This is a genomic window from Streptomyces sp. SudanB182_2057 (assembly GCF_964272715.1).
Taxonomy (GTDB): domain Bacteria; phylum Actinomycetota; class Actinomycetes; order Streptomycetales; family Streptomycetaceae; genus Streptomyces; species Streptomyces rubradiris.
This window is the reverse complement of the sequence record NZ_OZ186798.1, coordinates 1,667,440-1,781,433: the sequence shown is the minus strand read 5'-3', so window position 1 is coordinate 1,781,433 and position 113,994 is coordinate 1,667,440. Positions and strand designations below refer to the sequence as shown.

The window sequence follows — 113,994 nt, the reverse complement described above, 5'->3', positions numbered from 1 at the left end:
CCGCCCATGGACAGCCGTACGCCGGGTACACGCCGACGCGAGGGCGCCGGCAGCGCCTGACCGGCACCATCCGCCCCGCGACCACCGGAGCCGCGACGCACAGCACCACAGCACGTACAGATACGGCACGACGGACACGGACGGCACGGACAAGGAACGCGGACCGGCGACCCCGCCCGGACCAGGCGGCACGACGGCACCACGCACTCGCGGAGGCGGACATGCGGCGCACGGACCCGGACCGGGACCGCCGGGACGGCCACGGCCCCGCCCACGGCACGCAGGACCAGGGTGCCGTGCGCGGCGGCGAGGATCACGGCGCCGACCACGGCCGGGACCCCCGGAGACCTGTGCCGCGCGGTGAGGACCACGGCCCCGCCCACCGCCGGGACGGCCACGCCCCCGCCCGCCCCCGGGAGGACCACGGTCCCGTCCGCTACGGGCCGCCGCTTCCCGCCGACGGGCTGCCCGTGCTCCCCGAGTTGTCCGCCGTGGTCGCCGCCGCGGCGGACCGGGCCGACGCCCAGCCCGTCGGCGGTGCGCCCGCCCTGCTGGAGGCGGCCTGCGGGTACTGGACCAGGCGCGGACTGTCCTGCGTCCCCGACCGGATCGCCGCGGGCCCCGGTGCCCCCGCGCTACTGCTCGCCATCACCGCCGCGCTGGCCGGGGACGGCGCCGACATCCTCGTACCCCGCCCCTGCGCCGCCTGGTGGGCGCCGTACGCCCGGCTGCTCGGCCGGCCCGTGTTCCATGTGCCGACCCCCGCCGAGAGCGGTGGCGTCCCCGATCCGTACGCCCTGCTGGAGACCGTGCGCCGGGTCCGCGCCGAGGGCGGCGACCCACGGCTGCTGGTGCTGTCCGTCGCCGACGACCCCACCGCCACCGTCGCCCCGCCCGAACTGCTGCACGAGACCGTCGAGGCCGCCACCGCCGAGGGCCTCCACCTGGTCAGCGACGAGACCTGGCGCGACACCCTGCACGCCCCGCACGAGACCGTCCTGCTCAGCCCGGCCGAGATGTGGCCCGACGAGGTCACCGTCGTCACCGACCTGGCCGGCGCCCTGCTGCCCGCCGGCTGGCCCGCCGCCGTCGCGCGCTTCCCGGCCACCGGGGCCGGACGGCGGCTGCACGCGCGCGTGCTCGACGTCCTCACCGCCCTCGGCGCGCGGCTCGCCGTACCGGTCGCCGCGGCGGCCTGCTACGCCCTGGACGAACCGCCGCCCGTCGTCGAACGCCGGGAGGCCACCGTCCGGCTGCACGCGCGCGTGGCCGCCGCCGCGCACGCCGCCGTGGTCGCCGCCGGCGCGCTCGCCCGGCCCCCGCAGGCCGGCCGCCACCTGTACGCCGACCTCGCGCCGCTGCGCGAGCCGCTGGCCGCCCAAGGGGCCGGCGACGCCCAGGAGCTGGAAGACCTCCTCACCGCCCGGCTCGGCATGCCCGCGCCCGGCGGCCACCGCTTCGGCGACGACCTCGGCGCGCTGCGCGTGCGGCTCGCCACCGGACCCCTGCTCGGCGGCACGGACGAGGAGCGCACGGAAAGCCTCGTGTCACCCGCACCGCTGGAACTGCCACACGTGCAACGCGCGTTGGTCTCCTTGAGGTCGGCCTTCGACGATCTCCGCGACGACGCTCAGCGATGGGAGCATCCTCGATGACGCAGCAGACGCATGAGCCCGGCCCGGCCACGACGACCACGGCACCCGGCGCGCCGGTCCCCCTCGCCGCCCCCTTCCCGCCGCTGGCCGAGCCCCGCCCGCTGGGCGAGCACCGGGTCTGGCCGCGCACCTTCCACGACCGGCTGACCGCGCCCCTGCCCGGCCTGAAGGCCCTCGCCCGCTTCGCCCGCGAGGGCGCCGTGCGCCCCGGCCCCGACGGCCTCGCCGACATCCCCCGGCTGCCGTACGAACCGGGCCCGCTGCCCCGTGTCGACAGCCGCACCCTGGCCGTCACCTGGGCGGGACACGCCAGCTGGGTCGTCCGGATCGGCGGGCTGACCGTCCTCACCGACCCGGTCTGGTCCCGCCGCATCCTCGGCACCCCGGCCCGCGTCACCCCCGTGGGCGTGCCCTGGGACGCCCTGCCCCCCGTCGACGCCGTCGTCATCAGCCACAACCACTACGACCACCTGGACGCCCCCACCCTGCGCCGGCTCCCGCGCGACACCCCCGTCTTCGTGCCCGCGGGCCTCGGCAACTGGTTCCGCCGCCGCCGGTTCACCCGCGTCACCGAGCTGGACTGGTGGGAGGGCGCCGAACTGTCCGGCACCCGCTTCGACTTCGTCCCCGCCCACCACTGGTCCAAGCGCACCCTCACCGACACCTGCCGCAGCCTGTGGGGCGGCTGGGTCCTCACCGCCGCGGACGGACAGCGCCTCTACTTCGCCGGCGACACCGGCTACGGCCACTGGTTCTCCCGCATCGGCCGCCGCTACCCCGGCATCGACCTGGCCCTGATGCCCATCGGCGCCTACGACCCCCGCTGGTGGCTCAGCGACGTCCACTGCGACCCCGAGGAGGCGGTCCAGGCCACCCTGGATCTCGGCGCCCGTCGCATGGCCCCCATGCACTGGGGCACGTTCATCCTCTCGGCGGAACCGGTCCTGGAACCGCTCACCCGGGTACGGGCCGCCTGGGAGAAGGCGGGGCGGGAGCGCGAAGACCTGTGGGACCTCCCGGTCGGCGCTTCGAGAGTGCTGAGCTGAGGACCTCAGCCGGTGGCCCGGACCCGCCGCCACACCCCGGGCATCGCGCTGATCAGGACCGTCAGCGCCACCGCCAGCACAACCCCCTCCCACGGCTCCTCGAACAACGACCCGCCCACAATGCCGATCACCTGGTACGTGGCCGCCCAGGCCAGACACGCCGGAAGGTTCCCCCGCGCGAACCTCCTCGGCGGCCACTCCGCCATCAGGCACGCCAGCATCACCGGTATCCGCCCCGCCGGGACGAGCCGGGACAGCACCAGCACGGCGGTCCCGTGTTCGGCCAGCTTCCCCCGCGCCCGCGCCAGCCGCTCCTCCGGCGCCCGGGCCCGGATCGCCGCCAGCCACCGCGACCCGCTCCGGGACCGCATCCCGCGCCGGCCCAGCCAGTACAGCGCCACGTCCCCCAGGAACGCGGCCAGCGACGCCGTCACGAACACCAGCGCCGGAGAGTACGGCGACCTCTGGTGGAACGCGACCACCGCCGCCGAACTCACCAGCGCGCCCGTCGGCACCACCGGCACCAGCGCCCCGATCAGCACCAGCAGGAACAGCGACGGATAGCCCACCGCCTGCTGCGTGGACTCGGGTGTCACGGTGGCCGAGGCGGCGGCGAGCCAGGTCACCGGGCGACCTCCAGCCGCAGGCTCTCGCCGTGCGCCAGCTTGTGCACCGCCACCCGGGGCGCGGCCACGGCCGCCAGTCGTACGAACTCGTCACCCGGCGCGTGGAACTCGTGCGGGCGCACCGCGTCCATGCCGATCGGCCAGTACGTCCCGTAGTGCACCGGCACCGCGACCCGCGGCGCCAGCCGGGCCAGCGCCCGCGCCGCCCGCCCCGCGTCCAGGTGCCCCTCCCCGAGGTACGGCCCCCAGCCGCCCACCGGCAGCAGCGCCGCGTCCACCGGCCCGACCCGCTCGGCCATCTCGTCGAACAGCCCGGTGTCGCCGGCGAAGTAGGTCCGGGCCTCGCCCTCCACGACGTACCCCAGCGCGGGGGAGCGGCGCGGGCCCACCGGCAGCCGCCGCCCGTCGTGCAGCGCCGGCACCACGCGGACCAGCACCTCGCCCACCCGCACCTCGTCGCCGGGCACCACCTCGGTGATCCGCAGCCGGCGTAGCCGGCGCAGTCCGGGTACCGCCCGTGGTGCGCCCCGGGGCACGAGCAGGCGCGTGCCCGGGGCGAGGCAGGCCAGCGAGGGCAGGTGCAGATGGTCGGCGTGCAGATGCGAGACCAGCGCCAGGTCGGCGCGGCGGGCCCCGGCGGGCGGCACGGCACCCCGGCGGCGGCGCAGATGCGCCAGCCGGCGGGCGAACAGGGGATCGGTGAGCACCCGGATGTTCGCGTCCTCCACCACGCAGGTGGCGTGACCCCACCAGGTGATCTCCACCGGCACCTTCTTTCGCCTCCTTCGCGCGACTCCCCGAAGCCTACGGGCAGGAGTAGGGTCGGCGGCGAAATCGGGAGGTGAGGGGACGCCATGAGACAGCCGCGAGGGGTTTTCGGCACGCTGACGCCGGTGCGGGTCACCGCCATCGCGAGTCTGACGCCCCTGGAGGAGCTGGAGGCCGACCCCTTCCTGGTGGACTCCCGCAGCCAGCACGCCATGTGCGCCCGCTGGGCCGCCGAGCGCGGCTACGTCATCGCCCGGGAACTTCTCGTCGGCGGTCTGCGTTTCGATCACTGCGCGCTGTGGGAGGGGGTGCGCCCCGGGGTGGACGTGTTCGTCGCGCCCAGCCTCCGGGTGCTGCGCCGGGCCCTGTCGTCGGTGGAGGAGTTCACCGCCGAGTGCGCGCGCCGGGGCGTGCGCGTGGAGACGGTGGGTCGCGCCGAGCCGTCGTACGACGCGCAGATGAAGGCCCGGGTGCACCGCCGCCTGTCCATGCCGACGGCCGGCTACGACGGCCGGTGACCCCGGCCCGTCCCGGTCGCCCGCGCCTCGTGTGACAAGGTGGAACCGGGCCCGACCGGCCCGCTGGAGCGAGAGGAGGGTCCTCCTGGCCCGAGTGGCGGGAAGGGCCGGGTTGTGAGGTGTACGGCGTGCGGGGCATGCGGTGGCGGCGGATCGCCAGTCAGGTCGGGCGCAGTGTCGCCGTGTGGGCGGTCTCCACGGTCACCATGCTGCTCCTCGCCGGGCTGCTGCCCGACTTCCGGCTCCAGTCCGCCGACGGCGACAGCGTCACCCGGATCGCCCTGGCCGCCGCCTGCGGCGCCGGTGCCTTCGGCATCCTGTCGGCCGTGGTCTGGCCGCTGCTGGTCCGGCTGCTGCTGCTCGTGCCGGCGCTGGTCCTCGGCCTGCTGGTGTTCTTCCTCAACGGCTCCCTGCTGCTGCTCGCCCTGCGCGTCAACCCCTCCGGCCGGGGCGAGGCCGCGCCCGAGACCGCGGTCATCGTGGCGGCGGTGATGTCCGCCGTCGCCTCCGCGACCGGCGCGGCCCTCGCGGTGCGCGACGACGAGGCGTACCGCCGCCGGCTGCACCGCCTCGCCACCCGCGGCCGCCGGGCCCACCCGCCCTGCCCCACCACGCCCGGCCTGGTCTGCGTCCAGCTCGACGGCGTGGGCCACGACGTCCTCACGGACGCGGTCCGCAAGGGCCTGATGCCGACGGTCGCCCGCTGGCTGTCCCGGCCCGAGGACCCGGAACCGGCCGGGCACGGCATACGACCGTCAGCCGACGGGTCGGCGGCCGACGGGACACGACCGGGCACGGAGGGCGCACGGCCGACAGGCGACGGCGCCCGGGGCCCGGTGGACGGCGTCCGGCGTCCGGCGGCCGACGGGATACGACCGAGCACGGACGACGGACGGCCGGCCGGCAACGGCCCGGCCGCCGAGGGCACACGGTCGGCTGGGGACGGTCGGGGCCCGGTCGCCGAGGGCATACGGCCGGCCGGGGACGGTCCTGGTCCGGCGGCCGACGGCATGCGACCGGCCGGCGAGGGCTCGCATCCGGCAGCCGACGCGACAAGACCGGCCGTGGACGGCCCACGCCCGACCGCCACCCCCGGCCGCTCCGCCCCCGGACCGGCCGCCGCCCTCCCGGCCCACGAGGTCACCGCCGTCCTCCCGGCCCAGGAGCCCGGAACCCCCCTGCCCGCCCGCGCGCCCACCCACCGCCTCACCCCCTGGCGCACCGACTGGTCCAGCCAGACGGGGGCCAGTCAGCTCGGCATCCTGCACGGCAGCACCTTCGACGTGCCGGCCTTCCGCTGGTACGAGAAGGAGCGCGGCGAGGTGATGGTCTCCAACCGGCCGACCAGCGCCGCCGAACTCCAGCGCCGCGCCGCCCTGCGCACCGGTGACGCCGGACTGCTCGCCGTCGACGGCGCCAGCCGCGGCAACCTCTTCAGCGGCGGCGCCGGCGAACAGGCCCTGGTGCTGTCCATCGCCACCCGCCGCCGCGGCCGCGACAACCGCTCCCGGGCCGGCTACTTCGCCTACTTCTCCGACCCCGCGAACGCGGTCCGCACGGCCCTGTCCTTCGTCGCCGAGGTGGCCCGCGAGATCGGCCAGTCCACCCGGGCCCGGCTGGGCCGGCAGCGCCCGCGGGTCGGCCGGGGCGGCCTGTATCCGCTGGTCCGCGCCTTCGCCACGGTCGTCGAGCGGGACGTCGTCGTCGCCGCGGTCATGGGCGACATGCTCGCCGGCCGGACCGCCGTCTACGCCGACCTCGTCGCCTACGACGAGGTCGCCCACCACTCCGGCCCGCACGGCCGCGACGCCGAGCAGGTCCTGCGGCGCCTCGACCGCTGTCTGGCCCTGCTGGAGCGCGTCGCCGAGCACGCCCCGCGCCCGTACCGGATCGTCGTGCTGTCGGACCACGGGCAGAGCCCGGGGGAAACGTTCCGCGCCCGCTACGGCCTCACCCTCGGCGACCTGGTCCGGGCCGGCTGCGGGCTGCCCGTGCCGCGCCGGGCCCGGCAGACGCACAGCGGCGCCGAGGCCCGCGCCGCCGTGCGCGCCGCCCTGCGCCGCCCGGTGGAGGAGAAGGGCGAGGACCGCCGCCCGGCCCGCCGCCGCGAGCCCGTCGTGCTGGCCTCCGGCAACCTCGGTCTGGTCTCCTTCCCGGACGTCCCGCACCGGATGACCAAGGAGGAGATCGACGCCCGCCACCCGGCCCTGCTCACCACCCTCGCCAACCACCCCGGTATCGGCTTCCTGCTGGTGCGCAGCGAGCGGCACGGCGGTGTGGTGCTCGGCGCGCACGGCGCGGAGATCCCGCTGGACCGGCTGGACGACGAGCCGGGCCCGCTGGCCCGCTTCGGGCCCGGCGCCGCGGACGCCGTCCGCCGCACCCACTCCTTCCCGCACACCGCCGACATCATGGTCAACTCCGCCTACGACCCCGCCGACGGCGAGGTCCTCGCCTTCGAGGAGCAGATCGGCTCGCACGGCGGTCTCGGCGGCGCCCAGTCCCGCCCGTTCCTGCTCTCCCCGGTGGACCTCTCCCCGCCGGCCGCCGACGGGGCGGAACCGGTCGGCGCCGAGCGGATCCACCGCATCCTGCGCCGCTGGCTGGACGAGCTGAACGGCCCCCAGGTCCCGCTGACCCCCGCCGCCGCCGAGGAGGAAGAGGCGGCGGAGAAGGCAGCCTGACAACGGCCCGCCGGTCAAGACGGCGCCGGGCCCCCGCTCCCGGCGCACCCCGGCCCGACCGGCGCCTCGGCCCGGCGGACCGTCGCGTTCCGGCCACCGTCGACCGGCCCCGGCGCGTCCACCGGCTAGGCCATATGTGCGAGAGCGGGATCGCATGACAGACTGCTGCCCGCGTTCATCGGCACGTAGGGGAGGGCGTGGTCGTGAGTGAGCGGCGGGCTGCGCCCACCGTGGGGCAGGTGGTGCTCGGCAAGCGGTTGCAGGAGCTGCGGGAGGCCGCGGGGCTCAGCCGCGAGGAGGCCGCCCAGGTCCTCAGGGTGGCGGCGGCGACCGTGCGGCGGATGGAGACGGCCGAGGTCGCGCTCAAGATCCCCTACGTGCAGGTGCTGCTGACCACCTACGGGGTGCCGGACGAGGAGGCCGACGCCTTCGTCCGGCTGGCCGAGGAGGCGAACCAGCCGGGCTGGTGGCAGCGGTTCCACGACGTGCTGCCGGACTGGTTCAGCCTGTACGTCAGCCTGGAGGGCGCCGCCCGGATCATCCGCTCCTACGAACCGCACTTCGTCCCCGGCCTGCTCCAGACCGAGGACTACGCCCGGGCCGTGATGGAGGCGGGCACCGTCGGGCAGACCTCCCCGGAGACGGTGGACCGGCACGTGTCGCTGCGCATGGAACGGCAGCGGCTGCTGGACCGCGAGGACCCGCCCCACCTGTGGGTGATCATGGACGAGACGGTGCTCAGGCGCCCGGTGAGCACCGACCCGAAGGTGCTGCGGGACCAGCTGGACCGGCTGCTGGAGTACGCCGAACGGGACCGGGTCACGCTCCAGATCGCCGAGTTCGCCGCGGGCCCGCACCCGGGGACGTACGCGCCGTTCACGCTGTTCCGGTTCGCCGAGCCGGAGTTGCCGGACATGGTGTTCACCGAGTACCTGACCGGCGCGCTCTACCTGGACGCGCGCCGCGAGGTGGCCGCGCACCTGGAGGTGCTGGACCACATGACGGCCCGCGCCGCGTCCGCCCGGCGCACCCTGAAGCTGCTGCGGGAGTACCGCGAGCGCCTGTGACCCCCCCCGCGCCCGCCGTGACCCGTACGGGTCCCCGGACAGGTGCCCCGCCGGGCCTGCCCCTAGGTTCTGAGTAACGGGGCCGAACCGAGGGAGCGCACGTGACCGACACGCGGAGACCGCCCAGGGAGCCCGGCGCGGCCCTGCTGTCCGCGGGCAGCTTCTTCCGGCCCGGCACGCCCGCGCCCGACCTGCACAGCGTCACCCTGACCGGCGGCCGGCAGGCGGACGCCTTCTACCGGGACCGGTGGAGCCACGACAAGGTGGTGCACTCCACCCACGGCGTGAACTGCACCGGCTCCTGCCGGTGGAAGGTGTACGTCAAGGACGGGATCATCACCTGGGAGACCCAGGAGACGGACTATCCGTCGGTGGGCCCGGACCGGCCCGAGTACGAGCCGCGCGGCTGCCCGCGCGGCGCCGCGTTCTCCTGGTACACCTACTCGCCCACCCGGGTCCGCTACCCCTACGTCCGGGGCGTGCTGCTCCAGATGTACCGGGAGGCGAAGCAGCGGCTCGGGGACCCGGTGCTGGCCTGGGCGGACATCCAGAACGACCCCGAGCGGCGCCGCCGTTACCAGCGGGCGCGCGGCAAGGGCGGCCTGGTGCGGGCGCGCTGGGAGGAGGCGGTGGAACTGGTCGCCGCCGCGCAGGTGCACACCATCAAGACCTACGGCCCCGACCGGATCGCCGGGTTCTCCCCGATCCCGGCGATGTCGATGGTGTCGCACGCGGCCGGCGCCCGCTACCACTCGCTGATCGGCGCGTCCATGCTGTCGTTCTACGACTGGTACGCCGACCTCCCGGTGGCCTCCCCGCAGGTCTTCGGCGACCAGACGGACGTACCCGAGTCCGGCGACTGGTGGGACGCCGCCTACCTGATCATGTGGGGCTCCAACGTTCCGGTGACCCGCACCCCGGACGCGCACTGGATGGCGGAGGCCCGCTACCGGGGACAGAAGGTGGTGGTGGTCTCACCGGACTACGCCGACGCCACCAAGTTCGCCGACACCTGGCTGCACCCGCACCCGGGCACGGACGGCGCGCTGGCCCTGGCGATGGGCCATGTGATCCTCAAGGAGTTCTTCGTCGACCGGCAGACGCCGTTCTTCACCGACTACGTACGGAAGTTCACCGACCTGCCGTTCCTGGTGACGCTCGCCGAGCGGGACGGGGCGTGGGTGCCGGGGAAGTTCCTGCGCGCCACCGACATCGGCCAGGACGGGGAGGGCGCGGAGTGGAAGACGGCCGTCCTGGACGAGACGACCGGCCGCGCGGTGGTGCCGAACGGCTCCCTGGGCTTTCGCTGGACCGAGTCCGGCGAGGGCCGGTGGAACCTGGAACTGGGCGACATCCGGCCCCGGCTGAGCCTGTACGGCAGCGAGATCGCGGTGCCGGTGGAGGTGCTGCTGCCCCGGTTCGACACCGAGGGCGGGGCACACGGACAGGGGCGGGGCGAGGTGCTGCGGCGCAGCGTCCCGGCCACCCGGCTGGGCGGCGCGGACGGCCCGCTGGTGACGACGGTCTACGACCTGCTGCTGGCCCAGTACGGGGTGGCCCGCCCCGGGATGCCCGGCGACTGGCCCGCCTCCTACGACGACGACCGCACCCCGGCCACCCCCGCCTGGCAGGAGACGCACACCTCCGTCCCGGCCGCCCAGTGCGTGCGCATCGCCCGGGAGTTCGCGCGGACCGCCGAACGCTCCCGGGGCCGCTGCATGATCATCATGGGGGCGGGCACCAACCACTGGTTCCACTCGGAGACGATCTACCGCGCCTTCCTGGCCCTGCTGAAGCTCACCGGCTGCCAGGGCCGCAACGGCGGCGGCTGGGCGCACTACGTGGGCCAGGAGAAGTGCCGCCCGGTGACCGGCTGGGCGACGCTGGCCGCCGCCTCCGACTGGTCCCGACCGCCCCGGCAGGCGATCGGCACCGGGTACTGGTACCTGCACACCGACCAATGGCGCTACGACCGCTTCGGCGCTGATGTGCTCGCCTCGCCGCTCGGCGAGGGCCGGTTCGCCGGGATGACCGCCGCGGACTGCCTGGCGCTGTCCGCCCGCGCGGGCTGGATGCCGTCGTACCCCACCTTCGACCGCAACCCGCTCGACCTGGGCGAGGAGAGCGGCGACCCGGTGGCGAAGGCGGTGGCCGCGCTGCGCGCCGGCACCCTGAGGTTCGCCTGCGAGGACCCGGACGCCCCGGAGAACTGGCCGCGCGTGCTGACCCTGTGGCGGGCCAATCTGCTGGGCTCCTCGGCCAAGGGCGCCGAGTACTTCACCCGGCACCTGCTGGGCACCCACTCCTCGCTGCGCGCCGACGAGGCCGCGCCAGGCGAGCGGCCGAGGGACGTGACCTGGCGGGAGCGGGCACCGGAGGGCAAGCTCGACCTGCTGCTGTCGCTGGACTTCCGGCACACCTCCTCCACGCTGCTGTCGGACGTGGTGCTGCCGGCCGCGACCTGGTACGAGAAGCACGACCTGTCCTCCACCGACATGCACCCCTTCGTGCACGCGTTCACCCCGGCCGTGGACCCGCCCTGGCAGGCCCGCACCGACTTCGACACTTTCAAGGCGCTCGCGGAGAAGCTCAGCGAGCTGGCCGTGGACCATCTGGGCGTCCGCCGGGACCTGGTGGCGAGCCCGCTCCAGCACGACACCCCGGCCGAGACCGCCCAGCCGGGCGGGGTGGTGCGGGACTGGAAGCGCGGCGAGTGCGAGCCCGTACCCGGCCGGACCCTGCCGAACCTGACCGTGGTGGAGCGCGACTACACCGCGATCGCCGCCAAGTTCGCCGCCCTCGGCCCGCTCGTGGAGCGACTCGGCCTCGCCGCCAAGGGGATCGCCCTGCGCCCGGACGTGGAGGTCGCCCAGCTGCGGAAGTCCAACGGCACCGGCTACCAGGGGCGGCCGTCGCTCGACACGGCCGTGAAGGCGGCGAACACCGTCCTCGCCCTGTCCGGCACCACCAACGGGCGCCTGGCCACCGAGGGCTTCCGCACGCTGGAGCGGCGCACCGGGCGGCCGATGGCCCATCTCGCCGCCGAGCACGAGGGCAAACGGGTCACGTACGCCGACACCCAGGCGGCGCCCGTGCCGGTGATCACCTCGCCGGAGTGGTCGGGCAGCGAGTCCGGCGGCCGGCGCTACACGGCGTTCACGCTCAACACCGAGCACGGCAAACCCTGGCACACCCTCACCGGCCGCCAGCACTTCTTCCTCGACCACGACTGGATGCACGAACTCGGCGAGGCCCTGCCGGTGTACCGGCCGCCGCTGGACATGCACCGGCTGTTCGGCGAACCGCGCCTCGGACCCGACGGCCACCGCGAGGTGACGGTGCGTTACCTCACTCCGCACAGCAAGTGGTCGATACACTCCGAGTACCAGGACAACCTGTTCATGCTGGCCCTCTCCCGGGGCGGGCAGACCATCTGGATGTCCCCGCAGGACGCCGACGCGATCGGCGCCGGGGACAACGACTGGGTGGAGGCGGTCAACCGCAACGGCGTGGTCGTGGCCCGCGCGATCGTCTCGCACCGCATGCCGCCCGGCACCGTCTACCTGCACCACGCGCAGGAGCGCACGGTGAGCGTGCCGAAGACGGAGACCACCGGGATGCGCGGCGGCATCCACAACTCCCTGACCCGGCTGCTGCTCAAGCCGTCCCATCTGATCGGCGGATACGCCCAGTTGTCCTGGGCGTTCAACTACCTGGGCCCGACGGGGAACCAGCGCGACGAGGTGACGGTGATCCGCCGCCGCGGCCAGGAGGTCGAGTACTGATGCGTCCGATGGCCCAGATCGCGATGGTGATGAACCTCGACAAGTGCATCGGCTGCCACACCTGTTCGGTCACCTGCAAACAGGCGTGGACCAACCGGCGGGGCATGGAGTACGTCTGGTTCAACAACGTGGAGACCCGCCCCGGGCAGGGCTATCCGCGCCGCTACGAGGACCAGGAGAAATGGCGCGGCGGCTGGGAGCTGAACCGGCGCGGCGCGCTCACCCTCAAGGCCGGCGGCCGGTTCAAGAAGCTCGCCGGGATCTTCTCCAACCCCCGGCTGCCCGAGATCAAGGACTACTACGAACCCTGGACGTACGAGTACCGCAACCTGACCGACGCCCCGCTCGGCGACGACTACCCGGTGGCCCGGCCGGTGTCGTCCGTCACCGGCGAGCCGATGAAGATCGAGTGGTCCTCGAACTGGGACGACAACCTCGGCGGCGCCCCCGCCTACGGCGACCTGGACCCGATGGTCGAACGCCTGCGCCAAGAGGCGTCCGACAAGGTGCGGTTCGCCTACGAGCAGACGTTCATGTTCTACCTGCCGCGGATCTGCGAGCACTGCCTGAACCCCTCGTGCGTGGCCTCCTGCCCGTCCGGGGCGATGTACAAGCGGGCCGAGGACGGCATCGTCCTGGTCGACCAGGACCACTGCCGGGGCTGGCGGATGTGCGTGACCGGATGCCCGTACAAGAAGGTGTACTTCAACCACGCCACCGGCAAGGCCGAGAAGTGCACCCTGTGCTACCCGCGGATCGAGGTCGGCCTGCCGACGGTGTGCTCGGAGACCTGCGTGGGCCGGCTGCGCTACCTCGGGGTGCTGCTGTACGACGCCGACAAGGTGACCGCCGCCGCCTCCGTACCGGACGAGAAGGACCTGTACGAGGCCCAGTTGGGGGTGTTCCTCGACCCGGACGACCCCGGGGTGCTGCGCGCCTGCGAGGACGCGGGCATCCCGCGCGAGTGGACCGAGGCCGCCCGCCGCTCGCCCGTGCACGCGCTGGTCAGCCGGTACCGGGTGGCGCTGCCGCTGCACCCCGAGTACCGGACGATGCCGATGGTCTGGTACATCCCGCCGCTGTCGCCGGTGGTGGATGCGCTGTCCGCCACCGGGCACGACGGGGAGGACGCGGGCAACCTGTTCGGCGCCATCGACACCCTGCGCATCCCGCTGGAGTACCTGGCGGAGATGTTCACGGCCGGCGACACCCGGCCGGTGCGGGCCTCGCTGGAGAAGCTCGCCGCGATGCGCTCGCACATGCGGGCGCTCAACCTCGGGGAGACGCCGGACCCGGCGATCGCCTCGGCGGCCGGCCTGCGCCCGGCCGACATCGAGGCCCTGTACCGGCTGCTGGCCATCGCCAAGTACGAGGAGCGGTACGTGATCCCGACCGCCGCCGTCGGGGACGCCCGCCGGCTGGAGGAGTCGGCGGTGCCCACCGAGTGCAGCCTCGACCACGCGGGTGGACCCGGCATGGGCGGCGACGGGCCGTTCGGCCGGGACTCCGGCCGCAGACGGCTCCCGCTGGTGTCGGTGGAGAACTTCCACCTGCTGCGCAGACGGCAGACCTCGGACGAGGCGGAGGAGACCTGATGCCCTCGGACGCGGTGCTCTACCAGGCGGCGGCCCTGTGCCTGACCTACCCGGACGACGACCTGATCGCCCGGCTGCCGCTGCTGCGCGAAGCCGCCCCGCAACTGCGGGAGTTCACCGACCACGCGGCCGTCACCCCGCTGCTGGACCTGGCCGCGCACTACGTGGAGGTCTTCGACCTCAAGAACCGGCACAGCCTGTACCTGAGCTGGTGGCACGACGGCGACACCCGGCGGCGCGGTATGTCCCTGGTGCGCTTCAAGGACGTCTACCGCCGCCACGGCCTGGAGTTCAGCGGCGAGGAACTGCCCGACTTCCTGCCGGCCGTGCTGGAGTTCACCGCGCGGACCGGCGACACCGGCCTGCTGACGGAACACCGCGGCGGCCTGGAGCGGTTGCGCACCCGGCTGGCCGCCTGCGGCACCCCGTACGCGGGCGTCCTGGACGCGGTCTGCGCCGCCCTGCCCGCCCCCCACCCCGGAGCACGCCGATGACCGTCCTGCTGTGGGGCGCCCTGCCCTACGTCGCCTTCGCCCTGCTGGTGGCCGGCCTCGTCTGGCGCTACCGCTACGACAAGTACGGCTGGACCACCCGCTCCTCGCAGGTGTACGAGTCACGGCTGCTGAACGTCGCCTCCCCGGTGTTCCACTACGGCATCCTGTTCGTGCTGGCGGGACACCTGGTGGGGCTGTTCGTGCCGGTGTCCTGGACGGAGACGTTCGGCGTGGACGAGCACGCCTACCACCTGCTGTCGCTGTACGGCGGGACGGCGGCCGGGGTGCTGACGGTCGCCGGGGTCGCGCTGCTCGTCTACCGCCGCCGCACCCGCGCCCCCGTCTTCCGGGCCACCACGGCCAACGACAAGGCCATGTACCTGCTGCTGCTCGGCGCGATCGTGCTCGGCATGGTCGCCAAGCTGACGCACACCGGCGGCAGCGGGTACGACTACCGGAGCACCATCGCCCCCTGGGCGCGCAGCCTGTTCACCCTCCAGCCGGAGACGGGGCTGATGACCGGCGTGCCGGTGCTGTACCAGGCGCACGCGGTGGTGGGCATGGTGCTGATCGCGTTCGTGCCGTACAGCCGGCTGGTGCACATGTTCAGCGCGCCGGTGCAGTACCTGTTCCGGCCGTACGTGGTCTACCGGACCCGGGACCCCCGGCAGCTCGGCCCGCGACCGGAGCGGCGGGGCTGGGAGCGCCTGGGCGGCTGAGCGCCCCGGGGACGCCGCGGGCCGCGCCCCGGTGCGGGGGCGCGGCCCACGGGCACGGACGAGGCTCAGGCCAGCTCGGCCGTCAGCGTGATCGTCGTACCGGCCAGGGCCTGGCTGACCGGGCAGTTCTTCTTGGCGTCCTCGGCGGCGGCGGCGAAGCCGTCCGCGTCCAGGCCGGGCACCTCGCCGCGCACGGTGAGGTGGATGCCGGTGATGCCCTCACCCGGCTGGAAGGTGACGTCGGCCTTGGTCTCCAGCCGGGTGGGCGGGGTGCCGGCGCCGGCCAGACCGTGCGAGAGGGCCATGGAGAAGCAGCTGGAGTGGGCGGCGGCGATCAGCTCCTCGGGGCTGGTCTTGCCGTTCGCCTGCTCGGCGCGCGAGGGCCACGACACCGGCTGCTCGCCGATGCCGGAGGAGTCGAAGGAGACGGTCCCGCTGCCCTTGAGCAGTTCGCCTTCCCAGACGGTGTGCGCGGTGCGCGTGGTTGCCACGTTGCTTCCTTTCGCGAGGATCGCGGTTGCCGGTGTTCCCGGTGCCCCTATCCGATCACATCCGGGCCCGTCGTATGTCCGAAGACCGGTCTCCGCGGGGTGAACGGCGGATGATGCCCCGAGGCCGGTCAGCCGGCGAGCGCGCGCAGGTGGTCGGCGGTGGCCCGGTCCGCCGGCAGGAAGGTCTCGATGGCGAGTTCGGCGACCGTGATGTCCATCGGGGTGTTGAACGTGGAGATCGAGGACACGAACGACAGAACCCGCCCGGCGTGCTCCACGCGCAGCGGCAGCGCGAAGTACGGGACCGGCCCGGCAGGTTCGGCGTCCGGCTCCGCCTCGGGCACCGGGTAGGCCGCCACCTCCTCGTACAGCGCGCGCAGCCGGTCCGAGCGGTGCAGGGCGATCTCCCGCTCCATCTGGGCCAGCAGATGCCCGCGCCACTGACGCAGGTTCCGGATGCGCGGCGCCAGCCCCTCCGGGTGCAGCGTCAGCCGCATGGCGTTCGGCGCCGGGGACAGCAGCTTCTCCGGCACCCCCGCCAGCAGCAGCTCGATGCCCCGGTTGGCGGCCACGACCGTGTACCCGGCGTCGACCACCAGCGCGGGATAGGGCTCATAGCCCCGGATGAGCCGCTCCAGCCCGTCCCGCAAGCCCTCCAGCGCCGGATCGTCCAGCGGGGTCTCCGCGTAGCGCGGGGCGTAACCGGCCGCCAGCAGCAGGGCGTTGCGCTCCCGCACCGGCACCTGGAGCCGCTCCGCCAGCCGCAGCACCATCTCCTCGCTCGGCCGGGACCGTCCGGTCTCGATGAAGCTGATGTGCCGTGCCGAGGAGCCGGCCCGCAGCGCCAGCTCCAGCTGGGAGATCCGGCGCCGCTCGCGCCAGGCGCGCAGCAACGGACCGGCACCGGGGCCGGCGGCGGGGGAGACGGGGCGGGCGGAGGCGGCAACGGTCATACGCGCGACCCTAGTCGAGGCCCGGCGCGGCCACCCCGGCCGTGGCAGGCTGGGTCCGTACCCCCGGCATGGAAGGGAGCGCACGGCCATGGCCGTAGCACCGCTGTCGCAGCAGGAGATCGAGGACCGCCTGGCGGAGTTGCCCGGCTGGTCGGTGCGGGACGGGCGGCTCACCCGGACCTACCGGCTCGGCTCGCACTTCGCGGCCACCGCGCTGGTGGTGCACATCGCCGGCATCCAGGACGAGCTGGACCACCACTCCGACCTGACCCTCGGCTACGACTCCGTGACCCTCGCCGTCACCACCCACAGCGCGGGCGGCGCCCTCACCGGCAAGGACTTCGGACTGGCCCGCAGAGTGGAGGACATCGCCCCAGGCCACGGGGCACACTGAGCGATGTGCTCGATTACGACGAAGAAGCCGAGTGCTACGACGCCTCGCGCGGCGGCGAGGCCCGGGCCGAGGCCGCCGCACGCACCGTCCTCGACCTGATACCCCCCGGCCCCGGACGCCTCCTCGACGTCGCCTGCGGCACCGGCATCCTCACCCGGCGGCTCGCCGCCGCGCGCCCCGGACTGCGGGTGACCGGCGCCGACCTCACCCCCGCGATGCTGCGCCGGGCGGCGGCCCGGCTGCCCGGCGCGGTCGTCCGGGCCGACAGCCGCCGACTGCCCTTCCCCGACGGCACGTTCGACGCCGTCACCACCATCTGGCTGCTGCACCTGCTGGACGACCCCGCGGACCTGCACGCGGTCGTCGCCGAGTGCGCCCGGGTGCTGCGGCCCGGCGGGGTGTACGTCACCACCGTCGACAAGGCCGCCGCGCACAACGTCGGCAGCGACATCGACGCGGTCCTCGCCGACCGCCCGCGCCGGCCCGCGGCGGACGCCCCCGGCACCGTCACCGCCGAGGCCGCCCGGCACGGGCTGCGGCCCGCCGGGCACGGCTCCTTCCGCAGCCCCGGACAGGGCCGCAGCCCCCGCCGCACCATCGCCGACCTGCGCCGGGGCTGGTTCACCCTGCTGCCGCCCGGCGAGCCGCGCACCGAGGAGTTCGCCGCCCGGCTGGCCGCGCTCCCCGACCAGGACCGCCCACGCGCCGACCCGCTGTTCGGCGTGCGCGCGTTCCGGAAAGCGGCGCCCGCCCCGTCCTGAGCCGGTGCGACACCGCGCCCGGGCCCCCGGACACGATTCCATCACGAGGTCTTCACATTCCGCTTCGAGAGGGGATCATGCGAAGATCACACAGCACGTCCCAGGGGGGCCCATGAGCACCGACTTCACACCACCGCCCATGCCGGGCTACGGACCGCCGGTCCCTCCGCCCCCGCCGCCCGTACCGCCGAGGAAGCCCCGTACGGTGCTCATCGCGGTGGCGGCGGCCGTCGTCGCCGCCGCGGTCTCGGCCCTGGTCACCGTGGGGGTCAGCGGTGACGCCGAAGCCGAGCCGGCGCCCACCGTGACCGTCACCGAGACCGCCGCCGCGGACGGGGCCCCGGACGGCGACACGGCGGCCACCGACGACGGGGACGCCACGGACGGCGCGGACGGCGGGGAGGCCGAGGACGGCGTCTACGCCCTGGACGACACCGCCGTCTACGAGCCGGCCACCGAGGTCGCCCTCTCCGGGTTCGAGCGCGCCGTGACCGGCGAGTACGCCGAGCCGGAGAACACGCCGTACCTCCGGTTCACCGTCAAGGTGAAGAACGGCGGCCAGAAGGCCCTCGACGTCACGCAGCTCACCGTCAACTGCTCCTACGGCAAGGACGGCAAGAGCAGCGACTCGGTCTTCGACTCCGACGCCGGCCTGGAGGGCGGCCCGGAGACCAAGCTGCTCCCGGGCCGCTCCCTGAACGTGCCGTGGGGCTGCGAACTGCCCAAGGGGGAGAAGCTCATCCAGATCGAGGTCAGCCCCGACTACGAATCGGACGCGGCGATCTTCACCGGCACCGTCGAGTAGCGGACCCGGCGGGGAAGCCGGCCACGAGCGCGTGCGGGCCGGGCGGCCCCCCTGTGCGGTCGGGGGCCGCCCGGCCCGGGTGGCCCCGCCGTCCTGTGGCGGGGCCGGGTACGCGGAGCGCGGCGGGGGCTATTCGAGCAGCTCCGCGTACGAGCCCATGGCCAGGGCGATGTCCGCCTCGGCCCAGAACCGGTGGTACGTGAACACGGGCGCCGCGCCGCCCTTGAGGTAGGCCTCGATCTTCGACCAGTTCGGGTCGCTCTTGTAGAAGGACCGGAGCGAGGTGAACGTGGACGAGGAGTTGATCGCGTCGCCGTTGGGCATGGTGCCGCTCCAGCCGCTCGGCACGTACACCTTCTCGTCGAACCGGCTGTAGTCGGTCCGGGTCTCGGGCACGGCGATGCCGAGGCTGTCCTGGTAGTTGTCCCACATGCCGTCCAGCAGCGCCTTCGCCGTGGACTTGGCCGCCGTATCACCGGACTTGGCGGCGTAGTACGTCAGCGTCTTGGCGTAGGCGGCGGCCACGCCCACGTCGTCGGTGTAGTCGGCGACGGTGACGTGCAGCCCGTTGTTGGCGCCGGGGCTGGTGGCGTTCCAGGTGTCGGGCTGGCCCGACCACTGGAGGGTGGAGGGGATGCGGTAGGTGCCGTCCGGGTTGATCGTGGTCTTGGACAGCGCCCACTTCACCCACTTGTCGAGGATCGCCTTGGCCTGGGCGTTCCCGGTCTGCTGGTAGTACTCGGCGACCCGCTCCATCGACCACGCCTGGAACCCGAACCACTGGTTGGACGGCGGGTCGTGGTAGACGGGCGCCGGGTCGTAGGCCATGCCGTAGAAGGTGGAGGTGCCCGCGGGCGGGGAGGCGTAGCGGCCGGCCCAGCTGTTGGTGGCGCCGCCCGCGATGCCGCCCTCGGAGGACTGGAGCCACTGGTAGAACTCCAGCTGCCGCTGGAGCGACTTGCCCCAGTCGCTCGCGCCGGTGGCCGACTTGGGCTTCAGGGCGGTGACGGAGCTGAGCGCGTAGGCGGCCAGGGGGTTCTGGTAGCCGCCGTGGACATGGCTGGAGCCGATCCGCCAGGCCCAGCCGGCGGAGGTGTCGGTGGCGCCGCCCCAGGCGTAGTACCAGGACAGCAGGTAGTGCGAGGCGTCCTTGCCGGTGCCGGCCGGGCAGGACGTGCTCGTGCAGTTGCCGATCTTCTTGAAGTACTTGTCGTACATCGCGTAGCGCAGGTAGTCGCCCATCTTGGCGGCCTTGGTGACCGTCGCGGAGACGTCACCGCCCTTGCCCTGCTGCTTGGCCCACACGTCCGCCCAGTAGGCGGCCTGCACCGCGCGGGAGTCGGCGTCCGGGGCGTTGGTGAACTTCCACTGCTTGGCGTAGGAGCTGTCGCCGGTGAACAGGTCCAGATAGCCGTTGCGGCCGCCGTACTTGAAGGCGTCACAGGTCGGCTGCGGGACCGTCTCCCAGACCGACTCCTGGACGCCGCGCTGGAAGGTGTTGATGTACGACGGCCCGGTGGCCGTCGGTCCGGCCTCGCACTTGCCGGGCTCGTTGCCGTAGCCGTAGACGTTGTCCACGTCCTGGATCCAGTGCATGCCGTAGACGTCGTCCGTGTTGTACGCGCTCTTCAGCTCACCGGCGATCGGGTCCGGGCCCACCGACACCGAGGTGTCGAGCCTGGCCGGGTACTCGTTCGGGGTGTCCAGCTCGGGCGCGTAGGTGGCCGGCTTGGAGGCGCTGTAGAAGGAGTTCGTCGGCTGGTCGGCGTGCGTGGGGATCATGTACTTCTCCATGATCTCCCAGGCGCCGTTGAACTTCGACCAGTCGCCGGTGACCTTGCCGTACATCGCCTGGAGCCACAGCAGGTAGCTGTACGCCTCGGAGGTGGTCTCGTGACCGTGGTCCGGGGCCTCGACGATCAGCGTCTCCACCGAGTGGTACGGGATGCCCTCGGGGGAGAAGTAGCCGTTCGCCGGGTTGGTGATCTTCCCGTACAGGTCCAGGAAGCGGGCGTCGTACGCCTTGGCCGCGGGCAGCTCGGTGACCGTGACCGTCGCCTTGGTGTGGCCGGTGGCAGACGCGGTGAAGGTCGCGCTGCCGGTGCCGGAGGAGTCGGCCGTGATGGTCACGGTCTGCGCGGTGTTCCAGTTCGACGGGGTGAAGGTCAGCGAGGAACCACCGGTCACGGACAGGCCGGTGTTGCCGTCCGTGCGGGCCGTGCTCACCGTCACGTTCGCGCTCGGCTGCGTGGACAGCTTCACCGAGAACGTGCCCGACTTGCCCTGCTGGACGCCCAGTTGGGTCGGCGAGGCGACCACGGCGGGCCCGGAGGCCACCGTGATGCCCACCGGCGTGGAGGTGCCGGACGCGCCCAGGCTGTCGTACGCCTTCGCCACCAGCGAATGACTGCCCACGGCCAGACTTGAGGCCGAGAGCGCGTACGGCGCGCTGGTGTCCGTGCCCAGCAGCGTGGTGTCGTCGTAGAACTCCACCTTGCTGATGGTCGCGTTGTCGGCCGCCGCCGCGGTCGCCGCGAGCGGGACGGCGTCCCCCTGGGAGTAGACCGCGCCCGGGCTCGGGCTGGTGAGCACGGTCACCGGGGGCTGGTGGGCGCCGGCACAGGTGGTGCCGTTGACGGCGAAGGACGTGGGAGCGGTGTTGGCGCCGCTGTAGGTGAACTGGGCGCCGGTGGAGACGGCGGCGCCCGCGGCGATGGTGCCGTTGTACGAGGCGTTCCGCACGGTGACCGACTGGCCCGACTGGGACCAGGTCCCGTTCCAGCCGCCGCTCAGCTTCTGGTTGCCCGCGTAGGCGTACGTCAGCGTCCATCCGTTGATGGCGTCCGTACCGCGGTTGGTGAGGGTGAGGTCGGCGGTGAAGCCCGAGCCCCAGTCGTTGGTCTTGTAGTCGACGCTGCACTGCACGGCGGCCGCGTGGGCGGTCTCCGCACCGGTGGCGAGCATCGACAGCGGCAGGGCGAACGCGGCGGCCACCGCGGTCCACAACCGGCGCGCGGTCGTGCGTCTGCGTCCAGGATCCATGTGCTGGTTCCTCCTTGCGGCTGCGGCTCGGGGAGAAGTCAAGGCTTGAACCAGTGGGAGCGCTCCCATAGTGAAGACGGGGTAACGGACGGTCAAGACCTGGACACTGCGAAAAACATTCGGGGAACCCGATCGTAAAAAAGTAAAGCGAACCCCCTGGGCTTTCCGGCCGGTTGGCGCTACGTTCCTTCGCACCAGTGGGAGCGCTTCCATCAGTCGACGTGTCCGTCAGGGCGCGCCACACCGCGAGGACTCGCTCATGCGCCACCCCCCGTCCTGCGCACCCTCGGCCGCCACCGGCCAGTGGGCCGAGGGCTTCCAGGACGGCCTCGGGCTGTGGAACACCCGCGAACCCGCCGACCCGGCGGGCGGACTCCCCGCCGCCCGCCACCGCCACGCCCACGACGGCACACCCGCCGCGTACGGCGCCGGGCCGCGCGACCGCCCGCGCGCCGTCACCCCCTAGTTCCCGACACGGCACCACACGGCACGACATCACACGGCACGACATCTCACCGAAGGACACCCGCACTCATGAGTCGTACCAGAACATCACTGCTCGCCGCCCTGGCGCTGGTCGCCGGGGCCTCCGGGACGGCACTGGGCATGCAGTCGGCCACCGCCGCTGCCGCCGCCGTCCCCTGCACCGTGGACTACAAGGTGCAGAACCAGTGGAGCACCGGCTTCACCGCCGCCGTGACCCTCACCAACAACTCGCCCGCCAAGTCCAGTTGGTCGCTGAAGTGGTCGTACGCCGGCGACCAGAAGGTCACCAGCGGCTGGAACGCCAAGCTCAGCCAGAGCGGCAACGCGGTCACCGCCGCCAACGAGAGCTACAACGGCTCGCTGGCCACCGGCGGTTCGGTGAGCTTCGGGTTCCAGGGCAGCTACACCGGCACCAACGCGGTGCCCGCCACGTTCACCCTCGACGGGGTCGCCTGCAACGTCGACAACGGCGGCGGCGGTGACAACGGCGGCGGTGGCGACACCGGCGGGGGCGGTGACACCGGCGGCGGTGGCGGCGCCGGCCGCGTCGACAACCCGTACACCGGCGCCAAGGTGTACGTGGACCCGGAGTGGTCGAAGCTGGCCGCCGCCGAGCCGGGCGGCAGCCGCGTCTCCAGCCAGCCCACGTTCGTCTGGCTGGACCGCATCGCGGCCATCAACGGCGTCAACGGCGGCATGGGCCTGCGCGCCCACCTGGACGAGGCCCTCAAGCAGAAGGGCTCCGGCGAACTGGTCGTCCAGCTGGTCATCTACGACCTGCCCGGCCGGGACTGCGCCGCCCTCGCCTCCAACGGCGAACTCGGCCCGACGGACATCGACAAGTACAAGACGCAGTACATCGACCCCATCGCCTCGATCCTGGCCGACTCCAAGTACGCGGGCCTGCGCATCTCCGCGCTCATCGAGCCCGACTCGCTGCCCAACCTGGTCACCAACGCCGGCGGCACCAACACCACCACCGACGCCTGCGTGACCATGAAGGCCAACGGCAACTACGAGAAGGGCGTGAGCTACGCCCTGGACAAGCTGGGCAACCTCTCGAACGTCTACAACTACATCGACGCCGGCCACCACGGCTGGCTCGGCTGGGACACCAACCTCGGCCCGACCGCCCAGGAGTTCTACAAGGTCGCCACGACCAACGGGGCCAGCCTGAGCGACGTGGCCGGCTTCATCGTCAACACGGCCAACTACAGCCCGACCAAGGAACCCAACTTCAAGGTCTCCGACACGGTGAACGGCCAGACCGTCCGCCAGTCGAAGTGGGTCGACTGGAACCAGTACGTGGACGAGCAGTCGTACGCGCAGGGCCTGCGGGACAAGCTGATCTCGTCCGGGTTCAGCTCCAACATCGGCATGCTGATCGACACCTCCCGCAACGGCTGGGGCGGCAGCGCCCGGCCCACCGGCCCCGGCCCGCTGACCTCGGTCGACAACTACGTCAACGGCGGTCGCATCGACCGGCGCATCCACGTCGGCAACTGGTGCAACCAGAGCGGTGCCGGACTCGGCGAACGGCCGACCGTCGCTCCCGCCGCCGGGATAGACGCCTACGTGTGGGCCAAGCCGCCGGGGCAGTCCGACGGTGCCAGCGCCCCCATCGACAACGACGAGGGCAAGGGCTTCGACCAGATGTGCGACCCCACCTACGGTGGCAACGCGCGCAACGGCAACAACCCCTCGGGCGCGCTGCCGAACTCGCCGCTGGCCGGGCACTGGTTCTCCGCCCAGTTCCAGCAGCTGATGCAGAACGCCTACCCGCCGCTGCCGTAACGCGGTGACTCCGCCGGGGCCCGCCCGACCCCCGGGCCCCGGCGGTCCGTTCCGGCATACGTGTTTGCCGGAACGGCAACGGAAGTGGCCCCCGGCCGGTGTGCCGTCGCACCCTGACGGCACACCGGACGAGAGGCTGATCACCATGGCACACGGACACCAGGAACAGCACCACCGGCACCACGCCGGGCACGGCCACGGACATGGTCACGGGCACGGTACGGACATCGACTGGAACGAACTGGCCGGTCTGCTGGAATCGCAGGCGGAGCTGTTCGCCCCCGTCTACCAGGAGGCCATGGCCTGGCTCGGGCAGGACGTCACCGAGCCCGGGCTCGTGGTGGACGCGGGCAGCGGCCCCGGCGTCGTCGCCTGCCTGTTCGCCGAGGCGTTCCCCACCGCCCGGGTCGTCGCTGTCGACGGCACCGCGCCGCTGCTGGAACGCGCCCGGGACCGGGCCGCCCGGCTCGGCGTCGGGGACCGCTTCGACACCGTCGCCGGCGAACTGCCCGAGGCGCTCGGCCGCCTGGACCGCCCGGCCGACCTGCTGTGGGCCAGCCGCAGCCTGCACCACCTCGGCGACCAGCGGGCCGCGCTCGCCGCGTTCGCCGGACATCTGGCCCCCGGCGGCACCCTGGCCCTGCTGGAGGGCGAACTGCCCTCCCGCTTCCTGCCCCGGGACTTCGGCATCGGCCGCCCCGGACTCCAGGCCCGGCTCGACGCCCTGCAGGAGGAGTGGTTCGCCCGGATGCGGGCCGAACTGCCGGGCTCCGTCGCCGAGACCGAGGACTGGCCCGCCCTGCTGACCGCGGCCGGTCTGAAGCACACCGGCACCCGCACCTTCCTGCTCGACCTGCCCGCCCCGGTCGACGAGCGGGCCCGCGCCTATGTCGCCGCGCACCTGTCCCGGGTGCGCGAGGGTGTCGGCGAGGAGCTGGACGCCGACGACCGCGCCACCCTCGACCGGCTCCTGGACCCGGCCGACCCGGCGAGCGTGCACCTGCGCCCGGACGTGTTCGTGCTCGGCGCGTACACCGTGCACACCGCCGTCCGCCAGGGCTGATCCCCCACTTGACTTGAAGTGTTCTCCAAGTGATGGACTCCGGGCACTTCACCGATGTGCAGGGGGCCAGACACATGACCACGAACGACTCTCCGGTCGCGCTCATCACCGGCGGCGGCAGCGGGATCGGCGCCGCCGTGGCGCGGCAACTCCTCGACGCCGGGCACCGGGTGTCCGTCACCGGGCGCGGGGAGCGACGGCTGCGGGACTTCGCCGACGGACTCGGCAGCCCCGAGGGGCTGCTGACGGTGGCCGGCGACGCCGCGGACCACGCCGACGTCCGGCACGCGGTCGACCTCACGCTGAAGGCGTACGGCCGGCTGGACACCGTCGTCGCCAACGCCGGGCTCGCCACCCATGACACCGTGGCGGACGGTGACCCGTCCGGCTGGGCCGAGATGGTCCTCACCAACGTGCTCGGCCCGGCCCTGCTCATCCGGGCCTCCATCGACGCGCTGAAGGAGACCCGGGGCCGGATCGTCCTCATCGGCAGCGTCGCCGGGTTCGTGCACGGCCCCGGGAACCTCTACGGCGCCACCAAGTGGGCGGTGACGGGGCTCGCCGAGAACACCCGGCGGCAGGTCACGGAGTTCGGTGTCGGGGTCACGCTGGTGGCCCCCGGCCGGGTGGAGACGCCCTTCTGGGACAGCTACGGCAGCCTGCCCCCGGGGCATCTGCTGACCGCGGACCAGATCGCCGACTCGGTGGTCTGGGCGATCCGGCAGCCGACCGGCGTGGATGTCAACACCGTGGTCGTCCGCCCGGTGGGCCAGCCCGTCTGACGGACGACCGGCGTCAGTTGTCCGCGAGGAACTGCTTGGCCAACTGGTCCCCGAGGGTGACCGCGGCGCTGTGGCTCTCTATCGGGGAGACCTTGGAGTTCTTGAACAGGATGTAGGTCACGCCCGAGTCCGCGCCGCCGGTCTCCGGGTCCGGGTCGATGCCGAGCGCCTTGGCGGTGGCGTACGACGCCTCGCCGATGATCTTCGAGGGGCCGGTGTCGCCGACGACGGCGTACTCGACCTTGCCGCCGTAGATGACGGCGACCACGCCGCCGCCCTTGATCCCGGCGTTCGAGTAGTTCCAGATGGTGCTGGTGCTGGGCACCACGACGTACGGCAGGGTCTCCGCGTTCAGCGGCTTGCCGTCGGACTGGTGGAAGGCGGTGTCGGCCTGGAACCAGGGGTCGCGGTCCTCGTTGCAGTTGGTGGTGCGCTGGCCGTCGCAGTCGATGTCCATGTCCGCCTTCCAGAACACCGCGCCGTTCTTGCCGCACACGGGGACCGTGGCCGAGGTCTCCTCGTCGGTCCTGTACTTGCCGCTGGAGATCTGGGAACAGGAGGTCACCTTGGCGAGCAGGTCGGCGGCGCCGACCGTGCCCTCCTGGGCGGACTTCGGGGCGGCGGCGGAGGCGTGGGCGGGCAGGAGACCGGCGGCGAGCAGGGCGGCGCCGGAGGCCGCGGCGAGGGTGAGGGTTCGGAGACGCACGGCGGGACCCTTCTGTTAGGAAAGTTTCCTTACCGGATGCGCTCCACCGTGCCCGCACGGCATGCCCCCGTCAACCCTCGGGTTGCGAACGGCTGAAACCCGTGCGCGTTGCGGTGAACGCTGCCGCTGGAGAGACTGGTGGGGTCGAAACGTGACTCGGAAGTCCGGCCGTTCCACGGTCGCCGTTCGCGGAGGCGAGTCCCATGTTCGTACGCGCGGTGTACGCGACCGGTGATCCCGCGCTGCTGGACGCGGCCGTGCGGTCGCTGAACAGCGAGGGGCGGGACCTGCTGGAGGAACGCCCGGGGTACCGGGGCGCGGGCATCTTCGTGGACCGCGAACTCGGCAAACTCCTCGCGGCGAGCTGGTGGGAGACCGAGGCGGCGCGGCACAACAGCGACGAGGTCATGCGCGAGCGGCGCGGGGCGCTGCTGGAGCCCTTCGCCGGCACGGTGTCGGTCGCCGACTACGAGGCCGCGGTGTTCCACCGGATCGAGCACCCCCGGCAGGGCGGCGGACTGCGCGCCGCCCGGCTGGAGTTCGACCCGCGCGACGCGGACCTGGTCGTCGACGCCTTCCGGGCCACGGTGGTGCCGCGGGCCGAGACGCTGCCGGGGCTGTGCCGGATCTCCCTGCTGCTCGACCGGGAGCGGGGACAGGCCGTGGCCGGCGCCCTGTTCGCCGACCGCGGCGCGCTGGCCGCGTCGCGGGCGGCCATGGCCGGCGCGCGCCACGAGGCGTCGGCCAAGGCGCACGTCGACGTGGTCGGCCTCGAGGAGTTCGAGGTCGTGTACGCCGACGTGCGCCCCGACTGAGCCGCGGGGCGCGCGCCGGGCCGGTGATCAGACCATGTCGAAGGTGGCCGGGTCGGGGCCGAGCCGCCGGTCCTCGTTGAGCGCGCTGATCGCCGCGAGGTCCTCGTCGTCCAGGCTGAAGTCGAACACCGCGATGTTCTCCTTGATCCGGGACGGCGTCACGGACTTCGGGATCACGATGTTGCCCAGCTGGAGGTGCCAGCGCAGCACGACCTGCGCCGGGGTGCGGTCGTGCTTGCGCGCGATCGCCACGATGGCGGGCACCTCCAGCAGACCCTTGCCCTGGCCGAGCGGCGACCACGCCTCGGTGGCGATGCCCAGCTCCCCGTGGAGGGCGCGCGACTCGCGCTGCTGCAGGTGCGGGTGCAGCTCGATCTGGTTGACCGCCGGGACGACCGAGGTCTCCTCGGTCAGCCGCCGCAGGTGCTCGGGCAGGAAGTTGGAGACGCCGATGGCACGCACCCGCTTGTCCGCGTACAGCTTCTCGAACGCCTTGTAGGTGTCGACGTACGCGTCCCGGGACGGCAGCGGCCAGTGGATCAGGTACAGGTCGACGTAGTCGAGCCCCAGGTTCGCCAGCGACGTGTCGAAGGCGCGCAGTGTGGCGTCGTAGCCGTGGTCGCTGTTCCAGACCTTGGTGGTGACGAAGATCTCCTCGCGGGGCACGCCGGAGGCGGCGATGGCCCGGCCGGTGCCCTCCTCGTTGCCGTAGATCGCGGCGGTGTCGATGCTGCGGTAACCCGCCTGGAGCGCCGCGGCGACGGCTCGTTCGGCCTCGTCGTCCGGCACCTGCCAGACGCCGTATCCCAGCTGGGGCATCTCGACGCCGTTGTTGAGGATGATCGGGGGGACGTTGCTGCTCACGAGCCTCTTGGTCCTTCGGTTGTGGACAGGTGTTACTCCCATGGTCAACGATCACGGGCCGTTCCGCATTCCTGGCCGCGCGCGTCGTCCCGGCCCGCCGGCCCGCCGGTCCGCCGAGGGGGGGAGGGGTCAGGCGCGGTAGAGCGCCTCCACCTCGTTCTCGTACGCCTTCTCGATCGCCTTCCGCTTCAGCTTCAGCGACGGCGTCAGCAGGCCGTGTTCCTCGGTGAACGGCTGGGCCAGGATGCGGAAGGTGCGGATCGACTCCGCCTGCGAGACCAGCGTGTTGGCGGCCACCACCGCGCGCCGCACCTCCGCCTCCAGATCCGCGTCGCGCACCAGCTCGGCCGCGGTCATCCCCGGCTTGCCGCGCATCTGGAGCCAGTGCTCGACCGCCTCCCGGTCCAGGGTGACCAGGGCGGCGATGTAGGGGCGGTCGTTGCCGACCACGATGCACTGGCCGACCAGCGGATGCTCGCGGACCCGCTCCTCCAGCACGCCCGGCGAGACGCTCTTGCCGCCGGAGGTCACCAGGATCTCCTTCTTGCGGCCGGTGATGGTCAGATAGCCGTCCTCGTCCAGCGCGCCCAGGTCGCCGGTGGCCAGCCAGCCGTCGTGCAGGGTCTCGTCGGTGGCCTTCTGGTTGTTGAGATAGCCCTGGAAGACGGTGTCGCCGCGCAGCCAGATCTCCCCGTCGTCGGCGATGTGCACGGTCACGCCCGGGACGGGCGGGCCCACGGTGCCGTAGCGGGTGCGCCCGGGCGGGTTGGCGGTCGCGGCGGCCGTCGACTCGGTCAGCCCGTAGCCCTCGTAGATCTGCACGCCCGCGCCCGCGAAGAACAACCCCAGCCGGCGGTCCATCGCCGATCCGCCGGACATCGCGTTGCGGATCCGACCGCCCATCGCGGCGCGGACCTTGGCGTACACCAGCTTGTCGAACAGCTGGTGCCGCATCCGCAGCGCCGCCGACGGCCCCGGCCCGGTGCCCCACGCCTTGGCCTCCACCGCCTCCGCGTACTTCACGGCGATGTCGACGGCCTTCTCGAACGGCCCCGACCTGCCCTCCCGCTCGGCCTTGCGGCGGGCGGCGTGGAACACCTTCTCGAAGATGTACGGCACCGCGAGGACGAACGTCGGCCGGAACGCGGCCAGATCGGGCAGCAGGGCGGCGGCGTGCAGCTGCGGCTGGTGCCCGAAGCGGACCCGGCCGCGGATCGCGGCGACCTCCACCATCCGCCCGAAGACGTGCGCCAGCGGCAGGAACAGCAGCGTGGACGCCTCGTCGCCCTCGCGGGAGTGGAACACCGGCTCCCACCCGCGCAGCACGGTGTCCGCCTCGCACATGAAGTTGCCGTGGGACAGCAGACAGCCCTTGGGACGGCCCGTGGTGCCGGAGGTGTAGATGACGGTGGCGACCGAGTCCGGGGTCACCGCCTGCCGGTGCCGGTGCACCACCTCGTCGTCCAGGTGCGCCCCGGCGTCGTACAGCTCCTGCACACAGCCGGCGTCCAGCTGCCACAGCCGGCGCAGCCGCGGCAGCCGGTCGATGACGGTGGCGACGGTCATCGCGTGGTCCTCGTGCTCCACGACCGCCGCGGTCACCTCGGCGTCGTACAGCATCCAGCGGCACTGCTCGGCCGAGGAGGTGGGGTAGACCGGCACCACCTGGGCGCCGATGGTCCACAGCGCGAAGTCGAACAGCGTCCACTCGTAGCGGGTGCGGGACATGATCGCGACGCGGTCGCCGAAGCGGACGCCGTCGGCCAGCAGGCCCTTGGCGAGGGCCATGACCTCGTCGCGGAACTCGGCGGCGGTCACGTCCCGCCACCGCCCGGCGGCGTCCTTGCGGCCGAGCGCGATGTGCCGGGGGTCGGTCAGGGCGTGCTCGAAGACGATGTCGGCCAGACCGCCCGCCGGCGGTGGCGACACCAGCGGAGGGTTGGTGAACTCGCGCAACCTCGCTCCCCGTTTTCTCGCGTCTCGGTGTCGCCGGTCCACGCACCGCTACAGCGCGGTGAAAGCTACCTCACACGATCGGTGCGCGGGAGGGGTCCGGAAGCCGGGCAAACCGTGCGTTCCGCCCCGGACGACCACCGGGAAATGCCCGCAGATGGGGAAGGGCCGGACACAATACCGACGGCACCGTAAGTTTCGGTACCGTAATCTCCACCGAATCTGTACGGGCCGCTTACGGTGGCCGACGCGCCGGTGACGGTGGCCGGATCCGTACAGGCCCCGGCGCCCCGCAGGGCCGGTGGGCCGGAGGGCGCGAGGCCGGTCCCGGCGTACGCGGGCGGGGCGGCCCCGGAGCCCTCGCCCCGTGACCACCCTGCGGCCCGTACCGGCCGCATTCCGCCGGTGTGCCGTCCGCCCGTGCCCCCGCACCCGCCGGAGGCGTTCAGCCTCCTGCCGCCGCCCTCTCGGGCGCTGCCTTCTCGGGCGCCTTCTCGGGTGTCGGACCGGGCGTCGGGCGGCCCGGCCGTACCAGCACCATCACCAGGGCGCCCGCCACCAGCCCGGCCAGGCCCGTCACCACCAGGGCGCCGTTCAGTCCCGAGGCGAACGCGGCCCGCAGGGAGTGCTCCGGGACCCCGTCGCGCAGCAGCGCCCCGGCGCCGCCCCCGGCCAGCGCGTGCGCCGTGTCCTGAGGGAGCCGGTCGGTCATCCGCGAGGTGACGACGGTGCCGACGGCCGCCACCCCGAGCGCGTAGCCCAGCTGCCGGACGGTGTTCACCGCGCCGCCCGCCATCCCGGCCCGCTCGGCCGGCACCGAGGCCAGCGCCGCCCCGGCCACCGTCGGCGCCACGAACCCGGTACCGGCCCCGACCAGCACGAACCCCGGCACCAGCGCCGTCCAGTCCGAGCCCGCGCCCAGCACCGCCTGGCACAGCGTGCCCGCGCCGACCAGCAGCAGCCCGCCGCCGACCGTCAGCCGGGCCGGCACCCCGTGCAGCAGCCGGCCCACCAGCACCGCCACCACCATGGACATCACCGTCATCGGCAGCAGCGTCAGTCCGCCGCGCACCGGCGACATCCCGAGCAGCGTCTGCATCCAGATCGACAGGTACGGAATGGCGCCGAAGGCCACCCCGTTGAAGGCGAACGCGCCCAGCATGGTGCCGACGAACGCGGGCCGGCGCAGCAGCGACAGATCCAGCAGCGGATGCGCCACCCGCCGCTCCACCAGCGCGAACACCACCACGGCCAGCGCGGCCACGGCGAACGAGAGCAGCGTGGCGGGCGCCGTCCAGCCGTCCTCGCCGGCCCGCACGACGGCGTACGTCGCCCCGCCCGCGAACACCGCGAAGGCCGCCGTCCCCGCCCAGTCGACGCTCATGCCGCGCGGCCCCCGCGACTCCGGGACCGTCCGCAGCGTCAGCCACACCGCCACCACGCTCACCGGCAGGTTCACGAAGAAGATCCAGCGCCAGCCCGGACCCTCGGTGATCAGCCCGCCCAGCACCGGGCCGACCGCCGCGGCGCCGCCGCTGACCGCGCCCCACACCCCGAGCGCTGCCGAGCGCTGCCGGCCCTGGTAGACCGAGCCCAGCAGCGGCAGCGTCGTCGCGAACATCGCCGCCCCGCCGACGCCCTGCAACGCCCGCGCCGCCACCAGCAGCCCCGGGTCCGAGGCCAGCCCGCACAACAGGCTGGCCAGCGCGAACAGCACCACGCCCACCACATGCACCCGGCGCCGGCCCAGGATGTCGGCCGCCGCGCCCGCCCCGAGCAGCAGCGCGGCCAGCGCCAGCGCGTACCCGTCGACCACCCACTGCAAATCACCCAGCGACGCGTGCAGCGAGCCCGCCATGTCCGGCAGCGCGACCACCACGATGGTCACGTCCAGCAGCAGCATGAACGTGCCCAGGCATATGGCCGTGAGCGTCCCCCAGCTCCGCAATCTCCTCAACTCCCTGTTCGAACGTGCGGTCAACCGCCGCGTACGATGTCCCGACGGCGGCCGATCGGACGTTCCAGCGGGCCCAGGGCGACGGAATCCGACGGGGGAGAGCATGCTGCGGATGGAATCCGACACCTTCGATCTGCTGGACCTCCAACTGCTCTCCGCGCTGGAGGTGGACGGCCGGGCCCCCTTCAGCCGGATCGCCGCCGTGCTCGGTGTCTCCGACCGCACTGTCGCCCGCCGCTACCGCCGCCTGTGCGCCGAGGGCGGGCTGCGGGTCGTCGTGCTGCGGGACGCCGCACGGCTCGGCGAGGACCAGTGGATGCTGCGGCTGCGCTGCGCGCCCGACGGCGCCGCCGTCATCGCCGACGCGCTCGCCCGGCGCCCCGACACCTACTGGATCGGGCTGTGCTCCGGCGGCACCGAGATCGCCTGCATCACCCGGCCGCGCAGCCCCGGCGACCACGACGACCTGCTGCTCGGCAAGCTGCCCCGCACCCCCAGCGTCGTCGAGATCCGCGCCCAGCAGCTCCTGCACCGCTTCTACGGCGGCCCGGTCGGCTGGCTGCCCAGGTTCCGGGCGCTCGACGCGGACCAGATCGCCGCGCTCCGCCCCGACCCGCCCGAGCCCGGGCCGGGCCCGGTCCGGCTGGAGCCCGGGGACGCCCCGCTGCTCGCCGTCCTCGAACGCGACGGCCGCGCCGGCTACCCCGAACTCCAGCGCGCCACCGGACGCTCCGAGTCCGCGCTCCGCCGCCGGGTGTCCGCCCTGATCGCCTCCGGCGCGGTGTACGTCGACGCCGAGTACGACACCGCGGTCCTCGGCTTCCCCAAGACGGCCATGCTGTGGATCACCACCTCGCCGGGCGCCCTGGACTCCGTCGGCCGGACCCTCGCCGGCCACGACGAGGTCGCGTTCGCCTCCGCCACCGCCGGCCCCTCCCAGCTCGTGGTCACCGTCGTCGTCCGCGACACCGCCGCCCTGTACGCCTACATCAGCGGACCGCTCGGCCGCCTGGAGGGCGTGCGGCACGTGGAGGTGACGCCCATCCTGCGCGGGGTCAAGCAGCTCACCTACCGCCCGGCGCGGTGACGCCCCGGCGGGCCGTGCCGGTCAGCCGCCGCTGCGGCGCAGCCGCTCGCCGCCGGCCAGGACCGCCGCCGCCAGCGCGTCGGCGGCGTCCCCGGCCGGGCCCCGGCGGCGGCCGTGCACCAGGACGAAGTCGACCTTGCCCAGCTCGGGCAGGCCCGCCCGCTCGGGCAGCCGGAACAGGCCCGGCGGGATCAGCCGCCGGGAGTGGGCCATCACCCCGAGGCCGGCCCGGGCCGCCGCGATCAGCCCGTTGAGGCTGCCGCTCGTGCACACGATCCGCCACGCCCGCCCCTGCCGCTCCAGCACCTCCAGAGCGCGGGCCCGGGTGATGCCCGGCGGCGGGTAGACGATCAGCGGAACGGGCCGGTCCGCCTCCAGCCGCAGCCGCTCCGCGCCGATCCACACCAGGTCGTCGCGCCACACCAGCGCGCCGCGCGGGTCCTCGGGCCGCCGCTTGGCCAGCACCAGGTCGAGCTTCCCGGCGGCCAGCCGCTCGTACAGCGTGCCGGACAGCTCCACCGTCAGCTCCAGGTCGACCTCCGGGTGGTCGTAGCGGAAGCCCTCCAGGATCTCCGGCAGCCGGGTCAGCACGAAGTCCTCCGAGGCGCCGAAGCGCAGCCGGCCCCGCACGCGCGTGCCGGAGAAGAACGCCGCCGCCTGCTCGTGCACCTCCAGGATCCGGCGGGCGAACCCCAGCATCGCCTCGCCGTCCTCGGTCAGCTCCACCGAGTGGGTGTCCCGGGCGAACAGCTGCCGCCCGGCCGCCTCCTCCAGCCGCCGCACATGCTGGCTCACCGTGGACTGGCGCAGCCCCAGCCGCCGGGCGGCCTGGGTGAAGCTCAGCGTCTGGGCGACTGCCAGGAAGGTGCGCAGGTGCGTCGGCTCGTACACAGCCCGAGCCTAACGGTCATCACGGAACGCGATGACAGTCAGAGCGGTATACCGGATTCCCGATCGGTGGCGGTGAGAGGACGATGGAGGGGGGTCCTGCGGGCCCCGGGACCGCACGACACAGCAAGAGACACAGAGCAATCGGAGCACCGTGACACGCCTGCGCCGGCCCAGTTGGCTGCCGATCGACCCGTACATCGTGCTGCTGCTCGGGACGGTGGGGCTCGCCGCCCTCCTCCCGGCGCGCGGCACGGCCGCCGACGTCACCTCGGGCGCCTCGACGGCCGCCATCGCCTTCCTCTTCTTCCTCTACGGCGCCCGGCTGTCCACCGGCGAGGCGCTGGACGGACTGCGCCACTGGCGGCTGCACCTCACCGTGCTGATCTGCACCTTCGTCATCTTCCCGGTGTTCGGGCTGGCCGCCCGGGGCCTGGTGCCGGCCCTGCTGACCCAGCCGCTCTACCAGGGCCTGCTGTTCCTGACGCTGGTGCCGTCCACCATCCAGTCGTCCATCGCGTTCACCTCCATCGCCCGCGGCAACGTCCCCGCGGCGATCTGCGCCGGGTCCTTCTCCTCCCTCGCCGGCATCGTGCTGACCCCGCTGCTCGCGGCGGGGCTGCTCGGCGGCGACGCCGTCGGGTTCTCCACGGACTCGCTGGTGAAGATCGTGCTCCAGCTGCTGGTGCCGTTCCTCGCCGGGCAGCTGCTGCGGCGCTGGATCGGCGCGTTCGTCACCCGGCACAAGAAGGTCCTCGGCCTGGTCGACCGCGGCTCCATCCTGCTGGTCGTCTACACCGCGTTCAGCGAGGGCATGAACCAGGGCATCTGGCACCAGGTCAGCCCGCTGCGGCTGGCCGGGCTGCTCGGTGTGGAGGCCGTCCTGCTGGCGGTGATGCTGGTCCTGACCTGGTACGGCGCCAAGGCGCTCGGCTTCGGCCGGGCGGACCGGATCGCCGTGCAGTTCGCCGGTTCGAAGAAGTCCCTCGCGTCCGGGCTGCCGATGGCGAGCGTCCTGTTCGGCAGCCAGGCGTCCCTGGCCGTCCTGCCGCTGATGCTCTTCCACCAGATGCAGCTGATGGTGTGCGCGGTCATCGCCAAGCGCCGCTCCCAGGACCCGGAGGCGGCCGAGGACGCGTCCCGGGAGCAGGGGGACGCGCCCGAGGAGTCAGCCGCGGACCCGGTCCAGGGGCAGCCGGAGAACCGTGTCCTGCGCTGACCGCAGCACCTCGGGGTCCGCCAGTTCCGCGTCGTCCAGCGCCCGGTCCCACACCCGCACCTCGTCCAGCGCGCCGGTGAGGAAGGCGCGGCCGTCCATGCGCTGACCCAGGTGCACGCCGAAGGCCGAGTTGCGGCTGACCGAGCCCGGTCGGTCCGCCGTGGAGACGGCCGTGCCGTCGACGGACAGCGACAGCAGCCCGCCGCCCCGGCGGAGCACGGCGTGGTGCCACCGGCCGTCGTTGTGGGCGACCGGGGTGCGCACGGACGCGGACTGCGGCGCCCCGGCCCCGTTCCGCACGGTGATCAGCGCCTGCACCCTGTCGTTCGCGGGTTCCCCGCGCAGCCACACCTGCGGCTGGCCGGTGCCGATCCCGCCCATCCACAGCAGCGGCTGCTCGCCGGCCGTCGCCGCGTACCGGAACCACAGCGACACCGTGAAGTCCTTCGTGCCGAGGGGGAGTCCGGCGCGGTAGGGCAGACGGACCGCGTCGTCCGTGCCGTCGAACTCCAGCGCGCCGCCCGACACGCCGTCGGTACGCTCGGGGCCGCCGAGCACCGCCGCCGGGCGGGCGTGCCGGGCGAGGTCGGGGGTGACCGGGTCGGGGTCGCGGCGCGGGGCGAGCCAGTCCTCGGTGAAGCGGGCGAAGCGGATCTCGTCCCGGGCGTCCACCGCCCCGCCCTCGTACAGCAGGCCGACCGCGGTCGAGCCGATGCGCACCAGGTCCGAGTAGCCGGACCAGTCGGTGGTGACGACCGTGCCCCGGTCCGCGCCGTCCCAGGTCCGCCCGCCGTCGTAGGAGGAGCGGATCATCATGGTGCGGCGCCGGTCGGGGTCGCCGGGGCAGGCGAGCAGCAGGCGGTCGCCGAGCCGCAGCAGCGAGCCCTGCACCTGCGGGGTGTACAGGTCCGGCAGGGCGCGGAAGGGCCCGGTGAAGGCGGTGCCGCCGTCCCGGCTGACGGCCTGGGTGCGGTGGCCGAGGTCGGTGCCGTCCTGCTCCCGCCCGCTGACCAGGACCGAGCCGTCGGAGCGCTCGGCGAGGGTGAGTTCGGAGGGCTTCTGCCGGAAGGTGCCGTCGGCGGCGATGGGCCAGGTGTCGGTGGCGCCGATCCGCCAGTGGCCGCCGTGGTCGTCGCTGACGATCAGCGCCGCGTGGTTGGCGGTGACCCTGGTGCCGTCCCAGGTCTCGGTGTTGACGCCGAAGACCAGGCGCCCCGCGTGGCGGCCGCGGGTGAGCTGGATGCCGTGCACGGGCCCGGTGGCGTACCAGGAGTTCCAGTCGGCGGGCAGGATCTCGGGGCTCAGGTCGCGCGGCGCGGACCAGGTCTCGCCGTCGTCGTCGCTGTACTGGAGGTGCGGGGTGCGGTCGCAGGGGACACGGCAGTTGCCGCTGTCGGTACGGCCGGTGTTGTACGTCTCCGCGAGCCAGATCCGGCCGGTGTCGCGGTCCACGACCGGCGCCGGGTTGCCGTGGGTGTCGCCGGCGCCCTCGTTGACGACCTGGAGCGGTCCCCAGGTGCGCCCGCCGTCGGTGGAGCGCTTGAGCACGATGTCGATGTCGGCGGCGTCGCCGCAGTTGAGGACCCGGCCCTCGGCGAACGCCAGCAGGGTGCCGTCGGTCGTGCGCACCACCGCCGGGATGCGGAAGCAGGCGTAGCCGGGGTCCTGGGCCGCCTTGAACAGCACCTGCTGCTCGAACTGCGGTCCCTTCGCGGTGGGTTGGGCACGGGCCGGCGCGGCGGGCAGGAACGGCATGAGCAACCCGGCCGCGGCGAGGGCGAGTACGGGTCTGAGGCGGGTGCGGAGACTCGGCGGCACGGTGCGGCCTGCCCTTCGTCGGCCGGATGAGCTGACATCCGGACATCCCACGTCCAACGTGCGCTCCCACGAAGGTAATTGCGGGGTGCGCCGCTCACAAGAAGCGTGCACTCACGGGCGCAGGACGACTTTGCCGAGGTTGGCCCGGCTGGTGATCACCCGGTGCGCCGCCGCCGCGTCCTGGAGCGCGAACTCCCCGTGCACGGCGGGCTTCAGGACTCCCTCGGCGTGCAGCCGCCACAGGTCCCGGCGCCACCGCTCGTACAGCTCCGGCCGCTCACGGGCGATCAGCGCCATCTGGAAGCCGGTCACCGACTTGGCGCCCACCAGCAGGTCGTACGCCTGGATCGTGCCGCCGCCCGAGCTGTAGGCGACCAGGCGGCCGTGCGGGGCGAGCGCGGCCAGGGCCGGGGCGAGCAGTTCGCCGCCGACGGCGTCCAGGACGCAGTCGACCGGCTCGCCCCAGCCGTCGTCGTCGTACCGCACGCAGTCGTCCGCGCCGAGGGAGCGGACGAAGTCCGCCTTCGCCGCGCTGGAGACGGCCCCCACCACCCGGCCCGCGCCGCGCGCCCGGGCGAGCTGCACCGCGAGGTGCCCGACACCGCTCGCCGCCGCCGTGACGAGGACCGACTCGCCCGGCGCGAGCCGTGCCGCCTTCAGCGCGCCGTAGGCCACCAGGCCGCTGCGCACCAGAGCGATCGCGGTGACGAACCCGGCGTCGTCCGGCACCGGCGAGGCCATGGCCTCGTGCACCACGGCGAAGTCGGCGTAGCCGTGCCCGAAGCACAGCCCGGTCACCCGGTCGCCGGCCCGGAAGCGGGACACGCCGGGACCGGTCGCCACCACCTCGCCCGCGACCTCCCCGCCCAGCGGCACCGGCTCGGCGGCCTCGGCCACCTTGCGGACCACCGGCAGGGTGAGGCCGACGGCGGCGCAGCGCACCAGCAGCTCGCCGGGGCCGGGCTCCGGGACGGGCGCCTCCTCCAGGAACAGGGGGCCGCCGGCGGACTCGTAGCGGACGCGACGCATCGCACACCTCCTCGGGCCGGGCACACCGGCGCCGTCGGTCACAGGACCGTTCGTTGGGAACACCCATGAATTCGTTGGGTGCCCCAACGGTAGGAGAGGTTCATTGGGAAGTCCAATGATTCTTCGGTTAGGGTGCGGTCATGGCCGAAGCACCCCTGCCCGCGATCCGTTCCCTGCCGAGCTGGCTGCTGGGCCGGGCCGCCGCCCGGGGCCGCGCCCTGGTCGCCGACGCCCTGGCGGCCGAGGGGCTGAGGATGTGGCACCACGTGGTGCTCTCCGCCGTCCGCGACCTCGCCCCGGTCGCCCAGGCCGACCTCGGCCGGAGCGTGAGCCTGGACCCCAAGGACGTGGTCGGCATCCTGAACGACCTCCAGTCCGCGGGCCTGGTCGAGCGCGCCCCCGACCCCCGCGACCGGCGCAAGAACGCCGTGACCCTCACCGACGACGGCGCCCGGCTCCTCGCCCGCTGCGAGAAGGCCGCGCGCGAGGCCAACGACGAGCTGCTCGCCCCGCTCTCGGCCGCCGAACGGGAGCGGTTCATGGAGCTGCTGGCCCGGATCTCCGGGGTCTCCGGCGTCCCGGGCGGCTCCGGGGACTCTCCTGCGGACGGCTGACGCCGCCGCCCGGCGGGCCCGTCAGCCGCGGGCGGCCGGCTCCGGCAGGGCGATGCGGTGGTCGCCCGCGTACACGTTCATCGAGGCGCCCCGCAGGAAGCCCACCAGGGTCAGACCGGTCTCCGCGGCCAGGTCCACCGCGAGCGAGGACGGCGCCGAGACGGCCGCCAGCACCGGGATGCCCGCCATGACCGCCTTCTGCGCCAGCTCGAAGGAGGCCCGGCCGGAGACCATGAGGATCGTCCGGGACAGCGGCAGCGCGCCGCTCTGCAGCGCCCGTCCCACGAGCTTGTCGACCGCGTTGTGCCGGCCCACGTCCTCACGGGTGTCCAGCAACTCCCCGTCCTCGTCGAACAGGGCCGCCGCGTGCAGCCCCCCGGTCCGGTCGAACACCCGCTGGGCCGCCCGCAGCCGGTCGGGGAGGCCCGCCAGCAGCTCGGGGGTGACCCGGAGCGGGGGAGTGTCGGCGATGGGCCAGCGCGCGGTGGTGCGGACGGCGTCCAGGCTGGCCTTGCCGCACAGGCCGCAGGAGGAGGTGGTGTAGACGTTGCGCTCCAGGGTGAAGTCCGGGAGGGCGAGGCCGGGGGCGGTGTGCACGTCGACCACGTTGTAGGTGTTGGAGCCGTCCGCCGTGGCGCCCGCGCAGTAGACGATGTTCCGCAGGTCCGCCGCCGTGGCCAGGACGCCCTCGCTCACCAGGAATCCGGCCGCCAGCGCGAAGTCGTCGCCCGGGGTCCGCATGGTGATCGCCAGCGGCTTGCCGTTCAGCCGGATCTCCAGGGGTTCCTCCGCGACGAGGGTGTCCGGACGGGTGGAGACCGCCCCGTCCCGGATGCGCAGGACCTTGCGTCGTTCCGTGACTCGTCCCATGTTCCGATCAGCCCCGGTTCTGTGCGTGCTGGCCGCCGACCGTCTCATTGTCCTGCACATGGGGAGCGGGGGACCGGGCGGGGGCGGGAACGGAGCGGGCGCGGAATGTGTGGACGTCCGACAGTCTGACCGGAGCCGACAATCGCGGCGCCGGTTTCCTGTGCCCTCACCTGCCGTCGTACCGGCCGGTCACTCGCCACACTGGTGGGTCCCGCCACCCACGGCCACGAGGGGATTCCCGCAATGAACGGCTCGCGCATCGTCGCCATCGGCCACTACCAGCCCGCCCGGGTGCTCACCAACGACGACCTGGCGGGCATGGTCGACACCAGCGACGAGTGGATCCGCAGCCGGGTGGGCATCCGGACCCGGCGCATCGCCGGCCCCGACGAGCCCGTGGACGAGCTCGCCGCGCACGCGGCCGCCAAGGCCCTCGCCGCGGCCGGGCTGACCCCGGACGACATCGACCTGGTCCTCGTCGCCACCTCCACCGCCATCGACCGCTCCCCGAACACCGCCGCCCGGGTCGCGGCCCGGCTCGGCATCCCCGGGCCCGCCGCGCTGGACGTCAACGTGGTCTGCGCCGGGTTCACCCACGCCCTCGCCACCGCCGACCACACGCTGCGGGCCGGTGCCGCCACCCGCGCCCTGGTCATCGGCGCCGACAAGATGTCCGACGTCACCGACTGGACCGACCGCAGCACCTGCGTCCTGGTCGGCGACGGGGCCGGCGCCGCCGTCGTGACCGCCTGCCCGCCGGGCACCGGACCCGGCATCGGGCCGGTGCTGTGGGGCTCGGTGCCCGAGATGGGGCACGCCGTGCGGATCGAGGGCACCCCGCCCCGGTTCGCGCAGGAGGGCCAGAGCGTCTACCGCTGGGCCACCACCCGGCTGCCGGCCATCGCCCGCCAGACCTGCGAGAAGGCCGGGGTGGCACCCGAGGACCTCGCCGGGGTCGTCCTGCACCAGGCCAATCTGCGGATCATCGAACCGCTGGCCCGGAAGCTCGGCGCCGTGCACGCGGTGATCGCCCGCGATGTCACCGAGTCCGGCAACACCTCGGCCGCCAGCATTCCGCTCGCCTTCTCCAAGCTGCTCGAACAGGGCGCCCTGAGCAGCGGCGACCCGGTGCTGCTGTTCGGCTTCGGCGGCAACCTGTCCTACGCCGGGCAGGTCGTGCGCTGCCCCTGAGCCGGGCCGCCGTGCGTGCGGGCTTCCGCGCGTACGGGCCGCCGCGCGTACGGGCTTCCGTGCGCCCCTGGTACGGCGTTCCCGCGGTCCTGGGTACGGGATCCCGTGCACCGTAGACTGTAGACGAAAGACAATCGATACCGAGCGTCCATCGCCCCCGTCGGACCCGCCCAGGAGGACCGCGATGTTGTCGACCGGACTGCCGCCCGGGGCGGTGCCCAGGCTGGAGCGGCCGGGCCCGCTGCGCGAGCGCGTGTACGAGGCCCTGCTGGAACTCATCACCACCCGCGCCCTGCGGCCCGGACAGCACCTGGTGGAGAGCGAACTCGCCGGGCACCTCGGCGTCTCCCGGCAGCCCGTGCGCGAGGCGCTGCAGCGGCTGAACACCGAGGGGTGGGTCGATCTGCGGCCCGCCCAGGGCGCGTTCGTGCACGAGCCGACCGAGGAGGAGGCCGACCAACTGCTCACGGTCCGCACCCTGCTGGAGGCGGAGGCCGCCCGGCTGGCCGCCGCGCACGCGGACAGCGCCGGCATCGCCGCCCTGAAGGAACTGTGCGCCGAGGGCGAGCGGGCCGTGGCGGCCGAGGACGTGGACCGCGCGGTCGCCCTCAACGCGGCCTTCCACGGCAAGGTGATGGAACTGGCCGGCAACACGGTCCTCGCCGGGCTCGCCGCCCAGGTGCACCGGCGGGTCCGCTGGTACTACACCCCGGTGGCCCGGCAGCGTGGCAGCCAGTCGTGGGTCGAGCACCGGGAGCTGATCGCCGCCATCGACGCCCGGGACGAGCAGCGCGCCACCCGGCTGATGCGCGAACACACCGAGCACACCCGGCGGTCGTACCACGAGCGCGAGACCGCCTGACCGGCACCGCCGGGCGTTCCCCCGTCCGCTGGAGGACGGGGGAACGCCCGGAACAGCACCGTGGGTTGAGCAGTGGGCCTCAGGTGGCCGGGCGCGGCGCCGGGGCCGGTACCCGGTCCGTGCCGCCCCGGCCCGGCTGCCGCAGCAGCAGGGCCAGCGCCGCCGCCGCCATCGAGACACCGCCGGCCAGCGCGTAGGCGCCGTCGTAGCCCCAGGCGCCGACCACCATGGAGCCGAGGCCGCCGCCGAACAGCCCGCTGATCAGCTTCCCGCTGTACACCAGGCCGTAGTTGGTGGCGTTGTAGTTCTCGCCGAAGTAGTCCGGGGTCAGCGCCGCGAACAAGGGGTAGAACGCGCCGCCGCCGAAGCCGGAGAGGAAGGCGAAGAACAGGAACAGCCACTGGTTCTTCGCCTCGCCGGCCCAGATGACGCCGAACTGGGCGAGTCCCAGCACCACGATGACGAACACCAGCGTCGTCCTGCGGCCCCACAGGTCCGACAGCCAGCCCACCACCGCGCGGCCGATGCCGTTGATGACGGCCATGACACCCATCGAGGAGGCCGCGACCAGCGGGCCGAAGCCGACCTCCTTGGCGAAGTCGACCTGGAAGGAGATCCCGAAGATCGACACCCCCGCCGTCATCACGACCATGACCCACATCAGCGGCAGCATCCCGGTCCGCACTGCCTCCTTGGGGGTGAACTGGCGTACCGCCGGCGGGTTCTTCGCCAGGCTCTTGGCACTCGTGCCGCTCTCCGGGCCCAACGGCGGGGCCACGTCGGCGGGCCACCAGTTCTTCGGCGGGTCCTGGAAGAAGAACGCGCAGACCGCGACCACGATCAGTACGTAGCAGCCGATCAGGTCGAGCACTTGGTCGTAATCCCCGGTGTCGAACGCGTAGTTGAAGATGAAGATGAAGGGCAGCGAGCCGTAGGCGAAGCCCCCGTTGACGAAGCCGGTCCTCGCCCCGCGCCGCTCCGGGAACCACTTGCCGACCATGTTGATGCACGTCGCGTAGATCAGCCCGGAACCGACTCCGCCCACGACACCGAAGCCCACGATCGCCGGTAGGACGTCGCGCAGATGGGCCAGGGCCAGGAAGCCGAGCAGACACATCACGGCGCCGATGTACATCGCCCGGCGCGCCGTGAGCAGGCCCCGCTCGCGTAGCCAGCCCGCCGGGAACGCGATGCCCGCCTGGAAGAAGATCCAGACGCTCAGGATCCAGAACGTGTCGCTCTGGGCCCAGCCGTGGGCCGCGGACAGGGTGTCCTCCGCGGAGCCGTAGGCGTACTCCGAGACGCTGATGGCCATCATGGAGACCCACGGGAGGTACACCATGAGCTTGCGGGAGTGACCGAGGATGTCCCGGTCCGTCTCACCGACGCGGTAGACCCGGCCGCGGGCGTCGGTCACCTCGCGGTAGGCGTGGTGCGGCCGGTCCGGTTCGGCCGGGGTCTGCCGTGTCCTCATGCGATCTGACGTCATGTCAGCTCAGCTCCTCGCCGGTGGGGGGAACGGAACCGTCCCGCAGCAGGCCGGCCGCCCGCGCCCAGCGGTACTTGGCGCCGAGCACGGCCACCGGCTTCTCGGTCGTGTACGGATACGCCACGACCCCCCGCTCGAACAGGTACCGGCACGCCTCCTCGACCTCCACGTCACCGGCGAGGGAGGCCACCACCGGCTTCTCGACGCCGCGTGCGCGGAACTCGGCCACCACCCGGGCGGTCAGCTCGGCGAACACCATCGGCGGGGTGACGATGGTGTGCCAGTAGCCCAGCACCAGCGCGTGCACGCGCGGGTCCGCCAGTGCCAGCCGGATCGCCGCCTCGTACGTCGCCGGCGGCTCGCCCCCGGTGATGTCGACCGGGTTGCCGGCCGCGCCGAACGGCGGGATGAACCGGCGGAACGCCTCGTCCAGGTCGGGCGGGATCTCCATCAGCGACAGCCCGTTGTCCGTCACCGCGTCCGACAGCAGCACCCCGCTGCCGCCCGCGCCGGTGATGATGACGACGTTGTCGCCCTCGGGAGTGGGCAGGACCGGCAACGCGCGCGCGTACTCCAGCAGGTCCTCCAGGCCCGGCGCCCGGATCACCCCGGCCTGCCGGAGGATGTCGTCGTAGACCGCGTCGTCGCCCGCGAGCGCCCCGGTGTGCGAGCCGGCCGCCCGCGCGCCCGCCGCCGTACGGCCCGCCTTCAGCACCACCACCGGCTTCCTCGGCACGACCTCGCGGGCCGCCGCCACGAACGCCCGCCCGTCCTTGAGGTCTTCCAGGTGCATGGCGACGCACTCGGTGTGCGGATCCTCGCCGAACCAGGTCAGCAGGTCGTCCTCGTCCAGGTCCGCCTTGTTGCCGAGGCCGACGATCGCCGACACACCCGTCCTCGTGGCGCGCGCGAAGCCGAGGACGGCCATGCCGATGCCACCGGACTGCGAGGTGAGCGCCACCGGGCCCTTGACGTCGTACGGCGTGCAGAACGTGGCGCACAGGTCCTGCCAGGTGGAGTAGTAGCCGTAGATGTTCGGCCCGAGCAGGCGCATGCCGTACCGCTCGGCGATCTCCACCAGCTCCGCCTGGAGCGCGTGCTCGCCGGTCTCCGCGAACCCGGACGGGATGAGCACGGCGTTGGGGACGCCCTTGCGCCCCGCCTCCTCCAGCGCCGCCGCCACGAACCGGGCCGGGATGGCGAAGACGGCCACGTCCACCTCGCCGGGCACGTCGGTGACGCTCTTGTACGCCTTGCGGCCCAGGATGTCGTCGGCCCGGGGATTGACCGGGTGGATGTCACCGGCGAACCCGCCGTCGAGGAGGTTGCGCAGCACCGAATTGCCGATCTTCCCGGGCTCGTTGGAGGCACCGATCACCGCCACCGAGTCCGGCCGCATCAGCCGGCGCATCGAGGTGAGGATCTCCTCGCGGCCGTACGTCCGCCGAGGGGCCGGCCGCCGCTCGGCGAGGATGATCCGGATGTCGGCGGCGACCGCGCCCCGCTCCGTGGCGATCACCGGATTGAGGTCCACCTCCCCGATCCCGGGGAAGTCCGCGACCAGTCGCGACACCCGCCGGATCTGATCGGCCAGCGCCCACCGGTCCACCCCGGCCCGGCCGCGGACCCCGCGCAGGATCTGGGCCGCCCGGATGGAGTCGAGCATCGACAGCGCCTCGTCGCGGGTGACGGGAGCGAGGCGGAACGTCACGTCCTTCAGCACCTCCACCAGCACCCCGCCCAGCCCGAACGCCACCACCTTCCCGAAGGCCGGATCGGTGACCGCGCCGACGATGACCTCCTGGCCGGCCGGCAGCAACTCCTGTACCAGCACGCCCTCGATACGGGCCCCGGCGTCGTAGGCACGCGCGTTGCCGACGATCTCGTGGAACGCCGCCCGCACCCGGTCGGCGCCCTCCACGCCCACGACGACCCCGCCGGCCTCGGTCTTGTGCGGGATGTCCGGCGAGACGATCTTCAGCACCACGGGCCCGCCCAGCCGCGCCGCCGCGGCCACCGCCTCGTCCACGTCCCGGGCCAGTTCCTCGCCCGGTACGGCGATCCCGTAGGCGTCGGCGACCACCCTGCCCTCGGGCGCGGTCAGCACGCTACGGCCCTCGGCCCGCACCGACTCCAGCAGCGCCCGCACCCGGGCCATCCGGTCCTCGTCCGGCACTCAGATCACCCCGTCCGACTTCAGCAGGCGCAACTCGTCCTCAGTGAAGCCGAGTTCACCGGCGTAGACCTCTTCGTTGTGCTCGCCGAGCAGCGGCGAGGCGGTCACCTCCACGGCGGAGTCGGAGAGTTTGATCGGGCTGCCGACGGTGACGAACTCGCCGCGCTCGGGATGCGGGACGCGGACCACGATGCCGTCGGCGGCCAGCGAGGCGTCCTCGATGATCTCCTTGGTGGACAGGATCGGCCCGCACGGGATGTCGTGCGCGGTCAGCCGCTCCAGCACCTCCCACTTGGGCAGCGTGGCCGACCACTCCTCGATCAGCTGGAACATCTTGTTCAGCTTCGGCAGCCGGGCCTCCGGCGTGGCCCACTCGGGGTCGTCGGCGAGTTCGGGCCGGCCGATGAGCGCGGTGATCGGCCGCCAGCCGACGGGCTGGACGATGACGTACACATAGTCGTTCGGGCCGTCCGGAGCGCACTTGACCGCCCAGCCCGGCTGGCCGCCGCCGGAGGCGTTCCCCGAGCGGGGGACCTCCTCGCCGAAGTCCTCGTTGGGGTATTCGGCGAGCGGCCCGTGGGCCAGCCGCTGCTGGTCGCGCAGCTTCACCCGGCACAGGTTGAGCACGGCGTGCTGCATGGCCACGTCGACGCGCTGCCCGCGCCCGGTCCGCTCCCGTTGGAGCAGGGCCGCGAGGATCCCGGCCACGGCGTGCACCCCCGTTCCCGAGTCCCCGATCTGGGCCCCCGTCGCCAGCGGCGGCCCGTCCTCGAAACCGGTGGTCGCCATCGACCCGCCCATGGCCTGCGCGACGACCTCGTAGGCCTTGAACCGGGTGTACGGGCCGTCCCCGAACCCCTTGATGGAGGCGTAGACGATCCGCGGGTTGATCTCCCGGACGCGTTCCCAGCCGAAGCCCATCCGGTCGACCGCGCCCGGCCCGAAGTTCTCGACCATGACGTCCGAGCGGCGGATCAGCTCGGTGAGGATCTCCTTGCCGCGCTCGGTCTTGGTGTTCAGGGTGATGCCGCGCTTGTTGCAGTTGAGCATCGTGAAGTACAGCGAGTCGGCGTCCGGCAGGTCCCGCAGCTGCCTGCGGGTGATGTCACCGGTCGGCGCCTCCAGTTTGACGACGTCCGCACCGAGCCAGGCGAGCAGCTGGGTGGCGGACGGCCCGGACTGGACGTGGGTCATGTCGAGGACGCGAATGCCCTCAAGAGCCCTGGCGGTCATGGGCGTTCACCTCACTTGTACATGGTCTGGTTCATGGTTCCGGGGGCGTACGCGTCCGGGTCGACCCAGACGTTGATCAGCGACGGCTTCCCGGACTCGCGGGCCCGGCGCAGGGCGGGACCGATGTCGGCTGGGTCGCGGACCTCCTCGCCGTGACCGCCCAGGATGCGCGCGAACTGGTCGTACGGCACGTCGCCGAGGGTGTTGCCGACCCGCTCGCGGTCCTTGCCGTACTTGGCGGCCTGGCCGTAACGGATCTGGTTCATGGAGGAGTTGTTGCCGACGATGCCGACGAACGGCAGGTCGTAGCGGACGAGGGTCTCGAAGTCCCAGCCGGTCAGGGAGAAGGCGCCGTCGCCGAAGAGGGCGACCACCTCCTTGTCCGGGCGGGCCTGCTTGGCGGCGAGCACGAAGGGGATGCCGACACCGAGGGTGCCGAGCGGGCCCGGGTCCATCCAGTGGCCGGGCGACTTGGGCTGGACGACCTGCCCGGAGAAGGTGACGATGTCGCCGCCGTCGCCGATGTAGACCGAGTCCTCGGTGAGGAAGTCGTTGATCTCGCTGACCAGCCGGTACGGGTGGATGGGCGAGGCGTCCGACCTGAGCTGCGGCAGCCGCTTGTCCAGGGCCGCCCGCTCGGCCGCGCGCAGCTCGTCCAGCCACTCCTTGCGCCGCACGGCCCCGTCGTCGGTCCGTCCGGACGCGGCCTGGGTGACGGCCTTCAGGACCAGTCCGGCGTCGCCGACGATCCCGAGGCCGATGTCGCGGTTCTTGCCCACCGTCCGGTAGTCGAGGTCGATCTGCACGACCGTGGCGGTGGGGGAGAGGCGCCTGCCGTAGCCCATGCGGAAGTCGAACGGGGTGCCGACGACCACGATGACGTCGGCGTGCGAGAACGCGTACCGGCGGGAGAGCTGGAAGTGGTGCGGGTCGCCGGGCGGGAGGGTGCCGCGGCCGGCGCCGTTCATGTACGCCGGGATGTTCAGGGTGCGCACCAGCTCGACGGCGGCCTCGGTGCCGCGGGTCGTCCACACCTGGCCGCCCAGCAGGATGGCGGGTTTCCGGGCGTGCGCCAGCAGGTCGGCGAGCCGTTCCACCGCCTCCGGGTCGCCGGCCGAGCGGGTCGAGGCCCGGTAGGCGCCGGCCCGGGGCACCCGGGCCGTCTCGCGCGGCACCTTGGCGTCGAGGACGTCCCGGGGGATCTCCAGGAAGGAGGGGCCGGGGGCGCCGTGGTAGCACTCGCGGAAGGCCATCGACACCATGTCCGCGGCGCGGGCGGTGTCCGGCACGGTCGCCGCGAACTTGGTGATCGGCGTCATCATGTCGACGTGCGGCAGGTCCTGGAGGGACCCCATCTTGTGCTGGCTGAGCGCGCCCTGGCCGCCGATGAGCAGCATCGGGGACTCCGCGCGGAAGGCGTTGGCGACCCCGGTGACGGCGTCGGTCGTGCCGGGCCCGGCGGTGACCACCGCGCAGCCCGGTTTGCCGGTGATCCGGGCGTACCCGTCGGCGGCGTGCGCGGCGACCTGCTCGTGACGTACGTCGACGACCTCGATCCCCTCGTCCACGCAGCCGTCGTAGATGTCGATGATGTGGCCGCCGCACAGGGTGTAGACGCGGTCGACCCCTTCGGCCTTCAGCGCCTTGGCGACGAGATGACCGCCGGAGATCAGGTCCTGGGCGGGTCGGGTGGCCTGGGGGCCGTCGGGTGTGCCGTGGGGGGTGTCGCCGGTGGCGTCGCCGGTGGTGTGGGGCATGGCGAGGTCCTCTCCCTTGCCGAGGTGTGCATACAGCACATTGCATACAGTCGACGAATACTGTATGGATTCGTTATCCCGCATCCGGCGAGCGGTGTCCAGGGGGTGGGGTGGCTTCCGGTCACAGCGCCCGGCGGATTCCGGCCGGTCACACGTGGCGCCCAGTCTTTCACGGAGTGTGTGCGCCGGGTTTGCCGTGCAGGTGGGGGCGTTCCCGGCCGCCGCCCGGCGACGGATACGCAGGTGAAACGCACTCCGAAACCTTGGTATTGTTGTCCATGTCGCCGCGGGGAACACGCCCCGCAAGGCGACAGACACCTGGTCCGGGTGGCGGAATGGCAGACGCGCTAGCTTGAGGTGCTAGTGCCCTTTATCGGGCGTGGGGGTTCAAGTCCCCCCTCGGACACCAGCGAAAGACCCCAGTTGATCTGGGGTCTTTCCGTTTCTCTGGCCGCGACGTGACCAACCGCGTGACCGACGGCCGGGCGGAGTGCTCTCAGGCGCTCACCTCGGAGCGCGCCGGGACGGGCGGGCGCACACTGGTGAGTGCCTCCGCGCGGGCCACGAGGTGGGGTGCGAGGTCGGGGTACCAGCCACGGGCTACGGCTTGCAGCATCTCGGCCAGGGCCGCGAGTTCCCCGATTCGGCCGGCCGGGGTGTCGAGGATCGGCCCGAACTCCTTGCGGATGCGGGCGGCTACGTCGGGAACGAGCAGGCTGTTGGCGTGGAGGAGTCCGGCGTCATACCCGAAAGGCACCAAGCCCCACCGCTCCCAGTCCAGCAGGCACAGGGGCGCAGCCGTGAGGTTCCCCCAGTGCAGGTCACCGTGACCGGTCACCCGCTCCACCTTGGCGGGGGCCGGGACGCCGAGGAACTGGGGGAAGGCCCGCTCGATCCAGCCGTCCCGGACGGTGACCTTCACCCCCTCCACTTCAGCGAGCAGGGCAAGGGCTCGGCGCAGCTCCCCCCACCACTCACCAGGCAACTCCGGGTCGTGGTCGATGTCGGCTCGTTCCGGGGACACGATGGGTTGCACGACGTAGTCGAGGACTTCCGCCTCGAAAGCCCACTCCCCGTCAGTCCAGTCGTGCACCTCGTACAGGCGCGGGCGCGGGACGGCATCGGGCACGAGCAGGGAGGCCCCTGCAATGCCCTCCCCCTCCTTCCTGCCCGCGTTCCTCTTCGCCGTCCGGCTGACCCGTAGCCACCGGTCACCCGCTCGCCGCCCGAGGGTGACACCAAGGAAGCCCCACGCCAGCGACCCCGTGCAGGTGAGCCCCAGCGCCTTGGCCGCCCGGTCGTGGGCGGCCTCCATCAGGGCCCGCACCTCCTCATTCACCGGCGAGTTCATCCGTCACCCTCCTGAGTTCCTGGGCCGTCAGAGGCGCAGCCAGAGCCTTCGCCGCATCGTCCCAGTGTTCACGGGTGCTCGCGGAAGTCAGGACGACATCGAGGCCAGGGCACGAGCCGGCGGCCAGCAGGGCAGCGGCTGCGGCCGACAGGCCGGGGCGGATGAGGTTCACCAGCTCGGGTGTCATGGCGTCGAGGAGTTCACCCCCGTGCAGGGGAGCGGAGCCGAATGTGATCAGCCCCGCGTCCTTCGCCCGCACCAGAGGTCCGTCGCCGTTCAGGGCCTGTGTGATCGGGGCATCCATGATCAGGCTGACGGGGATCTGCAAGCCCGTGAAGTGGTGCTCGGCGGAACCAGCCGCTTGCCGGGCGAGCGCGAGCAACTCAGGGACGCTGAGCGCTCCGGAGGTCAGGCCCGACCAGGTGGCGACGCCGTACCCGCCGATCCTGCCCGCATGGGCGAACTCCTCCAGCGCCGTGAAGGCTTCGCGCACACGCCCGTGCAGAGCGGCACGGTCAATGCTGTGCCCGTCGTGCTCCGGGTTGTGCACGAACACCAGGTCCACGCGCCCGAGCGCGGCCAACGACCGCTCCGTTTGCCAGCGGACGAAGCCTCGCTCAAGGCTGTGCCTACCGGCCGCCTCTTCGCGGGTGAGCACGCCCTCAGCCAGGGCGATGCCGCCTTGCTTCTCCGTGAAGAACCCCGTCTTCGTGGCTACCCGCACGGTCGGGTACTCCCCGAGAACCGGGCGCAGTTCCTCATGTGCCCGACCATGGGCGTAGTTGGGTGCCGTGTCCACCCAGGGGCTACCGGCAGCCAGGGCGGTGCGCGCCGCCTGACTGACGGCACGCACGCGGTATGTCCCCAGGCAGAGAGCGGCGGTCACAGCGCCGTCCCCACGACTGCGACAGCGTGGCCGTCGATGAGGACGGAGACCAGTTCGGCCACCTCCTTGACCTCCAGTCCGGCGGAGTCGGCGAGTTCGCCGAGCGTGGTCGGCTGGTTGGTCAGCAGCGTGCCCAGCGCGGGCGCGGCGGACTCGGCGAAGTCCCACGCGGTACCGGCCGCCGAGAAGGTGACCGTGCCCTGTTCGCGGTTCGCCGTCAGGCGACCCCTCGGAGCGGTCAGCTTGACCGTGATACCTGCCCGTGCGGGGAGCCCTTCCACGTACGGGAGGGAGGGAATCGCGTGGCCCAGGTCCGTCGTGTCGATCGACTCCGCCCACCGCTCCACGAGGCGAGGGTCCGCCATCATGTCCACCACCTCACGGCGCACGGCGTCGATGAAGACCGCCTGTTCCGCCAGCGAGCCGAAGCGCGGAATGTCCTTGCGGAAAGCGAGGGACGCCCGAAGCTGATCGACGACCCACACCATCAGGTCAGCGCCCGTGTGCGTGACCATGCCGAACGTCAGGTGCAGGGATTCCGTCCCCTGATCAGCGGTGACCGCGTGCCACCAGCCGCGCGGCAGGTAGAGCACGTCACCCGGGGACAGAACGAGGTCCGCCACCGGGTTGCCCTCCGGCTCCTCCGGCGACTCCACGTCCCGGAAGGTGGGCGCTTCACGGGTCATGCCCCACAGACGCCACCGCTTCGAGCCATGCAGTTGGACCACCACCACATCGTGGTCGTCCCAGTGCCGGCCGAAGCCCTCCCGCTCGGTCCACGAGGCGTACACGTTGGCCTGCACGGAGGTTCCGAGGAAGCGTTGCAGCCCTTCGGCAGCCGCCCCCACGGCGGGGTGGATCTTCTCCACCGCGTCGAGGACCAGTGACGCCCCGTCCCTGAGCTGGGCATGGAAGTCGGACGGTTGGATGCGGGACCACGTGACCGACCGGCGGTTCGTGGTCGGGATCGCGTAGCGGTGGATCGGAACCATCTCGCCGTCGACCGACAGGCGCAGCCGGGGCGGCTCCAGCCGTTGCGTGGCGATGATCCGATTCAGGTCGTCCCAGGAGAACAGGCCCGCCGTGTCGGCGGCTCCGGGGAAGTGCGCGTAGGAGCGGTGGTACGTCCGGGCGAGGAACCTGTCCCCGCCCAGACGCCCCGCCCACGAGGCTGCGTCAACCAACGTGGGCGCTCCCGTCAGTCGTTGCCGTCGGAGCGGCCACCGCTGACGTCCGACTCCTGCTCGGCGCGGGTCCGCGCGGCCACGATCTTCCGCTTCGCGACGAGCAGGCCACCCCCCTCGGGGGCGGCTGACGTGGTGTTCTGCTTCACCATCGGACTTACCTCACTCCTCTCGGGGACTCCCACCGGGATTCCGGCAGGAAGCAGAGGGACAGCGACGAGCGCGGCGGACGCCGACCTGAGTGGTGACGGACGACCCGTGCACCGAGAGCACCTGCACAGCGGGTACTTGGTCGGCGAACTCAAGATCACCGCGTTGCGCGGGCTCACCCGCACCGCTGTGATGAGCGCACACCAGTGTCAGGGCCGAACCTCAGCCTGTACCCCAGCCGCCACCCCACGCCGTAGCGGACCCGCTTTTCGTTTCGCTCGGTCGCTGTCATGGGGGAAATCATTGGCCCAGGAAGCGGCGGCTGTGTAGTTCTTTCCCGTCATCGACTAAAGATCATGAACGGAAGGCGGCAGCCCACTCCGCCAACAAGGCTCGCGCTTCGGCCCCGAACAGCGCGTATCCCTCAAGGGTCGAGAATAGTTCCAAATGCATTTCGATATCGCGTGGATCTCTCAGGATCACGACTCCGGTGGTGTTCTCCACAGTGGCCAGGGTGTTGTCGTAGACAGTGAAGGTGTCCATCGGGGCCATTGGCTTATATCCCACGATGGGGATGACACCGAGCCTCACGTTCGGCAGGTGGGTCAGTGAGGCCAGCCGGTCAATCTGCATCGCCATCGTGGCAGGGGGCAGGAGTGGCCATCTCACGGCCTGTTCGGTGAGGATGAAGGTGAACCGCTTCTTTGTGTCGTAAAGAATCTCCTGCCGCTCCAGCTTCCTCGCGATCGTCTTAGTGGCATCAGCCGGGGAATGGGCGAGGCTGGCCCGGATGTACTCAGGGGTGGACAGTAGTCCCGTAATCATTGAGAGCAGGAAGAAGCGGAACTCGGTAGAGGAGGATTCGAGCGCGGCAAGTTCGGTCTGCTTCTTTTCCAGTCCTCTGCGGCGCAGCGAGCGAAGGTCTTGCCACTCGGTATTGGCCAGCCTTGCGAGGGCAATGACCTCCTCGACGACCTCGGCCGGAGCAACGACAGCCCGGAGGATTCTCTCCAGGTCCAGCAGGCTCGGCTGAGCCTTCCCGTTCTCGATCCGGCTGATCTTCGATTGGGACATGTTGCAACGCCGAGCGAGCCGGTCCCCAGTGAGGCCGGCTCGCTTGCGTAGTTCTTTCAGCAGGGCTGCCAGTTCTTGCTTCGGCTGCCCCAACCTTTCAGGCTCGAACGTCACCCGCTCACGTACTCCAGGAATGGAACCGACTCGGCCACGGCAATCCGTTTCCACTGCCGGTACGGCTCGGGATCACCCGCGTACAGTTCCCGGTTTATCTGCGTCCCGTCCGCCCGGTATTTCATCAGGACCACCTTGGACTCATCGAACATCCAGAAATCCTGGTCCGGGAGTCCCGGGTTCTCCCGGTCGGTAAGGTCGAGGATGCGGATATCCTCGCCCGCCTTCACGTGATGCCGGTAGTAATACTCGAACTCGAACCGAAGGTAGTCCGAGAGCGGGCGGGTCACGACGTGCACCCTGCCGACACTCTTTCCTTCCGAGGTCCATTGCCGAACCTCGTCCATCCAGGCCGACGTGTAATCGTCCGGCGACTTCTCCCCGGCGAGAAAGCGCTTCAGCTTCTCCGCTTCCTGGGGCATCGTGTAGACGGGCAGCGTTTCCAGCCGCCACGCCTCACGCTCCATGGAATCGAAGCAGTCATTCCACGCGTCACCATCCAAGTGCACGGAATGCCTCCCTGAGAACCGCCTCCGGGATTTCCACGAGCCCTTCCCCGGTGGGCGGGGTGAAGGCGTTGGACACGTCGCCCTGCACGACGAACGATCCCGTGGCCGTGCGGTACACGTTCGGGCAGTCCTTCTCTCCGCACTCGCCGTTGCCGTTGCCCGTGAGCCGGGTGAGCGCCGAACGTTCGGACATGCCAAACCCCCTTGCTCCGGCCTCGCTTGGGCCGCCTTCCCACCGACAGTAGAGGGGGTGGCGCTACGCGTCCACGCATGGACGCGACTATGCGTGTCCTTGCATAAACAGGTGGCCCGGCCGCACCGGCCCACCCTGGTACGGGCTCACGTACGCGCACGTGCAGACTGGGCGTAGCCCCGTGGCGCCGTCCGGAAAGCCGGGAAGGCCGGTTGTCAGTGGCGGCGCCTACTGTGCGGCCATGGATGACAGTGAACAGAAGCCGGCGGCCGCTCGGCGGTCCGCTCGGCGTGAGACGGGGCGGAGCGCGGCCCTTCCTCAGGGGGCGGCGAAGCCGCAGGGCATCGCGCTGTATCACGACATGCGGGTCGAAGAGGACTTCACCAAGTGCGCGACCCGCCTCTTCTCGATCCTGAAGAAGGCGGCGGCGACGAGTCCCGGCGCCCCTCGCTACCTCTACTTGGATGTCCAGGGGCACCGCAACGCCGCCGGCGGCTATGACGCCGACGCCTTGGAGATCATCCAGGAGTTCGCCCTGGGGTTCCTCGGTCCGTACCTCACGGAGATCAGCACACCGCTCTATCGGGCGAGGAACCCCGAGCCGCAACGCGAGGACCTCCCCGACGTCCTGAACATAAGAGACCCCGACCGTGAACACGCCTACGATCACCGCGAACTGCCCGTGCGCAACCGGGAGAGTCAACCCGACCGGCGCCGGTCGAGGCCCTCGCTCCGGGCCATCGCCGACTATCTCGGTCTCGATGAGCCCATCTGCCTGATCTGCTGGCAGGCGCCGGTGGAAAGGGCCCATGTGGTTCCGGGATCGCTCGGTGGTTCCAACGATGTGCGCAACTTCGCCCTCCTCTGCCCGCGCCACCACCGTGAGGCCCCAGATGTGGCGGACGCCGAGGCGTTCTGGTCCTGGGTCGACTACGCCTGCGAACGCGACGGCCATATGAAGTGGCAGGGTGTGGAGCCGGAGACGCTGGCCAAGGCGGAACGCGTCGGCCTCCGCATCGACACGTCGGGACCGGTGCGCAAGAGCCTGCACCATTTCGACCGGGTCCGTGACGAGCTCGTACGTCACTATGGCTGGGCTCCGGAGGACTTCGCCGGCGGCGACCACTGGGGAGCGTTGATGCGGGAGTTCCACACGGTCATGGATGCCGCGACCAGCACCCACTTCAACGTCTCCAAGAAGGCGTCCACCGAGGCATGGGCCTTCGAAGTGGCCCGCAGGCGCCTGAGGGACGGGGGCGCGCAGCACCAGGCCGGCGATGACGGGCTGCCCGTGTCGGACCGGCCGTCCATCGCGTTGGCGGAGCGGGCGGTGCGCAAGTCGCCCGGCCGCGGTGGCGCGCGGAGCCTGGTCGATGCCGCACGGCGGGCCGACATCGCCATCGAGGCGGCGGCGCTCGTGCGCGACCTCATCGATTCGGCGGGGGTTGCGACCGCCGAGGAGGTGCTGCGGGGCCTCAGGGAGGAGGCGGCGGACCGTACTGCCCAACTCGATCGTCTGACGAGCGAGTTGATGAGCCACACGGAGTGCCGGTACTGCGGTCACGCCATAGCCCGGATCGGGGACGCTCCCTGGCTCCACAGCGCCGCGGCGCCCATGTCCCGAGGCTGCCGCGCCGCCAGTTACGACCGCGACGGCACGTGGGACGATTCCCTGGACCGGGCGTGGAAGGCGACTCCGCCGAAGTCGTACCGGTGAGCCTTCGGCAGGTGGGTGCTGGAGTGCCGTATTGCAATGACCGGTCCAAAAACGTAGTCTCTGCGCATGGCCCGACCGAGGACGTTCGACGAAGACCAGGCTCTGGACGCGGCGATGCGGACCTTCTGGCGGAAGGGGTATGAGGCCACCTCCACCGAGGATCTGTGCGCCGCCACCGGACTGGGGCGCAGCAGCATCTACAACACCTTCAAGAGCAAGCACGCCCTGTTCCAGCGCGTCCTGGACCGCTACATGACCGCCATGAACGCGGGTCAGACGGCCGTGCTGGAGGATCCGGCGCTCAGTGGTGCCGACCGGATCCGCGCCCTGTTCGCCCGGGTGCTCGACGGTGACGCCGAGAACCGGCCCACCGGCCGCAGCCTGGGGTGTCTCGGTGTGAACACCACCATCGAACTCGCCGGGCGTGACGCCGTCGCGGCCAGGATGCTGGAGCGTGACACGGCCTATCGGCTGGACACCCTGCGCGCCGCCGTCGAGGCCGGCCGGCGTGACGGCAGCATCACCTCCTCCCGGGACGCGGGCGACCTGGCCCGGTTCCTCAACGCCACCATCGCGGGCCTGCGTGTCTCCGCCCAGGGCGGTGCCGACCGGGCCGCGCTGGACGCCATCGTCGCGATCGCCCTCGACGCGCTGACGGCCTGATCCCAGGCCGACCGTCGGCCCTGCCTGCCGGGTCGGCGGGGAGGGTCGAGGGCCGAGGGGTGAGTGCCGTGATGTGTGTCGTGGTCCTTGCTGCTGACCGATTTTTGAACTGATCTATCCAAAACCACCCATCCATGATGACCTCTCGCGGGCTTGTTTTGGATGGGTCGGTACATAACCAGCCCACCCGCCGACCCAGTGCGGGTTCCTGTCCGAAGGAGTGACCACCGTGCCCCGTGCCGTCTACGTCCTGGCGCTCGGCATCTTCGCCATGGTGACCAGTGAGTTCGCGGTCGCCGGCCTGATGCCGCAGATGGCCGCCGGCCTGCACGCCACCGTTCCGCAGATCGGCTATCTCATCACCGCGTTCGCCGCCGCCATGGCCCTCGGCGGCCCGGTGCTCACCGTGGCGGTGATGAAACTCCCGCCCCGCACCGCCCTGCTGGTGCTGTTCGCCGTCTTCCTGGCCGGCAACGTGCTCGCCGCCACCGCGACCGGCTACGGCACCATGCTCGTCGCCCGGATCGTGACCGGCGTCGCCTCCCAGGCCTTCTTCGGCGTCGCCATCTCGCTGTGCGCCCGGCTCACCCGGCCCGAGATACGGGGACGGGCCATCGCCGTGGCCATGAACGGGCTGATGCTCGGCACCCTGCTCGGGCTTCCGCTGTCCACCCTGATCGGCGAACGGCTCGGCTGGCGCGCCGCGTTCTGGGCCGTCTCGGTGCTCGCCCTGGCCGCCGCCGCGGCCACCGCGGCCGGTGTGCCGCGCCTCGACGCCACCCCGGGCGGGGGGCTGCGCGCCGAGGCCGGTGTCTTCGCCCGGCCCCGGCTGTGGCTGGCGCTGATCACCAGCACGCTGATCATCGGCGCCACCTTCTCCGCCTTCAGCTACCTCAACCCCATCCTCACCGGCCTCACCGGCTTCTCCGCGGGCACCGTTCCGCTGCTGCTCATCGCCTACGGCGCCGCCACCGTCGTCGGGAACACGGTCGTCGGGCGGTTCGCCGACCGGTACACCCTGCCGGTCCTCGCCATCGGCCTGGTGCTCAGCCTGCTCTTCCTCACCGGCTTCGCGGTCTTCGCCGGAGTGCCCGTCCCCGCCGTGGTCTGCATGCTGGGCGTCGGTCTGGTGGGCGTCACCATGAACCCGGCGATGGTCACCCGGGTGCAGCGCGCGGGCAACGCCGGGCCGCTGGTCAACACCGTGCACTCCTCCTTCATCACGCTCGGCGTCATCCTCGGCTCGTCCCTCGGCGCCGTCGCCATCGACCTGTGGAGCCTGCGCGCCCCGCTCTGGCTCGGCGCCGGCCTCGCCGCCGTAGGGCTGCTCACCGTCCTGCCCGAACTCGGCCGCGACGGCGGTACGTCGGCCGACATGGGGGCAGTGACTGAAGGGCTCGGGGGAGAGCCGACCGCCTTGCGGGAAGCGGTGCGCGAGAGCTGACCGGCCGGTGGCCGCCGGTGCGGGAGGGGCGCCGGCATCGTGCTGGGCTGGTGTGAGGATCGCGCCCGCCCCGCACCCACCCCCCACTCCCCGACGATCACCCGTCGAATCCCTTGACGATCGCCCTCCCGGCGGATTAACTCACGTCCTAAATTAAGTCATGAGTGCAATCCCCGAAGGGACACCGGGACGCATGCGCAGCATCCGAGCCGCGGCCGTAGGCGCCGTCACCCTGTCACTCGCCCTCGCGGTCACGGCCTGCGGAGGCGGATCGGCCACCGGCGGCGGGTCCAACGACTCGCCGAAGACGCTGACGTACTGGGCGTCCAACCAGGGGGCCAGCATCGAGGCGGACAAGAAGGTGCTCCGGCCCGAGCTGGACAAGTTCGAGCAACAGACCGGGATCAAGGTGGAGTTGGAGGTCGTGCCCTGGTCGGACCTGCTCAACCGGATCCTGACCGCCACCACCTCGGGCCAGGGCCCGGACGTGCTGAACATCGGCAACACCTGGAGCGCCTCCCTCCAGGCGACCGGCGCGCTGCTGCCCTGGGACGAGAAGAACTTCGCCGCGATCGGCGGCCGGGACCGGTTCGCCGAGACCGCGCTCGGCTCGACCGGCGCCCAGGGCAAGGACCCGGCCGCGGTCCCGCTGTACTCGATGGCGTACGCCCTCTACTACAACAAGAAGATCTTCGCCGAGGCCGGCGTCCCCAAGCCCCCGGCCACCTGGGCCGAACTGATCGAGGCCGGCAAGAAGATCAGGGCCAAGGGCAAGTCCCCGCTGGGCGCCGAGGGTTCGAACCTGTCGGAGAACATCCACCACGTCTTCGTCTTCGCCAAGCAGCACGGCGCCGACTTCTTCACCGCCGACGGCAAGCCCGACTTCACGGGCCCCAAGGTGGTCGACGCGGTCAAGAGCTACGTCGACCTGATGGCCAAGGACAAGGTCATCCCGGCCGGTGACGCCGAGTACGCGCAGAACCAGTCCGTCAGCGACTTCGCCAAGGGCAAGCAGGCCATGCTGCTGTGGCAGACCGCCTCCGCCAACCTCAAGTCCCAGGGGATGAGCGAGGACGCCTACGGCATCGCGCCCGTACCGGTGATCTCGGGTGCGCCCGGCGGCGGCACCCAGGTCAACTCGCCGGTCATGGGCATCAACATGGCCGTCTTCAAGAACACCGACAACCTCGACGGCGCCAAGCGGTTCGTGAAGTTCATGACGTCCGACGAGGAGCAGAAGATCCTCAACAAGGCCTACAGCGCCATCCCGCCGGTCAAGTCCGCGCAGGCGGACCCCGCGTTCGCCGCCCCGGACACCGCGGTACTGAAGGACACCCTGGCCACCAGCGCCGCCGCGCTGCCGCAGGTCCCCTCCGAGTCGCAGTTCGAGACGACGGTCGGCACGGCCGTCAAGGAACTGTTCGCCGACGCCGCCGCCGGGCGGCCGGTGACCACCGGCTCGGTGCAGGCCAAGCTGCGCAAGGCCCAGCAGCAGATGCCGGCGGCGTGAGCCCGACGATGACCACCACCGCCTTCAAGGAGCCGGTGCGCCAGGCCCCGTCCGGGGTGGCGGCGCGCGCGTCCCGCCGCCCCGGACGGCTGCGCCGCCTCTCGCTGCCGTATCTGCTGCTCCTGCCCGCCCTGCTGCTCGAACTCCTCGTCCACCTGGTGCCGATGGTCATCGGCGTCGTGATGAGCTTCAAGGAGCTCACCCAGTTCTACATCCGCGACTGGGGCACCGCCCCCTGGTCCGGCCTCGGCAACTACCAGGTGTCGGTGGACTTCGACGCCCCCGTGGGCGAGGCCCTGCTGCACTCCTTCCTCGTCACCGTCGGCTTCACCCTGCTGTCGGTCGGCCTGTGCTGGCTGATCGGCACCGCCGCCGCGGTCTTCATGCAGGACACCTTCCGCGGACGCGGACTGCTGCGCGCCCTGTTCCTCGTGCCGTACGCGCTGCCCGTCTACACCGCCGTGATCACCTGGGTGTTCATGTTCCAGCACGACAACGGCCTGGTGAACCACGTGCTGCACGACCAGCTGCACCTCACCGACAAGCCCTCCTTCTGGCTCATCGGCGACAACAGCTTCTACGCCCTGCTGACCGTCTCGGTGTGGAAGGGCTGGCCGTTCGCCTTCCTCATCGTGACCGCCGGGCTGCAGAACATCCCCCGGGAGCTGTACGAGGCCGCCGCGCTGGACGGCGCCGGGACCTGGCAGCGGATCCGCCGCATCACCCTGCCCTCGCTGCGCCCCGTCAACCAGGTGCTCGTCCTGGCGCTGTTCCTGTGGACGTTCAACGACTTCAACACGCCGTACGTGCTGTTCGGCAAGTCCGCGCCCGAGGCCGCCGACCTCGTCTCCGTCCACATCTACCAATCCTCCTTCGTCACCTGGAACTTCGGCACCGGCTCGGCCATGTCCGTCCTGCTGCTGCTCTTCCTGCTCGCCGTCACGGGCGGCTACCTGCTGCTCACCTCGCGCGGACGGAGGGCCGCCGATGTCTAGCACCCGCACGCCGGAGGCGCCCGCCCGCACGCCCGCGACACCCGCCCGCACGCGGCTGACCGCCCCCCGCTCGCCCATGGCGCCCGCGCGCTCGTTCCTGTGGCTCCGGCGGGTCTTCCTCACCCTGCTCGCCGGGTTCGTGCTGGTCCCGGTGTACGTGATGGTCTCCAGCTCGCTGAAGCCGCTCGCGGACGTCACCGGCGAGTTCCACTGGCTGCCCAGCGGGCTGACCGTCCGCCCGTACATCGACATCTGGTCGACGGTGCCGCTCGCGCGGTACTTCGTGAACTCGCTGATCGTGGCGGGCGCGGCGACCGTCTGCTCGGTCGTCATCGCCGTGTTCGCGGCCTACGCCGTCAGCCGTCACGACTTCCGCGGCAAACGCGTCTTCACGGTGACCGTGCTGTCGACGCAGATGTTCCCCGGCATCCTCTTCCTGCTCCCGCTGTTCCTGCTCTACGTCAACATCGGCAACGCCACCGGCATCGCCCTGTTCGGCTCGCGCGGCGGGCTGATCCTGACCTACCTCACCTTCTCGCTGCCGTTCTCCATCTGGATGCTGATCGGGTACTTCGACTCGGTGCCGCGCGACCTGGACGAGGCGGCCCTGGTGGACGGCTGCGGCCCGCTGCGGGCGCTGCTGCGGATCGTCGTGCCGGCCGCGAGCCCCGGCATCGTCGCGGTCGCCGTCTACTCCTTCATGACCGCCTGGGGCGAGGTGCTCTTCGCGTCGGTCATGACCAACGACACCACCCGCACCCTCGCCGTCGGCCTCCAGGCCTACTCCACCCTGAACGACGTCTACTGGAACCAGATCATGGCCGCCTCGCTGGTCGTCAGCGTGCCCGTGGTGGCCGGGTTCCTGCTGCTCCAGCGCTATCTCGTCGCGGGCCTGACGGCGGGCGCCGTCAAGTGACCCCCACCCCTGATCCCGAAGGGACTCCCGTGTCCGAACCCATCGACCTCGCCGCCTTCCCGCCCGACTTCCTGTGGGGCACGGCCACCGCGGCGTACCAGATCGAGGGAGCGGTGGCCGAGGACGGCCGTTCGCCCTCGATCTGGGACACCTTCTCGCACACCCCTGGGAAGATCGCCAACGGTGACAACGGCGATGTCGCCTGCGACCACTACCACCGCCGGCGCGAGGACATCGGCCTGATGCGCGAACTCGGCGTCAACGCCTACCGGTTCTCCGTGGCCTGGCCCCGGGTGGTCCCCGGCGGCACCGGCCCGGTCAACGCCAAGGGCCTCGCGTTCTACGACGAGTTGGTGGACGATCTGCTCCAGGCGGGCATCACCCCGTCCGTCACCCTCTACCACTGGGACCTGCCCCAGGTGCTCCAGGACCGCGGCGGCTGGCCGGAGCGCGACACCGCGCGGGCGTTCGCCGAGTACGCCTCCGTCGTCGCCGGGCGCCTCGGTGACCGCGTGACCCTGTGGACCACCCTCAACGAGCCCTCGTGCTCGGCCTGGATCGGCCACCTGGAAGGCACGATGGCGCCCGGCTGGACGGACCTGACCGCCGCCGTCCGCGCCTCCTGCCATCTGCTCCTCGGCCACGGCCTGGCCACCCAGGCGATCCGCGCCGCCGCCCCCGGTGCCCGGGTCGGGATTGTCAACAACCTCTCCACCGTGCACCCGGCCACCGACCGCCCCGAGGACCTGGCGGCGGCCCGCCGGCTCGACGGCCACGTCAACCGCTGGTGGCTCGACCCCGTGCACGGCCGCGGCTTCCCCGCCGACATGGTGGACACCTACGGAGTCGAACTACCCCTGAAAGACGCCGACTTGGCGGCCATCGCGACCCCGCTCGACTGGCTCGGCCTGAACTACTACTTCCCGCAGTACGTGGCCGACGACCCCGAGGGGCCGGCGCCGTACGCCCGTTCCGTCCGGCGCGAGGGCGTCCCGCGCACCGGCATGGACTGGGAGATCGACGCCTCCGGCATCGAGACGCTGCTGCTCCGGCTCACCGAGGAGTACGGCGCCCGCACCCTGTACGTCACCGAGAACGGCTCCGCCTTCCCGGACCTCGTACGCCCCGACGGCAGCGTGGCGGACCCCGAACGCCAGGACTACCTGGAGCGCCACCTCGCGGCCTGCGCCGCCGCCGTCCGCAAGGGCGCCCCGCTGGCCGGCTACTTCGCCTGGTCCCTGCTGGACAACTTCGAGTGGGCGTACGGCTACGACAAGCGGTTCGGGCTGGTCCACGTCGACTACCGCACCCAGGTCCGCACGATCAAGGGCAGCGGCCGGCGGTACGCGGACCTGGTCCGCGCCCACCGCGGCCTGACCCGCCGGGCGGCCTGACACGCCGGGCCGACTGAGCCCGGCCCGGACGGCCGGTGGACACGGCAGGGGAGTCCGTGTCCACCGGCGCGCCCGCCCCTTGAATGTCATGAGCACGACAACCGTCGGAGTGCACCTCAACCCCACAAGGAGAGCCGCATGCGATCCCGCACCCTGCTCGCCACCCTCGCCGCCACCGCCCTGCTGTCCTCGGGGCCGCTGCTGGCCGCCCCCGTCCCAGCCGTCGCCGCCCCGGCCGCCGCCGGCTGGGACACCGACCGGGGGGCCGCCGCCTACGCGCTGAACCCGGCCGCCGTCACCGCCTCCGGCAGCGAGCACGCCGGCACCGGCCCAGGCCTGGCCTTCGACGGCGACGCGGCCACCCGCTGGTCCAGCAATTTCGCCGACGACGCCTGGATCCGTATCGACCTCGGCGCCGTGCTCCGGGTCGACCGCGTCACCCTCGACTGGGAGGCCGCCTACGGCAAGCGCTACGTCCTGGAGAGCTCGAAGAACGGCACCGACTGGACGCCGTTCTACACCGAGACCGCCGGCACCGGCGGCTCGGTCACCGCGTACACCCACCCCCAGGAGGTCACCGGCCGCTACCTCCGGCTGCGCGGCCTGGAACGCGCCACGCCCTACGGCTACTCGCTGTGGAGCTTCAAGGTCTACGGCGGCGAGCCCGCCCCGGCCTCCACCACCCGCACCAACCTCGCCCTCAACCACCCGGCGTACGCGAACTACTACCAGGACGCGGCCCATTCACCGGCGTTCCTCACCGACGGCGGCTGGCCCGCGAGCCTCAAGGGCGATGCCAGCCGCTGGTCCAGCGACTGGAACGCGGACCGCTGGGTGTCGGTGGACCTCGGCGCGCCGTCCACCATCGACACGGTGGACCTCTACTGGGAGTCGGCCTACGCCGTCGACTACCTCCTCCAGGTGTCCGACGACAACCGCACCTGGCGCACGGTCCACGAACCCTCGCCCGCCGAGATCGCCGCCCGTCGCGCCGACGTCAAGTCGCCGTCCGACGCGGCCGGCCTGCACGACTCGGTCCGGCTGCCCACGCCCGTGACGGGCCGCTACGTCCGCATGCTCGGCAAGGAGCGCCGCTCCTTCCACAACCCGGCCCCCGCCACCGCCCAGTTCGGCTACTCGCTCTACGAGTTCCAGGTCTGGGGCACGGGCGGCAGCGCCTCGGCCGCGTACCCGGCCCTCCCGGCCGACCCGCCGGGCGACTACCGCACCACCTTCTTCGACGACTTCACCGGCGCCGCCCTGGACCGCTCCAAGTGGCGGGTGGTGCGCACCGGCACCGAGATGGGCCCGGTCAACGGCGAGTCCCAGGCGTACGTCGACTCGTCCGACAACATCGCCACCCGCGACGGCAGCCTGGTGCTGAAGGCCAAGTACTGCAAGGGCTGCACCCGGGCGGGCGGCGGGACCTACGACTTCACCTCCGGCCGCGTCGACACCCACACCCGTCTCGACTTCACCTACGGCAAGGTCGGCGCCCGGATGAGGCTGCCGGTCGGCGACGGGTTCTGGCCGGCGTTCTGGCTGCTCGGCAGCGACGTCGACGACCCCTCCGTGTCCTGGCCGGCCTCCGGCGAGACCGACATCATGGAGAACATCGGCTACCCGGACTGGACCAGCTCCGCCCTGCACGGCCCCGGCTACTCGGCGGACGGCAACATCGGCGCCCGCCAGACCTACCCCGGCGGCGGCACCGCGGACCAGTGGCACACCTACGCGGTCGAATGGACCCCGACGGCGCTGCGCTTCTTCGTGGACGACCGCCTGGTCCAGGAGACGACCCGGAACAAGCTGGAGTCCACCCGGGGCCAGTGGGTCTTCGGCCACCAGCAGTACCTCATCCTGAATCTCGCCCTCGGCGGCGCCTATCCGGCCGGCTGGAACAAGGTCACCGCGCCCTACTGGGGGCTGCCCCAGTCCAGTGTCGACAAGATCGCGGCCGGGGGAGTGCAGGCCGAGATCGACTGGGTGCGGGTCGAGCAGAAGGGCTGACCCGGCGGCCCGCCGCGGCATCACGACGGCCGGCCCCTGACCACCGAACTCTCCCGCGGGGCGACGTCGCGCGCTGTTCCGGCTGCTTCGGCCGTACGCCCTGACGCCGGTCGGCGCTCTCGTCCACGGCCGGACGTGCCCGGGCCGGTGGTCATGTGCCGGTGCACGGCCACCAGGTCGTCCTCGGCGATGGCGCGCCGCAGGTTCCACTCGAGGCCGGGCACGGAAGCGACCATCCCGGCGGCGCACCGGGCCAGGGGCTCCCGTCCGTCGGCCACACCCGGGTTGTGCTGCATGTAGTCGGGGCTGAGGCAGGTGTCGACGGCTTCCTCCGCCCTGCCTGGCTGGAAGAGCATGTCGCAGAACTCCAGGAACCCTGCGGTGCTTGTGCTCGGCCGGTCTGCTCATGAGATCCGATCACCCCTTCCGGTGTGAGGTTCGGCTCGGCTTCCACGAGCGACTTCCCCCGCGGTGCGGCTGATCCGCCACATCGGCCTGGGCAGGGGCACGCAGCTGTGCCGGGGATGGACGGGCCCCCCTGCGCAGGGACGGACCCCGGTCCCAGGGGTGCGGTCGACCAGGACAAGCGCTCGGGCGGCGGCCCCGGCAGGGGGTCACCCGATCGGTCGGCTCTGTGTGCGCCGGCCGGTGAACCGCGGTGTGCTCGGGGAGACACGTCCTCGTCCCGCGGAAGGCGGACCTCATGGCCGACAAGCCCGCGATCGTCCTGGTCCACGGGTTCTGGGGCGGTGCCGCCCATTGGGCCAAAGTCATCACCGAGCTGCATCGGCGCGGGTTCACCTCACTGCACGCGGTGGAGAACCCGTTGACCTCGCTGGCCGACGACGCCGAGCGCACCCGCAAGATGGTGCGGCAGATCGATGGGCCCGTGGTGCTGGTCGGCCACTCGTATGGAGGTGCTGTCATCACCGAGGCCGGGGACCTGCCCCATGTCACCGGGCTGGTCTATGTGGCCGCGTTCGCCCCGGACGCCGGTGAAAGCCCCGGGCAGATCAGCCAGGAGAAGCCCCCTGCGGCCTTCGAGAACATCGCTCCCGACTCCGACGGCTTCCTGTGGATCAAGCAGGACAAGTTCCACGAGAGCTTCGCCCAGGACCTGCCGGAGGAGGAGGCCCTGGTCATGGCGGTGACGCAGAAGGCGCCGCTGGGAGCGACGTTCGGCGACACCATCACCGCGCCCGCCTGGCGCGTGAAGCCGGCCTGGTACCAGGTCTCCACCGACGACCGCATGATCCACCCGGACAACGAACGCCGTATGGCCCAGCGGATGAACCCGCGCAAGACGATCGAGCTGGATGCCGGCCACGCGTCCCTCGCCTCCCAGCCCGGCCCGGTCACCGACCTCATCGAGGAAGCCGCGGGGGCCGGCGCCTGACCGCCGGCTCACCGCACATGACCCACCCTCGCGCAGCGGCACGACCCGGCCGGCCCGGACCTGTCGCGACTCCGCGACCACTCCCGAACCACCGTGGCCCGTCACACCGCCCACGGGCCTCGGTCTCCCGGGCGGCCGCATCGCTTCCCGGCGCCGGTCCTTCGGGGCTCAGCCCTTCCTCCGACGCCCCGTCCCCGTAGCCAGCAGCAGGGCCGCCAGGCCGCCGGTCGCCCAGGCGGGGCCGAGGACATCCGCGTCCCCGGACCCGAACATGCCCGCCGCGGCCAGTGCGAGGAACACACCGGCGGACTGCGCGCCGGTGCCGGGCGGCATCGGCGCCGCCGTCCACGGGCGCCTGCGCGGGACCCACAGGCGCAGCAGCTCCGTGGTGGCCGCGAGCGCGGCGAGCCGGGAGCCCGCCCGCAGCCACAGCGGGGGCGTGGTGTCGCCCAGTTCACCGACGCCGGCCACGGTGAACAGGGCGAACAGGGCGACCGGCAGCAGCCAGCCGAGGCTCGGGCGCACGTGAGTGCCGGGTGCTGGCTCGGTCCAGGGGCCGTCCGCCGGCGCGCCCGCTCCGGCACGGGCGCCGTCCGCGATGCCCGGCTCGCCGGGGGTTCCGGGGGAGCCGGTAGCGCGGGGAACGTACGGAGCCGGGGCCGCCGGGAGCGGGCGCAGGGCGCGGGCCTGGGCGTGCCGGAGGCGGCGGCCCGCGTCGCCGTACCGGTCCCGGTGGGCGGCGAGTTCCGCCTGGAGGGCGAGCAGCCGCTCGGCCATCGCGTCGAACTCCGCCCGGCGCTCGGCGGCCTGCCGGCCGGCCTCGCGCGCCGCCCCGGTGAGCCGGGACAGCGCCTCGGTGCGCAGCCGTACGGCCTCCTCGCGGGCCGCCTCCGCCTCCCGGGGCAGCTCGGCCGCCTCCGCCCGGAGCCGGGCCCGTTCGGCCTCGATGATCTCGGCGATGCGGTGCCGCTGGTCCGGCGGCAGTTCCTGCGGCGCCCGGGCCTTGGCGCGGGCCACGGCGGCCCGGCGCCACTCCATCAGCGGCCGCCCCCGGTGCTCCCCGATCCCGTTGACGTGCACCTTGCGGCCGTGCGGGCGGTGGATGTACAGCACCTCGCCGCCCTTGCCGCCCGGGGCCTTGCCCCAGCTGACCCGGGTGAAGTCGGCGGCCGTGCGGATCCCGGCGGCGGCGAGGTCCCGGATCAGGCCCGCGCCGATGCCGTTGACGTCGCCCGTGGTGAGCCGGGTGGCGCGCAGCGAGCTCTCGACCGACTCCCGGCGCAGCACCAGCAGGGCGCGCCGCTCCTGGTGCTCGCGCTTGCCGTCGAGGCCGTCGATGCGGCGGGCCAGGGACCGTTCCCGGCGCAGCCTTCGCTCGTGGACGCGTCGCAGCGTCTTCGCACAGGCCGCCTCGGCGCGCGCGTGGTCCCGGGCCTCGCGGTTCAGCCGCCGCCGGTCGGCGAGTTCGAAGGCGCGGCGCCCGTCCAGCAGCCGGCGCAGGGCGCGGATCGACTCGATCAGCCGGCGGCGCTCGGCGCGTATCTCCGCGGGGGAGGGCGAGACGGGGGTGTGCCCGTCCCGGAGGGTGGTGGTGCTCTCGGTCAAGGTGTCTCGCTCAGGGGGCTGGAGGCCGCGGGGCGCGACCCGGAGGCGTCGCCTCCGCAGAGGCGACGGCCGAGCGGGCGGGAAGGTTGCCCCACGATCATGACCTCGCACTTAATGCATATGATGTGCAAGTGCGTACATATAGCGTGAGGCCCGCGACCGCCGACGACCTCGACAGTGCGAGGTCCGTCATGCTCGACACCGTCTACCGCGACTTCGGCACCGGATACGTACCCCGGTGGCACGCCGACATCGTGGACCCGGCCGCCTACTACCTCGCGCCCGCCCGGCACACCCTGCTCGTCGCCGTGGACGGGGACGGGCTGGTCGTCGGCACCGGCGCCCTCGACTCGCGCGGCCCGCAGTCGCCGCCGAACCCGCCCCGGCTGGCCGAACGGTACCCCTCCGGCGCGACCGCGCAACTGCGCCGCGTGTACGTGCGCCCCGGCCACCGGCGCCAGGGTATCGCGCGCGAACTGGTGGCCCGGCTGCTGGACTTCGCCGCGGCGGACGGCGGCTACCGGTCCGTGTACCTGCACACCGACCCCGCCGTGCCCGGCGCCGAACCCTTCTGGCGCTCGCTCGGCACGGTCGTGCACGACGAGCGCGAGGACGCCGGGGGCGGACAGAGCGTCGTGCACTTCGAGATCCCGTTGAAGCGGACCGGAGGCGCGGTGGGCGACCCCGAGCACGCGATGGCTTAGTGGAAATGATTTCCATGTAATCTGTCGTCGTCCGGAGCCAGCCGCACGCCACCCCCACCCAGCACGAACCTGAGGACCATGCCTGCCCCGCGCCCTTCCCGCCTGCTCGCCACCCTGCTCGCCACGCCCCTCCTCGCCGGCTGCTTCGCCTCCTCCGGCGAGGCGGACGACAAGCCCGCCGACGGCTCCCGGCTCCGTGTCGCGCTCGCCTTCCCGCCCGCCGAACGGCTCTCCCCGTACGGCGCCGACGCCACCATCCTGAGCCGGCTCGGCATCACCGAGAGCCTCACCGCGCTCGACGGCAACGGCACCGCCGCGCCCGCCCTCGCCTCCTCCTGGCGCCGGCAGGACGCCCGCACCTGGCAGTTCACCCTGCGCGAGGCCACCTTCCACGACGGCTCCGAGGTCACCGCCGACGCCGTGGCCGCCTCCCTCGACCGGGCCGCCCACGCCCGGCCCGCCCCGGCCGCCCTGTCCGGAGTGACCCTCACCGCCAAGGCCCTGGACCGGCACCGGATACGCGTCAGCACCGGCCGGCCCGACCCCATCCTGCCGCTCAGACTGTCCAGCCCCGGCCTCGCCGTGCTCTCCGCCAAGGCCTACCGGGACAAGGACCGCGTCGACCCGGCCGGCGCCGGCACCGGCCCCTACGTCCTGAAGAAGGTCAACGGCGCCACCTCCGCGACCCTCGACCGCTACGACGGCTACTGGGGCGGCCGCGCCCAGAGCGCCGGCATCGACGTCCGCTTCGTCCCCGACGGCACCGCCCGCACCAACGCCCTGCGCAGCGGCGACACGGACATCGCCGAAGCAGTCCCCGTCGCCCAGGCCGCCACCCTCGAGCCGGACACCCGCCGGGAGACCGCCACCACCCGCACCACCAGCCTGCTGCTCAACCACCGCTCGGGCCCGTTCGAGGACGCGGGGCTGCGCGCCGCCGCCCGCGCCGCCGTGGACACCTCCGCCCTCGCCAAGGACGTCTACGAGGGCCACGCCGACCGCGGCACCGGCATCTACGGCCCCGCCGTCGGCTGGGCCGAGGGACGGCACCCCGCACCGGTCGGCAGGGCCGCGCCGAAGCGGCCCGACGGCACCCGGATCACCCTGGCCACCTACGACAACCGGCCCGAACTCCCCGAGGTCGCCCAGGTGCTGAAGCAGCAGCTGGAGAAGGCCGGCTTCCGCGTCGAACTCGTCGTCCGCGAGTACGCGCGGCTGGAGAGCGACGCCCTCGCCGGGAAGTTCGACGCCTTCGTGCTCGCCCGCAACAGCCTCGTCGACACCGGCGACCCGGTCGCCATCCTGGCCGGCGACTACACCTGCGCCGGCAACTACAACCTGGCCCTGCTGTGCGACAAGGACGTCGACCGGGCCGTCGCCGAGGCCGAACGCACCGCCGACACCGTCAAGCGGCAGGACGCGGCACTGCGCGCCGAGGCCCGCGTCCTCGGCACCGACTCCGTCGTACCGCTGGTCCACCAGCGCGTCATCACCGGCGTCGGCCGCTCCGTCAAGGGCGTGCTGCTCGACCCCTACGAGCGCACCCTCATCGGCACCGGCACCCGGCGCTGACCCGTGCGGACCGTGCTGTGGCGGGCCTCGCTCGCCTCCGCCCTGGTGTGCGGGATCGGCCTGCTGCCCTGGCTCAGCCGCACCGACCCCGCGCTCACCGTCCTCAAGGCCCGCGCCCAGGACCGCGACCCGGACCCCGCCGTCCTCGCCGCCATCCGCGACCAACTCGGACTGGACGCCGGGCCGCTGACCCTGCTCGGGCGCTGGCTCGGCGGGCTGCCGCGCGGCGACGCGGGCCGGTCCTGGATCTCCGGGGCCGAGGCCGGACCCGTCGTCGTACAGGCGCTCGGCGCCTCCCTGCTGCTCATGGCGGTCGCCCTCCTGGTGGCCGCCTGCACCGCCGCCGCGGTCTGCGCCCGCACCCTGTACCGGGGCGGCCGGACCCGGCCCGGCGGCACCGGCTCCGCGATGCTCGCCACCCTGCCGGAGTTCCTCACCGCCTCCGTCCTCGCCACCGTCGTCGGCGTCCAGCTCGGCTGGCTGCCCGCCCTCGGCTGGTACGGGCCCCAGTACACCGTGCTGCCCGCGCTCGCCCTCGGCCTGCCCGCCGGAGCCGTCCTCGGCCGGCTCCTCGACGACCAGCTGCCCGGCGCCTTCGCCGAACCCTGGGCGCGCGCCGCCGCCGCGCGCGGACTGCCCCGGGCGCGCGTCGCCCGCCAGGCGGTACGCCGCTGCCTGCCCGGACTGCTGCCCAACACCGCCCTGTTCGTCGTCGGCATGACCGGCGGCGCCGTGGCCGTCGAACAGCTCTACGACATCCCCGGCCTCGGCCGCACCACCCTCCAGGCCGCCCTCGCCCAGGACCTGCCCGTCCTCCAGGCCGGCACCCTCGCCCTGCTGCTGCTCGCCGCGCTCGCCACCGGCGCGGCCCGGCTCGCCGTCCGGCTGCTCACCGGCCCCGCCCTGCGCGACGGCGCCCTGCCCGCCCCGCCCCGGCTCACCCCGGCCGTCCGCCGCACCCCGCCGCTGCTGCTCGGCGGGGCGCTGCTCGCGGTCCTCGCGGCCGGCCTGCCCCGCGACCCGCTCGCCCTGAACACCACCGCCCGCCTGCGGCCCCCCTCCTGGGCCCACCCGTTCGGCACCGACGCGCTCGGCCGCGACCTGCTCGCCCGGGTCGCCCACGGCGCCCTGGACACCCTGCTGCTCGCGCTCGTGATCAGCGCCGGCACCCTGCTCGCCGGGCTGCTGCTCGGCCTGGTGCCCCGGCTGTCCGGGCCGCTCGCCGACACCGTCAACGCCGTACCGCCCGTGCTCGCCGCGCTGCTGGTCACCGCCGTCACCGGGGGCGGCCCGGCCACCCCCGCGCTCGCCGTCGCCGCCGTCGCCTGGGCGCCGCTCGCCACCCACACCTCCGCCCTGCTCCGCCAAGAGCGCGCCGCCCTCCACCTCACCGCCACCCGGGCCCTCGGCGCCGGCCGCTGGTACCTGCTGCGCCACGAACTGCTGCCCGCCGTCGTCCCGTCCGTCACCCGGCACGCCCTGCTGCGGCTGCCCGGCACCGCGCTCGCCCTCGCCGCGCTCGGCTTCCTCGGCCTCGGCGCCCAGCCGCCGTCCCCCGAGTGGGGCCGGCTGCTCGCCGAGAACCAGCCCTACGCCGAACGTGCCCCCTGGGCCGTCCTCGCCCCCGCCGCCGTCCTCGCCGTCCTCGGCGCGCTGGCGGTGACCTCCGCGGGCGCCCTGCGCCGCCGCCCGGCCCGGCTCACCGGCGCTCCGGGGACGGGGGCAGCGGCGGAGGCGAGGCCCGCCCGACCCGTCGGCGCCGTAAGGGAGAAGGCCGTCCGATGACCGCCCCGCGTACCGACCGGGCCCCGCTCACCCCGCTGCTCCGGCTGCTGATCCTCACCCAACTCGCCTTCAACATCGGTTTCTTCGCCGTACTGCCGTTCCTCGCCGAACACCTCGGCACGGCGATCGGCATGGCCGGCTGGCTGGTCGGGGTCGTCCTCGGACTGCGCACCTTCAGCCAGCAGGGGCTGTTCGTGGTGGGCGGCGCCCTCGCCGACCGGTACGGCGTCCGGCCCGTCGTCCTCACCGGCTGCGCGCTGCGCATCGCCGGGTTCGCCTGGCTCGGCTACGCCGAACGGACCTGGTCGGTGATCGGCTCCGTGCTGCTGATCGGCTGCGCCGCCGCGCTGTTCTCCCCGGCGGTGGAGTCGGAGGTCGCCCGGCAGGCCGTCCTGCGGGAGGAGGCCGGCGACGGGCCGCGCGCCCGGGTGCTGGCCCTGTTCACCGTCGCCGGGCAGGCGGGCGCCTTCACCGGCCCGCTGCTGGGCGCCCTGCTGCTGACGGCCGACTTCCGCACGGTCTGCCTGGCCGGCGCGGCCGTGTTCACGGCCGTACTCGCCGGGCACGCCGTCCTGCTGCCCCGGCACATCCCCGGCCGCGAACCCGTCGCCGTGCGCGGCGGACTCGGGCCGCTGCTGCGCAACCGCCGCTTCCTCGCCCTGTGTTGCGGCTACGGCGCCCAACTGCTCGCCTACAACCAGCTCTACCTCGCCCTGCCCGCCGAAGTACGGCGCGTCTCCGGCTCCCAGGCGCCGGTCGCCTGGCTGTTCGCGCTGTCCTCCCTGCTGGTGGTGGGCGTCCAACTGCCCGTGACCCGCTGGGCGGGCCGCCGGCTCACCCCGCGCCGCTCGCTGGCCGCCGGGCTGCTGCTGACGGGCGCCGGATTCGCCGCCGTCGCCGCGGCCCGCCCGGCCGGCCTCACCGGCCCGGCCGGACTCGCCCCGCTCGCCGTCCTCGTCGTCCTGCTCACCGCGGGCCAGATGCTGGTCGCGCCGGTCGCCCGCGCCTGGCTGCCCGACCTCGCCGAACCCGGCCGCATCGGCCTCTACACCGGTGCCCTGTCCTCCGTCTCCGGCCTGCTGGTCCTGCTCGGCAGCACGGCCTCCGGCGCGCTCCTCGACCTCGGGCTGCCCCCGGCACTGCCCTGGGCGGCCCTGGCGGCGGTACCCCTGGCGGCGATCCTGGTCCTGCCCGGACCCGGTACGGCCGCTGTCCGGCAAGCCGCGCGAGCGTGAGGCGCCGGCGCGGCACGGCGTCCAGGTGGCCGAGCAGGTGCCGTTGCCGATCGAGCCGTGCGAGCGCACCATCGCGTAGCACGGACCGGACGGGAGCGGATGGACCACCACCTGCCCCGGCCGGCCGCCGTCGGCCACGGCTCCTGACGAGGCGACGGCGAGGAGGAGGGAGCGCGATGAGTCTCCGGGCCCGGGTGGTCATCGTCGGCGGCGGGGTGATCGGCACGAGCGTCGCCTGGCACCTCGCCCGCGCCGGAGTGCGGGACGTCGTCCTCGTGGAACGGGACGAACTCGCCTCCGGCTCCACCTCCAAGGCCGCCGGCGGGGTGCGCGCCCAGTTCTCCGACGAGCTGAACATCCGGCTCGGCGCGCGCGGCCTGGAGGCGTTCGGCAGCTTCGAGCGGGAGGTCGGACAGGACATCGGGCTGCACCGGGTCGGCTATCTGTTCCTGCTCTCCACCCCGGAACAGGTGGCCTCCTTCGAGGCGGGCGTCCGGCTGCAGAACTCCCTCGGGGTGCCCAGCCGCCTGATCACCCCGGGGGAGGCCCGCCGCCTCTCCCCGCTGATCACCACCGACGGCCTGCTGGCCGCCGCGTACTCCCCGGACGACGGCCACTGCACCCCCGAGGCCGTCGTCCACGGCTACGCGCGCGCCGCCCGCGCCCTCGGCGTGCGCGTCCTGCGCCACACCGAGGTCACCGGCATCGACCTGCGCGGCGACACCGTCACCGGGGTCCGCACCACCCTCGGCCCGATCGCCACGGACACCGTGGTCTGCGCGGCCGGCGCCTGGTCGCGGGCGGTCGGCGCGATGGCGGGCGTGGACCTCCCGGTACGGCCGCTGCGCCGGCAGATCGCCGTGACCGGGCCGGTGCCGGAGCCACCGGCCACGCTGCCCATGACCATCGACTTCACCACCAGCCTCTACTTCCACCGCGAGGGCCCCGGCCTGCTGCTCGGCATGTCCGACCCGGACGAGCGGCCCGGGTTCGCCACCGGCACCCACGACCGCTGGCTGCCCCGGCTCACCGAGGCGATGGCCCGGCGCGCGCCCGCCCTGCTGGACCTGCCCCACACCGGCGGCTGGGCGGGCCTGTACGAGAACACCCCCGACCACAACGCCCTGATCGGCGAGGCCCCGACGGTGTCCAGGTTCCTGTACGCCACCGGCTTCTCCGGACACGGCTTCCTCCAGGGACCCGCCGTCGGCGAGGTGATCCGCGACCTCTGCCTGGGGCGCGCGCCCTTCCTGGACGTCGGCCCCCTGAGCGCCGAGCGGTTCGCGGCCGACGCCCCGCGCCCGGAGGCCAACCTGGTGTGACCGCGCCGCGCCTACGCGGCGTGGGCCGGTGCGTTCAGCCGGTCACCGCCTCGTGCACCAGCCGGCGCAGCTCGGGGAACAGCTTCAGGTTCTTCGGGCGCACCTGGGTCAGGAACTGCACGGTCAGGTCGCGGTCCGGGTCGACCCAGAACGCGGTGCCGGCCACGCCGGTCCAGCCGTAGGTGCCGAGGTGGGACGGGGCCAGGGTGCGGGACGGGTCGATGACGACGGAGACGTTGAAGCCGAAGCCGAGCCCGTCCATGCCCGGCTCCCGGTGGACCGGGGCGCCGAAGGAGCGGAGGGTGGCCCCGCCGGGCAACTGGTTGCGGGTCATCAGGGCGAGCGTGTCCGGGTGCAGCAGCCGTACGCCGTCCAGCTCGCCGCCCCGGCGCAGCATCTCCATGAACCGGTGGTAGTCGTGGGCGGAGGAGACCAGGCCGCCGCTGCCGGACAGGAAGAGCGGCCGGCCGCGCACCGGCAGCCCCGGCACCGGCTCGATCCCGCCCTCGTCCGTCTCGCCGTACAACTCGGCCAGCCGGCCGGCCTGTTCGGCGCTGACGTGGAAGCCGGTGTCGGTCATGCCGAGCGGGCCCAGGATCCGTTCGGCGAAGAACGCGTCCAGCGGCTGCCCGGAGACGACCTCGATCACCCGGCCCAGCACATTGGAGGCGACCGAGTAGTTCCACTGCGTGCCAGGATCGGACTGCAACGGCAGCCGGGCGTACAGCGCGACGGTCTCCGCGAGGTCCTTGCCCGGCGGCACCGAGTACTCCAGGCCCGCCGCGCGGTAGAGCGCGTCCACGGGGTGGCGGTGGTAGAAGCCGAAGGTCAGGCCGGCGGTGTGGGTGAGCAGATGCCGGATCAGGACGGGGCCGGCGGCCGGGCGGGTGCGCACGTCGTCGCCCGAGCCGCCCGTGTACACCCGGGGCCCGGCGAATTCGGGCAGACGGCGCTCCAGCGGCTCGTCCAGGGACAGCAGGCCGTCCTGGACGAGCAGCAGCACCGCCACGGCGGTGACCGGTTTGGTCATCGAGTAGATCCGCCACAGCGTGTCCGGCTCCACCGGCCGCCCGGCCGCCACGTCCCGCAGCCCGTACGTGGTCAGGTGGGCGACCCGGCCGCCCCGGGCCACCGCCACCAGGAAGCCGGGCAGCCGCCCCTCGTCGACGTACCGGGCGAAGTGCCCGTCCAGCCGGCCGAGGGCCCCGGGGTCCAGTCCCGCCTCCACGGGGTCGACGTCCTGTCGCAGCCGTCCCATCGCTCTCCTCCGGTCGCGTCCGCCCGTCCCGACTCGTCCGTTCCGCCTCTCATCGTCGCTCAGGAGCGGCGGCCGGGACAGGGGCGTGCGGGGCGGGGGCGCGCGACGCGGCACCGGCCGGTCCCGGCAGCAGGCGGGCCACCGGCACGGCGAGCGCGGCCACCGCCGCCAGGGCGAGCAGCGCGCCCTGGGTGCCCGTGCCGAGCAGCGCGCTCGCCGCCGCCACGCCCACGGCGGGGCCGACGTTCAGCGCGGTCTGCTGTACTCCGCCCGCCACCCCGGCCGTCCGCACCTGGGCCCCGCGCACGATCACCTGCGTGGCCGCCACCATCACCGTGCCGAAGCCGGCGCCGAGCAGCGCGAAGGCGAGGCCGATCCCGGCCGGGGCGGTGGTCCGGGACAGCAGCAGCACCCCCAGCGCGAGGGCCGCCGCGGCCGTCGCCGTCATCCGGCGCGCTCCCCAGCGGCGCAGCGACGCGGGGCACAGCACCGCCGACAGCACCATCAGCACCGCCAGCGGCAGGCCGCTCAGCGCGCTGTGGAAGGCGTCCAGACCGAGCCGGCGCTGGAGCACGTACGTGGCGACGAACAGCGTGCCGGACATCGACGCGGAGACGGCCACCAGGATGCCGAGCGCCGCCCCGGCCGTCCGCGCGCCGATCAGCTCCGGCGGCAGCAGCGGGCTCGCCGCGCGCCGCTCGTGCCGGACCAGGACGACGGCTGTCAGCGCGGCCGCGGCGAGCCCCGCGCCGGAGACCGGCCGGGCCGTGACCGCGTACACCAGGCAGGCCAGCGACACCGCGAGCAGCGCGGCCCCGGGCAGGTCCAGCGGGGTCCGCGCGGGCGCCGCCCGCCGGTCCCGGCGGGCCAGGGCGGGCAGGCCGAAGACGAGCGCGGGCACCACGTTGACCAGGAACACCGCCCGCCAGCCCGGTCCGGTCACCAGCGCCCCGCCCACCAGGGGCCCCGCGGCCGCCGCCAGCCCGATCGCCCCCGTCCGCACCGCCAGCGGCGACGCCAGCCGGTCCGGCGGATACGCGGCCCGCAGCATGCCCAGCGTGGCCGGCTGCGCCAGCGCCCCGAACACCCCCTGCGCCGCCCGCAGTGCGATCACCCAGCCGACGCCGGGGGCCACGGCGATGCCCGCCGAGGCGGCCCCGAAGCCGAGCATCCCCAGTCCGAAGACGCGCCACTGCCCGTACCGGTCGGCGAGCCGCCCCGCGAACACCAGCAGGCTCGCCACCGCGACGAGATAGGCGGTGCTGGTCCACTGCACCTCGGTGAAGGAGGTGCTCAAGTCCCGTTGCAGGCTGGGCTGGGCGACCGTGAGGGCCGTACCGTCCAGCGCGACGACCACCGCGCCCGCGACACTGCTCGCCAGCGTCCAGGGCCGGTTCACCGGCTCTCACCGGGACCCAGGTGCGCGGCCAGCACCGTCTCCAGCAGGGCGGCCAAGTCCTCCTCGCCGGTCGCGAGTTGCAGACTCCGCCAGCGCCACAGTTGGGCCAGCCCGTGCAGGTTGGCCCACAGGGCGCCCGCGACGCGCGGGGCGTCGGCGCCCGGGGCGGCAGCGGCGATCAGGCCGGCGAACAGCGAGGACAGCGGCAGGCTCGTCTCCCGCAGCCCCAGCCGGCCGCTCTCCAGCAGATCGTGACGGAACATCAGCTCGTACATGCCGGGCTGCTCCAGCGCGAACTCCAGGTACGTCCCGGCCAGCACGGCCACCCGGGCGCGGGGCCCGCCGGTCTCCCGGTCCAGCGCCCGTCGGGTCCGCTCGGCCAGGTCGGCGAAGCCCCGCCGGGCGATGGCGGACAGCAGCTCCAGGTGGGTGGGGAAGTAGCGGCGCGGCGCGCCGTGCGAGACGCCGGTGCGCCGGGCGATCTCCCGCAGGGTCAGCGCCTGGAGGCCCTCGGCGGCCAGCAGTTCCACGCCGGCGTCCACGAGACGGTCGCGCAGGCTGGTGTCGGAGTCGGTCATAGACACTGTCTACCAGTCGGCAGTAGACAGTGTCTACTCACGGTGGGTGACCGGGAATGCGCGGGGCGCCCGGCCCGGTTGACCGGGGTATGACTCAAGCCCCCACGCAAGAGGCGCTGCTCGGCCTGCTCTCCGAAGGTCACGGCGGCGTACTGGTCACCCTCCGGCGCGACGGCCGCCCGCAGCTGTCCAACGTCAGCCACGCCTACTACCCGGACGAGCGGATCATCCGGATCTCGGTCACCGACGACCGCGCCAAGACCCGCAACCTGCGCCGCGACCCGCGTGCCTCGTACCACGTCACCAGCGCCGACCGCTGGGCGTACACCGTCGCCGAGGGCACCGCCGAGCTGACCCCGGTCGCCGCCGACCCGGGCGACGACACCGTGGCGGAACTGGAACGGCTCTACCGCGACGTCCTCGGCGACCACCCGGACTGGGACGACTTCCGGGCCGCCATGGTCCGCGACCGCCGCCTGGTGCTGCGGCTGCACGTCGAGCGCGCGTACGGCATCCCGCGCGAGGGCTGACCCGGGCGCGCGCGGTGGGGAGGCCGGGCGCGCGGTGGGGTGCGCGAGGTGGTACGGCCGCCCGGCCGGTGCGTTCGGGCGGTCCGGCTAAGGCGCTTCGGCCGTCCGTGCCTCGATCGCGCGCAGCACGGCCACCATGTCCTCCCCGCCGTGGCCCCCGGCCACCGTCTCCCGGAACAGGGCGTGACACACGTCCAGGAGCGGCGAGGCGAGGCGGGCGGCACGGGCCGCGTCGGCGATCAGCCGGTTGTTCTTCAGCACGTCCAGGGCCGCCGCCTGCACCGAGAAGTCGCGCTCGCGCAGCTTCGGCGCCTTCATCCGGGACACCGCGCTGGCCATCGGGCCCGCGTCCAGGACCTCCAGGAACAGCCGGCGGTCCAGCCCCTGCCGCTCGGCGAAGTGGAACGCCTCGGCCAGCCCGGTCACCTGGGTGATCAGGAAGAGGTTCACCGACAGCTTCATCAGCAGCGCGCCCGGCACCGCGCCGCACCCGAACGTCTCCCGGCACATCGGCGCGAGCAGCGGCCGTACGGCGGCCACGGCGTCCTCCTCGCCGGCGAGCATCGCGACCAGCCGCCCCTGTTCCGCCGGCACCCGGGACCCGGAGACCGGCGCCTCGGCGTACCGGCCGCCCGCGGCGCGGATGTCCGCCTCCAGCGCGCGGGAGTACTCGGGGGCGGTCGTGCCCATGTGCACCACGGTGCGGCCCGCCACACGCGCGGCCAGTTCCGGTGTACCCCGGCCGAGGACCGCGTCCACCGCGGCCTCGTCGGCGAGCATCAGCAGCACCACCCCGGCCCGCGCGAACACCTCGGCGGCGTCCGCCGCGACCTCGGCGCCGGCCGCGCGCAGCGGCTCCGCCCGGTGCGGGGTCCGGTTCCAGACCACCAACGGGGTGCCGGCCCGCGCCAGGCGCAGGGCCATGGGCCCGCCCATCACTCCGAGGCCGATGAATCCGACGTCCATGACCGGCCGCCCTTCGCGCCGCGCGCCGCTTATGACACTGGTCATAGTAGCGCCGGTTATGACGGCGGTCATAGGCTGAGGGCGGAGGAAGCCGGGGGAGGAACGGAGGCGACGCATGACCGAGGCGCGGCCCGGACCGCGGGAGCGGATGGTCTTCAGCGCGGCCCAGCTCATCCGGCGGCACGGGGTCGCCGCGACCGGGATGCGCGAGGTCGCCGCGCACGCCGGCGCCCCGCGCGGCTCCCTCCAGCACTACTTCCCGGGCGGCAAGGAACAGCTGGTCAACGAGGCGGTCCAGTGGGCCGGGAGGTACGCGGGCCGGCGGATCGCCCGCTTCCTCGCGGGGCTGGACGAGCCGACGCCGAGCGGGCTGTTCGCGGCGATGGCCGCGCAGTGGACCGACGAGTACGCGGCGGACGGCTTCGCGGCGGGCTGCCCGGTCGCCGCCGCCACGGTCGACTGCGCCACCTCGGCCGACGCGACTCGCCAAGCGGCCGCGGCCGCTTTCACGGCCTGGCGCGCGCCGCTCGCCGCGGCCCTGACCGACCTGGGCGTGCCCGCGGGCCGCGCCGAGCCGCTGGCCACGCTCATGATCAGCACCCTGGAGGGCGCGATCCTGCTGGCCCGCGCCGAACACGACACCGCCCCCCTCACCACCGCCGTACGAGAACTCGGCCCCCTGCTGGACGCCGCCGCCCACCCCCGCCCGGCCCGGCCCACCGAGCAGGCCCGCACCCCTTGAGCGGGCCCGTCGCGCGGCCGCACGCCCTCGGCCGGGCCCGCTTCCGGTATGCCGCCGTGCGTACCCGGCCGGGCCTGTCGCACAGCACGCCGCTGCACCCCTGACCGAGTTCTCTGTTCGGCGCGCGGCTGTACGGCCTTGGACACGCCCGTTGTTCGGCGTGCCGCCGCACACCGTGGCCGTGGCCGCTGTGCGGGGCGCCTCCCGCGCGGTCCGCTGTTCGACGCGCGGCCGTACGCCCCCGGTCCGGCCCCCTGTCGGGCGCCGCCGCACGTTCTCGCGCTCAGGTCGTGCCCGCGCCGGATGTCTCCTCCTTGACCCACAGTTCCAGCAGGTCCACGAAGTCGGCCGCGTGGGGGCGCCAGTTCAGTTCGGAGACGGCGGCCTGCCGGCCCTGGCGGGCGGCGTGGAGCCGTAGGCCGGTGTCGTCGGCCAGCCGTCGTATCGCGGTCGCCGCCGCCGACGGGTCCCGGTAGGGCACCACCAGCCCGCAGCCGTGCCGTTCGACCAGCTCCGCGGCGAGCGGGGTGGGCGTGGTGACGACGGGCACGCCGTGGGCCATGTACTCCACGACCTTGGTGGGCCGGGAGTGCCGGTAGTTGGGCTGGTCGTGCAGCAGGGACAGGCCGGCCAGGGCGCCGGACAGCCGGGCCAGCGCACGGTCGTTGGGCAGGAAGCCGTACCAGCGCAAGACCCCCTCCCGGTCGGCCGTCGCGAGCGCGTCCCGCACGTCGGGATCGGCCGTGCCGATCGCCTCGACCCGCACGGCCGGGGCCAGCAGCCGCGCCAGGGCGATCAGTTCGAGCGCGCCCCGCGCCCGGGACAGCTGGCCCAGGTAGACCACCCGGTCGTCACCCGGCGGCGGGGGCGGGCCGGGCGGCGGGGTGGCGAGGTTGGGGACGACGGGATGGTGGCGCCGGAACCGGCGCTGGTAGGCGTCCTCCGCGAGCAGCAGCCGCACCCGGCGTTCGGCCAGCCGCTCGGCCGCCCGTACCGCCGCGCGCAGCGGGGGACGCAGCGGCCGGGGCACCCAGCCCTTCATCGCCACGGCCGCCGCCGTGTCCTCGTGCACGTCCCACACGGTGACCGGCACCGCCCCGGCCCGGCGCAGCCGGCGCAGGGTGCCGGGCAGGGTGAGCAGCAGCTCCGGGTCGTGCAGCAGTATCACGTCCGCCGCCGGGCCGCGTTCGGCCAGCAGCGCCCGGGCCGCGCGCAGCGCCGCGCGCCGGTCCCGTCCGGCCGCCCGGGGCAGGTCCACGCCCTCGACGTACGGCCGGGGCAGGGCGCCGCGGGCCGCGTACGGCGCCGCGTACACCACCTCGTGGCCGCGTTCGCGCAGCGCGGCGATCTGCCGGTGCAGTATGCGCGCGTCCTCGGGGTGGTGGACGACGGTGACGACGAGTATCCGCATGGCAGTGCCTTCCAACTCCCCGAGAACGCGAGGAAACGGCGTCGGGCTAGAGCGCTTCGACGCCGGGCTTGCTGATCCGCCCGCGGGTGTCGAACAGCAGCCGCGCGCTGTCCGCGAGGGCCTGCAGGTCGTAGGCGGAGTGGTCCTGGAGCAGGATCGTCAGGTCGTACTCGCGCAGCGCGGCCGTCAGGTCGCCGACGCGGGGCACCTCCGCCCCGTCCACCGACCACGCCGGCACGTGCGGGTCGTGGAAGGCGACGGCGGCCTCCCGCTGGCGCAGCAGCCGGGCCACCGGCTCCGCCGGGGTCTCGCGCAGGTCGGCGACGTCCGGCTTGTAGGTGACGCCGAGCAGCAGCACCCGGGAGCCGCGCAGCGGGCGGCCGGCGGAGTTGAGCAGGTCCTGGGCGCGGCGCACCACGTACTCCGGCATCCGCCGGTTGATCTCCTGGGCCAGCCCGACGAACCGGAAGTCGTACCCGAGGGACGAACGCACCTTGTACGACAGGTAGTTGGGGTCGATCGGGATGCAGTGCCCGCCCACCCCGGGGCTCGGCCGGAAGGCCTGGAAGCCGAAGGGCTTGGTGCCCGCGCAGCGGATCGCGTCCCACACGTCCACGTGCAACTCGCGGCTGATGATCGCCAGTTCGTTGACCAGCGCGATGTTCACGTGCCGGTAGGTGTTCTCCAGCAGCTTGGCCATCTCGGCCTCGCGGGTGCCCTTCGCCTGGACCACCATGTTCACGAACTTGGCGTAGAAGGCGACCGCGCGCACCGCGCACGCCGTGGTGCAGCCGCCGACCACCTTGGGGGTGTCGCGCAGTCCGTGCTGGGTGTTGCCGGGGTCGATCCGCTCGGGCGAGAAGGCGAGCGCGAAGTCCTCGCCGGCCCGCAGCCCGGACTCCTCCAGCAGCGGCCGTACGACCTCCTCGGTGGTGCCCGGGTACGTGGTCGACTCCAGCACCACCAGCTGCCCGGGGCGCAGCCGGCCGGCCACCGCGCGGGTCGCCGAGACGACCGCGCCCAGATCGGGCCCGCCGTCCGCGCCGAGCGGGGTCGGCACGCAGATCACCACGGTCTGCGCACCCGCCAGACAGGCGTCGTCGCAGGTGGCGGTGAAACCGGCCGCCCGCATCCGGCGCACCTCGTCGTCGGAGACGTCACCGACGTGCGAGCGGCCGGAGTTGAGCCCGGCGACGACCCGCGGGTCACGGTCCAGGCCCACCACGCGCAGGCCGGCCGAGGCCGCCTCGCGGGCCAGCGGCAGTCCGACGTAGCCGAGCCCGATGACGGCGAGTTCCACCTTCCCGTACGGCGGCGGCGCTTCCATGTCCCCGAGCGAGGGGGTCCGTTCGACCTGCATAGGGATTCACCCGGCCTTCGCGGCTGCACTGGTGGGGGGTTCGCGGGGCGTCAGAGGCAGCCCAGCGAGCGATACGCCTCGCGGGTCGTCGCGGCGACCCGGTCCCAGGTGCGTTCCCGCGCGACCCTCGCGCGGGCGGCGGCTCCCCATTCGAGCCGTCGCTTATGACTGTAAAGCACCCTTTCGAGTTCATCCGCCCAAGCGTGTGGCGATTCAGCGGGAATCAGCCGCCCGTTCACCCCGTGTTCGACCAGTTCCCGCAGTGCCGGAAGATCGCTGGCGAGCACCGGAAGCCCGCCCGCCATCGCCTCGACCGGCTTGAGCGGGGTCACCAGACGGCACACCCGGGCGTCCGTGCGCGGCACCGCGAACACGTCCAACGCCGCGTGGAAATGCCGGACTTGGTCATGCGGCACGCGCCCGGTGAACACGGCGGTGCCGTCGCCGGCCAGGCCCAGCCGGGCGGCCAGCCGCTCCAGCCGCGCCCGCTCCGGGCCGTCGCCGACGATCAGCAGCCGCAACGGCACCCCGCGCCGCCGCAGCAGTACACCCGCATGGAGCAATGTGCCGATCCCCTCGTGCGGGGTGAGGCTGCCGACCGTGCCCACCACGAACGCGTCCGGGGCGATCCCGAGGCGCGCCCGCACCCCGGCCCCGTCCGGCGGCGGCCCCAGGAACGCCGCGTCCACGGCGTTCGGCACGATCAGCACCCGCTCCTCGGGCACCCCGCGCGCCACGATCTCGGCCTTCATCGCGGCACCCAGCGTCAGCACCAGATCGGCCCGGCGCATGCAGTCTGTCTCCAGCTCCCGGCGCCCGCGGTAGACCGGGTCCGCGGCGGTGCGCGCCGGGTCCTGGCTCAGCCAGGTCTCCTCCAGGAAGCCCCGCACCTCGTAGACCACCGGCAGGCCGTAGACCTCGCGCAGGGCCAGGGCCACCCGGCCGTTGCCGTGATCGGTGGCCGCGTGCAGCACGGCCGGCCGCAGCCGCTCCACCAGCCGCCCCGCCAGCTCGGCGTTGCGGGCCAGCGCCGGGCCCTGCCCGTACGGCAGCCACCAGGGCAGCAGCCGGTGCTGCGGCACCCCGCCCACCAACTGGAGCGCACCGGCGTCCAGCACCCCCCGCGCCACCGGGAACCCGATCCGGGTCACCACGTGCGGATCGAGCCCGGCGGCCCGCTGCGCCTCGGCGAGCTTCTGGGTGCGCACGGTGTAGCCGGCGTGGGCGTACGGCAGCGAGTTGGTCACCAGATGCAGCACCCGCCCGGGCACCGGCCGCACCGGCCGCCCGGCGGGCGCGCTCACCCGAACGGCGGACGGCAGCGCGCCCGGTCCGGCCGGCCGGGCCCGGCCGCCCAGCCACCGCTCCACCGGCCGCACCCGGCGCCGCAGCCGCGCCGGCAGCAGCCGCAGCCCCAGCAACGCGGCCCGCGCCGGGTCCTGGCGCAACTCGCCCCACGCCACGGATGCGGCCAGACTGACAGCGCGGGGGACACGACGGGACATGCCGCCACGGTAGGCCGACGCGGCGCGCGGCGCCTCGGACGCGACCGCGCACCGGCGCCGGCCAGAGCACGACGCTCCCCTCGTCTCCCCGTGTGCTGCCCCTTGTTCGACCGCCCGCGGAAGGCGAGGACATGAACGGCGTCATGAACGGCCCAGTACTCCATGTGGTCGGCACCCGGCCCAACTTCGTGAAGGCGGCCCCGGTCGTCGCCGCGCTCCGGTCGGCCGGCTGCGACCAGACCCTGGTGCACACCGGACAGCACTACGACGCCCGGATGTCGGAGGTGTTCTTCCGCCAACTGGGGCTGCCCCGGCCGGACACCGACCTCGGCGTGGGCTCCGGCAGCCACGCCGGGCAGACCGCCGACCTGCTGGTGGCCCTGGAGGCCGAGCTGACCGCCCGCGCCCCGGCCCTCGTCGTGGTCTACGGCGACGTCAACTCCACGCTGGCCGCCGCCCTCGCCGCCGCCAAGCTGGGCCTGCCCGTCGCCCACGTCGAGGCCGGGCTGCGCAGCTTCGACATGGCGATGCCGGAGGAGGTCAACCGGCGCCTGGTCGACCAACTCGCCGGGCTGCTCTTCGCCACCAGCCCGGAGGCCGTCGGCCACTTGGCCCGCGAGGGCGCCGACCCGGCCCGGGTGCACTTCGTCGGCAACCCGATGATCGACACCCTGCTCACCCACCTGGACCTGTTCGACCCGGCCGCCGCCCGCGCCGCGCACGCACTGCCCGAGCGCTACGGCGTCGTCACCCTGCACCGCCCCGCCAACGTCGACGACCCCGCCGCCGCCCGCGCCGCCGCCGGCGCGCTCACCGAGGCGGCCCGCCACCTGGACCTCGCCGTCCCGCTGCACCCGCGCGGCCGGGACGCGCTGCGCGCGGCCGGCCTGGACGGCGCGCCCGGCGTGCACCTCCTCGAACCCCTCGGCTACGTCGAGTTCATGAGCCTGGTGCGCGGCGCCGCCGCCGTGATCACCGACTCCGGCGGGGTGCAGGAGGAGACCACCGTGCTCGGCGTGCCCTGTCTGACGCTGCGCACCACCACCGAACGCCCCGTCACCGTCACCCACGGCACCAACCGCCTGATCGACCCCGACGAGCTGGTCCCCGCCCTGTGCAAGGCACTCGACGGCGCCCCGGCCGCCCCCGCCGAGGGACCGCCGCTGTGGGACGGCAAGGCCGGCCCCCGGATCGCCCGCCTGATCACCCAGTGGCTGGAGCACCATGACTGACGCCGCCCTCGACCCCGACGCCCTCGACCACTGGGACGCCCGTTATTGCGAGCGGGACGGACTGGCCGCCGGCGGCCACCCGGAACTCGACCGGGCCGGCAACGAACTGTTCTACGCGCTCCGGCTCGGCACCCTGCTCGCCCTCATCGGCGACCTGCACTCCCCGGCCGCCCCGCTGTTCGTGCTCGACGCGGGCTGCGGCACCGGGTACTTCGCCCGCGCCCTGGACCGCTGCGGCCACCGCGTGGACGCCGTCGACGCCAGCCAGGAGGCCATCGACCGGGCCCGCGCCGCCGGTGACGGCCCCCGCTACACCCGGGCCCGGCTCGATGAGTGGCGCAGCCCGTGGCCGTACGACGTCGTGCTCTGCGTCGACGTCCTGTTCCACCTGCCGGACGACACCGAGTGGGCGGCGGCCCTGCGCAACCTGGCCTCCCTGGTGCGCCTCACCGGCCGGCTGATCGTCACCGACGCGGACACGCCCGTACCCCGGGCCCGCGACGGCCGGATCCGGCACCGGCCGGCGGACGCCTACCGCGCCGCCCTCGAACCCCTCGGCCTGCGCCACACCGCGTTCCGGCCCTACGGCTTCCGCGAGACCGAGACCGGCTTCCACGTCTTCACGAGGATCCGCTGATGCGCCTGACCGATCTGCTCCACCCGCACCTGGACGGCGTCACCACGGTCGTCGACGCCACCGGCCGGGCCCTGCGCCTCGCCCCCTGCCTCCACCTCCCCGACGGCGTCACCCTGCGCCGCGACGACGGACGGCGCGCCCTGCGCCGGGGCGACCTGGTGCTCCTGTCGTACGGGCCCGACCCCGCCGTGCACGGCACCGAGGACGCCCTGCTCGCCGCACTGCGCCGCCTGCGGCCCGGCGCCCGCGGCCTGCTGCTGTTCGGCCACCCCGGACCCGAACCCCCCTACCACCGGCTGCTGGACGACCTGGTGACCCAGCGCTGCCAGGTGCTGCGCGCAGCCCCGCTCGACTACGTCCACCTGCACGCCGGCGCGGTGTTCACCCGCCTGGCCTCCGACGAACTCCTGCCCCCGCACGACTGGTTCGGCCGCCCGGTGCCCACCGACGGCTTCGCCACCACCCTGCGCACGGCCGACGAGTACGTCCTCGCCGACCTCGCCGCCCGCACCCTGCGCGCCCGCCACCAGGACCTGGAACGCCGGGCCGAGGAGGCCGAACGCGCCCGGGACGCCGTCCGCGAGGACGGCCTCGCCGACCGGCTGGCCGCCACCGTGCGGGAGAAGGAGCAGCTGGCCTCCGCCCTGCGCCAGGCCCGCGACCGGGTCCAGGTGCTCCATGCCCGGGTGCACATGCTGGAGGGCTCCACCTCCCTCAAGGTGGGCCGGGCCCTGGTGTCGGCGGCCCGCTCGCCCCGGCGCGAGATGCCCGGACTGCCCCGCGAGCTGTACGGGCTGTGGCGGACCCGCTCCGCGCGCAGGACCGCGCCCGCCGCCCGGCCCGCCGCCGCCCGCACCGTGCCCGGAGCCGCCGCCGACGACCGCCTCCACCTCGTACACCGGGCGTTCGCCGCCACCCCCCGCGACCGGCTGGTGATCACCGGCGTGCTCACCGACGAGACCGCCGAGGACTTCGCGGCGGACGCCGTGGTGAACCGGCCGCTCCCGCACGACGGCCCCCCGCTCGTCCGGCGCACCGACCCCGACGCGGTCGTGGTCCAGCTCAGCGCGTGCACCGGACACGGCCCCTGGGCGCTCACCGGCACCGGCGCGGCCCCCGACCTGGACCGGCGGCTCGCGGAGCTCCTCACCGAGGCACGCGCCCTGGGCCGGTCGGCCGTGCTGTGGCGGGACGCCCCGGCGTCCGCCGCGCCCGGCCTCGCCCAGCTCGCCTGGGACGCCGTGCTGGACGCCGACACCGGGGTACGGCTGTCCCGGCTGGACGCGGGCCCGGACGCCCGGGAGCGGCTGCGGGAGGCGTTCCAGTGGGACAGCACCCGGGTCCGGCTGGCCGAGCTGGCCCGGCTGGTCGGCGCGCCCGACCCGCTGGCCGAACGCCGGGTCGCCGTGCTCGCCGCCCCCCGCGGCCGGCACGAGGCGGCCCGGCTCGTCGCCCAGGTGCTGGGCCAGCAGCACCGCCCCGCCGAGGTGGTCGTGCCCGCCCCGGACGGCCTGGAGGAACTCGACGCCGCGGGCGTGCCGGTGCGCACCGGGCCGCCCACCGCCGCCTGGGTCGCCGACTGGACCGACCTCACCGAGGACCGCCCGGACACCCTGCTGCTGGACCTGATGTGCGCCCAGGAGTACTCGGGCGCCGACGCGCTGGGCCACGCGGCGGGCGGCGCCGACTACACCTTCGTCCCCGAGCTGCGCCGGCCGCTGCTGGTCCGCCGCTCCCTGCACCTCGCGGGAGCCCCGCCCGCGAGCTGGTGCGGCCGGGGCCACCGACTGTTCGCCGTGCGCGGGAAGGAACCGTCATGAGCCGAGTGATCCGGGCCCTGGTCTACGGCGACGTGGACCTCAACCTCATCGACGGCTCCGCCGTCTGGGCCCAGTCGACCGTGCAGGCGCTGTCCCTGGCCGGGTGCGAGACCCGGCTGGTGCTCAAGTCGCCGGTGCACACCGGCCGGCTGACCGATCCGCTGGCCGGGCTGCCCGGGGTGAGCGTGGTCAGGCCCGCCGAGGAGCGCCTCGTCCCCGGGCAGGCCGGCCGGCCGCTGTCCCCGGTGCAGGCGTCCCGCCTGCTCACCCGGCTCGACGGGGACGAGCCCTGCGACCTGATCGTGCTGCGCGGCCGCCGCATCGTCGGCCAGGTCGTCGCCGACGGCCACTTCGACGGGCGGATCTGGGCCTACCTCACCGACATCCCGCAGTCCGCCGCCGCGATGACCGAGCGGGCCCGCACCGAACTCGGCCGCGTCGCCGCCGCCTCCCGGCTGCTGCTGTGCCAGACCGAGGAACTGCGCTGCTTCCTGGAGACCTGGGTGCCCCAGGCCTGCGGCCGCAGCGTGCTCTGCCCGCCCGCCGTGCCGGAACCCGGCTTCCCGGTGCCGGACCACGACCGGCCGCACGATCCGCTGCGGCTCGTCTACACCGGCAAGTTCGCCCCGCTGTGGAACACCCTGCCCATGACCCGGCTGCCCGCCCTGCTGGCCGAGCGGGGCGTCCGGGCCGAACTCCACACCGTCGGCGACAAGATCCACGAGGACCCCGGCCAGCCGGAGTTCCACGAGGCCATGTACCGGGCCCTGCACGGCTCCGCCCCCGGCGTCCGGCACCACGGCGGCCGGCCCCGCGAGGAGGCCATGCGCATCGCCGCCGGCTGCGACCTCGGCCTCGGCTGGCGCGATCCCCGGCTCGACGCCAGCCTCGAACTGTCCACCAAAGTCCTGGAGTTCGGCGCCCTCGGACTGCCCGTCGTGCTCAACCGCACGCCCGCGCACGAGGCACTGCTGGGCAGCGACTACCCCCTCTACGTCCCCGGCCGGGCCGAGGCCGAGGACGCCGCCGAGGCCGTGGCCCGCGCCGCCCGCGACCCCGAGGCCCGCCGGCTCGCCGCCGGCCGCTGCCGTGCCGCCGCGAGCCGGTACACCCTGACGGCCGCCGCCGGACGCTGGCGCGCCCACCTCGACCGGGTCTTCCCGCCCGCGCCCCCCGCCGTCGCCCACCGCTCCCGCCCGCTGCGGATCGGCGTCGCCGGCCACGACCTGAAGTTCCTCACCCGGCTGCTGGACCACTTCCGCGCCCTGCCCGGGCTCGACGTCCGGGTGGACGCCTGGCCCGCGCTGGCCCGGCACGACCAGGCCGCGAGCCGCGACCTCGCCGACTGGGCCGACGTGGTGGTGGTCGAGTGGTGCGGCCCGGCCGCCGTCTGGTACAGCCGCCACAAACGGCGCGGCAGCCGGCTGGTGATCCGCCTGCACCGCTTCGAACTCGACGCCGAATGGCCGCACCAGGTCGACATCGACGCCGTCGACCGGGTCGTCTGCGTCAGCCCCTACTACGCCCGTCGCACCCTGGAACGCACCGGCTGGCCCGCGGACAAGGTCGTCACCGTGCCCAACTGGGTGGACGCCGACCAGCTCGACCGGCCCAAGGCGCCCGGCGCCCGGTTCCGCCTCGGCATGATCGGCATCGCGCCCAGCCGCAAACGCCTCGACCTCGGCCTCGACGTCCTGGAACTGCTGCGGGCCGAGGACCGGCGCTGGCAGCTGTCGGTCAAGTCCAAGCCGCCGTGGGAGTACTGGTGGATCTGGAACAAGCCGGAGGAACGCGCGCACTACGAGGCGATCCTGCGCCGCGTCCAGACCTCCCCGCTGCTCGAAGGGGCCGTCGTCTTCGACGACTTCGGCGCCGATGTGCCCACCTGGCTGCGCCGCGTCGGGCATGTGCTGTCCACCAGCGACGACGAGTCCTTCCACCTCGCCCCGGCCGAGGGCATGGCCTCCGGCGCCGTGCCCGCGCTGCTGCCCTGGCCCGGCGCCGACGAGGTCTACGACCGGCGGTGGATCCACGCCGGCCCGCCGGCGATGGCCGAGGCGATCGCCGGGCTCGGCACCGACGGGGAGACCTGGCGGGAGGCCGGCGAGACGGCCCGCGCCCAGGTACGCCGCACCTACGCGCTGGACCGGGTGGCGGCGGCCTGGACGGACCTGCTGGTCACCGGCCGGGTCACGGACGGCTGACCGAGCGGGAGCGCCTCACTGGCGGCTGACCGTGCGGGTGACACCGGCGATCACCGTCGTCGCCAGGATCCACCCGGTGAGCACCAGCACGTAGGCCAGCACCTGGTACGCGCCGTGCGGCGCGAACGCGGAGTCCTGCCCGAAGGAGATCACCGGCAGCAGCAGGTCGAGCGTGTAGAACACCGGGTGGAACGGCGGCGCCTCGCCCGCCTTCAGCGGACGCGGATGGTTCAGCGCGAAGGCGAGCGAGCCGAGCGCGAGCAGCGACAGCAGCCAGCCGGCGGCCCGCAGCGGACGGAAGCCGTAGCCCACGGTGACGTCCTGGACCAGGCCCCACAGCCGCCCGTACCAGGGCAGCGTGTGCCGGTGCCGGCGCTGCTTGGCGAGCTGCACCAGCCGGGCCGCGTGATCGTCGCCGACCCGCCGGTAGGCGGCCGTCAACTGCTCGTAGGTGTGCGGGACATACCCGTCGCGCTCGCGCAGCAGCATGGGCAGCCGGCGCTCGGCCGGCTCGTGCGGGACGAGCGAGGTGTACGTCAGGTCGCCGAGCAGCACCGTCTTCGGCACCGAGGCCGGTTCCAGCAGCAGGACGTCGAGCTGGGCGCGGCGCAGATTGAGGGCGCCCTCCATGGGCGGGGCCTTGCGCAGCCACAGCTCCCCGATGGTGGAGCTGCCCGCCCGCAGCGCCGAACCGCCCGGATGCGCGAGCCGGGTGTACGACAGGTCGAGCCGCCCCGCGATCCGGGCGCCGCGCAGCCCCGTCCAGCCGCGCACCTCGGCGTCCCGGACCAGCATGTCCCCCTCGACGGTGAGCGTCTCCGCGTCGAGCGCCGCGTGCCCGGGGTTGCCGAGCCGGGCCTCGTTGAGGTTCAACGACCCGGCGACGCTCGCGCCGTTGAGGCGGATCTGCCCCTGGGTGCGCAGCCCCGGCGCCCACAGGTCGGCGCCGAGCGCCGCCTGGTTGAGCTGGAGCACCGGCTCCGCGGCGCCGGGCGCGGCCACCTCGGCGCCCTCCAGGTACAGGCTGCCGGTGATCCGGGCGCCGCCGAGCCGCAGCGTGCCGTGGCAGCGGGTGCGGGTCAGCCGCAGCACCCCGTCCACCTGCACGGCGTGGGCGACCAGGCCGGGCAGCACGGACTCGCTGAGGTTCAGCTCCCGCAGCCGGGCGGCGTAGCAGCGCGGGGCCTCGTCGAAGTGGCAGTGGCGCAGCCGCACCGGGTGGTCGATCGTCGCGTACTGCAGATCGAGCCGCCCGGTGATCCGGGCGCCCGCCACGCTCAGCGACGGTATCTCCCCGTCCCGGCGCTCCCCGTCGAGCAGCAGCGCCCGCAACACCCCGGCCCGCACGGTCCGTTCGGGCCCCCACCCCGCCGCGTCGGCGGGGTCCTCGTCGGCCGTCTCCCGGAAGTCCACGAACTCCCCGCGCGGGAACGCCCGCCACACCCGCTCCTCGGCCGCCGTCAGATTGTCGATCTCCACCAGCCGGACTCTGACCCGGGACCGAACCGGCTGTCAATGTCCGCTTCCGACGGCGGCCGGCGCGCTACGGCCGGACGTTCCACTCCGCGATCACCGGGTGGCCGTGTTCCGTGGACAGGCGGCTGACCGTGCCCGTGGCCAGCCGGAACAGGCGGCCGTCGGCGGGCGGCAGGCCCAGGCGGCGGGCGGTGAGGACGCGCAGGAAGTGGGCGTGGGCGACGAGGACCACGTCCCCCTCGGCCAGCGCGGGTGCCACGCGGGCCAGGACCCGGTCGGCGCGGGCGCCGATCCGGTCCGGGGACTCGCCCGGGTGACCCTCGGGGCCGGGCGGGACGCCGTCGGTCCACAGGTCCCAGTCCGGGCGGGTGCGGTGGATCTCGGCGGTGGTGATGCCCTCGTAGCCGCCGTAGTCCCACTCGTGCAGGTCGGGATCGGGCTCGATCCCGGGTATGCCGGCCAGTTCGGCGGTGCGCAGCGCGCGGCTCAGCGGGCTGGACAGCGCGCGGGCGTAGGTCCGGCCGGTGAGGAGCGGGGCGAGGGACTTGGCCTGTTCCTCGCCCTGTCCGGTCAGCGGCAGGTCGGTCCAGCTGGTGTGCTGTCCCGACCTGCTCCACTCCGTCTCACCGTGGCGGACCAGCAGCAGGTCCCCCACGGCGGGTCAGCCCTTCTTCTCGACCGCGTGGCCGCCGAACTGGTTGCGCAGCGCGGCGATCATCTTCATCTGCGGGGAGTCGTCCTGGCGCGAGGCGAACCGCGCGAAGAGGGACGCGGTGATCGCGGGCAGCGGCACGGCGTTGTCGATTGCCGCCTCCACCGTCCAGCGTCCCTCGCCGGAGTCCTCCGCGTACCCGCGCAGGGCCTCCAGATGCTCGTCCTCGTCGAGGGCGTTGACCGCGAGGTCCAGCAGCCAGGACCGGATGACCGTGCCCTCCTGCCAGGAGCGGAAGACCTCGCGGACGTTCTCGACGGACGTCACCTTCTCCAGCAGTTCCCAGCCCTCGGCGTAGGCCTGCATCATGGCGTACTCGATGCCGTTGTGGACCATCTTGGAGAAGTGCCCGGAGCCGACCCGGCCCGCGTGCACATAGCCGTACGGGCCCTCCGGCTTGAGCGCGTCGAAGATCGGCCGCAGCCGGTCCACGTGCTCCTTGTCGCCGCCGACCATGAGCGCGTAGCCGTTCTCCAGGCCCCACACGCCGCCGGAGACACCGGCGTCGACGAAGCCGATGCCCTTGATGCCGAGCGCGGCGGCGTGCTTCTCGTCGTCCGTCCAGCGGGAGTTGCCGCCGTCGATGACGGTGTCACCGGGGGAGAGCAGGTCGCCGAGTTCGTCGATGACGGTCTGGGTGGCGGTGCCGGCCGGGACCATCACCCACACATGGCGGGGCGCGTCGAGCTTCTCGACCAGTTCGGCGAGGCTCTTGACGTCGGAGACCTCGGGGTTGCGGTCGTAGCCGATGACGGTGTGGCCGGCGCGGCGGATCCGCTCGCGCATGTTGCCGCCCATCTTGCCGAGGCCGATGAGACCGAGCTGCATGATCAGTTCTCCGATGCGTTCTTGAATGTGCGGTAGGCGGCGACGAGGGCCGTGCTGGACGGGTCGAGACCGGGGACGTCGGCGCCCTCGGTGAGCGCGGGTTCGACCTTCTTGGCGAGGACCTTGCCGAGCTCCACGCCCCACTGGTCGAAGGAGTCGATGTTCCACACCGCGCCCTGGACGAACACCTTGTGCTCGTAGAGGGCGATCAGCTGGCCGAGCACGGACGGGGTCAGCTCGGTGGCCAGGACGGTGGTGGTGGGGTGGTCGCCGCGGAAGGTGCGGTGCGTCACCTGCTCCTCGGCGACGCCCTCCGCGCGGACCTCCTCGGCGGTCTTGCCGAAGGCCAGCGCCTGGGTCTGGGCGAAGAAGTTGGCCATCAACAGGTCGTGCTGGGCCTTGAGTTCCTCGCTCAGTTCGCCGACGGGCCGGGCGAAGCCGATGAAGTCCGCCGGGATCAGCTTGGTGCCCTGGTGGATCAACTGGTAGTAGGCGTGCTGCCCGTTGGTGCCGGGCGTGCCCCACACCACCGGACCGGTCTGCCAGTCCACCGGCCTGCCGTCGCGCTGCACCGACTTGCCGTTGGACTCCATGTCCAGCTGCTGGAGGTAGGCGGTGAACTTGGACAGGTAGTGCGAGTACGGCAGCACCGCGTGCGACTGGGCGTCGTGGAAGTTGCCGTACCAGATGCCCAGCAGGCCCAGCAGTAGCGGTGCGTTGGCCTCGGCGGGCGCGGTGCGGAAGTGCTCGTCCATCAGGTGGAAGCCGTCGAGCATCTCCCGGAACCGGTCCGGGCCGATCGCGATCATCAGGGACAGGCCGATCGCGGAGTCGTAGGAGTACCGGCCGCCGACCCAGTCCCAGAACTCGAACATGTTGTCCGTGTCGATGCCGAACCCGGCGACCTTCCCGGCGTTCGTCGACAGCGCCACGAAGTGCTTCGCCACGGCCTTCTCGTCGCCGTCGAAGGCGTCCAGCAGCCAGGACCGCGCCGAGGTGGCGTTGGTGATCGTCTCGATCGTCGTGAACGTCTTGGACGCGACGATGAACAGCGTCTCGGCCGGGTCCAGGTCGCGGACGGCCTCGTGCAGGTCGGCGCCGTCCACGTTCGACACGAACCGGAAGGTCAGGTCGCGGGCGGTGTAGGGGCGCAGCGCCTCGTAGGCCATCGCGGGGCCGAGGTCGGAGCCGCCGATGCCGATGTTGATCACATTGCGGATGCGCTTGCCGGTGTACCCGGTCCACTCGCCGGAGCGGACCCGGTCGGCGAAATCGGCCATCCTGTCCAGCACCGCGTGCACCTTGGGCACGACGTTCTCGCCGTCGACCTCGATCACGGCGTCCCGCGGGGCGCGCAGCGCGGTGTGCAGCACCGCCCGGTCCTCCGTGACGTTGATCCGCTCGCCGCGGAACATGGCGTCCCGCAGCGCGAACACGCCGGTGGCGGCGGCGAGTTCCTGGAGCAGGGCCAGGGTCTCGTCGGTGATCAGGTGCTTGCTGTAGTCGATGTACAGGTCGCCGACCCGTACGACGTACCGCTCGGCGCGGCCGGGGTCCGCCGCGAACAGCTCCCGCAGGTGCGGGCGGCCCTGGGCGCGGTGGTCGGCGAGGGCCGTCCACTCGGGGCGGTGGGTGAGCTTCGGGAACTCCGCCATCTCAGGCATTCTCCTTGGGGGCCACGCCCTGGAGGGCGATGGCGTACATCTCGTCGGCGTCGAGGCGGCGCAGCTCCTCGGCGATGAGTTCGGAGGTGGCGCGGACCTTCAGGGCGAGGGTGCGCGGCGGCTGGCCGGGCAGGGTCAGCGTGGCGAGCGGGCCCTCGGGCCGGTCCACGACGATGTCGCCGTTCGCGGTGCCGAGCCGGACGGTCGTCACGAACGGGCCGGCGCTGTGCACCCGGTCCACGGACACCTTCAGGCGGGCCTCCAGCCAGCGGGCGAGCAGCTCGGCGCTGGGGTTGTCGGCCTCCGCCTCCACGGCCGCCGAGGTCACCGGCACCCGGGCCTGGTCCAGGGCGGCGGCCAGCATCGACCGCCACAGGGTCAGCCGGGTCCAGGCCAGGTCGGTGTCGCCGGGCGCGTAGCAGCGGGCGCGGGTGTCGAGGACCTCCAGCGGCCGTTCGACGGCGTACAGGTCGGTGATCCGGCGCTGGGCGAGCGCGCCCAGGGGGTCCTTGGCCGGGGCCTCGGGGGCGTCCACCGGCCACCACACGACGACCGGGGCGTCCGGCAGCAGCAGCGGCAGCACCACGGAGTCGGCGTGGTCGGACACCTCGCCGTAGGTGCGCAGCACCACCGTCTCGCCGGTGCCGGCCTCGGAGCCGACCCGTACCTCGGCGTCCAGCCGGGAGTGGGTGCGGTCGCGCAGGGTGCGGGCGTGCCGCTTGATGACGACCAGGGTCCGCGAGGGGTGTTCGCGCGAGGCGTCCTCGGCGGCCTTGATCGAGTCGTAGGCGTTCTCCTCGTCCGTGACGATGACCATCGTCAGGACCATGCCCACGGCGGGCGTCCCGATGGCGCGGCGGCCCCGCACCAACGCCTTGTTGATCTTGCTTGCCGTGGTGTCGGTCAGGTCGATCTTCATGGCCTGCGCCAGCTCCGTCCGTCTCGTGCGAGCATCTCGTCGGCTTCCCTCGGTCCCCAGCTGCCCGACGCGTACTGCGCCGGCCTGCCGTGCGCCGCCCAGTACTCCTCGATCGGGTCGAGGATCTTCCAGGACTCCTCCACTTCCTGGTGACGCGGGAAGAGGTTGGCGTCGCCGAGCAGCACGTCCAGGATGAGCCGCTCGTACGCCTCCGGGCTCGACTCGGTGAACGACTCGCCGTAGGCGAAGTCCATGGACACGTCCCGGATCTCCATCGAGGTGCCCGGCACCTTCGACCCGAACCGGACGGTCATGCCCTCGTCGGGCTGGACCCGGATGACGATGGCGTTCTGGCCCAGCTCCTCGGTGGCGGTGGAGTCGAACGGGGAGTGCGGGGCCCGCTTGAAGACCACCGCGATCTCGGTGACCCGGCGGCCCAGCCGCTTGCCGGTGCGCAGGTAGAAGGGGACGCCCGCCCAGCGGCGGTTGTCGATGCCCAGCTTGATCGCGGCGAAGGTGTCGGTCTTCGACTTGGGGTCGATGCCGTCCTCCTGGAGGTAGCCGACGACCTTCTCGCCGCCCTGCCAGCCGGGCGCGTACTGGCCGCGCACGGTGTGCCGGCCCAGGTCCTCCGGCAGCCGCACCGACTTCAGCACCTTCAGCTTCTCGGTGAGCAGCGCCTCGGCGTCGAACGCGATCGGCTCCTCCATGGCGGTGAGCGCCATCAGCTGGAGCAGGTGGTTCTGGATGACGTCGCGGGCGGCGCCGATGCCGTCGTAGTAGCCGGCCCGGCCGCCGATGCCGATGTCCTCGGCCATGGTGATCTGCACGTGGTCGACGTAGGACCGGTTCCAGATCGGCTCGTACATCTGGTTGGCGAAGCGCAGCGCCAGGATGTTCTGGACGGTCTCCTTGCCGAGGTAGTGGTCGATCCGGAACACCTGGTCCGGCTCGAACACCTCGTGCACGATCGCGTTCAGCTCGCACGCGCTGGCCAGGTCGTGGCCGAACGGCTTCTCGATGACCGCGCGGCGCCAGGAGCCCTCGGGCGGGTTCGCCAGCCCGTGCTTCTTCAGCTGCTGCACGACCTTCGGGAAGAACTTCGGCGGCACCGAGAGGTAGAAGGCGAAGTTGCCGCCGGTGCCCCGGGAGGCGTCCAGCTCCTCGACGGCGTCCTTCAGCTGCTTGAAGGCGGTGTCGTCGTCGAAGTCGCCGGGGATGAAGCGCATGCCCTCGGCGAGCTGCTGCCACACCTCCTCGCGGAACGGGGTGCGGGCGTGCTCGCGCACGGCGTCGTGGACGACCTGCGCGAAGTCCTGGTCCTCCCACTCGCGGCGGGCGAACCCGACGAGGGAGAAGCCCGGCGGCAGCAGTCCGCGGTTGGCCAGGTCGTAGACGGCCGGCATCAGCTTCTTGCGGGACAGGTCGCCGGTCACCCCGAAGATGACCAGGCCCGACGGCCCGGCGATACGGGGCAGCCGGCGGTCACGGGCGTCCCGCAGCGGGTTCGCCCAGTCGGCGGCCGGCAGCACCGGCACGCGCACCTCGTCGGATGCCTGGGCGGCGGGGGCGTTGTCGGTCATCGGGCGTCAGCTCCCTTGCTCTTCAGGGACGTGGCGACGGCGTCCAGCAGCTCCTGCCAGGCCGCCTCGAACTTCGCGACGCCCTCGTCCTCCAGCTGCTGGACGACCTGGTCGTAGGAGATGCCGAGCCGCTCCACGGCGGCCAGGTCGGCGCGGGCCTGCGCGTAACCGCCGGTCACCGTGTCGCCGGTGATCTCGCCGTGGTCGGCGACGGCGTTCAGGGTGGCCTCGGGCATGGTGTTGACCGTGCCGGGCGCGACCAGCTCGTCCACGTACAGGGTGTCCTTGTACGCCGGGTCCTTCACCCCGGTCGAGGCCCACAGCGGACGCTGCTTGTGGGCGCCCGCCTCCGCGAGGGCCTGCCAGCGGCCGGAGGCGAAGACCTCCTCGTACGCCTCGTAGGCCAGCCGGGCGTTGGCGAGGGCAGCACGGCCCTTGAGGGCCAGGGCCTCTTCGCTCCCGAACGCGGTCAGCCGCTTGTCGATCTCGCTGTCCACGCGGGAGACGAAGAAGGACGCCACCGAGTGGATGGTCGACAGGTCGATGCCGCGCTCGCGGGCCTTCTCCAGGCCGGCCAGGTAGGCGGCCATGACCTCGCGGTAGCGCTCCAGGGAGAAGATCAGGGTCACGTTGACGCTGATGCCGAGGCCGATCACCTCGGTGATCGCCGGCAGGCCGGCCTTGGTCGCCGGGATCTTGATCATCACGTTGGGCCGGTCGACCAGCCAGGCCAGCTGCTTGGCCTCGGCGACGGTGGCCTCGGTGTGGTGGGCCAGGCGCGGGTCGACCTCGATGGAGACCCGGCCGTCCCGGCCGTCGGTGGCGTCGTACACGTCCCGCAGGATGTCGGCGGCGGCGCGCACGTCGGCGGTGGTCATCATCCGCACGGCCTCGTCCACCGTGACCCCGCGGACGGCGAGGTCGGCGAGCTGCTCCTCGTAACCCTCCCCGGAGCCGATGGCGGCCTGGAAGATCGAGGGGTTCGTGGTGACACCGACGGCGCTCCCGCTCGCCACCAGCTCGGCGAGGCTGCCCGAGGTGATCCGCTTGCGCGACAGGTCGTCCAGCCAGATGGACACGCCCTCGTCGGCGAGGCGCTTGAGGGCTCCCGGGGTCGCGATTGCTTCGGTCACTGTGCTCATCTTTCTACTTCTGCGTCGGTATCGGGCGCGGTGTGCGCCGGTTTCGGTGGGGGTCGGTGTCAGGCGCGCGCGGCGGCGAGCGACTCGCGGGCCCGCGCGGCGACGTTCTCGGGGGTGAAGCCGTACTCGGCGAACAGGGTCTTGGCGTCCGCGGAGGCGCCGAAGTGCTCCAGCGAGACGACGCGTCCGGCGTCGCCCACGTAGCGGTACCAGGTCAGGCCGATCCCGGCCTCGACGGCGACCCGGGCCTTCACGGCCGGCGGCAGCACCCGCTCGCGGTACTCGCGCGGCTGCTCCTCGAACCACTCCACGGACGGCATGGACACCACGCGGGTACCGGTGCCCGCGGCCTCCAGCAGCTCCCGCGCGGCCACGGCGAGGTGCACCTCGGAGCCCGTCGCGATGATGATCACCTCCGGGACCTCCGTCGAGGACTCGCGCAGTACGTAGCCGCCCTTGGCCGCGTCCTCGTTCGGCGCGTACACCGGCACGCCCTGGCGGGTCAGCGCGAGCCCGTGCGGGGCCGGGTGCGTGGCGTGCCTCTTCAGGATCTCGGCCCAGACGATCGCGGTCTCGTTGGCGTCCGCCGGGCGGACGACGTTCAGGCCCGGGATGGCGCGCAGCGAGGCCAGGTGCTCGACCGGCTGGTGGGTGGGGCCGTCCTCGCCCAGGCCGATGGAGTCGTGCGTCCACACGTACGTCACCGGCAGCTGCATCAGCGCCGACATCCGCACGGCGTTGCGCATGTAGTCGGAGAAGACCAGGAAGGTGCCGCCGTAGATCCGGGTGTTGCCGTGCAGGGCGATGCCGTTCATCTCCGCGGCCATGGAGAACTCGCGGATGCCGAAGTGCACGGTACGGCCGTACGGGTCGGCCTCGGGCAGCGGGTTGCCCTCCGGCAGGAAGGAGCTGGTCTTGTCGATGGTGGTGTTGTTCGAGCCGGCCAGGTCGGCGGAGCCGCCCCACAGCTCGGGGACCACGGGGCCGAGCGCCTGGAGCACCTTGCCGGAGGCGGCCCGGGTGGCGACCGACTTGCCCTCCTCGAAGACGGGCAGGGCGTCCTCCCAGCCCGCGGGCAGCTCGCCCTTGCTCACCCGGTCGAACAGCTCGGCCCGCTCCGGCTGGGCGGCGCGCCACTCGGCGATCCGCTTGTCCCAGGCCGCGTGCGCCTCGGCACCGCGGTCCAGGGCCCGGCGGGTGTGCTTCAGGACCTCGTCGGACACCTCGAAGGTCTGCTCCGGGTCGAAGCCGAGCAGGCGCTTGGTGGCGGCGATCTCCTCCTCGCCGAGCGCGGAGCCGTGGGATGCCTCGGTGTTCCGCGCGTTCGGGGCGGGCCAGGCGATGATCGTGCGCATGGCGATGATGGAGGGCCGGTCGGTCTCGGCCTGCGCGGCCTTCAGCGCCCGGTACAGGGCGGGGGCGTCGATGTCGCCCTCGGCGGTGGGCTCGATCCGCTGGGTGTGCCAGCCGTAGGCCTCGTACCGCTTCAGCACGTCCTCGGAGAAGGCGGTCGCGGTGTCGCCCTCGATGGAGATGTGGTTGTCGTCGTAGAGGAAGACCAGGTTGCCGAGCTTCTGGTGGCCGGCCAGCGAGGACGCCTCGGCGGAGACGCCCTCCTGGAGATCGCCGTCGGAGACGATCGCCCAGATGGTGTGGTCGAAGGGGGAGGCGCCGGCCGGGGCGTCCGGGTCGAAGAGGCCGCGCTCGTAACGGGCGGCCATCGCCATGCCGACGGCGTTGGCCACGCCCTGGCCGAGCGGGCCGGTGGTGGTCTCCACACCGGCGGTGTGGCCGTACTCGGGGTGGCCCGGCGTCTTCGAGCCGTGCGTGCGGAACGCCTTCAGGTCGTCCAGCTCCAGCTCGTACCCGGCGAGGAACAGCTGGGTGTAGAGGGTCAGCGAGGTGTGGCCGGGGGAGAGGACGAAGCGGTCACGGCCGGTCCACTCGGGGTCCGCCGGGTCGTGACGCATCACCTTCTGAAAGATCGTGTACGCGGCAGGTGCCAGGCTCATCGCGGTGCCGGGGTGCCCGTTGCCCACCTTCTGCACCGCGTCGGCCGCGAGAAGCCGGGCGGTGTCCACGGCACGCCGGTCGAGGTCGGTCCACTCGAAGCCGTCGGAGGTCTGCGTCGTCATCTTCAAGAAGTCCTCGTTGAGTGCGGGATGGGTGGCCTGACGTGTTCAAACTTAAAAGTCTGACTTTTTCGAGGAAAGGTCGGGGTGTGTCAGCCTGTGGTGAATCTGGGACAGTGATCGAACGACGGGAACGGTAAGAAAAGGGCATGGCGGTCATAATGGGGCAGGCTGACGGCGGCGGGGCCGGTGACGGCGACGCCGGTCGCGACGAGGCCGCAGGTGGCGACGGGATCAGAACCTTCCCCTTCCCGGCCGAGCTGGCCGTCGGCGGTGTCGGCATGCAGATCGGCCCCATGGGGACCGACCGCACCTGGCACGCCGAGGCCCCCCTGCACCGCGTCCACCGCATCGACTTCCACGTGGTCATGCTCTTCACCGGCGGCCCCGTACGGCACATGATCGACTTCGCCGAGTACGAGGCCGGCGCCGGCGACCTGCTGTGGATCCGCCCCGGACAGGTCCACCGCTTCTCCCGGGACTGCGAGTACCGCGGAACCGTCCTGACCATGCAGCCCGGCTTCCTGCCCCGCTCCACCGTCGAGGCCACGGGCCTGTACCGCTACGACCTGCCGCCGCTGCTGCACCCCGCCCCGGCGCGGCTCGCCGCGCTCCAGGCCGCCCTCGACCAGCTCCGCCGCGAGTACGAGGACACCGCCACGCTCCCGCTCAGCCTGCACACGGCCGTCCTGCGGCACACCCTGACCGCGTGCCTGCTGCGGCTGGCCCATCTCGCCGCCAGTTCCGCGGAGACGTGCCCGCCCCACGCCGACAGCACCTTCATCCGCTTCCGGGACGCCGTCGAGCGGGGCTTCGCCGCCAACCACAGCGTCAGCGCCTATGCCGACGCCCTCGGCTACTCCCGCCGCACCCTGGTCCGCGCCGTCCGCGCCGCCACCGGCGAGACCCCCAAGGGCTTCATCGACAAGCGCGTGATCCTGGAGGCCAAGCGCCTCCTCGCGCACACCGACATGCCGATCGGCCGCGTCGGGGCGGCCGTCGGCTTCCCCGACGCGGCCAACTTCTCCAAGTTCTTCCACCTGCACACCGGTCAGACGCCGGTGGCCTTCCGGGCGGACATGCGGTAGGGCCGGGCGCGGCCGACGGCCGCGCGCGAACGGGGGTTTGAGGTGCGAACGTGTGTTTCCAGCCAACCGCCCTGTTTTCTATTGACTATTGATTGACCATCTCTTTACCTTCGGTGGCGATGGGCGAGCGACAACGCCCTGGGTCGTCTGTTCGTGCAGAAACGTTAAATCTCGTATCTTCCGGAGGTTCCCATGGACCAGCTCATCAAGCGCATGACCGAGGAATCCGTGTGGCAGCGCTGGGTCGCCGTCAACTCCGCCGAGGCGGCGAAGGACGGCTGCATCAGCGCCGCGCCCAAGAGCGGCTGCATCAGCGTGACGGCGAAGAGCGGTTGTATCTCCCGCTGACGTCGGGGCCGTTCCGCTGACACGCCGGGCTGCCGGCGCGGCCTCCGCCGCGCCGGCAGCCCTCCGCCACCACCGCCGACACCGCCCCGGAGATCCCCCTGTGAACCGCATGCCGAGTGCCGACGTGCTGGACAAGGTGCGCGACATCCCGATCTACCGCGCCTCCGTAGAGCGGGGCCACTTCCCGATCCTGGAGAAGCCGGAGATCGCCCGGGGCTTCCCCGACAACTGGATGACCCCGCGACTGGCCCGCGCGCTGGAGACGGGAGAGGCCGAGTTCGTCTTGTCCACGGGCACCAACCACGCCCGTATGCAGATCATCCGGCCGCCCTACTTCCTGCTCCGCTCCTACTACCGCCTGTGGCAGGAGCACCCCGAACTCGGGGCCTCCTGGCACGCCGGGGCCCGGCGGGTCTCGCTGACCACCGTGCTGGCCACCGAGCACGTGGCCCGTGTCAACGCCCGCAAGCCCGGCGCGACCCCCGGTGAACGCTGGCTCGACGACCGCACGCTGTACCTCAACCGCCGCCTGGACCCGGCCGACTGGGAGCGCGAGGACGTCGAGCGCATGCTCGGCGAGATCCGGGAGGTGGCCGGCGCCCACCCCGACGGCGCCTATCTCCTGGACTGCTCCGGCTACCACCTGGCCCACCTGGTCCGCAAAGTCTCCGCCTGGGGCCTGTGGGACGGCTTCCCCCGCCCGGCGGGCATCGTCCACGCCTACGAGTACACGCCGCTCAACGTCCGCGCCTATCTGCGGTCGCACTTCGACTGCCCCGTGGTCGACCTCTTCGGCAGCACCGAACTCGGCTACCTCTTCTACAGCGACGCCGAGGGCCGCTACCGGCCGTACCTGACGGACATGAGCGTCGAACTGATCCCGGTGGCGCCGGGCAGCGGCATCCACAGCCTCATCGTCACCAGCGTCCGCAACCCGTACATGCCGCTGGTCCGCTACCGCTCCGGCGACTGCGTCCGCACCCACGACGGCAGCACCGACCCGGAGCGGATCGTCTCCTTCTGCGGCCGGGAGAAGGAACTCCTGCCCACCCCCGAAGGACCCGTCGCCCAGGCCGACCTCGATGGCCGCATCACCGGCGTCAGCGGCCGCGTCTTCCTGCACCACCTGAGGCTGACCGGCGACGACACCTGCCTGCTGGCCTACACCACCTTCGACGACGTACCGCTCACGCCCGACGAGACCGCCCGGCTCGCCGCCGACGTCACGGCCCTGACCGGGCGCTCCTGCCAGGTGGAGCACCGCGCCCGCCTGCCGATCGGGCGCTCCGGCAAGTACGCCTGGCTGTCCGCGCCCGACCCGTCCTGACCCGCCCTCACGGCGCCCCCTCACCCGGCCCGGCCACGATCCCGACAGGAATCCCATGCCCACGTCCGCAGCGCCCGCCCTCTCCGGCGGCGCCACCGAACCGGCCCCCACCGCCGAGGAGTTGCTCGGCCCCGTCCTGCACGACGAGGTGGTCCGGCACTTCCTGGCCAAGCCCGGCAGCCCCACCGAAGACGTCGTCCGGCACCAGGTCCGCGAGTGCCTGCGCTACCTGTACCTGGTCTCCCGCCACCCCGACCGGCTCGGCGGCCTCTTCCTCCCCGTCGAGCAGGACATCGACGAGATCTGGCACTACCTCATCCTGCAGACCCGCGAGTACCGGGAACTGTGCGAACAGCGGCTGCCCGGCGCCCGCTTCATCCACCACCGGAGCATCTCCTACGACGCCTACCAGGAGGCTCCCGGGCGGGACACGGCCGCCGAGGAGGCGCTGCGCTGGATCCCCCACTACATGGCCGCGTTCGGCCCCTTCGACGAGGACGCCGTGCCGCACTGGACGATCGTGCGGTTCCTGCGCGACGAACTCGGCCTGTCCCTGGCCCAGATCGCCGCCCTGGCCGACGACGCGACGCCCTCCGAGCAGCCCGCCGGGACACCGGGACGGGACGGCGCGGCGGCCCCGGTGCGGTCGGCCACATGACCCGGACGGCCCCGGCGCCCGCGACGCCGGGCGCCTCCCGGGCGCCGGGCCGCGCGCTGACGGTACTCGTCGTCTCCCAGGTGCTCGGCGGTGCCGGGACGGCGGCCGGCATCACGGTCGGCGCCCTGCTCGCCCAGGACCTGTTCGATTCCACGAGCCTGTCCGGGCTGCCGGTCGCGCTGTTCACCATCGGCGCGGCCCTCGGCGCCGCGGCCCTCGGGCGGGTCTGTCAGCACCGGGGGCGCCGTGTCGGGCTGGCGCTCGGCAACGGCGTGGCCGCCGCCGGCAGTGCGGGAGTGGTGGCGGGGGCCGCGGCCCACCAGCCCGCCCTGCTGCTGGCCGCGCTCTTCGTGTACGGGGCGGGTACGGCCACGGGGCTGCTCGCGCGCTACGCCGGCGCCGAGCTGGCCCCACCCGCCCGGCGCGGCCGGGCCGCCGGCACGGTGCTGGTCGCCATGACCCTGGGCGCGGTCGCGGGCCCGAACCTCGTCGGCCCCACCGGCCAGCTCGCCCACGCCTGGGGCATCCCACGGCTGGCCGGGCCCTTCCTGCTGGCGACGGCCGCCTACACGGCGGCGGCCCTGGTACTGCTGGTGTGGCTGCGCCCCCTCCCGGCGCCCCCGGAACCGGCCGCGGAAGACCCCGGCGCGGGACCGGCCTCCGGGGCCGGGCCCCGCGAGCCGGTGCGCGGGACCTCCGGTGTGGTCACCGGTGCCACCGTGATGGTCGTCGCGCAGCTGGTGATGATCTCCGTGATGACCATGACGCCGGTGCACCTGACCGGCCACGGGCACGGAACGCAGACCGCCGGTCTGGTCATCGCCCTGCACGTGGGCGCGATGCTCCTGCCGTCACCGCTCAGCGGCCTGCTCGCGGACCGGGTCGGCGGCGGACCCGTGGCGGCCGTGTCCGGTGGCGTCCTGCTGGGCGGCGGCCTGCTCGCGGGCCTCGCCCCGCCGGCCTCCGTCGTCCTGTCGGCCTGTGCGCTCGTCCTCCTCGGCATCGGCTGGAATCTGGCCCTGATCGGCGGCACCACCCTGCTCACCCACGCCGCCCCCGCCGAGACCCGGGCCACGGTGCAGGGCCTCGCGGACGTGGGCATGTCCGTGGCGGGCGCGACGGGCGGCATGGTGTCGGGCCTGGTGGTGACGGGCAGCGGTTACCCGACTCTGGCGGTGGCGGCCGGAGCCCTCGCCCTGGCGGTGATCCCCGCGGTGGCGCTGCGCGGCTCACCCCGGTGACAACCGGCGCGCCCGCACAGCTCGGTCCCCGCCCGGCGGCGCGCCGGGCCGACCGCCCTCGAAGCGTCGGCCGGCCGACCCGGTAGGTCGGCCGGCCAGCCGGGTGGCGTCGGTCGGCCAGGTGGGGGAGGCCGGGGCCGGCGGAACCGGGAAGCCAGGGTCGGCGGACCGGGGGGGCCAAGGGCGGCGGAGCGGGAGGCCGCCGTCCGGTGGTGCCCCGTTGTCACCGGAGCCGTCGCGCCGTCCGGTGCGGCCGTGGGCGGCGTCGCGGCAGGTGCCGGCGCAGCCACCGCAGCGGGTGGCGGGCGAGGACCGGGACCGCCGGGCGCGGGGCCGAAGGGCCGGGCGAGGCGCGGGGGACGACGGTGCAGGTGCCCTCCGCCTCCATGACACAGACGGGCCCGCTTCCGGCCCCGGTCCGCCAGTCGACGCGGACGGTCACGGGCCGTGGCGGGTCGCCGGGCAGTTCCGCGGTCAGCTCGATCACGCGCTCACGGTGACCACGCCGGTGCCGGGCGGCCACCACCTTGCCGTCGACCAGGACCTCCGTGGGTTCCCGCGCGGTGCCGGTCCGCACGGTGACCGAATGGCCCTCCCGGTCGAGGTGGAAGCGGTGGTCACGGGTCATGGGCCACCTCCTCGGACCCGGCTCGCGCCTCAGTGGCGTATGCGCCCGGCCCTTCTGTCCCGGGCGCCGCGCAGCCGGCCGATGAGCTCCGCCTCCGAGACATACTCCGGGCATCGGGGGTTGTGGCAGGGACCGGCCGTCCAGACCGGTATGAAGATGCCGAAGCTCTTGTGGCGCTCCACGACGGTGCCCACCGGCTGTTTGCACGAGCCGCAGACGAATTCCGACGTGCGCGTCCGGTGTTTCTGTTCGCCCCTCATGACCGCCATTTTACTGTCCCTTGGTGATGCTTTGCCATCACTTTAAAGAGTGACTTCGCTGAGCGCGCCCGGTGCGCCCGGTGCGCGCGGCTCGGCGGCGCCTCGGGTGTCCTCGGCCGTGCCTCGGGTGTTCTCGGCCGTGCCTCAGATGTTCTCGGTCGTTCCTCATGCGTCGTGGGGCGGTTCCGGCCTCCGGCGGGGTTCGCCCGGCGGGTCCGGCCCGGAGGTGCGCGGGGCGCCACCGGCCGAGCCGCCCCCGTCGGCGGCGGCGGACGCGGATTCCGCGGGCGCCTCCGCGTGCCCCGGAGGGGTGGCGCCGGGCGGCGGCGGGCGCAGCAGGCTGAGGCCGACGGACACGGCCAGGACGATGGCGATGACGGCGAGGCTGACCAGCGAGGGGATCTCGGGCACGGCGCTGCTGATCGTCTTGTGCGAGGCCTGGAGGACGAGTTTGACGCCGATGAAGGCGAGGATGAGAGCCAGGCCCTTGCTGAGGTAGTGGAAGCGGTCGAGCAGGCCGGCGAGCATGAAGTACAGCGCGCGCAGGCCGAGGATGGCGAAGGCATTGCTGGTGTAGACGATGAACGCGTCGTTGCTGACGGCCAGCACGGCGGGCACGCTGTCGACGGCGAAGACGATGTCGGCGGCCTCGATCGCGGCGACGACGGCCAGCAGCGGGGTGGCGACGTGCTTGCCGGCCTCCTTCACGAAGAAATGCGTGCCGGCGTACTCGTCCCGGACGGGTACCACCTTGCGCAGCAGGCGTACGGCGATGCTCTTGCCGGGATCGAAACTGTCGTCCTCCTCCCGGAGGATCTTGTACGTGCTGTAGAAGAGGACGGCCGCGAAGACGAACAGGACCGCCGTGAAGCGGCTCACCACGGCCACGCCCGCGGCGAGGAAGATGCCGCGGAAGACCAGGGCGCCGAGGACGCCGAGGAACAGCACCCGGTGCTGATAGGCCCGCGGCACCCTGAAGTACCCGAAGATCAGCGCGAACACGAACAGGTTGTCGACCGACAGGCTCTTCTCCAGCAGCCACGCGGTCGTGTACTCCACACCGGCGGTCGTCCCGACCACGAGGAAGACGACCGCGCCGAAGGCGATGGCCAGTCCGACCCAGACCGCGCTCCAGGCGGCGGCCTCGCGGAAACGGATGACATGGGCGTGCCGGTGCGCGAGCAGATCCACGGCCAGCGACACCAGTACGGTGACGGCGAAGACCATCCAGAGCCACAGCGGCACACTGTGCACGGTTCCGACCCTTCCGGCGCGACGGACCGGTCATCTCTCGGGAGACCGGTCATTCCTCGGAAGACCGGTCATCTCTTCCGAGTCTGAGGGATGCGGCAACGGCTGTCCTCTCGGCGGGTCGCGTGCGGCGGCCGTCACCGGCGGTCGGCAGGCGCCACCGGTGGGCGTGACCGGTGGCTGTCCCGGGCTGCCGGGAGGCCACCGTCCGTCGGGCGGCCACCCGGTGACCGGCCGGCGGTCCGACCGTCCGGCCGCCGGTCTGCTACAAGGGTGCGGCAGGGGAAACAGGGGTGCCGGAGCGATGAAGGGTGCGGGCGTGAAGCTGACGATTCTGGGCGGTGGCGGGTTCCGGGTGCCGCTGGTGTACGGGGCGCTGCTGGCCGACCGCGGCGAGGGGCGGGTCACCGAGGTGGTGCTGCACGATCTGGACGACCGCCGGCTGCGGGCGGTCTCCCGGGTGCTGGCGGAGCAGGCCGAGGGGGTTCCCGACGCGCCCGTGGTGTCCGCCACCACCGACCTCGACGAGGCCCTGCGCGGCGCCGCCTTCGTCTTCTCCGCGATCCGCGTCGGCGGTCTTCAGGGCCGGGCGGAGGACGAGCGGGTCGCGCTCGCGGCGGGGGTGCTGGGCCAGGAGACCGTCGGTGCGGGCGGCATCGCCTACGGACTGCGCACGGTCCCCGTCGCCGTGGACATCGCCCGCCGGGTGGCCCGGCTCGCCCCGGACGCCTGGGTCATCAACTTCACCAACCCGGCCGGTCTGGTCACCGAGGCCATGGCCCGCCACCTCGGTGACCGGGTCATCGGCATCTGCGACTCGCCGGTGGGCCTCGGCCGCCGCATCGCCCGGGTCCTCGGCGCCGACCCGAGGCACGCCTTCGTCGACTACGTCGGCCTCAACCACCTCGGCTGGGTGCGCGCCCTGCGCGTCGGCGGACGGGACGAACTTCCCCGGCTGCTGGGCGATCCCGCGCTGCTCGGCTCCTTCGAGGAAGGCCGGCTGTTCGGCACCGACTGGCTGCGGTCGCTCGGCGCGATCCCCAACGAGTACCTGCACTACTACTACTTCAACCGGGAGACCGTCCGCGCCTACCAGCAGGCCGAGCGGACCCGCGGCGCCTTCCTGCGCGACCAGCAGGCCCGGTTCTACGCCGAGGCGGCCGACCCGGGCGTCTCCGCCCTGCGCGCCTGGGACCGTACCCGCGCCGAGCGGGAGGCGACGTACATGGCGGAGAACCGGGAGAGCGCCGGTGCCGGCGAACGCGAGGAGGAAGACCTGTCCGGCGGCTACGAGAAGGTCGCGCTCGCCCTGATGCGGGCCATCGCCCGGGACGAGCGGGCCACGCTGATCCTCAACGTCCGCAACCGCTCGACCCTCCACGTCCTCGACGCGGACGCCGTCGTCGAGGTCCCGTGCCTGGTGGACGCGGGCGGCGCGCACCCCCTGGCCGCCGATCCGCTGCCCGGCCACGCCACCGGTCTGGTGTGCGCCGTGAAGAACGTCGAACGGCAGGTGCTGTCCGCGGCGGAGTCGGGTTCCCGGGCCACCGCGGTCAAGGCGTTCGCCCTGCATCCGCTGGTGGACTCCGTGAACGTCGCCCGCCAGCTGGTGGAGGAGTACGCCGCCGCGCACCCCGGACTGGGGTATCTGAAGTAGCGGAGCCGACGGGTATTTTCCGCGAGGTCCGGCGGTTCCGCCTCCTGAGTGGGCCGGTATTTCTACCCCTTGAAAACTCCGTCCGAGCCGGGTGAGGCTGCTGTGGGGGAGCAATCAGGGGGTGTGCCGGCGGGTGCCAGCAGCCACGGTGGTCTCTGCTCGGCTTTTCACTCACGGATGGGGACGACTGATGAAGAAGCAGATCGCGGCGACCGCCATAGTGGGCGCGGTGCTCGCCGGCGGGATTTCCATGGCCACCTCGTCGACCGACGCGGCTCCCGCGCGGAAAGACATAACGTGCACCGCGTCGCCGTTCGCCGGCGGCCGGATCGCGATATCGGGAAGTGGATTCCCGGACGGTGAGACGGTCACCGCGAGAAATTCCGCAGGGGCCTCGGTGGGTACGTTCACCACGACACCCGGCGGCTTCTTCGAATTCACCGGGCTTCCGAACGACACGTACACGGTGACATCCAAGTTCGCCAAGGTGACCTGCGCGAAGCTCGCCGAGCGCGAGGACCGGGGCGGACAGCAGCAGCAACAGCAGGGGGGCCGGGGCGGTCAGCAACAGCAGCAACAGCAACAGCAACAGCAGCAACAGCAGCAGCAACAGCAGCAGCAGCAACAGCAGCAGCAGCAACAGCAGCAGCAACAGCAGCAGCAGCAGCAACAGCAGCAGCAGCAACAGCAGCAGCAGCAACAGCAGCAGCAGCAGCAGCAACAACAGCAGCAGCAACAGCAACAGCAACAGCAGCAGCAACAGCAGCAGGGCGGCGGCGGTCAGCAGCAACAGCAGGGCGGCGGAGGTCAGCAACAACAACAAGGCGGCGGAGGTCAGCAGCAACAGCAGGGCGGCGGAGGTGGTCAGCAACAGCAGCAGCAGGGCTGACGGGCGACGCGTCCGCCTCCCCGGCACCGGCCTCGGCCCCGGCCTCCGCACGGAGACGCCGGGGCCGTCGTGTGCCCGGGCCGGACGGGGCCCGTGCGCCCGCCTGGCCCACTGGGCGTGCCCCGGGACGGGACTGTGACCACTCTGGGATCCGACGGCATGACGGCAGGCCGTCGGACCCCGTCGCCCGCCGCGTGGCGGTCGGCTACGCCCTGGAGCCCGTATGGACGCACCACTGACCCCCATCAGCGTCATCTGCGACTGCCCGCTGATCGCCCACGGCCTGACACGCGTGATCGAGCCCGAACCGGATCTGCGGATCGTGACCTCGGTCGGGAAGGTGGGCGACTACCGCGATCGGGGGAGCCGCGGCGAGGTCGTCCTGCTGAACGTCCAGCTGTCCGCCTGGGAGGCGTCCAGCGTCGTCTCCCGGCTGCACCGCAAGGGACACGCGGTCATCGTGCTGGCATTCTCCGAGAAACAGTCGGACGCCGTGCTGTGCATCGAGGCCGGGGCCCGCGGTTATCTGGGCCACAGAATCGGGGAAACGGAATTGCTGACGGCCATCCGTGCCGTGGCCGCCGGGAGCAGTTATTTCTCCGCCGACCTCGACGGCCGGGTCCTGCCCGCGCCGCCACCGCGGCTCACCGACCGGGAACGGCAGATTCTACGGCTTCTCGCCGACGGCGCCACGGACCGGGAAATCGCCGTCGCGCTGCACATCACCGAGAATACGGTGCACTCGCACCTGGACCGGTTGCGCAGCAAGAGCGGATTCCATCGCAGGGCGGATCTGACCCGGCTGGCGCTGCGGTACGGCCTGACCGGTGAATGAGGACGACGCGGAAAGGGGCCGTTGCGCCCCTTTCCGCCCGGCCGGCGCCGGAGAACCGTATGCGGCCGACCGCACCCGCACCGCTCCTGGAAACGCCAGGCGGCCTCCTGACACCCAGGTGCTGCCGAAGGGGCGGCCGGACCCCGGGGACCGCGCGCCGGGAGACCGCGCCGACGGCTCGGGCGGGCTGTCCGGTCTCTCGCCGGTCTCGCTGTGGGTCATCGCGCTCACGGCGGTGGCCGTCGTCGCCGGGGCCGCCGTGCACCTGGCGGTGGTCTTCCTCGCCATCGCTCCGCCGAACCACCTGTCCCAGCGGCACGCCACCGGCATCAGCCGGTACCTCGGTCCGGAGTTCGCCCAGCAGTGGAAGCTCTTCGCCCCCAACCCGTCGACGGCGAACACCCATGTGCACGCGCGCGCACAGGTCGAGATGCCCGACGGAACCCTCTCCACCACCCGGTGGCTGGACCTGACCGCGCAGGACGAGACCCGGATCGCACACCATCCGCTGCCCGGTCAGGCGTACCAGAACCAACTGCGCGTCGCCTGGAACAACTTCATCGGATCGCTCGACGGCCAGGGCCGCCCCACCGGCCTGTACGGAAGCCTCATGCGGCAGTACCTGGTGCGCATCGCCGTCCGGCGACTCGGCCCGCGGGTCGGCGGCGGCACCGTACGCCGTGTCCAGCTCCGCTCGGCCGTCACGCCGGTGCCCGCGCCCCCGTGGAGCCGGCAGTACGCCGACACCAGGACGAGCCACCTCGTCCAGCCGTGGTGGACCGTCAGGGCGGAGGACGTCGGATGACCGCATACCCCTCGGCGCCGCCCGGCCGCCCCTCCGGACCGCCCGGTCCGGCACCGCTGTCGCCCGGCTTCGCCACGGCCGTGCGGCGCGGCCTGGCACGGATCGCCGCCGAGCCCTTCGCGCCGTACCAGGCCGCCGCCCTCCGGATCGGCCTCGCGCTGACCTGGCTCGCCCTGCTGCTGCGCGAGGGGGTGGACCGCGCCGAGCTGTACGGCCCGGACGGCTCGTGGAGCTGGGACATGGGTCGGCGGTGGAACGCCACGACCCACGCCTTCACCGCCCTGCTGTGGTACGACGGCCGGCCGTGGTTCGAGGCCGTCTACGCGGCGGCGGTCGTCGCGTCGGTGATGCTGCTCCTCGGCTGGCGGACCCGGACCGCCGCGCTGCTCTTCATGATCGCCGTGATGGCGGTCCAGAACCGCAACCCCTTCGTGGGCAACGGCGGCGACAACCTCCTCCACATCATGGCGATCTACCTGGTGTTCACCCGCTGCGGCGCGGTCTGGTCGCTGGACGCGCGCCGTGCCGCGAAGGGCCGGGACCACGGCCCCGACACGACCGGGATCGTCCTGTGGGTGTGCTTCGCCGCCGTACTCGCCCTGGTCACCGGGCTGGGCCGGCTCGGTGCGGGCTGGGCGTGGCCGCTCTGGGCCTTCCTCGCCGCGCAGCTGGTGGGGTGGCTGGTACGGCGCCGCGCGCCCTGGGAACCGCGCACCGTCCTGACCATGGCCGGCAACGTCGTGCACGCCGGGGCGATGCTGGTCGTCGCGGTCCAGATCTGCCTGATCTACTCGTCCTCCGGCTGGTACAAGATCCAGGGCTCCCTGTGGCAGGAGGGCACGGCGCTGTACTACGCGCTGCACATCGGCAATGTCACGCCGTGGCCCGCCCTGTCGCGGGCCGTCGCCGGCCACGGCCTGGTCGTCCTGCTGCTGAGCTACGGCACGGTCATCGCCGAAGTCGCCTTTCCCTTCCTGCTGTTCGACCGTCGCACCCGCACCGCGATCGTGATGGTCATGATGGCGATGCACGCGGGGATCGGGACGCTGCTCGGCCTGCCGTTCTTCTCGCTGGCGATGATCGTGGCGGACACGGTCTTCCTGCCGGCCTCCGTACTGCGCCGGCTGGGCGACCGTGTGACGCGCGCGGCCCGCCGGACGCGCACCGCCCTGCTCCGCCCGATCCGCGCGCCGGCCGGCTGAGCAGCCCGGACCCGCGTCCGCCGACTCGAAACCCTCCTCGGGAAACCCTCCGGGCGGACGGCGGGAGTTTGACGACAGGACCTAGAGCGGCAGCACCTCGCCCGCCGGGGCCGTGCGCACGGGCGCCGGCGCCGTCGGGAGCGCCATCTCCGCGGGCTCCTGCCGATGCCGGGCGAGCCCGGCGGGCAGCAGCGGACGCGGTCCCGCCAGCACCGTGTAGTCCTGGCCGAGGAACGGCGGTTCGATCACCCCGGGGTCGTCACCCAGCGCGAGCCGTACCGCCGCCCAGGGCGCGTTCACCCCACAGAGCGAGAGCTGGTGCAGCCCGCCGGCGGGCCTGGTGTTGACGTCCAGCAGCACCGGGCGGTCGCCGAGCATCCGGAACTGGATGTTGGACAGATGGTGCAGGCCGAAGCCCTCCGCGATCAGCCGGGCCGGTGCCAGCCACCGCTCGTCCAGGGTGAAGCCCCGGCGGCGGCCGTTCTTGGTGCGGCCGATGACGAGCCGTACCCGGTTGTCCGTCCCGGTCAGGCAGTCGACGGACACCTCCGGCTCCGCCAGCCGGGGCATCACCAGCCAGTCCACGGGCTCCCCGGACCGCCGTAGCGCGTCGAGCACCGCGTCCAGCCGCACATACGGGCCGGGGAAGCCGCTCAGCTCCGGCAGGGACACGGGCGACCGGGTGATCACCCGGAAGCCGGCCCCGCCCGCCCCGGCGGCCGGCTTGACGCACGCCTGATGCCCGGACTCCTCCAATTCCTCGACGGCACTGAGAAGTTGGTCGGCCGTCCGGACCCGCCACCACGGCGGCACCGGGACACCCACCGAGCGCACCGCCTCGTACCCGATCGCCTTGTTCTCGAACACGGCGACCGCCTCGGGCGTCGGCGCCAGCAGCGCCGTACCGGCCGCCGCGAACTCCGCCCGGTGCGCCACGATCGCGGCCTGGTGCAGCCGGGGCACGAACACGTCGATGCCGCGCCGGGCGCACTGGTCGAGCGCGTATTCGACGTACGCGGCCGGGGACAGGCCCTCCGGCTCCAGCTCGGCGGTGTCGGCGGCGGCCAGCACCGGCGAGTCCGGGTCACCGTGCGTGGCATGGATCTCGACCGCCCGGTCACCGGGATTTCTCCGCAGCTGATCCATGAAGAACACATTCTCCGCGTACGTGCGGTTGAGCCAGACGCGTACGCGAGAGAGCATGCAGGCCGCCTTTCGGTGTGCGGGCAGGGCGGAGCGGCCCGTGCCCGGGCAGGTGCGTGAGAGGGTCACCGAACGGCCCTGGGGGAGAGGGAGTCGGGGCGCCGGTGTCGGGCCGATCATACGGCCAACCGGAGCCCCTCGCGCATCCTGCCGGTGCGGGTCCCCGCGCGTGTTTCAGTGGTTCCCGGTCGCCGTCGCCTCCTCGGTGACGGGGACGGGCGCGGCGGCCCCCGCCGAGGGCTCCGGCGAGCCGGTGACCGGGGCGCCGGCGGCCTGGGCGCGCGGAAGCCACAGCACGATCAGCAGGCCGAGGGCCATGCCTGCCGCGGTGAGCAGGACGACCAGGAACTCCCCGTCCGCGGTGGCGGCCCGCAGCGCCTGCCCGGTCTTGCCGCCGGTGCCGGCGTCGGCGATCGCGGTGAGCACGGCCAGGCCGATGGCGTTGCCCAGGTTGAGGGTGGTGGAGGCCATGCCGTTGGCGATGCCCTGCTCGCCGGGCGCGACCTTGGTGGCGGCGGCGATCCACATGGACGTCCACACGATGCCCTGGCCCACCCCGGAGACGATCAGCCCGGGTACGGCGATGCCGTAACCGGCGTCCGCGTCGAAGCCGAGGGAGAGGGCCGCGGTGCCCACCGCGCCGATCAGGAAACCCGTGATCAGCGTGGTGCGTGCGCCCAGCCGGGTGGTCATGCGCTCGCCGAGCTGGGTGCCGGCGG

Annotated in this window: 98 protein-coding genes and 1 tRNA gene (1 of these 99 only partly in view); 53 read left to right on the top strand and 46 right to left on the bottom strand. The window is 73.1% G+C overall.

Features of this window, described 5'->3' with window-relative positions; genetic code table 11:
- Nucleotides 1-296 precede the first annotated feature (296 nt).
- Together ACSURM_RS07450 and ACSURM_RS07445 are read left to right on the top strand one after the other, a co-directional pair.
- A complete protein-coding gene (locus tag ACSURM_RS07450; protein WP_436960980.1) occupies nt 297-1,655 on the top strand; it encodes an aminotransferase class I/II-fold pyridoxal phosphate-dependent enzyme in 1,359 nt (452 codons plus the stop codon).
- On the top strand, nt 1,652-2,701 hold the full coding sequence (locus ACSURM_RS07445) for an MBL fold metallo-hydrolase (RefSeq protein WP_436954166.1): 1,050 nt from the start codon (nt 1,652-1,654) through the stop codon (nt 2,699-2,701). The genes ACSURM_RS07450 and ACSURM_RS07445 overlap by 4 nt, the downstream gene beginning before the upstream one ends.
- 5 nt (nt 2,702-2,706) lie before the next feature.
- On the opposite strand, the gene ACSURM_RS07440 is transcribed toward ACSURM_RS07445, so the two are convergent.
- Nucleotides 2,707-3,327 (bottom strand): DedA family protein, encoded by a 621-nt coding sequence (locus ACSURM_RS07440; RefSeq protein WP_436954164.1) that lies wholly within the window; start codon nt 3,325-3,327, stop codon nt 2,707-2,709.
- Nucleotides 3,324-4,097: an MBL fold metallo-hydrolase gene (locus ACSURM_RS07435; RefSeq protein WP_436954163.1), complete on the bottom strand. Its 774-nt coding sequence runs from the start codon at nt 4,095-4,097 to the stop codon at nt 3,324-3,326. Before ACSURM_RS07435 ends, ACSURM_RS07440 begins: the two co-directional genes overlap by 4 nt.
- Nucleotides 4,098-4,181: 84 nt before the next feature.
- Here ACSURM_RS07435 and ACSURM_RS07430 point away from each other — a divergent pair, with 84 nt between their 5' ends.
- From ACSURM_RS07430 to narI, 7 genes are all read left to right on the top strand, one after another.
- Nucleotides 4,182-4,613 carry a hypothetical protein gene (locus tag ACSURM_RS07430; protein WP_358690501.1) on the top strand — a complete coding sequence of 144 codons (432 nt, stop codon included), beginning with the start codon at nt 4,182-4,184 and terminating at the stop codon, nt 4,611-4,613.
- A gap of 137 nt (nt 4,614-4,750) precedes the next feature.
- Nucleotides 4,751-7,297, top strand: a complete 2,547-nt coding sequence (locus tag ACSURM_RS07425) for a phage holin family protein (RefSeq protein WP_436960978.1) — start codon at nt 4,751-4,753, stop codon at nt 7,295-7,297.
- Between the two features lie 203 nt (nt 7,298-7,500).
- Nucleotides 7,501-8,364, top strand: coding sequence for a helix-turn-helix domain-containing protein (locus ACSURM_RS07420; RefSeq protein WP_436954162.1), 864 nt, complete (start codon nt 7,501-7,503; stop codon nt 8,362-8,364).
- Between the two features lie 101 nt (nt 8,365-8,465).
- A complete protein-coding gene (locus tag ACSURM_RS07415) occupies nt 8,466-12,149 on the top strand; it encodes a nitrate reductase subunit alpha (RefSeq protein WP_436954161.1) in 3,684 nt (1,227 codons plus the stop codon).
- A complete protein-coding gene (narH, locus tag ACSURM_RS07410) occupies nt 12,149-13,744 on the top strand; it encodes a nitrate reductase subunit beta (RefSeq protein ID WP_436954159.1) in 1,596 nt (531 codons plus the stop codon). Before ACSURM_RS07415 ends, narH begins: the two co-directional genes overlap by 1 nt.
- Nucleotides 13,744-14,238, top strand: coding sequence for a nitrate reductase molybdenum cofactor assembly chaperone (gene narJ / locus ACSURM_RS07405; protein ID WP_436954158.1), 495 nt, complete (start codon nt 13,744-13,746; stop codon nt 14,236-14,238). Before narH ends, narJ begins: the two co-directional genes overlap by 1 nt.
- Nucleotides 14,235-14,957 carry a respiratory nitrate reductase subunit gamma gene (gene narI / locus ACSURM_RS07400; protein ID WP_436954157.1) on the top strand — a complete coding sequence of 241 codons (723 nt, stop codon included), beginning with the start codon at nt 14,235-14,237 and terminating at the stop codon, nt 14,955-14,957. The genes narJ and narI overlap by 4 nt, the downstream gene beginning before the upstream one ends.
- A gap of 65 nt (nt 14,958-15,022) precedes the next feature.
- Here narI and ACSURM_RS07395 read toward each other — a convergent pair whose 3' ends face one another.
- Complete coding sequence (locus ACSURM_RS07395) at nt 15,023-15,448, bottom strand: OsmC family protein (protein WP_436954156.1); 426 nt, start codon at nt 15,446-15,448, stop codon at nt 15,023-15,025.
- A gap of 128 nt (nt 15,449-15,576) precedes the next feature.
- Entirely contained in the window at nt 15,577-16,401 is an 825-nt protein-coding gene (locus tag ACSURM_RS07390; protein ID WP_436954155.1) for a helix-turn-helix domain-containing protein, read from the bottom strand.
- Between the two features lie 88 nt (nt 16,402-16,489).
- Here ACSURM_RS07390 and ACSURM_RS07385 point away from each other — a divergent pair, with 88 nt between their 5' ends.
- From ACSURM_RS07385 to ACSURM_RS07375, 3 genes are all read left to right on the top strand, one after another.
- Nucleotides 16,490-16,795, top strand: a complete 306-nt coding sequence (locus ACSURM_RS07385) for a 4a-hydroxytetrahydrobiopterin dehydratase (RefSeq protein WP_436954154.1) — start codon at nt 16,490-16,492, stop codon at nt 16,793-16,795.
- A 5-nt stretch (nt 16,796-16,800) separates the two neighbouring features.
- On the top strand, nt 16,801-17,556 hold the full coding sequence (locus ACSURM_RS07380; RefSeq protein ID WP_436954153.1) for a class I SAM-dependent methyltransferase: 756 nt from the start codon (nt 16,801-16,803) through the stop codon (nt 17,554-17,556).
- 112 nt (nt 17,557-17,668) lie between these two features.
- The gene (locus ACSURM_RS07375) at nt 17,669-18,361 is read left to right on the top strand and encodes a hypothetical protein (protein ID WP_436954152.1); all 693 of its coding nucleotides are present in this window, start codon (nt 17,669-17,671) and stop codon (nt 18,359-18,361) included.
- Between the two features lie 129 nt (nt 18,362-18,490).
- Here the strand turns inward: ACSURM_RS07375 and ACSURM_RS07370 are convergent, their stop codons facing one another.
- Complete coding sequence (locus ACSURM_RS07370; protein WP_436954151.1) at nt 18,491-21,403, bottom strand: glycoside hydrolase family 48 protein; 2,913 nt, start codon at nt 21,401-21,403, stop codon at nt 18,491-18,493.
- 259 nt (nt 21,404-21,662) lie between these two features.
- Between ACSURM_RS07370 and ACSURM_RS07365 the strand changes: the two genes are divergently transcribed.
- The 4 genes from ACSURM_RS07365 to ACSURM_RS07350 all read left to right on the top strand — a co-directional run bounded on the left by ACSURM_RS07365 (nt 21,663) and on the right by ACSURM_RS07350 (nt 25,528).
- Nucleotides 21,663-21,869 (top strand): hypothetical protein, encoded by a 207-nt coding sequence (locus ACSURM_RS07365; RefSeq protein WP_436954150.1) that lies wholly within the window; start codon nt 21,663-21,665, stop codon nt 21,867-21,869.
- A 68-nt stretch (nt 21,870-21,937) separates the two neighbouring features.
- Nucleotides 21,938-23,683 (top strand): glycoside hydrolase family 6 protein, encoded by a 1,746-nt coding sequence (locus ACSURM_RS07360; RefSeq protein ID WP_436954149.1) that lies wholly within the window; start codon nt 21,938-21,940, stop codon nt 23,681-23,683.
- 145 nt (nt 23,684-23,828) lie between these two features.
- Nucleotides 23,829-24,746: a class I SAM-dependent methyltransferase gene (locus ACSURM_RS07355; RefSeq protein ID WP_436954148.1), complete on the top strand. Its 918-nt coding sequence runs from the start codon at nt 23,829-23,831 to the stop codon at nt 24,744-24,746.
- Nucleotides 24,747-24,820: 74 nt separating this feature from the next.
- Nucleotides 24,821-25,528 (top strand): SDR family oxidoreductase, encoded by a 708-nt coding sequence (locus tag ACSURM_RS07350; protein WP_436954147.1) that lies wholly within the window; start codon nt 24,821-24,823, stop codon nt 25,526-25,528.
- 13 nt (nt 25,529-25,541) lie between these two features.
- Here ACSURM_RS07350 and ACSURM_RS07345 read toward each other — a convergent pair whose 3' ends face one another.
- The gene (locus tag ACSURM_RS07345) at nt 25,542-26,234 is read right to left on the bottom strand and encodes a glycoside hydrolase family 75 protein (RefSeq protein WP_436954146.1); all 693 of its coding nucleotides are present in this window, start codon (nt 26,232-26,234) and stop codon (nt 25,542-25,544) included.
- A gap of 203 nt (nt 26,235-26,437) precedes the next feature.
- Between ACSURM_RS07345 and ACSURM_RS07340 the strand changes: the two genes are divergently transcribed.
- Nucleotides 26,438-27,049: a hypothetical protein gene (locus ACSURM_RS07340; RefSeq protein WP_436954145.1), complete on the top strand. Its 612-nt coding sequence runs from the start codon at nt 26,438-26,440 to the stop codon at nt 27,047-27,049.
- Between the two features lie 27 nt (nt 27,050-27,076).
- Here ACSURM_RS07340 and ACSURM_RS07335 read toward each other — a convergent pair whose 3' ends face one another.
- The 3 genes from ACSURM_RS07335 to ACSURM_RS07325 all read right to left on the bottom strand — a co-directional run bounded on the left by ACSURM_RS07335 (nt 27,077) and on the right by ACSURM_RS07325 (nt 31,814).
- Nucleotides 27,077-27,913 carry an aldo/keto reductase gene (locus tag ACSURM_RS07335; protein WP_436954144.1) on the bottom strand — a complete coding sequence of 279 codons (837 nt, stop codon included), beginning with the start codon at nt 27,911-27,913 and terminating at the stop codon, nt 27,077-27,079.
- A 129-nt stretch (nt 27,914-28,042) separates the two neighbouring features.
- Nucleotides 28,043-29,869 carry an AMP-dependent synthetase/ligase gene (locus ACSURM_RS07330; protein ID WP_436954143.1) on the bottom strand — a complete coding sequence of 609 codons (1,827 nt, stop codon included), beginning with the start codon at nt 29,867-29,869 and terminating at the stop codon, nt 28,043-28,045.
- 442 nt (nt 29,870-30,311) lie between these two features.
- Nucleotides 30,312-31,814, bottom strand: a complete 1,503-nt coding sequence (locus tag ACSURM_RS07325) for an MFS transporter (RefSeq protein WP_436954142.1) — start codon at nt 31,812-31,814, stop codon at nt 30,312-30,314.
- A 112-nt stretch (nt 31,815-31,926) separates the two neighbouring features.
- Between ACSURM_RS07325 and ACSURM_RS07320 the strand changes: the two genes are divergently transcribed.
- The gene (locus tag ACSURM_RS07320; RefSeq protein WP_436954141.1) at nt 31,927-32,910 is read left to right on the top strand and encodes an Lrp/AsnC family transcriptional regulator; all 984 of its coding nucleotides are present in this window, start codon (nt 31,927-31,929) and stop codon (nt 32,908-32,910) included.
- A gap of 21 nt (nt 32,911-32,931) precedes the next feature.
- Here the strand turns inward: ACSURM_RS07320 and ACSURM_RS07315 are convergent, their stop codons facing one another.
- A complete protein-coding gene (locus tag ACSURM_RS07315) occupies nt 32,932-33,801 on the bottom strand; it encodes a LysR substrate-binding domain-containing protein (protein WP_436954140.1) in 870 nt (289 codons plus the stop codon).
- A gap of 151 nt (nt 33,802-33,952) precedes the next feature.
- On the opposite strand from ACSURM_RS07315, the gene ACSURM_RS07310 reads away from it, so the two are divergent.
- Nucleotides 33,953-35,017 (top strand): bile acid:sodium symporter family protein, encoded by a 1,065-nt coding sequence (locus ACSURM_RS07310; RefSeq protein ID WP_436954139.1) that lies wholly within the window; start codon nt 33,953-33,955, stop codon nt 35,015-35,017.
- Here ACSURM_RS07310 and ACSURM_RS07305 read toward each other — a convergent pair.
- Both ACSURM_RS07305 and ACSURM_RS07300 read right to left on the bottom strand, forming a co-directional pair.
- The gene (locus tag ACSURM_RS07305; RefSeq protein WP_436954138.1) at nt 34,967-36,835 is read right to left on the bottom strand and encodes an exo-alpha-sialidase; all 1,869 of its coding nucleotides are present in this window, start codon (nt 36,833-36,835) and stop codon (nt 34,967-34,969) included. The two genes, ACSURM_RS07310 and ACSURM_RS07305, sit on opposite strands and share 51 nt — an antisense overlap.
- Before the next feature lie 111 nt (nt 36,836-36,946).
- A complete protein-coding gene (locus ACSURM_RS07300) occupies nt 36,947-37,864 on the bottom strand; it encodes a quinone oxidoreductase family protein (RefSeq protein ID WP_436954137.1) in 918 nt (305 codons plus the stop codon).
- A gap of 140 nt (nt 37,865-38,004) precedes the next feature.
- Here ACSURM_RS07300 and ACSURM_RS07295 point away from each other — a divergent pair, with 140 nt between their 5' ends.
- Nucleotides 38,005-38,478, top strand: a complete 474-nt coding sequence (locus ACSURM_RS07295) for a MarR family winged helix-turn-helix transcriptional regulator (protein ID WP_436954136.1) — start codon at nt 38,005-38,007, stop codon at nt 38,476-38,478.
- Between the two features lie 21 nt (nt 38,479-38,499).
- Here the strand turns inward: ACSURM_RS07295 and fdhD are convergent, their stop codons facing one another.
- The gene (gene fdhD, locus ACSURM_RS07290; RefSeq protein ID WP_436954135.1) at nt 38,500-39,348 is read right to left on the bottom strand and encodes a formate dehydrogenase accessory sulfurtransferase FdhD; all 849 of its coding nucleotides are present in this window, start codon (nt 39,346-39,348) and stop codon (nt 38,500-38,502) included.
- A 243-nt stretch (nt 39,349-39,591) separates the two neighbouring features.
- Here fdhD and ACSURM_RS07285 point away from each other — a divergent pair, with 243 nt between their 5' ends.
- Nucleotides 39,592-40,539: a beta-ketoacyl-ACP synthase III gene (locus tag ACSURM_RS07285; RefSeq protein WP_436954134.1), complete on the top strand. Its 948-nt coding sequence runs from the start codon at nt 39,592-39,594 to the stop codon at nt 40,537-40,539.
- Between the two features lie 184 nt (nt 40,540-40,723).
- Nucleotides 40,724-41,401 carry a GntR family transcriptional regulator gene (locus ACSURM_RS07280; RefSeq protein WP_436954133.1) on the top strand — a complete coding sequence of 226 codons (678 nt, stop codon included), beginning with the start codon at nt 40,724-40,726 and terminating at the stop codon, nt 41,399-41,401.
- Between the two features lie 79 nt (nt 41,402-41,480).
- On the opposite strand, the gene ACSURM_RS07275 is transcribed toward ACSURM_RS07280, so the two are convergent.
- From ACSURM_RS07275 to ACSURM_RS07260, 4 genes are read right to left on the bottom strand one after another with little or no spacing between them, the layout of a single operon-like run.
- Nucleotides 41,481-42,890 (bottom strand): OFA family MFS transporter, encoded by a 1,410-nt coding sequence (locus ACSURM_RS07275; RefSeq protein ID WP_436954132.1) that lies wholly within the window; start codon nt 42,888-42,890, stop codon nt 41,481-41,483.
- Between the two features lies 1 nt (nt 42,891).
- Entirely contained in the window at nt 42,892-45,048 is a 2,157-nt protein-coding gene (locus tag ACSURM_RS07270; RefSeq protein ID WP_436960976.1) for an acetate--CoA ligase family protein, read from the bottom strand.
- Nucleotides 45,049-45,066: 18 nt separating this feature from the next.
- Nucleotides 45,067-46,299: a formyl-CoA transferase gene (gene frc / locus ACSURM_RS07265; protein WP_436954131.1), complete on the bottom strand. Its 1,233-nt coding sequence runs from the start codon at nt 46,297-46,299 to the stop codon at nt 45,067-45,069.
- A gap of 11 nt (nt 46,300-46,310) precedes the next feature.
- Complete coding sequence (locus ACSURM_RS07260; RefSeq protein WP_436960974.1) at nt 46,311-48,056, bottom strand: thiamine pyrophosphate-binding protein; 1,746 nt, start codon at nt 48,054-48,056, stop codon at nt 46,311-46,313.
- A gap of 321 nt (nt 48,057-48,377) precedes the next feature.
- Between ACSURM_RS07260 and ACSURM_RS07255 the strand changes: the two genes are divergently transcribed.
- A tRNA-Leu gene (locus ACSURM_RS07255) sits at nt 48,378-48,465 on the top strand.
- 87 nt (nt 48,466-48,552) lie between these two features.
- Here the strand turns inward: ACSURM_RS07255 and ACSURM_RS07250 are convergent.
- From ACSURM_RS07250 to ACSURM_RS07220, 7 genes are all read right to left on the bottom strand, one after another.
- Nucleotides 48,553-49,407 carry a hypothetical protein gene (locus tag ACSURM_RS07250; RefSeq protein ID WP_436954130.1) on the bottom strand — a complete coding sequence of 285 codons (855 nt, stop codon included), beginning with the start codon at nt 49,405-49,407 and terminating at the stop codon, nt 48,553-48,555.
- Nucleotides 49,388-50,260: an aldo/keto reductase gene (locus ACSURM_RS07245; RefSeq protein WP_436954128.1), complete on the bottom strand. Its 873-nt coding sequence runs from the start codon at nt 50,258-50,260 to the stop codon at nt 49,388-49,390. The genes ACSURM_RS07250 and ACSURM_RS07245 overlap by 20 nt, the downstream gene beginning before the upstream one ends.
- A gap of 29 nt (nt 50,261-50,289) precedes the next feature.
- Entirely contained in the window at nt 50,290-51,477 is a 1,188-nt protein-coding gene (locus ACSURM_RS07240) for a cupin domain-containing protein (protein ID WP_436954127.1), read from the bottom strand.
- A gap of 14 nt (nt 51,478-51,491) precedes the next feature.
- Nucleotides 51,492-51,629 carry a hypothetical protein gene (locus ACSURM_RS07235; protein ID WP_362220724.1) on the bottom strand — a complete coding sequence of 46 codons (138 nt, stop codon included), beginning with the start codon at nt 51,627-51,629 and terminating at the stop codon, nt 51,492-51,494.
- A 352-nt stretch (nt 51,630-51,981) separates the two neighbouring features.
- Complete coding sequence (locus ACSURM_RS07230) at nt 51,982-52,815, bottom strand: helix-turn-helix domain-containing protein (protein WP_436954126.1); 834 nt, start codon at nt 52,813-52,815, stop codon at nt 51,982-51,984.
- Nucleotides 52,812-53,324, bottom strand: a complete 513-nt coding sequence (locus ACSURM_RS07225; protein WP_436954125.1) for a DUF6879 family protein — start codon at nt 53,322-53,324, stop codon at nt 52,812-52,814. Before ACSURM_RS07225 ends, ACSURM_RS07230 begins: the two co-directional genes overlap by 4 nt.
- Nucleotides 53,308-53,517 carry a hypothetical protein gene (locus ACSURM_RS07220; protein WP_436954124.1) on the bottom strand — a complete coding sequence of 70 codons (210 nt, stop codon included), beginning with the start codon at nt 53,515-53,517 and terminating at the stop codon, nt 53,308-53,310. The genes ACSURM_RS07225 and ACSURM_RS07220 overlap by 17 nt, the downstream gene beginning before the upstream one ends.
- Before the next feature lie 181 nt (nt 53,518-53,698).
- Here ACSURM_RS07220 and ACSURM_RS07215 point away from each other — a divergent pair, with 181 nt between their 5' ends.
- The 8 genes from ACSURM_RS07215 to ACSURM_RS07180 all read left to right on the top strand — a co-directional run bounded on the left by ACSURM_RS07215 (nt 53,699) and on the right by ACSURM_RS07180 (nt 64,166).
- Nucleotides 53,699-55,234: an HNH endonuclease gene (locus ACSURM_RS07215; RefSeq protein ID WP_436954122.1), complete on the top strand. Its 1,536-nt coding sequence runs from the start codon at nt 53,699-53,701 to the stop codon at nt 55,232-55,234.
- Nucleotides 55,235-55,300: 66 nt separating this feature from the next.
- On the top strand, nt 55,301-55,897 hold the full coding sequence (locus ACSURM_RS07210; protein WP_436954121.1) for a TetR/AcrR family transcriptional regulator: 597 nt from the start codon (nt 55,301-55,303) through the stop codon (nt 55,895-55,897).
- Between the two features lie 229 nt (nt 55,898-56,126).
- Nucleotides 56,127-57,341 carry an MFS transporter gene (locus tag ACSURM_RS07205; protein WP_436954120.1) on the top strand — a complete coding sequence of 405 codons (1,215 nt, stop codon included), beginning with the start codon at nt 56,127-56,129 and terminating at the stop codon, nt 57,339-57,341.
- 193 nt (nt 57,342-57,534) lie between these two features.
- Complete coding sequence (locus ACSURM_RS07200; protein WP_436954119.1) at nt 57,535-58,851, top strand: ABC transporter substrate-binding protein; 1,317 nt, start codon at nt 57,535-57,537, stop codon at nt 58,849-58,851.
- A gap of 8 nt (nt 58,852-58,859) precedes the next feature.
- A complete protein-coding gene (locus ACSURM_RS07195; protein ID WP_436954118.1) occupies nt 58,860-59,846 on the top strand; it encodes a carbohydrate ABC transporter permease in 987 nt (328 codons plus the stop codon).
- 76 nt (nt 59,847-59,922) lie between these two features.
- On the top strand, nt 59,923-60,762 hold the full coding sequence (locus ACSURM_RS07190) for a carbohydrate ABC transporter permease (RefSeq protein WP_436960972.1): 840 nt from the start codon (nt 59,923-59,925) through the stop codon (nt 60,760-60,762).
- Nucleotides 60,763-60,791: 29 nt separating this feature from the next.
- Nucleotides 60,792-62,156: a GH1 family beta-glucosidase gene (locus ACSURM_RS07185; RefSeq protein WP_436954117.1), complete on the top strand. Its 1,365-nt coding sequence runs from the start codon at nt 60,792-60,794 to the stop codon at nt 62,154-62,156.
- A 138-nt stretch (nt 62,157-62,294) separates the two neighbouring features.
- On the top strand, nt 62,295-64,166 hold the full coding sequence (locus tag ACSURM_RS07180; protein WP_436954116.1) for a discoidin domain-containing protein: 1,872 nt from the start codon (nt 62,295-62,297) through the stop codon (nt 64,164-64,166).
- A 20-nt stretch (nt 64,167-64,186) separates the two neighbouring features.
- Here the strand turns inward: ACSURM_RS07180 and ACSURM_RS07175 are convergent, their stop codons facing one another.
- Nucleotides 64,187-64,522 carry a nuclear transport factor 2 family protein gene (locus ACSURM_RS07175; protein ID WP_436954115.1) on the bottom strand — a complete coding sequence of 112 codons (336 nt, stop codon included), beginning with the start codon at nt 64,520-64,522 and terminating at the stop codon, nt 64,187-64,189.
- 347 nt (nt 64,523-64,869) lie between these two features.
- Here ACSURM_RS07175 and ACSURM_RS07170 point away from each other — a divergent pair, with 347 nt between their 5' ends.
- Complete coding sequence (locus tag ACSURM_RS07170; RefSeq protein ID WP_436954114.1) at nt 64,870-65,562, top strand: alpha/beta hydrolase; 693 nt, start codon at nt 64,870-64,872, stop codon at nt 65,560-65,562.
- 168 nt (nt 65,563-65,730) lie between these two features.
- On the opposite strand, the gene ACSURM_RS07165 is transcribed toward ACSURM_RS07170, so the two are convergent.
- A complete protein-coding gene (locus ACSURM_RS07165) occupies nt 65,731-67,167 on the bottom strand; it encodes a hypothetical protein (protein ID WP_436954113.1) in 1,437 nt (478 codons plus the stop codon).
- Between the two features lie 131 nt (nt 67,168-67,298).
- Between ACSURM_RS07165 and ACSURM_RS07160 the strand changes: the two genes are divergently transcribed.
- From ACSURM_RS07160 to ACSURM_RS07140, 5 genes are all read left to right on the top strand, one after another.
- Complete coding sequence (locus tag ACSURM_RS07160) at nt 67,299-67,871, top strand: GNAT family N-acetyltransferase (protein WP_436954112.1); 573 nt, start codon at nt 67,299-67,301, stop codon at nt 67,869-67,871.
- Between the two features lie 78 nt (nt 67,872-67,949).
- Nucleotides 67,950-69,443, top strand: a complete 1,494-nt coding sequence (locus ACSURM_RS07155) for an ABC transporter substrate-binding protein (protein ID WP_436954111.1) — start codon at nt 67,950-67,952, stop codon at nt 69,441-69,443.
- 3 nt (nt 69,444-69,446) lie between these two features.
- A complete protein-coding gene (locus ACSURM_RS07150; RefSeq protein ID WP_436954110.1) occupies nt 69,447-71,228 on the top strand; it encodes an ABC transporter permease subunit in 1,782 nt (593 codons plus the stop codon).
- Entirely contained in the window at nt 71,225-72,463 is a 1,239-nt protein-coding gene (locus ACSURM_RS07145) for an MDR family MFS transporter (protein WP_436954109.1), read from the top strand. The genes ACSURM_RS07150 and ACSURM_RS07145 overlap by 4 nt, the downstream gene beginning before the upstream one ends.
- 176 nt (nt 72,464-72,639) lie before the next feature.
- The gene (locus ACSURM_RS07140) at nt 72,640-73,785 is read left to right on the top strand and encodes an NAD(P)/FAD-dependent oxidoreductase (RefSeq protein ID WP_436954108.1); all 1,146 of its coding nucleotides are present in this window, start codon (nt 72,640-72,642) and stop codon (nt 73,783-73,785) included.
- 34 nt (nt 73,786-73,819) lie between these two features.
- On the opposite strand, the gene ACSURM_RS07135 is transcribed toward ACSURM_RS07140, so the two are convergent.
- From ACSURM_RS07135 to ACSURM_RS07125, 3 genes are read right to left on the bottom strand one after another with little or no spacing between them, the layout of a single operon-like run.
- Nucleotides 73,820-75,043: a serine hydrolase domain-containing protein gene (locus ACSURM_RS07135; protein WP_436954107.1), complete on the bottom strand. Its 1,224-nt coding sequence runs from the start codon at nt 75,041-75,043 to the stop codon at nt 73,820-73,822.
- 49 nt (nt 75,044-75,092) lie between these two features.
- Entirely contained in the window at nt 75,093-76,442 is a 1,350-nt protein-coding gene (locus ACSURM_RS07130; RefSeq protein ID WP_436954106.1) for an MFS transporter, read from the bottom strand.
- On the bottom strand, nt 76,439-77,020 hold the full coding sequence (locus ACSURM_RS07125) for a TetR/AcrR family transcriptional regulator (RefSeq protein ID WP_436954105.1): 582 nt from the start codon (nt 77,018-77,020) through the stop codon (nt 76,439-76,441). Before ACSURM_RS07125 ends, ACSURM_RS07130 begins: the two co-directional genes overlap by 4 nt.
- An 89-nt stretch (nt 77,021-77,109) precedes the next feature.
- Between ACSURM_RS07125 and ACSURM_RS07120 the strand changes: the two genes are divergently transcribed.
- Nucleotides 77,110-77,550 (top strand): PPOX class F420-dependent oxidoreductase, encoded by a 441-nt coding sequence (locus tag ACSURM_RS07120; RefSeq protein WP_436954103.1) that lies wholly within the window; start codon nt 77,110-77,112, stop codon nt 77,548-77,550.
- A gap of 87 nt (nt 77,551-77,637) precedes the next feature.
- Here the strand turns inward: ACSURM_RS07120 and ACSURM_RS07115 are convergent, their stop codons facing one another.
- Complete coding sequence (locus ACSURM_RS07115; protein ID WP_436954101.1) at nt 77,638-78,516, bottom strand: NAD(P)-dependent oxidoreductase; 879 nt, start codon at nt 78,514-78,516, stop codon at nt 77,638-77,640.
- Between the two features lie 115 nt (nt 78,517-78,631).
- Here ACSURM_RS07115 and ACSURM_RS07110 point away from each other — a divergent pair, with 115 nt between their 5' ends.
- Nucleotides 78,632-79,258 carry a TetR/AcrR family transcriptional regulator gene (locus tag ACSURM_RS07110; protein ID WP_436954100.1) on the top strand — a complete coding sequence of 209 codons (627 nt, stop codon included), beginning with the start codon at nt 78,632-78,634 and terminating at the stop codon, nt 79,256-79,258.
- Nucleotides 79,259-79,541: 283 nt separating this feature from the next.
- Here the strand turns inward: ACSURM_RS07110 and ACSURM_RS07105 are convergent, their stop codons facing one another.
- The 3 genes from ACSURM_RS07105 to ACSURM_RS07095 form a co-directional block, all read right to left on the bottom strand.
- Nucleotides 79,542-80,669, bottom strand: coding sequence for a glycosyltransferase (locus tag ACSURM_RS07105; RefSeq protein ID WP_436954099.1), 1,128 nt, complete (start codon nt 80,667-80,669; stop codon nt 79,542-79,544).
- 46 nt (nt 80,670-80,715) lie between these two features.
- Entirely contained in the window at nt 80,716-81,996 is a 1,281-nt protein-coding gene (locus ACSURM_RS07100; RefSeq protein WP_436960970.1) for a nucleotide sugar dehydrogenase, read from the bottom strand.
- An 83-nt stretch (nt 81,997-82,079) separates the two neighbouring features.
- Entirely contained in the window at nt 82,080-83,534 is a 1,455-nt protein-coding gene (locus tag ACSURM_RS07095; RefSeq protein WP_436954098.1) for a glycosyltransferase family 4 protein, read from the bottom strand.
- Nucleotides 83,535-83,677: 143 nt separating this feature from the next.
- Here ACSURM_RS07095 and wecB point away from each other — a divergent pair, with 143 nt between their 5' ends.
- From wecB to ACSURM_RS07075, 4 genes are read left to right on the top strand one after another with little or no spacing between them, the layout of a single operon-like run.
- Nucleotides 83,678-84,766: a non-hydrolyzing UDP-N-acetylglucosamine 2-epimerase gene (gene wecB / locus ACSURM_RS07090; protein WP_436954097.1), complete on the top strand. Its 1,089-nt coding sequence runs from the start codon at nt 83,678-83,680 to the stop codon at nt 84,764-84,766.
- On the top strand, nt 84,759-85,403 hold the full coding sequence (locus ACSURM_RS07085; protein WP_436954096.1) for a methyltransferase domain-containing protein: 645 nt from the start codon (nt 84,759-84,761) through the stop codon (nt 85,401-85,403). The genes wecB and ACSURM_RS07085 overlap by 8 nt, the downstream gene beginning before the upstream one ends.
- The gene (locus ACSURM_RS07080; protein ID WP_436954095.1) at nt 85,403-87,223 is read left to right on the top strand and encodes a hypothetical protein; all 1,821 of its coding nucleotides are present in this window, start codon (nt 85,403-85,405) and stop codon (nt 87,221-87,223) included. Before ACSURM_RS07085 ends, ACSURM_RS07080 begins: the two co-directional genes overlap by 1 nt.
- Nucleotides 87,220-89,427: a glycosyltransferase gene (locus ACSURM_RS07075; protein ID WP_436954094.1), complete on the top strand. Its 2,208-nt coding sequence runs from the start codon at nt 87,220-87,222 to the stop codon at nt 89,425-89,427. Before ACSURM_RS07080 ends, ACSURM_RS07075 begins: the two co-directional genes overlap by 4 nt.
- Nucleotides 89,428-89,442: 15 nt before the next feature.
- Here ACSURM_RS07075 and ACSURM_RS07070 read toward each other — a convergent pair whose 3' ends face one another.
- The 8 genes from ACSURM_RS07070 to tkt all read right to left on the bottom strand — a co-directional run bounded on the left by ACSURM_RS07070 (nt 89,443) and on the right by tkt (nt 99,886).
- A complete protein-coding gene (locus ACSURM_RS07070; RefSeq protein ID WP_436954093.1) occupies nt 89,443-90,906 on the bottom strand; it encodes a membrane-associated oxidoreductase in 1,464 nt (487 codons plus the stop codon).
- Between the two features lie 64 nt (nt 90,907-90,970).
- Nucleotides 90,971-91,558 carry a histidine phosphatase family protein gene (locus tag ACSURM_RS07065; RefSeq protein ID WP_436954092.1) on the bottom strand — a complete coding sequence of 196 codons (588 nt, stop codon included), beginning with the start codon at nt 91,556-91,558 and terminating at the stop codon, nt 90,971-90,973.
- A 6-nt stretch (nt 91,559-91,564) separates the two neighbouring features.
- A complete protein-coding gene (gene gnd / locus ACSURM_RS07060) occupies nt 91,565-92,443 on the bottom strand; it encodes a phosphogluconate dehydrogenase (NAD(+)-dependent, decarboxylating) (RefSeq protein ID WP_436954091.1) in 879 nt (292 codons plus the stop codon).
- Nucleotides 92,444-92,445: 2 nt separating this feature from the next.
- Nucleotides 92,446-94,098: a glucose-6-phosphate isomerase gene (pgi, locus tag ACSURM_RS07055; RefSeq protein WP_436954090.1), complete on the bottom strand. Its 1,653-nt coding sequence runs from the start codon at nt 94,096-94,098 to the stop codon at nt 92,446-92,448.
- A 1-nt stretch (nt 94,099) separates the two neighbouring features.
- On the bottom strand, nt 94,100-95,026 hold the full coding sequence (gene opcA, locus ACSURM_RS07050) for a glucose-6-phosphate dehydrogenase assembly protein OpcA (RefSeq protein WP_436954089.1): 927 nt from the start codon (nt 95,024-95,026) through the stop codon (nt 94,100-94,102).
- Nucleotides 95,023-96,609, bottom strand: a complete 1,587-nt coding sequence (gene zwf / locus ACSURM_RS07045) for a glucose-6-phosphate dehydrogenase (RefSeq protein WP_436954088.1) — start codon at nt 96,607-96,609, stop codon at nt 95,023-95,025. The genes opcA and zwf overlap by 4 nt, the downstream gene beginning before the upstream one ends.
- Nucleotides 96,606-97,751 carry a transaldolase gene (gene tal / locus ACSURM_RS07040; RefSeq protein WP_436954087.1) on the bottom strand — a complete coding sequence of 382 codons (1,146 nt, stop codon included), beginning with the start codon at nt 97,749-97,751 and terminating at the stop codon, nt 96,606-96,608. Before tal ends, zwf begins: the two co-directional genes overlap by 4 nt.
- A gap of 59 nt (nt 97,752-97,810) precedes the next feature.
- Nucleotides 97,811-99,886, bottom strand: a complete 2,076-nt coding sequence (gene tkt, locus ACSURM_RS07035; protein ID WP_436954086.1) for a transketolase — start codon at nt 99,884-99,886, stop codon at nt 97,811-97,813.
- 158 nt (nt 99,887-100,044) lie between these two features.
- On the opposite strand from tkt, the gene ACSURM_RS07030 reads away from it, so the two are divergent.
- From ACSURM_RS07030 to ACSURM_RS07010, 5 genes are all read left to right on the top strand, one after another.
- Complete coding sequence (locus tag ACSURM_RS07030; protein WP_436960968.1) at nt 100,045-100,971, top strand: helix-turn-helix domain-containing protein; 927 nt, start codon at nt 100,045-100,047, stop codon at nt 100,969-100,971.
- A gap of 192 nt (nt 100,972-101,163) precedes the next feature.
- A complete protein-coding gene (locus tag ACSURM_RS07025; RefSeq protein ID WP_359049334.1) occupies nt 101,164-101,319 on the top strand; it encodes a hypothetical protein in 156 nt (51 codons plus the stop codon).
- A gap of 109 nt (nt 101,320-101,428) precedes the next feature.
- Nucleotides 101,429-102,646: a hypothetical protein gene (locus ACSURM_RS07020; protein ID WP_436954085.1), complete on the top strand. Its 1,218-nt coding sequence runs from the start codon at nt 101,429-101,431 to the stop codon at nt 102,644-102,646.
- A gap of 55 nt (nt 102,647-102,701) precedes the next feature.
- Entirely contained in the window at nt 102,702-103,304 is a 603-nt protein-coding gene (locus ACSURM_RS07015; RefSeq protein ID WP_436954084.1) for a hypothetical protein, read from the top strand.
- Complete coding sequence (locus ACSURM_RS07010; protein WP_436954083.1) at nt 103,301-104,545, top strand: MFS transporter; 1,245 nt, start codon at nt 103,301-103,303, stop codon at nt 104,543-104,545. The genes ACSURM_RS07015 and ACSURM_RS07010 overlap by 4 nt, the downstream gene beginning before the upstream one ends.
- A 223-nt stretch (nt 104,546-104,768) precedes the next feature.
- Here the strand turns inward: ACSURM_RS07010 and ACSURM_RS07005 are convergent, their stop codons facing one another.
- The 3 genes from ACSURM_RS07005 to ACSURM_RS06995 form a co-directional block, all read right to left on the bottom strand.
- Complete coding sequence (locus ACSURM_RS07005) at nt 104,769-105,173, bottom strand: hypothetical protein (RefSeq protein WP_436954082.1); 405 nt, start codon at nt 105,171-105,173, stop codon at nt 104,769-104,771.
- 29 nt (nt 105,174-105,202) lie between these two features.
- A complete protein-coding gene (locus tag ACSURM_RS07000; protein ID WP_436954081.1) occupies nt 105,203-105,433 on the bottom strand; it encodes a hypothetical protein in 231 nt (76 codons plus the stop codon).
- A gap of 165 nt (nt 105,434-105,598) precedes the next feature.
- Complete coding sequence (locus tag ACSURM_RS06995) at nt 105,599-106,687, bottom strand: TerC family protein (RefSeq protein ID WP_436954080.1); 1,089 nt, start codon at nt 106,685-106,687, stop codon at nt 105,599-105,601.
- Nucleotides 106,688-107,003: 316 nt separating this feature from the next.
- Here ACSURM_RS06995 and ACSURM_RS06990 point away from each other — a divergent pair, with 316 nt between their 5' ends.
- From ACSURM_RS06990 to ACSURM_RS06970, 5 genes are all read left to right on the top strand, one after another.
- Entirely contained in the window at nt 107,004-108,341 is a 1,338-nt protein-coding gene (locus tag ACSURM_RS06990) for a 6-phospho-beta-glucosidase (protein ID WP_436954079.1), read from the top strand.
- Between the two features lie 190 nt (nt 108,342-108,531).
- Nucleotides 108,532-109,230, top strand: a complete 699-nt coding sequence (locus ACSURM_RS06985; RefSeq protein WP_436954078.1) for a hypothetical protein — start codon at nt 108,532-108,534, stop codon at nt 109,228-109,230.
- Nucleotides 109,231-109,453: 223 nt separating this feature from the next.
- Nucleotides 109,454-110,065 (top strand): LuxR C-terminal-related transcriptional regulator, encoded by a 612-nt coding sequence (locus tag ACSURM_RS06980; protein ID WP_436954077.1) that lies wholly within the window; start codon nt 109,454-109,456, stop codon nt 110,063-110,065.
- 118 nt (nt 110,066-110,183) lie between these two features.
- Nucleotides 110,184-110,870: a DUF5819 family protein gene (locus tag ACSURM_RS06975; protein ID WP_436954076.1), complete on the top strand. Its 687-nt coding sequence runs from the start codon at nt 110,184-110,186 to the stop codon at nt 110,868-110,870.
- Nucleotides 110,867-112,072, top strand: a complete 1,206-nt coding sequence (locus ACSURM_RS06970) for an HTTM domain-containing protein (RefSeq protein WP_436954075.1) — start codon at nt 110,867-110,869, stop codon at nt 112,070-112,072. The genes ACSURM_RS06975 and ACSURM_RS06970 overlap by 4 nt, the downstream gene beginning before the upstream one ends.
- 81 nt (nt 112,073-112,153) lie before the next feature.
- Here the strand turns inward: ACSURM_RS06970 and ACSURM_RS06965 are convergent, their stop codons facing one another.
- Nucleotides 112,154-113,275, bottom strand: a complete 1,122-nt coding sequence (locus ACSURM_RS06965) for an ATP-grasp domain-containing protein (RefSeq protein WP_436954074.1) — start codon at nt 113,273-113,275, stop codon at nt 112,154-112,156.
- Between the two features lie 174 nt (nt 113,276-113,449).
- Nucleotides 113,450-113,994: the 3' portion of an MFS transporter gene (locus ACSURM_RS06960; RefSeq protein ID WP_436954073.1), read on the bottom strand. Its footprint extends 973 nt past the window's final position; the window shows 545 of its 1,518 coding nt (coding positions 974-1,518); its start codon lies beyond the right edge, outside the window; it ends in the stop codon at nt 113,450-113,452.

Excerpts from the sequence above, each read along its gene's own strand:
- ACSURM_RS07110 (WP_436954100.1), top strand. The coding sequence starts at position 78,632 with ATGACCGAGGCGCGGCCCGGACCGCGGGAGCGGATGGTCTTCAGCGCG.
- ACSURM_RS07210 (WP_436954121.1), top strand. The coding sequence starts at position 55,301 with ATGGCCCGACCGAGGACGTTCGACGAAGACCAGGCTCTGGACGCGGCG.
- ACSURM_RS07195 (WP_436954118.1), top strand. The coding sequence starts at position 58,860 with ATGACCACCACCGCCTTCAAGGAGCCGGTGCGCCAGGCCCCGTCCGGG.
- ACSURM_RS07030 (WP_436960968.1), top strand. The coding sequence starts at position 100,045 with ATGGGGCAGGCTGACGGCGGCGGGGCCGGTGACGGCGACGCCGGTCGC.
- ACSURM_RS07365 (WP_436954150.1), top strand. The coding sequence starts at position 21,663 with ATGCGCCACCCCCCGTCCTGCGCACCCTCGGCCGCCACCGGCCAGTGG.
- ACSURM_RS07260 (WP_436960974.1), bottom strand. The coding sequence starts at position 48,056 with ATGCCCCACACCACCGGCGACGCCACCGGCGACACCCCCCACGGCACA.
- gnd (WP_436954091.1), bottom strand. The coding sequence starts at position 92,443 with ATGCAGCTCGGTCTCATCGGCCTCGGCAAGATGGGCGGCAACATGCGC.
- ACSURM_RS07080 (WP_436954095.1), top strand. The coding sequence starts at position 85,403 with ATGCGCCTGACCGATCTGCTCCACCCGCACCTGGACGGCGTCACCACG.
- ACSURM_RS07155 (WP_436954111.1), top strand. The coding sequence starts at position 67,950 with ATGCCTGCCCCGCGCCCTTCCCGCCTGCTCGCCACCCTGCTCGCCACG.
- ACSURM_RS07075 (WP_436954094.1), top strand. The coding sequence starts at position 87,220 with ATGAGCCGAGTGATCCGGGCCCTGGTCTACGGCGACGTGGACCTCAAC.
- ACSURM_RS06980 (WP_436954077.1), top strand. The coding sequence starts at position 109,454 with ATGGACGCACCACTGACCCCCATCAGCGTCATCTGCGACTGCCCGCTG.
- ACSURM_RS07120 (WP_436954103.1), top strand. The coding sequence starts at position 77,110 with ATGACTCAAGCCCCCACGCAAGAGGCGCTGCTCGGCCTGCTCTCCGAA.
- ACSURM_RS07010 (WP_436954083.1), top strand. The coding sequence starts at position 103,301 with ATGACCCGGACGGCCCCGGCGCCCGCGACGCCGGGCGCCTCCCGGGCG.
- frc (WP_436954131.1), bottom strand. The coding sequence starts at position 46,299 with ATGACCGCCAGGGCTCTTGAGGGCATTCGCGTCCTCGACATGACCCAC.
- ACSURM_RS07085 (WP_436954096.1), top strand. The coding sequence starts at position 84,759 with ATGACTGACGCCGCCCTCGACCCCGACGCCCTCGACCACTGGGACGCC.
- ACSURM_RS07320 (WP_436954141.1), top strand. The coding sequence starts at position 31,927 with ATGCTGCGGATGGAATCCGACACCTTCGATCTGCTGGACCTCCAACTG.
- ACSURM_RS07355 (WP_436954148.1), top strand. The coding sequence starts at position 23,829 with ATGGCACACGGACACCAGGAACAGCACCACCGGCACCACGCCGGGCAC.
- ACSURM_RS07020 (WP_436954085.1), top strand. The coding sequence starts at position 101,429 with ATGCCGAGTGCCGACGTGCTGGACAAGGTGCGCGACATCCCGATCTAC.
- ACSURM_RS07170 (WP_436954114.1), top strand. The coding sequence starts at position 64,870 with ATGGCCGACAAGCCCGCGATCGTCCTGGTCCACGGGTTCTGGGGCGGT.
- ACSURM_RS07275 (WP_436954132.1), bottom strand. The coding sequence starts at position 42,890 with ATGACGTCAGATCGCATGAGGACACGGCAGACCCCGGCCGAACCGGAC.
- ACSURM_RS07095 (WP_436954098.1), bottom strand. The coding sequence starts at position 83,534 with ATGTCCCGTCGTGTCCCCCGCGCTGTCAGTCTGGCCGCATCCGTGGCG.
- fdhD (WP_436954135.1), bottom strand. The coding sequence starts at position 39,348 with ATGGGACGAGTCACGGAACGACGCAAGGTCCTGCGCATCCGGGACGGG.
- ACSURM_RS07200 (WP_436954119.1), top strand. The coding sequence starts at position 57,535 with ATGCGCAGCATCCGAGCCGCGGCCGTAGGCGCCGTCACCCTGTCACTC.
- ACSURM_RS06965 (WP_436954074.1), bottom strand. The coding sequence starts at position 113,275 with ATGCTCTCTCGCGTACGCGTCTGGCTCAACCGCACGTACGCGGAGAAT.
- ACSURM_RS07375 (WP_436954152.1), top strand. The coding sequence starts at position 17,669 with ATGAGCACCGACTTCACACCACCGCCCATGCCGGGCTACGGACCGCCG.
- ACSURM_RS07190 (WP_436960972.1), top strand. The coding sequence starts at position 59,923 with ATGGCGCCCGCGCGCTCGTTCCTGTGGCTCCGGCGGGTCTTCCTCACC.
- ACSURM_RS07140 (WP_436954108.1), top strand. The coding sequence starts at position 72,640 with ATGAGTCTCCGGGCCCGGGTGGTCATCGTCGGCGGCGGGGTGATCGGC.
- ACSURM_RS07425 (WP_436960978.1), top strand. The coding sequence starts at position 4,751 with ATGCGGTGGCGGCGGATCGCCAGTCAGGTCGGGCGCAGTGTCGCCGTG.
- narI (WP_436954157.1), top strand. The coding sequence starts at position 14,235 with ATGACCGTCCTGCTGTGGGGCGCCCTGCCCTACGTCGCCTTCGCCCTG.
- ACSURM_RS06970 (WP_436954075.1), top strand. The coding sequence starts at position 110,867 with ATGACCGCATACCCCTCGGCGCCGCCCGGCCGCCCCTCCGGACCGCCC.
- ACSURM_RS07180 (WP_436954116.1), top strand. The coding sequence starts at position 62,295 with ATGCGATCCCGCACCCTGCTCGCCACCCTCGCCGCCACCGCCCTGCTG.
- pgi (WP_436954090.1), bottom strand. The coding sequence starts at position 94,098 with ATGGCGGAGTTCCCGAAGCTCACCCACCGCCCCGAGTGGACGGCCCTC.
- ACSURM_RS07005 (WP_436954082.1), bottom strand. The coding sequence starts at position 105,173 with ATGACCCGTGACCACCGCTTCCACCTCGACCGGGAGGGCCATTCGGTC.
- zwf (WP_436954088.1), bottom strand. The coding sequence starts at position 96,609 with ATGACCGACAACGCCCCCGCCGCCCAGGCATCCGACGAGGTGCGCGTG.
- ACSURM_RS07285 (WP_436954134.1), top strand. The coding sequence starts at position 39,592 with ATGAACGGCTCGCGCATCGTCGCCATCGGCCACTACCAGCCCGCCCGG.
- ACSURM_RS07370 (WP_436954151.1), bottom strand. The coding sequence starts at position 21,403 with ATGGATCCTGGACGCAGACGCACGACCGCGCGCCGGTTGTGGACCGCG.
- ACSURM_RS07430 (WP_358690501.1), top strand. The coding sequence starts at position 4,182 with ATGAGACAGCCGCGAGGGGTTTTCGGCACGCTGACGCCGGTGCGGGTC.
- tal (WP_436954087.1), bottom strand. The coding sequence starts at position 97,751 with ATGAGCACAGTGACCGAAGCAATCGCGACCCCGGGAGCCCTCAAGCGC.
- ACSURM_RS07295 (WP_436954136.1), top strand. The coding sequence starts at position 38,005 with ATGGCCGAAGCACCCCTGCCCGCGATCCGTTCCCTGCCGAGCTGGCTG.
- ACSURM_RS07340 (WP_436954145.1), top strand. The coding sequence starts at position 26,438 with ATGTTCGTACGCGCGGTGTACGCGACCGGTGATCCCGCGCTGCTGGAC.
- narH (WP_436954159.1), top strand. The coding sequence starts at position 12,149 with ATGCGTCCGATGGCCCAGATCGCGATGGTGATGAACCTCGACAAGTGC.
- narJ (WP_436954158.1), top strand. The coding sequence starts at position 13,744 with ATGCCCTCGGACGCGGTGCTCTACCAGGCGGCGGCCCTGTGCCTGACC.
- ACSURM_RS07015 (WP_436954084.1), top strand. The coding sequence starts at position 102,702 with ATGCCCACGTCCGCAGCGCCCGCCCTCTCCGGCGGCGCCACCGAACCG.
- ACSURM_RS07100 (WP_436960970.1), bottom strand. The coding sequence starts at position 81,996 with ATGGAAGCGCCGCCGCCGTACGGGAAGGTGGAACTCGCCGTCATCGGG.
- ACSURM_RS07300 (WP_436954137.1), bottom strand. The coding sequence starts at position 37,864 with ATGCGTCGCGTCCGCTACGAGTCCGCCGGCGGCCCCCTGTTCCTGGAG.
- ACSURM_RS07350 (WP_436954147.1), top strand. The coding sequence starts at position 24,821 with ATGACCACGAACGACTCTCCGGTCGCGCTCATCACCGGCGGCGGCAGC.
- ACSURM_RS07235 (WP_362220724.1), bottom strand. The coding sequence starts at position 51,629 with ATGGTGAAGCAGAACACCACGTCAGCCGCCCCCGAGGGGGGTGGCCTG.
- ACSURM_RS07250 (WP_436954130.1), bottom strand. The coding sequence starts at position 49,407 with ATGAACTCGCCGGTGAATGAGGAGGTGCGGGCCCTGATGGAGGCCGCC.
- ACSURM_RS07280 (WP_436954133.1), top strand. The coding sequence starts at position 40,724 with ATGTTGTCGACCGGACTGCCGCCCGGGGCGGTGCCCAGGCTGGAGCGG.
- ACSURM_RS07445 (WP_436954166.1), top strand. The coding sequence starts at position 1,652 with ATGACGCAGCAGACGCATGAGCCCGGCCCGGCCACGACGACCACGGCA.
- ACSURM_RS06985 (WP_436954078.1), top strand. The coding sequence starts at position 108,532 with ATGAAGAAGCAGATCGCGGCGACCGCCATAGTGGGCGCGGTGCTCGCC.
- wecB (WP_436954097.1), top strand. The coding sequence starts at position 83,678 with ATGAACGGCCCAGTACTCCATGTGGTCGGCACCCGGCCCAACTTCGTG.
- ACSURM_RS07360 (WP_436954149.1), top strand. The coding sequence starts at position 21,938 with ATGAGTCGTACCAGAACATCACTGCTCGCCGCCCTGGCGCTGGTCGCC.
- opcA (WP_436954089.1), bottom strand. The coding sequence starts at position 95,026 with ATGAAGATCGACCTGACCGACACCACGGCAAGCAAGATCAACAAGGCG.
- ACSURM_RS07220 (WP_436954124.1), bottom strand. The coding sequence starts at position 53,517 with ATGTCCGAACGTTCGGCGCTCACCCGGCTCACGGGCAACGGCAACGGC.
- ACSURM_RS07145 (WP_436954109.1), top strand. The coding sequence starts at position 71,225 with ATGACCGCCCCGCGTACCGACCGGGCCCCGCTCACCCCGCTGCTCCGG.
- tkt (WP_436954086.1), bottom strand. The coding sequence starts at position 99,886 with ATGACGACGCAGACCTCCGACGGCTTCGAGTGGACCGACCTCGACCGG.
- ACSURM_RS07105 (WP_436954099.1), bottom strand. The coding sequence starts at position 80,669 with ATGCGGATACTCGTCGTCACCGTCGTCCACCACCCCGAGGACGCGCGC.
- ACSURM_RS07385 (WP_436954154.1), top strand. The coding sequence starts at position 16,490 with ATGGCCGTAGCACCGCTGTCGCAGCAGGAGATCGAGGACCGCCTGGCG.
- ACSURM_RS07000 (WP_436954081.1), bottom strand. The coding sequence starts at position 105,433 with ATGAGGGGCGAACAGAAACACCGGACGCGCACGTCGGAATTCGTCTGC.
- ACSURM_RS07025 (WP_359049334.1), top strand. The coding sequence starts at position 101,164 with ATGGACCAGCTCATCAAGCGCATGACCGAGGAATCCGTGTGGCAGCGC.
- ACSURM_RS07390 (WP_436954155.1), bottom strand. The coding sequence starts at position 16,401 with ATGACCGTTGCCGCCTCCGCCCGCCCCGTCTCCCCCGCCGCCGGCCCC.
- ACSURM_RS07125 (WP_436954105.1), bottom strand. The coding sequence starts at position 77,020 with ATGACCGACTCCGACACCAGCCTGCGCGACCGTCTCGTGGACGCCGGC.
- ACSURM_RS07115 (WP_436954101.1), bottom strand. The coding sequence starts at position 78,516 with ATGGACGTCGGATTCATCGGCCTCGGAGTGATGGGCGGGCCCATGGCC.
- ACSURM_RS07270 (WP_436960976.1), bottom strand. The coding sequence starts at position 45,048 with ATGGCCCGGGTGCGGGCGCTGCTGGAGTCGGTGCGGGCCGAGGGCCGT.
- ACSURM_RS07135 (WP_436954107.1), bottom strand. The coding sequence starts at position 75,043 with ATGGGACGGCTGCGACAGGACGTCGACCCCGTGGAGGCGGGACTGGAC.
- ACSURM_RS07175 (WP_436954115.1), bottom strand. The coding sequence starts at position 64,522 with ATGCTCTTCCAGCCAGGCAGGGCGGAGGAAGCCGTCGACACCTGCCTC.